107 protein-coding genes and 1 pseudogene (2 of these 108 cut by a window edge) are annotated in these 113,523 nt (G+C 63.7%); 67 read left to right on the top strand and 41 right to left on the bottom strand.

Translation table 11 applies throughout. The annotated features are described in order from the left end of the window. Positions 1-2,404 carry the 3' portion of a CHAT domain-containing protein gene (locus tag QX071_RS19105; RefSeq protein WP_315704177.1) on the top strand. It extends 941 nt beyond the left edge of the window, so 2,404 of the gene's 3,345 nt are visible here — the last part of the coding sequence; its start codon lies beyond the left edge, outside the window; its stop codon occupies positions 2,402-2,404. Positions 2,405-3,281: 877 nt separating this feature from the next. Here QX071_RS19105 and QX071_RS19100 read toward each other — a convergent pair. Further along, positions 3,282-3,911, bottom strand: a complete 630-nt coding sequence (locus tag QX071_RS19100; RefSeq protein WP_315704176.1) for an HAD-IA family hydrolase — start codon at positions 3,909-3,911, stop codon at positions 3,282-3,284. Positions 3,912-3,959: 48 nt separating this feature from the next. Further along, positions 3,960-5,096 (bottom strand): alpha-hydroxy acid oxidase, encoded by a 1,137-nt coding sequence (locus QX071_RS19095; RefSeq protein WP_315704175.1) that lies wholly within the window; start codon positions 5,094-5,096, stop codon positions 3,960-3,962. Positions 5,097-5,500: 404 nt separating this feature from the next. On the opposite strand from QX071_RS19095, the gene QX071_RS19090 reads away from it, so the two are divergent. Beyond that, positions 5,501-6,832, top strand: a complete 1,332-nt coding sequence (locus tag QX071_RS19090; RefSeq protein WP_315704174.1) for a S41 family peptidase — start codon at positions 5,501-5,503, stop codon at positions 6,830-6,832. A gap of 245 nt (positions 6,833-7,077) precedes the next feature. On the opposite strand, the gene QX071_RS19085 is transcribed toward QX071_RS19090, so the two are convergent. From QX071_RS19085 to QX071_RS19065, 5 genes are all read right to left on the bottom strand, one after another. Then, a complete protein-coding gene (locus tag QX071_RS19085) occupies positions 7,078-9,804 on the bottom strand; it encodes an EAL domain-containing protein (protein ID WP_315704173.1) in 2,727 nt (908 codons plus the stop codon). A 145-nt stretch (positions 9,805-9,949) separates the two neighbouring features. After that, complete coding sequence (gene moaC, locus QX071_RS19080) at positions 9,950-10,444, bottom strand: cyclic pyranopterin monophosphate synthase MoaC (RefSeq protein ID WP_315704172.1); 495 nt, start codon at positions 10,442-10,444, stop codon at positions 9,950-9,952. 5 nt (positions 10,445-10,449) lie between these two features. After that, complete coding sequence (trpC, locus tag QX071_RS19075; RefSeq protein ID WP_315704171.1) at positions 10,450-11,268, bottom strand: indole-3-glycerol phosphate synthase TrpC; 819 nt, start codon at positions 11,266-11,268, stop codon at positions 10,450-10,452. Between the two features lie 131 nt (positions 11,269-11,399). Then, positions 11,400-12,413 carry an anthranilate phosphoribosyltransferase gene (gene trpD / locus QX071_RS19070; RefSeq protein ID WP_315704170.1) on the bottom strand — a complete coding sequence of 338 codons (1,014 nt, stop codon included), beginning with the start codon at positions 12,411-12,413 and terminating at the stop codon, positions 11,400-11,402. A gap of 19 nt (positions 12,414-12,432) precedes the next feature. After that, positions 12,433-14,340: a peptidylprolyl isomerase gene (locus tag QX071_RS19065; RefSeq protein WP_315704169.1), complete on the bottom strand. Its 1,908-nt coding sequence runs from the start codon at positions 14,338-14,340 to the stop codon at positions 12,433-12,435. A gap of 225 nt (positions 14,341-14,565) precedes the next feature. Here QX071_RS19065 and tpiA point away from each other — a divergent pair, with 225 nt between their 5' ends. Continuing rightward, positions 14,566-15,321, top strand: coding sequence for a triose-phosphate isomerase (gene tpiA / locus QX071_RS19060; protein ID WP_315704168.1), 756 nt, complete (start codon positions 14,566-14,568; stop codon positions 15,319-15,321). On the opposite strand, the gene QX071_RS19055 is transcribed toward tpiA, so the two are convergent. Together QX071_RS19055 and QX071_RS19050 are read right to left on the bottom strand one after the other, a co-directional pair. Continuing rightward, on the bottom strand, positions 15,318-15,845 hold the full coding sequence (locus QX071_RS19055; RefSeq protein WP_315704167.1) for a GNAT family N-acetyltransferase: 528 nt from the start codon (positions 15,843-15,845) through the stop codon (positions 15,318-15,320). The genes tpiA and QX071_RS19055 overlap by 4 nt on opposite strands. Positions 15,846-15,848: 3 nt before the next feature. Then, positions 15,849-16,415 carry an XRE family transcriptional regulator gene (locus tag QX071_RS19050; RefSeq protein ID WP_315704166.1) on the bottom strand — a complete coding sequence of 189 codons (567 nt, stop codon included), beginning with the start codon at positions 16,413-16,415 and terminating at the stop codon, positions 15,849-15,851. A 210-nt stretch (positions 16,416-16,625) separates the two neighbouring features. Here QX071_RS19050 and secG point away from each other — a divergent pair, with 210 nt between their 5' ends. From secG to QX071_RS19025, 5 genes are all read left to right on the top strand, one after another. Further along, the gene (gene secG, locus QX071_RS19045) at positions 16,626-17,012 is read left to right on the top strand and encodes a preprotein translocase subunit SecG (protein ID WP_315704165.1); all 387 of its coding nucleotides are present in this window, start codon (positions 16,626-16,628) and stop codon (positions 17,010-17,012) included. A 167-nt stretch (positions 17,013-17,179) separates the two neighbouring features. After that, complete coding sequence (locus QX071_RS19040) at positions 17,180-18,811, top strand: CTP synthase (protein WP_315704164.1); 1,632 nt, start codon at positions 17,180-17,182, stop codon at positions 18,809-18,811. A gap of 75 nt (positions 18,812-18,886) precedes the next feature. Further along, positions 18,887-19,213 carry an NIPSNAP family protein gene (locus QX071_RS19035; RefSeq protein ID WP_315704163.1) on the top strand — a complete coding sequence of 109 codons (327 nt, stop codon included), beginning with the start codon at positions 18,887-18,889 and terminating at the stop codon, positions 19,211-19,213. An 84-nt stretch (positions 19,214-19,297) separates the two neighbouring features. Beyond that, complete coding sequence (kdsA, locus tag QX071_RS19030; RefSeq protein WP_409977497.1) at positions 19,298-20,176, top strand: 3-deoxy-8-phosphooctulonate synthase; 879 nt, start codon at positions 19,298-19,300, stop codon at positions 20,174-20,176. After that, positions 20,176-21,384: an MFS transporter gene (locus tag QX071_RS19025; RefSeq protein WP_315704161.1), complete on the top strand. Its 1,209-nt coding sequence runs from the start codon at positions 20,176-20,178 to the stop codon at positions 21,382-21,384. The genes kdsA and QX071_RS19025 overlap by 1 nt, the downstream gene beginning before the upstream one ends. Here the strand turns inward: QX071_RS19025 and queF are convergent. Next, on the bottom strand, positions 21,381-21,857 hold the full coding sequence (gene queF / locus QX071_RS19020) for a preQ(1) synthase (protein ID WP_315704160.1): 477 nt from the start codon (positions 21,855-21,857) through the stop codon (positions 21,381-21,383). The genes QX071_RS19025 and queF overlap by 4 nt on opposite strands. Before the next feature lie 144 nt (positions 21,858-22,001). On the opposite strand from queF, the gene eno reads away from it, so the two are divergent. The 16 genes from eno (at position 22,002) to QX071_RS18940 (ending at position 40,880) form a co-directional block, all read left to right on the top strand. Beyond that, the gene (gene eno, locus QX071_RS19015) at positions 22,002-23,285 is read left to right on the top strand and encodes a phosphopyruvate hydratase (RefSeq protein ID WP_315704159.1); all 1,284 of its coding nucleotides are present in this window, start codon (positions 22,002-22,004) and stop codon (positions 23,283-23,285) included. Between the two features lie 202 nt (positions 23,286-23,487). Continuing rightward, on the top strand, positions 23,488-24,630 hold the full coding sequence (locus QX071_RS19010) for a zinc-binding dehydrogenase (RefSeq protein ID WP_315704158.1): 1,143 nt from the start codon (positions 23,488-23,490) through the stop codon (positions 24,628-24,630). A gap of 116 nt (positions 24,631-24,746) precedes the next feature. Next, positions 24,747-25,745 (top strand): MBL fold metallo-hydrolase, encoded by a 999-nt coding sequence (locus QX071_RS19005; RefSeq protein WP_315704157.1) that lies wholly within the window; start codon positions 24,747-24,749, stop codon positions 25,743-25,745. Positions 25,746-25,873: 128 nt separating this feature from the next. Beyond that, positions 25,874-27,049, top strand: coding sequence for a serine hydrolase (locus QX071_RS19000; protein WP_315704156.1), 1,176 nt, complete (start codon positions 25,874-25,876; stop codon positions 27,047-27,049). 140 nt (positions 27,050-27,189) lie between these two features. Continuing rightward, positions 27,190-28,050, top strand: a complete 861-nt coding sequence (locus tag QX071_RS18995; protein WP_315704155.1) for a hypothetical protein — start codon at positions 27,190-27,192, stop codon at positions 28,048-28,050. A gap of 167 nt (positions 28,051-28,217) precedes the next feature. Continuing rightward, complete coding sequence (locus QX071_RS18990; RefSeq protein WP_315704154.1) at positions 28,218-28,775, top strand: NADPH-dependent FMN reductase; 558 nt, start codon at positions 28,218-28,220, stop codon at positions 28,773-28,775. Between the two features lie 302 nt (positions 28,776-29,077). Next, positions 29,078-29,395, top strand: coding sequence for a septum formation initiator family protein (locus QX071_RS18985; RefSeq protein ID WP_315704153.1), 318 nt, complete (start codon positions 29,078-29,080; stop codon positions 29,393-29,395). 151 nt (positions 29,396-29,546) lie between these two features. After that, entirely contained in the window at positions 29,547-30,512 is a 966-nt protein-coding gene (locus QX071_RS18980; protein WP_315704151.1) for a GAF domain-containing protein, read from the top strand. A 286-nt stretch (positions 30,513-30,798) separates the two neighbouring features. Continuing rightward, positions 30,799-32,316, top strand: a complete 1,518-nt coding sequence (gene adh / locus QX071_RS18975) for an aldehyde dehydrogenase (RefSeq protein WP_315704150.1) — start codon at positions 30,799-30,801, stop codon at positions 32,314-32,316. A gap of 423 nt (positions 32,317-32,739) precedes the next feature. Then, positions 32,740-33,771 carry a pyruvate dehydrogenase (acetyl-transferring) E1 component subunit alpha gene (gene pdhA, locus QX071_RS18970; RefSeq protein ID WP_315704149.1) on the top strand — a complete coding sequence of 344 codons (1,032 nt, stop codon included), beginning with the start codon at positions 32,740-32,742 and terminating at the stop codon, positions 33,769-33,771. A 28-nt stretch (positions 33,772-33,799) separates the two neighbouring features. Then, positions 33,800-35,200 (top strand): pyruvate dehydrogenase complex E1 component subunit beta, encoded by a 1,401-nt coding sequence (locus QX071_RS18965; RefSeq protein WP_315704148.1) that lies wholly within the window; start codon positions 33,800-33,802, stop codon positions 35,198-35,200. Positions 35,201-35,216: 16 nt separating this feature from the next. Beyond that, positions 35,217-35,522, top strand: a complete 306-nt coding sequence (locus tag QX071_RS18960; protein ID WP_008968862.1) for a DUF5076 domain-containing protein — start codon at positions 35,217-35,219, stop codon at positions 35,520-35,522. A 2-nt stretch (positions 35,523-35,524) separates the two neighbouring features. Further along, on the top strand, positions 35,525-36,880 hold the full coding sequence (locus tag QX071_RS18955) for a pyruvate dehydrogenase complex dihydrolipoamide acetyltransferase (protein WP_315704147.1): 1,356 nt from the start codon (positions 35,525-35,527) through the stop codon (positions 36,878-36,880). A 146-nt stretch (positions 36,881-37,026) separates the two neighbouring features. Continuing rightward, complete coding sequence (lpdA, locus tag QX071_RS18950) at positions 37,027-38,448, top strand: dihydrolipoyl dehydrogenase (RefSeq protein WP_315704146.1); 1,422 nt, start codon at positions 37,027-37,029, stop codon at positions 38,446-38,448. Between the two features lie 131 nt (positions 38,449-38,579). Next, positions 38,580-39,821, top strand: coding sequence for a threonine synthase (locus tag QX071_RS18945; RefSeq protein WP_315704145.1), 1,242 nt, complete (start codon positions 38,580-38,582; stop codon positions 39,819-39,821). Between the two features lie 87 nt (positions 39,822-39,908). Further along, on the top strand, positions 39,909-40,880 hold the full coding sequence (locus QX071_RS18940; RefSeq protein ID WP_315704144.1) for a tripartite tricarboxylate transporter substrate binding protein BugD: 972 nt from the start codon (positions 39,909-39,911) through the stop codon (positions 40,878-40,880). Positions 40,881-40,893: 13 nt separating this feature from the next. Here the strand turns inward: QX071_RS18940 and QX071_RS18935 are convergent, their stop codons facing one another. Next, positions 40,894-41,106, bottom strand: a complete 213-nt coding sequence (locus tag QX071_RS18935; protein ID WP_315704143.1) for a 4-oxalocrotonate tautomerase family protein — start codon at positions 41,104-41,106, stop codon at positions 40,894-40,896. Between the two features lie 110 nt (positions 41,107-41,216). Between QX071_RS18935 and QX071_RS18930 the strand changes: the two genes are divergently transcribed. From QX071_RS18930 to QX071_RS18915, 4 genes are all read left to right on the top strand, one after another. Next, the gene (locus QX071_RS18930) at positions 41,217-42,122 is read left to right on the top strand and encodes a LysR family transcriptional regulator (protein ID WP_315704142.1); all 906 of its coding nucleotides are present in this window, start codon (positions 41,217-41,219) and stop codon (positions 42,120-42,122) included. A gap of 271 nt (positions 42,123-42,393) precedes the next feature. Then, positions 42,394-44,118 carry a dihydroxy-acid dehydratase gene (ilvD, locus tag QX071_RS18925; protein ID WP_315728940.1) on the top strand — a complete coding sequence of 575 codons (1,725 nt, stop codon included), beginning with the start codon at positions 42,394-42,396 and terminating at the stop codon, positions 44,116-44,118. Then, entirely contained in the window at positions 44,105-44,947 is an 843-nt protein-coding gene (locus QX071_RS18920; protein WP_315704140.1) for a tetratricopeptide repeat protein, read from the top strand. The genes ilvD and QX071_RS18920 overlap by 14 nt, the downstream gene beginning before the upstream one ends. A gap of 39 nt (positions 44,948-44,986) precedes the next feature. Next, complete coding sequence (locus QX071_RS18915) at positions 44,987-45,466, top strand: GNAT family N-acetyltransferase (protein ID WP_315704139.1); 480 nt, start codon at positions 44,987-44,989, stop codon at positions 45,464-45,466. 124 nt (positions 45,467-45,590) lie between these two features. Here QX071_RS18915 and bla read toward each other — a convergent pair whose 3' ends face one another. After that, positions 45,591-46,469, bottom strand: coding sequence for a class A beta-lactamase (bla, locus tag QX071_RS18910; RefSeq protein ID WP_315704138.1), 879 nt, complete (start codon positions 46,467-46,469; stop codon positions 45,591-45,593). 32 nt (positions 46,470-46,501) lie between these two features. After that, positions 46,502-47,293, bottom strand: a complete 792-nt coding sequence (xth, locus tag QX071_RS18905) for an exodeoxyribonuclease III (RefSeq protein WP_315704137.1) — start codon at positions 47,291-47,293, stop codon at positions 46,502-46,504. Positions 47,294-47,476: 183 nt separating this feature from the next. Here xth and QX071_RS18900 point away from each other — a divergent pair, with 183 nt between their 5' ends. Continuing rightward, entirely contained in the window at positions 47,477-48,487 is a 1,011-nt protein-coding gene (locus tag QX071_RS18900; RefSeq protein ID WP_315704136.1) for a PEP-CTERM sorting domain-containing protein, read from the top strand. Between the two features lie 737 nt (positions 48,488-49,224). Here the strand turns inward: QX071_RS18900 and erpA are convergent. After that, positions 49,225-49,554, bottom strand: a complete 330-nt coding sequence (erpA, locus tag QX071_RS18895; RefSeq protein WP_315704135.1) for an iron-sulfur cluster insertion protein ErpA — start codon at positions 49,552-49,554, stop codon at positions 49,225-49,227. Between the two features lie 111 nt (positions 49,555-49,665). Here erpA and QX071_RS18890 point away from each other — a divergent pair, with 111 nt between their 5' ends. The 12 genes and pseudogenes from QX071_RS18890 (at position 49,666) to surE (ending at position 61,953) form a co-directional block, all read left to right on the top strand. Beyond that, the gene (locus QX071_RS18890; RefSeq protein ID WP_315704134.1) at positions 49,666-50,832 is read left to right on the top strand and encodes a deoxyguanosinetriphosphate triphosphohydrolase; all 1,167 of its coding nucleotides are present in this window, start codon (positions 49,666-49,668) and stop codon (positions 50,830-50,832) included. Positions 50,833-50,841: 9 nt separating this feature from the next. Next, positions 50,842-52,641, top strand: coding sequence for an arginine--tRNA ligase (gene argS / locus QX071_RS18885; protein WP_315704133.1), 1,800 nt, complete (start codon positions 50,842-50,844; stop codon positions 52,639-52,641). A 96-nt stretch (positions 52,642-52,737) separates the two neighbouring features. Beyond that, positions 52,738-54,399: an SPOR domain-containing protein gene (locus tag QX071_RS18880; RefSeq protein WP_315704132.1), complete on the top strand. Its 1,662-nt coding sequence runs from the start codon at positions 52,738-52,740 to the stop codon at positions 54,397-54,399. A 42-nt stretch (positions 54,400-54,441) separates the two neighbouring features. After that, entirely contained in the window at positions 54,442-55,470 is a 1,029-nt protein-coding gene (gene nagZ / locus QX071_RS18875; RefSeq protein WP_315704131.1) for a beta-N-acetylhexosaminidase, read from the top strand. Further along, on the top strand, positions 55,467-56,303 hold the full coding sequence (locus QX071_RS18870) for a ScpA family protein (protein WP_315704130.1): 837 nt from the start codon (positions 55,467-55,469) through the stop codon (positions 56,301-56,303). Before nagZ ends, QX071_RS18870 begins: the two co-directional genes overlap by 4 nt. A gap of 19 nt (positions 56,304-56,322) precedes the next feature. Beyond that, positions 56,323-57,049 (top strand): annotated as a pseudogene (gene scpB, locus QX071_RS18865) (SMC-Scp complex subunit ScpB); the annotation flags it as partial. 405 nt (positions 57,050-57,454) lie between these two features. Beyond that, positions 57,455-57,688: a twin-arginine translocase TatA/TatE family subunit gene (locus QX071_RS18860; protein WP_315704129.1), complete on the top strand. Its 234-nt coding sequence runs from the start codon at positions 57,455-57,457 to the stop codon at positions 57,686-57,688. A gap of 109 nt (positions 57,689-57,797) precedes the next feature. Beyond that, positions 57,798-58,337 (top strand): Sec-independent protein translocase protein TatB, encoded by a 540-nt coding sequence (gene tatB / locus QX071_RS18855; protein WP_315704128.1) that lies wholly within the window; start codon positions 57,798-57,800, stop codon positions 58,335-58,337. After that, entirely contained in the window at positions 58,334-59,140 is an 807-nt protein-coding gene (gene tatC, locus QX071_RS18850) for a twin-arginine translocase subunit TatC (protein WP_315704127.1), read from the top strand. Before tatB ends, tatC begins: the two co-directional genes overlap by 4 nt. A gap of 117 nt (positions 59,141-59,257) precedes the next feature. Next, positions 59,258-60,589 carry a serine--tRNA ligase gene (gene serS, locus QX071_RS18845; protein ID WP_315704126.1) on the top strand — a complete coding sequence of 444 codons (1,332 nt, stop codon included), beginning with the start codon at positions 59,258-59,260 and terminating at the stop codon, positions 60,587-60,589. Positions 60,590-60,695: 106 nt separating this feature from the next. Beyond that, a complete protein-coding gene (locus QX071_RS18840) occupies positions 60,696-61,046 on the top strand; it encodes a hypothetical protein (protein WP_315704125.1) in 351 nt (116 codons plus the stop codon). Positions 61,047-61,185: 139 nt separating this feature from the next. After that, entirely contained in the window at positions 61,186-61,953 is a 768-nt protein-coding gene (surE, locus tag QX071_RS18835; RefSeq protein WP_315704124.1) for a 5'/3'-nucleotidase SurE, read from the top strand. Between the two features lie 12 nt (positions 61,954-61,965). Here the strand turns inward: surE and QX071_RS18830 are convergent, their stop codons facing one another. Next, positions 61,966-62,346, bottom strand: a complete 381-nt coding sequence (locus QX071_RS18830; RefSeq protein WP_315704123.1) for a response regulator — start codon at positions 62,344-62,346, stop codon at positions 61,966-61,968. Positions 62,347-62,618: 272 nt separating this feature from the next. Here QX071_RS18830 and QX071_RS18825 point away from each other — a divergent pair, with 272 nt between their 5' ends. Then, positions 62,619-63,266, top strand: coding sequence for a protein-L-isoaspartate(D-aspartate) O-methyltransferase (locus QX071_RS18825; RefSeq protein WP_315704122.1), 648 nt, complete (start codon positions 62,619-62,621; stop codon positions 63,264-63,266). 107 nt (positions 63,267-63,373) lie between these two features. Next, positions 63,374-64,801, top strand: coding sequence for a LysM peptidoglycan-binding domain-containing M23 family metallopeptidase (locus QX071_RS18820; protein ID WP_315704121.1), 1,428 nt, complete (start codon positions 63,374-63,376; stop codon positions 64,799-64,801). 121 nt (positions 64,802-64,922) lie between these two features. Here the strand turns inward: QX071_RS18820 and QX071_RS18815 are convergent, their stop codons facing one another. After that, the gene (locus QX071_RS18815; protein WP_315704120.1) at positions 64,923-65,891 is read right to left on the bottom strand and encodes an ATP-binding protein; all 969 of its coding nucleotides are present in this window, start codon (positions 65,889-65,891) and stop codon (positions 64,923-64,925) included. Between the two features lie 201 nt (positions 65,892-66,092). Here QX071_RS18815 and yajC point away from each other — a divergent pair, with 201 nt between their 5' ends. The 5 genes from yajC (at position 66,093) to QX071_RS18790 (ending at position 70,450) form a co-directional block, all read left to right on the top strand. Further along, positions 66,093-66,455: a preprotein translocase subunit YajC gene (gene yajC / locus QX071_RS18810; protein WP_315704119.1), complete on the top strand. Its 363-nt coding sequence runs from the start codon at positions 66,093-66,095 to the stop codon at positions 66,453-66,455. A 71-nt stretch (positions 66,456-66,526) separates the two neighbouring features. Then, complete coding sequence (secD, locus tag QX071_RS18805) at positions 66,527-68,128, top strand: protein translocase subunit SecD (protein ID WP_315704118.1); 1,602 nt, start codon at positions 66,527-66,529, stop codon at positions 68,126-68,128. Positions 68,129-68,136: 8 nt separating this feature from the next. After that, positions 68,137-69,156 (top strand): protein translocase subunit SecF, encoded by a 1,020-nt coding sequence (secF, locus tag QX071_RS18800; RefSeq protein WP_315704117.1) that lies wholly within the window; start codon positions 68,137-68,139, stop codon positions 69,154-69,156. Positions 69,157-69,203: 47 nt separating this feature from the next. Continuing rightward, positions 69,204-69,587: an Mth938-like domain-containing protein gene (locus QX071_RS18795; protein ID WP_315704116.1), complete on the top strand. Its 384-nt coding sequence runs from the start codon at positions 69,204-69,206 to the stop codon at positions 69,585-69,587. Next, positions 69,584-70,450: a phytoene/squalene synthase family protein gene (locus QX071_RS18790; RefSeq protein ID WP_315704115.1), complete on the top strand. Its 867-nt coding sequence runs from the start codon at positions 69,584-69,586 to the stop codon at positions 70,448-70,450. Before QX071_RS18795 ends, QX071_RS18790 begins: the two co-directional genes overlap by 4 nt. A gap of 7 nt (positions 70,451-70,457) precedes the next feature. On the opposite strand, the gene QX071_RS18785 is transcribed toward QX071_RS18790, so the two are convergent. From QX071_RS18785 to QX071_RS18765, 5 genes are all read right to left on the bottom strand, one after another. Continuing rightward, complete coding sequence (locus QX071_RS18785; RefSeq protein WP_315704114.1) at positions 70,458-71,174, bottom strand: TauD/TfdA family dioxygenase; 717 nt, start codon at positions 71,172-71,174, stop codon at positions 70,458-70,460. A gap of 179 nt (positions 71,175-71,353) precedes the next feature. Next, the gene (locus QX071_RS18780; protein WP_315704113.1) at positions 71,354-72,238 is read right to left on the bottom strand and encodes a TauD/TfdA family dioxygenase; all 885 of its coding nucleotides are present in this window, start codon (positions 72,236-72,238) and stop codon (positions 71,354-71,356) included. Between the two features lie 194 nt (positions 72,239-72,432). Next, the gene (locus tag QX071_RS18775) at positions 72,433-73,533 is read right to left on the bottom strand and encodes an AMP-binding enzyme (protein WP_315704112.1); all 1,101 of its coding nucleotides are present in this window, start codon (positions 73,531-73,533) and stop codon (positions 72,433-72,435) included. 7 nt (positions 73,534-73,540) lie between these two features. Beyond that, complete coding sequence (gene trmFO / locus QX071_RS18770) at positions 73,541-74,971, bottom strand: methylenetetrahydrofolate--tRNA-(uracil(54)-C(5))-methyltransferase (FADH(2)-oxidizing) TrmFO (RefSeq protein ID WP_315704111.1); 1,431 nt, start codon at positions 74,969-74,971, stop codon at positions 73,541-73,543. 148 nt (positions 74,972-75,119) lie between these two features. After that, entirely contained in the window at positions 75,120-75,272 is a 153-nt protein-coding gene (locus tag QX071_RS18765; protein ID WP_315704110.1) for a DUF1127 domain-containing protein, read from the bottom strand. 555 nt (positions 75,273-75,827) lie between these two features. Here QX071_RS18765 and QX071_RS18760 point away from each other — a divergent pair. Next, complete coding sequence (locus tag QX071_RS18760; RefSeq protein ID WP_315704298.1) at positions 75,828-76,091, top strand: hypothetical protein; 264 nt, start codon at positions 75,828-75,830, stop codon at positions 76,089-76,091. 69 nt (positions 76,092-76,160) lie between these two features. Here the strand turns inward: QX071_RS18760 and QX071_RS18755 are convergent, their stop codons facing one another. Continuing rightward, positions 76,161-76,982, bottom strand: a complete 822-nt coding sequence (locus QX071_RS18755) for a lytic murein transglycosylase (RefSeq protein WP_315704109.1) — start codon at positions 76,980-76,982, stop codon at positions 76,161-76,163. A 242-nt stretch (positions 76,983-77,224) separates the two neighbouring features. Further along, positions 77,225-78,136, bottom strand: a complete 912-nt coding sequence (locus tag QX071_RS18750; protein ID WP_315704108.1) for a DUF2189 domain-containing protein — start codon at positions 78,134-78,136, stop codon at positions 77,225-77,227. 362 nt (positions 78,137-78,498) lie between these two features. Between QX071_RS18750 and QX071_RS18745 the strand changes: the two genes are divergently transcribed. Then, a complete protein-coding gene (locus QX071_RS18745; RefSeq protein WP_315704107.1) occupies positions 78,499-78,906 on the top strand; it encodes a DUF3597 domain-containing protein in 408 nt (135 codons plus the stop codon). A gap of 162 nt (positions 78,907-79,068) precedes the next feature. Here QX071_RS18745 and QX071_RS18740 read toward each other — a convergent pair whose 3' ends face one another. From QX071_RS18740 to QX071_RS18730, 3 genes are all read right to left on the bottom strand, one after another. Beyond that, positions 79,069-79,344, bottom strand: a complete 276-nt coding sequence (locus QX071_RS18740; protein WP_315704297.1) for a GNAT family N-acetyltransferase — start codon at positions 79,342-79,344, stop codon at positions 79,069-79,071. Positions 79,345-79,395: 51 nt separating this feature from the next. Continuing rightward, positions 79,396-79,914, bottom strand: a complete 519-nt coding sequence (locus QX071_RS18735) for a DUF3828 domain-containing protein (protein WP_315704106.1) — start codon at positions 79,912-79,914, stop codon at positions 79,396-79,398. Between the two features lie 63 nt (positions 79,915-79,977). Beyond that, entirely contained in the window at positions 79,978-80,133 is a 156-nt protein-coding gene (locus QX071_RS18730; RefSeq protein WP_315704105.1) for a hypothetical protein, read from the bottom strand. Positions 80,134-80,172: 39 nt separating this feature from the next. Here QX071_RS18730 and QX071_RS18725 point away from each other — a divergent pair, with 39 nt between their 5' ends. From QX071_RS18725 to QX071_RS18700, 6 genes are all read left to right on the top strand, one after another. Then, positions 80,173-81,807 carry an acyl-CoA synthetase gene (locus tag QX071_RS18725; protein WP_315704104.1) on the top strand — a complete coding sequence of 545 codons (1,635 nt, stop codon included), beginning with the start codon at positions 80,173-80,175 and terminating at the stop codon, positions 81,805-81,807. A 6-nt stretch (positions 81,808-81,813) separates the two neighbouring features. Next, entirely contained in the window at positions 81,814-82,674 is an 861-nt protein-coding gene (locus QX071_RS18720) for a PCC domain-containing protein (RefSeq protein ID WP_315704103.1), read from the top strand. An 81-nt stretch (positions 82,675-82,755) separates the two neighbouring features. Next, entirely contained in the window at positions 82,756-83,505 is a 750-nt protein-coding gene (locus QX071_RS18715) for an AAA family ATPase (RefSeq protein WP_315704102.1), read from the top strand. A gap of 810 nt (positions 83,506-84,315) precedes the next feature. Then, the gene (locus QX071_RS18710) at positions 84,316-84,999 is read left to right on the top strand and encodes a UPF0149 family protein (RefSeq protein ID WP_315704101.1); all 684 of its coding nucleotides are present in this window, start codon (positions 84,316-84,318) and stop codon (positions 84,997-84,999) included. 133 nt (positions 85,000-85,132) lie between these two features. Continuing rightward, complete coding sequence (locus tag QX071_RS18705) at positions 85,133-85,687, top strand: SRPBCC family protein (RefSeq protein ID WP_315704100.1); 555 nt, start codon at positions 85,133-85,135, stop codon at positions 85,685-85,687. Between the two features lie 3 nt (positions 85,688-85,690). After that, the gene (locus QX071_RS18700) at positions 85,691-86,623 is read left to right on the top strand and encodes a YncE family protein (RefSeq protein WP_315704099.1); all 933 of its coding nucleotides are present in this window, start codon (positions 85,691-85,693) and stop codon (positions 86,621-86,623) included. A 60-nt stretch (positions 86,624-86,683) separates the two neighbouring features. Here the strand turns inward: QX071_RS18700 and QX071_RS18695 are convergent, their stop codons facing one another. Beyond that, positions 86,684-87,352, bottom strand: coding sequence for an HAD-IA family hydrolase (locus QX071_RS18695; RefSeq protein ID WP_315704098.1), 669 nt, complete (start codon positions 87,350-87,352; stop codon positions 86,684-86,686). Between the two features lie 415 nt (positions 87,353-87,767). Between QX071_RS18695 and QX071_RS18690 the strand changes: the two genes are divergently transcribed. Continuing rightward, positions 87,768-88,085, top strand: coding sequence for a hypothetical protein (locus QX071_RS18690; protein ID WP_315704097.1), 318 nt, complete (start codon positions 87,768-87,770; stop codon positions 88,083-88,085). A 170-nt stretch (positions 88,086-88,255) separates the two neighbouring features. Here the strand turns inward: QX071_RS18690 and QX071_RS18685 are convergent, their stop codons facing one another. The 8 genes from QX071_RS18685 to QX071_RS18650 form a co-directional block, all read right to left on the bottom strand. Then, positions 88,256-89,374: a DUF262 domain-containing protein gene (locus QX071_RS18685; RefSeq protein WP_315704096.1), complete on the bottom strand. Its 1,119-nt coding sequence runs from the start codon at positions 89,372-89,374 to the stop codon at positions 88,256-88,258. A gap of 2 nt (positions 89,375-89,376) precedes the next feature. After that, a complete protein-coding gene (locus tag QX071_RS18680; protein ID WP_315704095.1) occupies positions 89,377-90,162 on the bottom strand; it encodes an FRG domain-containing protein in 786 nt (261 codons plus the stop codon). Positions 90,163-90,164: 2 nt separating this feature from the next. After that, the gene (gene uvrA, locus QX071_RS18675; RefSeq protein WP_315704094.1) at positions 90,165-93,146 is read right to left on the bottom strand and encodes an excinuclease ABC subunit UvrA; all 2,982 of its coding nucleotides are present in this window, start codon (positions 93,144-93,146) and stop codon (positions 90,165-90,167) included. 311 nt (positions 93,147-93,457) lie between these two features. Next, positions 93,458-94,087: a porin family protein gene (locus tag QX071_RS18670; RefSeq protein ID WP_315704296.1), complete on the bottom strand. Its 630-nt coding sequence runs from the start codon at positions 94,085-94,087 to the stop codon at positions 93,458-93,460. A gap of 272 nt (positions 94,088-94,359) precedes the next feature. Further along, positions 94,360-95,124 carry an outer membrane protein gene (locus QX071_RS18665; RefSeq protein WP_315704093.1) on the bottom strand — a complete coding sequence of 255 codons (765 nt, stop codon included), beginning with the start codon at positions 95,122-95,124 and terminating at the stop codon, positions 94,360-94,362. 271 nt (positions 95,125-95,395) lie between these two features. Beyond that, positions 95,396-96,133, bottom strand: coding sequence for an outer membrane protein (locus tag QX071_RS18660; protein WP_315704092.1), 738 nt, complete (start codon positions 96,131-96,133; stop codon positions 95,396-95,398). Positions 96,134-96,343: 210 nt separating this feature from the next. Next, entirely contained in the window at positions 96,344-97,099 is a 756-nt protein-coding gene (locus tag QX071_RS18655; protein ID WP_315704091.1) for an outer membrane protein, read from the bottom strand. 351 nt (positions 97,100-97,450) lie between these two features. Next, positions 97,451-98,230 (bottom strand): outer membrane protein, encoded by a 780-nt coding sequence (locus QX071_RS18650; protein ID WP_315704090.1) that lies wholly within the window; start codon positions 98,228-98,230, stop codon positions 97,451-97,453. A 471-nt stretch (positions 98,231-98,701) separates the two neighbouring features. On the opposite strand from QX071_RS18650, the gene QX071_RS18645 reads away from it, so the two are divergent. Then, positions 98,702-99,193 (top strand): single-stranded DNA-binding protein, encoded by a 492-nt coding sequence (locus tag QX071_RS18645; RefSeq protein ID WP_315704295.1) that lies wholly within the window; start codon positions 98,702-98,704, stop codon positions 99,191-99,193. A 189-nt stretch (positions 99,194-99,382) separates the two neighbouring features. After that, positions 99,383-102,151 (top strand): DNA gyrase subunit A, encoded by a 2,769-nt coding sequence (gyrA, locus tag QX071_RS18640; protein WP_315704089.1) that lies wholly within the window; start codon positions 99,383-99,385, stop codon positions 102,149-102,151. An 86-nt stretch (positions 102,152-102,237) separates the two neighbouring features. On the opposite strand, the gene QX071_RS18635 is transcribed toward gyrA, so the two are convergent. After that, positions 102,238-102,495: a hypothetical protein gene (locus tag QX071_RS18635; RefSeq protein WP_315704088.1), complete on the bottom strand. Its 258-nt coding sequence runs from the start codon at positions 102,493-102,495 to the stop codon at positions 102,238-102,240. A 185-nt stretch (positions 102,496-102,680) separates the two neighbouring features. On the opposite strand from QX071_RS18635, the gene coaD reads away from it, so the two are divergent. The 4 genes from coaD (at position 102,681) to queA (ending at position 105,742) form a co-directional block, all read left to right on the top strand. Continuing rightward, a complete protein-coding gene (coaD, locus tag QX071_RS18630) occupies positions 102,681-103,175 on the top strand; it encodes a pantetheine-phosphate adenylyltransferase (protein WP_315704087.1) in 495 nt (164 codons plus the stop codon). 54 nt (positions 103,176-103,229) lie between these two features. Further along, positions 103,230-103,793 carry a peptidylprolyl isomerase gene (locus QX071_RS18625; protein ID WP_315704086.1) on the top strand — a complete coding sequence of 188 codons (564 nt, stop codon included), beginning with the start codon at positions 103,230-103,232 and terminating at the stop codon, positions 103,791-103,793. Positions 103,794-104,043: 250 nt separating this feature from the next. Next, positions 104,044-104,508 (top strand): peptidylprolyl isomerase, encoded by a 465-nt coding sequence (locus QX071_RS18620; RefSeq protein WP_315704085.1) that lies wholly within the window; start codon positions 104,044-104,046, stop codon positions 104,506-104,508. Between the two features lie 139 nt (positions 104,509-104,647). Continuing rightward, entirely contained in the window at positions 104,648-105,742 is a 1,095-nt protein-coding gene (queA, locus tag QX071_RS18615) for a tRNA preQ1(34) S-adenosylmethionine ribosyltransferase-isomerase QueA (RefSeq protein WP_315704084.1), read from the top strand. Between the two features lie 119 nt (positions 105,743-105,861). Here queA and QX071_RS18610 read toward each other — a convergent pair whose 3' ends face one another. Further along, the gene (locus tag QX071_RS18610; protein WP_315704083.1) at positions 105,862-106,887 is read right to left on the bottom strand and encodes an aspartate-semialdehyde dehydrogenase; all 1,026 of its coding nucleotides are present in this window, start codon (positions 106,885-106,887) and stop codon (positions 105,862-105,864) included. A 270-nt stretch (positions 106,888-107,157) separates the two neighbouring features. Here QX071_RS18610 and tgt point away from each other — a divergent pair, with 270 nt between their 5' ends. Next, the gene (gene tgt / locus QX071_RS18605) at positions 107,158-108,309 is read left to right on the top strand and encodes a tRNA guanosine(34) transglycosylase Tgt (RefSeq protein WP_315704082.1); all 1,152 of its coding nucleotides are present in this window, start codon (positions 107,158-107,160) and stop codon (positions 108,307-108,309) included. A gap of 24 nt (positions 108,310-108,333) precedes the next feature. On the opposite strand, the gene QX071_RS18600 is transcribed toward tgt, so the two are convergent. Further along, complete coding sequence (locus QX071_RS18600) at positions 108,334-108,564, bottom strand: hypothetical protein (protein WP_315704081.1); 231 nt, start codon at positions 108,562-108,564, stop codon at positions 108,334-108,336. A gap of 310 nt (positions 108,565-108,874) precedes the next feature. Here QX071_RS18600 and cysK point away from each other — a divergent pair, with 310 nt between their 5' ends. Beyond that, positions 108,875-109,852: a cysteine synthase A gene (gene cysK / locus QX071_RS18595; RefSeq protein WP_315704080.1), complete on the top strand. Its 978-nt coding sequence runs from the start codon at positions 108,875-108,877 to the stop codon at positions 109,850-109,852. Positions 109,853-109,855: 3 nt separating this feature from the next. After that, a complete protein-coding gene (locus QX071_RS18590) occupies positions 109,856-110,095 on the top strand; it encodes a BrnA antitoxin family protein (protein ID WP_315704079.1) in 240 nt (79 codons plus the stop codon). A gap of 51 nt (positions 110,096-110,146) precedes the next feature. On the opposite strand, the gene QX071_RS18585 is transcribed toward QX071_RS18590, so the two are convergent. Then, positions 110,147-111,610, bottom strand: coding sequence for a caspase family protein (locus tag QX071_RS18585; RefSeq protein ID WP_315704078.1), 1,464 nt, complete (start codon positions 111,608-111,610; stop codon positions 110,147-110,149). Between the two features lie 200 nt (positions 111,611-111,810). Then, positions 111,811-112,689 (bottom strand): DMT family transporter, encoded by an 879-nt coding sequence (locus QX071_RS18580; RefSeq protein ID WP_315704077.1) that lies wholly within the window; start codon positions 112,687-112,689, stop codon positions 111,811-111,813. A 210-nt stretch (positions 112,690-112,899) separates the two neighbouring features. On the opposite strand from QX071_RS18580, the gene QX071_RS18575 reads away from it, so the two are divergent. Further along, positions 112,900-113,115, top strand: coding sequence for a hypothetical protein (locus QX071_RS18575; RefSeq protein WP_315704076.1), 216 nt, complete (start codon positions 112,900-112,902; stop codon positions 113,113-113,115). A 6-nt stretch (positions 113,116-113,121) separates the two neighbouring features. Here QX071_RS18575 and QX071_RS18570 read toward each other — a convergent pair whose 3' ends face one another. After that, a protein-coding gene (locus QX071_RS18570) for a hypothetical protein (RefSeq protein ID WP_409977496.1) crosses the window boundary here: on the bottom strand, positions 113,122-113,523 show its 3' portion. 51 nt of this gene lie beyond the right edge of the window; 402 of the gene's 453 nt are visible here — the last part of the coding sequence; its start codon lies off the right edge, out of view; it ends in the stop codon at positions 113,122-113,124.

The raw sequence follows: 113,523 nt of genomic DNA, 5'->3' as shown, positions 1-113,523 counted from the left end.
GCTCTGGTCGTTCGCCGACGCCGTTCCTGCCGCGCAGAATGCGCCGGGTTATTTCCGCCGGATCATGCAGAACGATCTGGTGCGCGGCCCGATCGTGACGACGCGCTCAGAACATGACAGGGCGGTCGGATTCTTCTATCCGCTCGGCGCGCGGGCGCGGAACCAACTCGTGCTGGATATGGAATATCCGGCCTATGGCGGCCTCGGCACGTTCGGGATGAGAGGCACCAAGGCGGCCCTGACGACGGATCGGCCGGTCCAATCGCCAGCTTTCGCCTACAATTTCGAGGGGGGACGCGTCTACAATATCGAGGCGAGCCGGATCATCAAGAATGGTGGCGGTCTCTCCGGCGCGCATAGCGATATCGCGCATCTGGAGGTCGCGCATCTGTTCTGGGCGGCGGTGCTCGCTGGACAGACGGTGTCCTCGCAGACGCATGCGGGCGGAGGAGGGCTGCTCGGTCTCGAGCACGCGCAGGGCCAGCAGCAACAGCAGCAGCAACAACAGCAGCAAGAAGGGGGGTCTGAAGGCCGCTTCTGGCCAGGGCCGGCGGAGCAGGTGCAGGTGGCGGCACCCAGGCCGCTAGAGCCCGAGCATTTCACGCGCGGAGGAGGCATCTTCAAGAATTTCACGGCCAGTCCGGCCGAGATCAAGGGCATCCAAGACATCCTCGAATCCACAAGCGGCAGCTTCTCCATCGAGAACGACGTCGGCGCTCCCGCGACGACGGAGGAGGTCAAGGCCGCTCCTCCGGGCCAGCAGCGCTGGGTCAATGCCGGTTTCGAAGATCTCGACGCACCGCTGCAGCCCGGGCAATGGTACAGCTTCGCCTTCGACGTCGACATTGTACCGCGCGATGCGTCTGCGGTGCCGTTGGCCGAGCAGCAACTGTTTCCGGAAGGCACCAAGGAGGTGGTGCTCACCATCAAGCTCGACAGCCCGGACTTCGAGATCCCCGCCGATCAGCAGAGCAAGCGGCTCACGCTGCCGCGACAAGGGAAGTCCCGCAAGGCGCGGTTCGACATTTTGCCCCGGCATCTCGGCCCCTCGGCGCTGAAGGCGACGATTCACAAGGACGGCAACTTCGTCCAGCAGATCGACCTGACCATCAATGTCGGCCAGAGCGTATCGCCGCCGAAGATCAAGGATGCCCATGGCCGGCCCTATGCGTCCGCCAACGTGCTGAAGCCGCGCGACGTCGGGCTGTCGATCACCCCGACAGTCGGTGGCTACGAGTGCCTAGTCTGGAAACCGGTCGGAGGCCGCGCGCGGCTGCCGCTTTCGGCGGACTATCTCGCCAAGGCGATCGAGACGGCGCGGCAAGAGCTGATGAAGGTGGTGACCTACACGAACGCCGCTGGAACTCCGGTATTCCAGACCGGGATCGATATCCCCGCGGCCGATCGCGACGCGGCGCTGAAGATCATGGCACGTGCCGGCGCGGCGTTGTTCCAGAAGCTGTTCTACGGCCCGGGCGCTGGAGAAGACTCCAAAGTCGTCGGCAACTTCCTGCGCAGCCTGGTGAGCGATCGAAAACGGCAGCTGACGCTGCAGGTGATGGCCGATGCGACCTCGATCCCCTGGGGGCTGCTCTATGTGGGCGATGTTGCCACCGGCGCGCAACTCGACTGGGATAATTTCATCGGCATGCGCCACGTCATCGAGCAGATTCCGATGCAGGTCACGCCGCTCGTGTTCGATTGCCTGATTCCCAGCGATCAGCCGGAGCTCAGCGTCAGCATCAACATGAACGACGATATCGACAGGCAGATGCACGCCGATTTCGTCGCGCAGCAGCATCGGTTCTGGGACAGCGCAAGAACAGAGCGCGGCAGCGTGCGGGTGACACCGCGCACCACGAGCGCCGAACTCGTCCACGCGCTCGCGAACGAGAACACGGACGACCAGATCCTTTATTTCTACTGTCACGCCCAGTCGACTGGGCTCAATGACCCTGGCGGCCCCGACAGCTCTTGCCTCGTGCTCACCGATGATAAGCGGATCACGTTGGGTGATCTGAATCTCGACGCTCCCACGAGCAAGCTGCTTCGCGGCAAGCCGCTGGTGTTCATCAATGCCTGTGAATCCGCGGAGTTGTCGCCGGCGTTCTACGATGGCTTCGTGCCCTATTTCATGGCGAAGGGGGCACGCGGCGTCATTGGTACCGAGTGCAAAACGCCGGCGCTGTTTGCGACGGCCTGGGCAAAGCGCTTCTTCGAGCGCTTCCTCGACGGCGAGCCGCTCGGCGAAGTCTTCCTCGGGCTCAGGCAGGAGTTTCTCAAGCAGCACGGCAACCCGCTCGGCCTGCTCTATGCCGTGCATTGCGACGGCGATACCCAGATCGCGCCGGCGCTGCCGCGGTCAAGCTCCAGCCCGCCGCAGTCCGTCCCTGAAACGGCCTGATCCTTCACGGGCGAAGCGCCCTGCGAGTAGCCTTTGCGTCGGTCGGATCGGCTTAGGAATCGAGATCGAGGTTCCGATGAGCGCCCCTGGCGATGCGAAGCATCGTCCTGCTCGAGACGAGGAGCGCAGTTGTCCGAAGAATTGCGGGACATCTGAAACTGCGAGCTTGATCTGCGCCGAAACACGAATTTCGCCAGCGAATTCAACGCGACTCGGCCTGTCCAGTCCCGTTGCGAAAAAGATTTTGATTTCGCTTTTTCGGAAATTATGGTTGTCTGTCGATATCCCGCCTCACCACGGAGGGGCGTTGCGCGCGATCGTCACGACACGCGAGGCGGGGAGGCGGTGGCCGCAAAACATCGGAAGCATTCTCTGAGTGCGGACGAACGGTGTTTTTCGGACGTGAAGTCGCGTGGTCCTGATACCCCGACGCTGGTATCCCGCGCAAAGCGCGCGAGCGCTTTGTCGCGCACGGTGGCCAGAAAGCCCGGTGCACCGAGGAGAGCGCGTATAAGCGTTAAGACCATCGCGCAGGGAATGCCGGTGACCGGCTGTACCTGTGGTGACTGCCGCCTGCTTTCTTTGTTGCAGGCGGGCCATGGGTTGCGGCCAGCACCCGGCATTCCCTGCGCCCTTCGTTTCAGGAGGGACGAACTAACAGGCGGGACTCGGGCGCGAATGCGTTGCGAGAAGGATTTTGTACGTCTCGTTTGTATGGCTCGGTCGTCATGGCCCGCGAAGGCGGGCAATCCAGTACACCGCGGCTTCTCTGCTTGAACATGGGCATTTCTGGATACCGGATCGCCCGGTCAAGCCGGGCGAAGACAGCGGAGCGCGTGGGAGCGGGGAACCAACGAGCCGGCGAATGGGACCGAAGCTAAATCCCGAGCGCATCGAGCGCCGCGGCGACATCGTCGGACGAACGCACCTGCACCGCCTGCAGACCACGCGCCCGCGCACCTTCGACGTTCTCCGCGAGATCATCGAAGAACACGATGCGCCTGGCCGGCACGCCGATCGCCTGCACCACGTGGTCGAACGCTTCCGGATCGGGCTTGCGCAGGCCGATCGACGACGACAGGAAGATCTCGCGGAAATGGCTCAGCAGCTCGGCATAGCGCGGCGAGAAATGCTCCACATGCGGCCGGTTGGTGTTGGAGAACACATAGAGCGGCAGCTTCGCGGAGGCGCGCACGAGCAGCGGCGCGATGCCCGGTACCTCGCCGACGAAGATCGCGTTCCAGCCCTCCAGAAACTGCGCATCGGTGATGGAAATGCCGAGCAGGTCGCGCAGATTGGCGAAGAACGCGGCGTCGCTGACCTGCCCGCGCTCGTGATGATGATAGGTCTCGTCATGCACGAAGCGCGCAACGATCTGGTCCGGTGCGCAGCCGGCATGGCCCGCCCAGCAGGCCATCGCCTTGGCGAAATCGATATCGATCAGGACGCGGCCGAGATCGAACAGCAGCGCATCGGCGCCGTCTGGGGAGAGGTGGGGCAGGGGCATGATGGGCGCTATCGACCTCTCGATCGTTCCGTCGGCTCTGTGCGATCCCTAATAGCGATACGGCTCGATATCGACCAGCGGAAAGGCGCTCAACACGCTCGGAGGGTTGGCGGCGGTGGCCGGATGGAGATAGGAGCCGTCGAGCTCGGCAAAGGAGGTGACGCCGAGCAGGCCGAGGGTGCGGATCACCTCGTCTTCCAGAAGCTCCAGCATCCGTTCGATGCCGGCCTCGCCCGCGGCTGCCAGCGCCCAGCATTGCAGGCGCCCGATGCCGACCAGGTCGGCGCCGGAGGCGATCGCCTTGACGATGTCGCTGCCCCGGCAGAAGCCTCCATCGACGATGATTTTCGCGCGGCCCTTCACGGCCTGCACTACTTCCGGCAGCACATGCATGGCGCCGCGGCCGTGGTCGAGCTGCCGGCCGCCATGGTTGGAGACATAGATCCAGTCGACGCCGTGGTCGACCGCGATGGCGGCATCCTCGGCGGTCGCGATGCCCTTGATGATCAGCGGGATCCGGAACTTGTCCTTGATCAGCTTCACGGTGTGCCAGCTGAGCGCCTTCTGATGCTCGCCGCCGGTGGCGCGCAGCCGGCTCTCGCGGACGTAGCGTTTGGCGATGTCGCGTTCGCGCCGGCTATAATGGGCGGTGTCGACTGTCAGGCAGAATGCCGTGTAGTGGCTTGCGATCGCACGGCTGACATAGTCCTCCACGAAGGCATCGTCGCCGCGCACATAGAGTTGGAAGATGCGCAACGCATCCGGCGCCGCCTCGGCGACCTTCTCGAGCCCGGGCTCGGATACCGAACTGAGCATGTGCGCCGCGCCGAAGCGTCCGGCCCCGCGCGCCACGCTCGCCGCACCCTGGGGATCGAAGATCTCGAGCGCGCCGACCGGCGCCAGCACGACGGGCAGGCGGAGCCGGCGACCGAACACCTCGGCCGCCGCATCGACGCGCGAGACGTCACGCAGTACGCGCGGCCGGAACGCGATCTCGTCGAGGGCCATGCGATTTCGCCGCAACGTGGTCTCGGTCTCGGCGCCGCCGACGATATAGTCCCAGGCATTCTGGTTCAGTTGGGCCCTGGCCTTGCGAATGAACTCGTGCAGGTTCTGGAACGTCTCCTCGCTGGCGCCGAGCTCGATGTTCCTCCATCCGGTCCCGACCGGGCTCTGTTCATTCATGGCGTTCCCTCGACGATCGTTGTTCTTATTCACCGGCTATCCCGTCTCGCCCGCCGGCGCCATCCCCAATCGCAAAGCCCCGGGAACGGCCGAATCAGCCGCCCATTCCCGACAGGTCAGGCAGATGTGATTGCGGCGCGCAGCGGAATTCTTGATAATTGGAGTCGACTATGGAAGCTACCTTGAACATAGGCGGCGAATCTCCATCTCCGGGGTGCGGCCGTGGCCGATGCCATCTCGCCCCCCGGCATTTTGGGTCACGGGGATTTCGACGGCGCGGCACGGGCCTTGAAGAAACCAGAAATCTGTTGTGAGCTTTCGGTTTCGATCAGGCTGGCGCTCGGTTCTTGAGGGGCGTATCTCATTCATCGGGGCACCCAACGAGCTCGGGAAGCAGAAAGCACATGCGGAAGAATTGGTTGTTCCTGGCGGGTTCGCTGACTGGCGTCTGCCTTACTTTGCTCGTAACGGGCCCCGAGGGCGAGCATCTGATTGCACGCGCCAGGGCGGCCGCCGGTGTTGGCGACACCTATTCGCAGCTCAACCTGTTCGGCGCCGTCTTCGAGCGCGTCCGGGCCGACTATGTCGAGAGGCCAAGTGACGAGGCGCTGATCGAGGGGGCCATCAATGGCATGGTCACCTCGCTCGATCCGCATTCGCGCTACATGAACGACAAGGCTTGGCGCGAAATGCAGGAGACCACCTCCGGCGAGTTCGGAGGGCTCGGCATCGAGGTCACGATGGAGGACGGCCTGGTCAAGGTCGTCGCGCCGATCGACGACACACCCGCCGCCAAGGCCGGCATTCTTTCGGGTGACCTCATCGCCAAGATCGATGGCGAAGCCGTCCAGGGCCTGACCCTGGAGCAGGCGGTCGCGAAGATGAAGGGCGCAGCCGACACCAAGACCAAGCTCACTATCCTGCGCAAGGGCAAGGACGCGCCGTTCGACGTCGCGATCACCCGCGAGGTCATTCGCGTGCGTCCGGTGCGTTATCACACCGACGGCGGCGACATCGGCTATATCCGCATCACCTCGTTCAACGAGCAGACCACCGACGGCCTACGCAAGGCGATCGCCAGCATCTCCAAGGACATTCCGCAGGACAAGCTCGCCGGCTATGTGGTCGATCTCCGCAACAATCCCGGTGGACTGTTGGACCAGGCCGTGTCGGTGTCGAGCACCTTCCTGCCCCGGGGCGAGGTGGTTTCGACTCGCGGCCGCAATCCGGAGGAAACTCAGCGCTTCACTGCGCGGGGTGGCGATCTGGCCAAGGGCAAGCCGCTGGTCGTGTTGATCAATGGCGGCTCGGCGTCGGCTTCCGAGATCGTGGCGGGCGCGCTGCACGATCATCAGCGGGCCACCCTGATCGGGACGCGGTCGTTCGGCAAAGGCTCGGTGCAGACCATCATCCCGCTCGGTGCCGGCAATGGTGCGCTGGCGCTGACCACGGCGCGTTATTACACGCCGTCAGGCCGCTCGATCCAGGCGCAGGGCATCGCGCCGGACGTCGAGGTGAAACAGGACGTGCCTGATGACCTGAAGGATCGGGCCGACATTAAGGGCGAGGCCTCGATGCGCGGTCACCTGTCGGGTGACGGCAATGAGCAGACCGGGTCGCAGTCCTACGTGCCGCCGGACGAGAAGGACGACAAGGCGCTGCACGCAGCCTACAATCTGCTGCGCGGCGGCACCGTCAATGCCGATGTCCATGCCAAGAACGCGGTGCCGAATTAATAAACGGATGCTTCACGTTCATACCCCGACGGGGCGGCCTTGGAGGGCCGTCCCGTCGCGGTTCCAACCAACGTGTACGGCGTTGATAGTCAGGTTTGTGTCTGACTGTTTCGATCATCCATTGACTTTCGCACCGCCGCAAGCGGCTGGCGCCGAGATTTGAAAGACAAGGTTTGAATTGTTGCTGCGCAGTCGGTTCAAATTGTAGCGGTATTTAGGGATTGTTCCCGCTCAGGCCCGGAGCGTCACTCAGCGCTCGCGAACCGGCGCTGGGTCTGCGGTTGGGCCCGCAGCTGTGCGGGGTGATAGGAGGCAAACAGTTTGCGCAGTTCGACGGCGGTCTTGGCCGCACTGAACAAATAGCCCTGCATCTCCGAACAGCCGAGTGCACGCAGCGCCTGCCGTTGTGCATCGGTTTCGACTCCTTCCGCGGTCGTCGTCATCGCCCGAACGGCGGCGATGTTGACGACGGCCTGCACGATGCACGCCGATCCGTGAGAATCGCTCACGTCGCTGACGAAGCTGCGATCGATCTTGATCTTGTCGAACGGGAAACGCTGCAGATAGCTCAACGACGAATATCCAGTGCCGAAATCGTCGAGCGCGATCCGCACGCCGACGGCCCGGAGCTGATGCAGAATTGCCAGTGCCGCTTCGTCGTCGCGGATCAGCACGGCCTCGGTGATTTCGATCTCCAGCCGATGCGGCGGCAGCCCGGAAGTCGCGAGCGCATTGGCGATCTTCAGTGCGAGGGTGCCGCTCTTGAACTGCACGGGAGAGACGTTGACGGCGAGCCTGATGTCGTCGGGCCAGGTGGCAGCCTCGGTGCAGGCGACGTCGAGCACCCATTCGCCGAGCTGGTTGATCAGTCCGGTGTCCTCGGCGATCGGGATGAACTCGCCCGGCGAGATCGCCCCCCGATCCGGGTGTTTCCACCGCACCAGGGCTTCGCAGCCGGTAATCCGATCGTTCGCGAGGCTCAGGCAGGGCTGGTAATGGACCTCCAGCGCGCCGTCGGCAATCGCCTGGCGCAGATCCACCTCAAGCTGGTGGCGGGCCTTGACCTGCGCATCCATCTCGGGCTCGAAGAAGCGATAGGTGCGGCGGCCGGCGGCCTTCGCAGCATACATCGCGAGATCGGCATTCTTCAGGATCTCGTCGAGCTCGGTACCGTGCTCGGGCACGAGCGCCACGCCGATCGAGGCATCGGCCGTCAGCTGATGACCCAGGCAGTCGCGCGGCGCCCGGATGGCCTCCAGCACGGTCTCGACCAGCCGAACCACGTTCTCCGGCCCAGCGATTGCGGTCTGCACGATCGCAAACTCGTCACCGCCGAGGCGGGCGACGAGCCCGGCTTCGCCGACCGCTCGCTCGAGACTCGCCGCGACCGATTTCAGCAGTTCGTCGCCGATCAGGTGGCCAAGCGAGTCGTTGATGCCCTTGAATTCGTCGATGTCTATGTAGTGCAGCGCGAGTTGTTGTCCTGGTGCGAGCGTAGCCAACTCCTGCTTCAAACGTTCATGGAAGAGGGCGCGGTTCGGCAGGTCGGTCAATGCGTCGTAATGGGCGAGATGCGTAATCTGCCGCTCGGCGCGGCGCCGCTCGGTGATGTCCTCATGAGTCGAAAGCCAGCCACCGCCGGCGAGCTGCTCGTCGACGATCTGAATCGAGCGTGCGTCGGGTGTTTCGATGACCTTGATCTTTTTGCGTCCGATATCGCGCAGCACCGCGGTCGCGTATGCCGTTTCATCGCCGGCGAGCGAGCCGGCGGCCTTGCGGTGCGCGATCAGCTCGCGAAAGCTGCATCCGGGCTTCACGATGTCACGGGAGAGGCCGTACATGTCGATATAGCGCTGATTGCATATGACGAGACGCTCATTGGCATCGAACATCAGCAGCCCCTGCGTCATGTTGTTGACGGCCTTGTCAAGCCGCAGCTTCTCCAGGGTCAATCGCTGCTGCGAGGTCTGGTGGTCGCAAAGGAGCCTTCGCACCACGATGTAGAGCATGGCCGCGATCAGCAGGACCGATGTCGTGCCCACCGCGATCAGGAACCGCATTTGTTCGTGCCAATCGACGAGCGCCGAAGACACGGTCGTCGTGGCCGTCACGATCAACGGGTAGCTCGTTAAGCGATGCGCCGCGCCGATCCTGTGCACGCTATCGACGGGACTGTCAAAAATTGCCGTCGTATTGCCGTCACCAGCGAGGATCTGGCGGAAGATCGGCGTCTCGCGATAGTTCTGGCCGATCACACCATTGTGGCGGGGATAGCGTGCGAGCAGCGTGCCGTCGCGGTGCATCATCGAGATCGACCCTTCAGGGCCTAGTGCAACCGATGCAAAGAACCGCTCGATATTGATCGGCTCGAGGCCACGCGCGATGACGCCGAGAAATTCGCCTTTGGCTCCCGTCACCTTCATCGCGACGATGGTGGTAACGATACCGGTGATGCGGCTGACGGCAGGCTCGATCAGGATCTGCGGCGAGGTCGGATCGGTACGGAAGCGCGTGAAGTAGCTCCGGTCTGCAACGTTCACGGACGAGAGGGGCCAGGACGCGGTGGAATTGATCAGTTCCCCCTCGGCATCGAAGATGTTCAGGCTGCCGACGTAGGACAAAGCGCTGACCTTGGCCACGATCATCGCGTGAACTTCGGCGCTTCCCATCCGCTCGTTGAAGAGCGCGCGCGTGGTCAGCCGATTGTCGCGAACGTAGCCGGCGAGGTCGCGCTCGACAGCGACGAGGTCGTCGAGCTGCTGGTCGAAGTGGCGCGCGAGCAGAAGCACGGTGTTCTGCAGCTCGCGCCTCGCGCCGTTCAACGCACGTTGGCGGAAGCTGTCGGCCATGATGGTCGTGCCGATCGCGATGGCAACGATCAGCATCAACCCACCCGCAATGAGCCACAGGATCGGGCCGCTACGGCCTGTGGAAGCCCGTGCTCCTAGCGCTGAACTGATCTTCGTCGTCATCGGTCCTGAACGTCTCGCGCGGCGTCGCCTGGACAGATTGTCCCGGGACGCTCCCCCTTCACCCACCACGGTTCCAGTTCACCATGGATGTGAGGTTAGGAAGTTCGGTTAACCGATGCTTAATTTGATTGGATGCTCTTAGATCCTACGCGCGATAATGGCCGGACTTGCCGCCGATCTTCTCGACCAGATGGATGCCCTCGATCCGCACGCCGCGTTCGGCGGCTTTGATCATGTCGTAAATGGTGAGGCAGGCGACCGAGACGGCGGTCAGCGCTTCCATCTCGACTCCAGTCGGCCCGGTAACCTTGACGGTTGCCTGAACCTTGCAACCGGGCAGCTGCGCATCCGGAGTGATGTCGACCGTGACCTTCGACAGCATCAGCGGATGGCAGAGCGGGATCAGCTCCGAAGTTCGCTTGGCGGCCATGATGCCTGCAATGCGAGCAGTGCCGAGCACATCGCCCTTCTTGGCGTTGCCGGACACGATCAACTCCAAGGTCGCATGGCTCATGACGACACGGCCTTCAGCGACCGCGATTCGCTCGGTTGCCGGCTTCTCCGACACGTCCACCATGCGCGCTTCGCCGCGCTGGTCGATATGGGTCAGGGCAGGGCTCTTGGAGGGATCGTCTGCCATGGAGCCTAGCCCGCGGCGCTCGCCGCGTGGTCATCGCGCGCGAGCAGGGCACGAGTGGCTGCCGTCACATCGGCCTGCCGCATCAGACTTTCGCCCACGAGGAAGGTGCGGATGCCAACACGTTCGAGGCGAGCCAGATCGGCCGGCGTGAAGATCCCGCTCTCGCCGACCAGCAGGCGCTCCTTCGGCACCAGCGGCGCGAGCGCTTCGGATGTCGCAAGGCTGGTTTCGAAGGTCCGCAGATTGCGATTGTTGATGCCGATCATCGGCGACCGGAGCTTGAGCGCGCGATCGAGCTCCGCCTGATCGTGAATCTCGAGCAGCACGTCCATGCCGTAGGCAAGCGCGGTTGCCTCGATCTCGCGCGCCGCTTCGTCATCGAGCGCAGCCATGATGATCAGGATGCAGTCGGCGCCATGAGCGCGGGCTTCGACCACCTGATAGGGCTCGAACATGAAATCCTTGCGCAGGACGGGCAGCGATGTTGCCGCGCGCGCCGCCACCATGAAATCGAGGTGGCCTTGGAACGATGGTGCATCGGTCAGAACGGACAGGCAGGCGGCGCCGCCGGCCTCATAGGCCTTGGCGAGCGCTGGCGGATCGAAATCGGCGCGGATCAGCCCCTTCGACGGTGAGGCCTTCTTCACCTCAGCGATCAGAGCATAATCGCCGGCTGTGTGCTTCCTGCGGATGGCCTGAACGAAGCCGCGTGGCGGCGTAGCCGCACGGGCAAGGGAGTCGAGCTCAGACAGCGGATGCACACGCTTCGCCGCCGCAATCTCCTCGCGCTTATAGGCCTCGATCTTTTTCAGGATGTCGGACATCTCGCGCCACGCCTTACATTTCGAGCTTGATCCGGAAAAGCGGAAACCGGTCTTCCGAAAAGATCACGCTCAATCAAAGAGATGAGATCATGATGGGGTTCTTTCTAATCGCATCATGATCTGGTCTTAATCTAGCTATTGGACACGGCGATCAGCTGTTTCAGCCGCGCCGCTGCTGCGCCGCTGTCGAGCGACTCCTTGCCGATCGCAACGCCTTCCTTCAGCGTCTTAGCACGGCCGGCGACGACCAGCGCCGCTGCGGCATTCAAAAGAGCGACATCGCGATAGGGGCTCGGCATGCCGTCCAGTACGCTCTGCAACGCGACGGCATTGGCCGCCGCGTCGCCGCCCTTCAGGCCATCGCCGCCGCAACGATCGAGCTCGGCCTCTTCGGGCGAGACTTCGAAGGTGCGGATATTGCCATTCTCCAGCGCGGCGACAAAGGTCGGGCCGGTGAGGGTGATCTCGTCCAGGCCATCGGAACCGTGAACCACCCAGGCCGCTTCCGAGCCCAGATTTTTCAGGACCTGCGCCAGCGGTTCTACCCATTGCCGCGAAAACACGCCGACCATCTGCCGCTTGACGCCAGCCGGATTGGACAACGGGCCGAGCAGGTTGAAGATGGTGCGGGTAGCGAGCTCCACGCGGGTGGGGCCGACGTTCTTCATCGCCGGGTGATGCGCAGGGGCGAACATGAAGCCGATGCCGGCCTCGCGCACGCAGCGGCCGACCTCCTCGGGCTTCAGATCGATCTTGACCCCGAGCGAGGCCAACACATCGGCGGCGCCCGAACGAGAGGAGAGCGCGCGGTTGCCGTGCTTGGCCACCGGCAAGCCGGCGCCCGCGACGATGAAGGAGGCGCAGGTCGAGACGTTCACCGAGCCGGAGCCGTCACCGCCGGTGCCGACGATGTCGATCGCATTGGACGGCGCGTCGACGCGAAGCATCTTGGCGCGCATCACGCTGACCGCGCCGGTGATCTCGTCGACGGTCTCGCCGCGGACCCGCAGCGCCATCAGCAGCGCCCCCATCTGCGACGGCGTGGCTTCGCCGGACATCATGCTGTCGAAGGCGGCGGCCGCCTCCGCGCGGGACAGGGTCGCGCCGGTCGCAACCTTGCCAATGATCGACTTGAGATCGTTCATCGCGTGCCTTCAGACGGGGTTATTGGTTGTTGCCGCCGACCACCTGTGCAACGGCGGCCTCGTTGATCGTGGTGCCGATATCCTTCTCGAGCTTTGCGACGTAGGCCGTCGTCTGCTCCTCGTTCAAGGCCCGCTGCAACGTATCCTTCAGCTTCTTGACGTCGTTCGACGCCAGATCGATCGGAGGGACGGTGACATCGGTGACGCGAAACACGATCCACCGGCTGCCGCCATTGGCGTCGGTCTGTCCGGCGGTATCCTTGCCGGTCCGGAAAACTGCAGTGACCGCGCCGGCGGGCACGCCCGGCAGCGTGGCATCGCGCCTGAAATTGCTGGCGGTCTCGACCTTCACGCCGAGCGCGGTCGCCTCGTCGGCGAGCTTGCCGCCGTCATTGAGCTTCTTGACCAGCTCGGATGCTTTGGTTCGCAGCTTGGCCGCAACCTCGTCATCGTGCCAGCGCGCCTCGACCTGGCCCTTCACCTCGTCGAGCGTGCGGTCGCGGGGTGGGGTGATGCCGAGCACTTCGTACCAGACATAACCGCCGCGGAAGGAGATCGGCTCGTTGTCGATCCCGACATCGCTGTTGAAGGACTGGGCGACGACGTCGAGCCCGAGAGGAATGTTGGGAGCAGGCTGGCCGTTGGGCTGGCGCCCCGAGCGATCAACCGCGTCGATCGTCACAGGCGTGAGACCGAGCTTTTTCGCGGCCTCCGCCACGCTGGCGCCGCCGCCGCGCTCATCCTCCATCTTGTCGCGCAAGGTTGCGACTTGCGAACGGGCGCGTTCGGCCGCGATCTCTTTCTTGATCTCGCTCGCGAGGCTCTCGTAGCTCGGCTGCTCGCCGGGCTGGATGGCGCTGACCTTCACCAAGGCCACGTTGAATGCGCCCTTGATCGGCTCGCTGACCTCGCCGGTCGGCAGCGAGAAGGCGGCGTCGGCAATGGCAGGATCGAGAATGGCCGATTTCGCCACCAGGCCGAGGTCGAGATCCGCCGGGTTGAGATTGCGCTCCTTGGCGAGTTCGTCGAACGTCACTACGCCCGAGGCGATGCGGGCGCGCGCGGCCTGCGCCTCCTCCATGGTCGGGAAGGTCATCTGCTGGACCTCGCGCTTCTCAGGGGTGCCGAGCAGGCTGCGCCGCTGCTCGAACGCTTTTCGGGCGTCCTCGTCCGACACGTCAGTCCATTTGCCGATCTCCTCCGGCGTGTCCAGCACGAAGGAAATTTTGCGGTATTCGGGCGCGCGGAACTGCGCCTTGTGCTCGTCGAAATACGCCGCCAGCGCTTCGGGCGAGGGGGGATCGATGGTGCCGGCCTGCGTCTGATCGAGCTTGATGTATTCCATCGAGCGCTGCTCGTTCTGATAGCGGCTCAGGGCGTCGACCATCGTGTTCGGGGTCTCGAGCCCCGACGAGATCGTGCCCGCGATCTGGTGGCGCAGCGATACCCGGCGCTGGTCGGCAAGATAGCGCTGCTCGGTGAAGCCGGCATTGCGGATGATGGCCTGGAAGCGTTGCGGGTCGAAGGCACCGTTGGGGCCCTTGAAGGTCGGATCGGCGAAGATCACCCGCATGGTCTCGGCATCGGATTGGCCAAGGCCGAGCCGGCGTGCCTCCTCGTCCAGGGCAGCTTCAGCGAGGGTCTGCTGCAGCACGCTGCGGTCGAGGCCGAAGGCGCGCGCCTGGTCCATGGTCAGCGGCCGGCCGAACTGGCGGCCGATCTGCTGCAAGCGGTCGGTGTAGATCTGCCGGAACTCGTTAATGGAGATTTCGGTGTGTCCGACCGTCGCGACCGTCGATTGCCCGAAGCCGCGGAAGATATCGGCGATGCCCCAGATGCCGAAACTGACGATCAATACGCCCATGACCACCGCCATGATGGTCTTGCCGAGCCAGTTTGATGAGGCCTTGCGTAATCCTCGAAGCATGGGTCCAATCTGTCTGCAGGAAGGAAGCGACGGCTCTTAAAGGAGATTTCCGCAAAAGCCCGTCACCGAATTGAAAAGGCTTATAAAGAGGGCTGCACCCGGTCGCAACCTCGGCTCCGCGGTGGAATCAGGCGGACAGGGCGTCCTCTCTGGCGTTGATCGTTGCGCTCTGCTAGCGCATCCGGATCACCGCTCCAAGTCACAAACGCCCGCTGGAATCTTGCCATGACCGACCGCATCCGGCCGCTGATCGCCGGCAACTGGAAAATGAACGGCCTGAAGGCCTCGATCGCCGAATTCGATGCCATGCTGGCCGGGGCCCCCGACGTCGCTGCGAAGGCCGATCTCCTGGTCTGCCCGCCGGCGACCCTCTTGGCGGGCTTCGCGGACAAGGCACGTGGGACGAAGGCCTTCTCGGTCGGCGCGCAGGATTGCCATCCGGCGGTCTCCGGCGCCCACACCGGCGACATTTCCGCGGAGATGCTGGCTGATGCGGGGGCCGCGGCCATCATCGTCGGCCATTCCGAGCGTCGGGCCGATCATGCCGAGAGCGACGACGTCGTCCACCGGAAAGTCGAGGCGGTCTGGCGGGCGGGTCTGACCGCTATCGCCTGCATCGGCGAGACCCTGCACCAGCGAGACGCTGGCGAGACGCTGGATATCCTGCGCGGGCAGCTCAACCTGTCCCTGCCGGACGGCTCCCGCGCCGACAATATGGTCGTCGCTTACGAGCCGGTCTGGGCGATCGGCACCGGGCTGACACCGACTGCGGCCGATGTCGAACAGATTCATGGGTTTATCCGGCGATTGCTGACCGAACGCTTCAAGGCCGAGGGGGCGCGGATGCGAATCCTGTATGGCGGGTCGGTGAAGCCTTCGAATGCCGCCGAGCTGCTCGCGGTCGCCAATGTCAACGGTGCGCTGATCGGCGGAGCCAGCCTGAAGGCGGTCGACTTCCTGGCAATCGCGAAGGCCTGCTAAACCGCTGTGGCGATCTTTTTCCAGTAGATCTTGGTGCCGGTCAGGCCGCCATGCGGCTTGAAGGCGTAATCCGGAATGACGCCGCTGAGCTGAAAGCCGAGCCCCTCATAAAGCTGCGAAGCGCCGCCATCGACAGCGGTATCGAGCACCAGCAAGGTTCGGCCGTACGCGCAGGCCAATTGTTCGGCTGCGCGTAGCAGGGCCGTTGCGATCCCGCGATTGCGGTGGCTGAGCCGCGTCATCATCTTGGCGATTTCAGCACGGTGCGGCTGGTTCGGAGGCAGGTCGAGCTGCAACGTTACCGTGCCAACCAGGTCCTCTCGATCGAAGGCGCCGAGGATGATTCGTTCGCCGCGAGTGGCCGCGGCGAGTGACTTCCGCCAGAATTCCTCCGCGATCTGGACCGGGAGCGGATGCAGGAAGCTCACCGAGCCGCCGCTTGCGACGGTTTCGACCAGGAGTTCGCCCAACGCCGCCCGGATCTCGGGCGTATCCGACAACGGCTCGATTTTGATCCGCAACATAGCTCAGCTCCGCGCGAGCGCGACGACGTAGACGCAGGGGGCATCGGTCTCGTTGGCGAACACCGTCTCGGCGGGCTGGCCGAAGCCGAGACAGTCGCCCGGGCCGAGTTCATGTCGCTCGCCGCCCTCGGTGATCACGAGGTTGCCGCGCTGCACCCAGAGCAGCTGGCGGATGTGGGCATAAGACGAGGCCGGGAGAGTCACGCTCTGCCCCGCAGGCATCTCGACCTCCACCAGTTCGACCGGATGGTCAGGGCGGCTGAAGACCTGCTTGCGGACGTAGCCACTTTCAGGATCCTGCCAGACCGGCTGCTCGCTCGCCCTGGAGACGCGCTCGCCATGTTGCTCAGCGCGGAGCATCAGGCCGGCCAAGGTCAGGTCGAAGGCGCTGGCGAGCCGGACCAACACGGTCGCGGTGGGGCTGACCTCGGCGCGTTCGATCTTGCTGATGGTGGCCTTGGAGACACCAGAGCGCTCGGCGAGCTCGGCCAGGGACCAGCCGCGGGTGTCACGTTCGAGCTGGAGCCGGCGGGCGAGACGCCGGCTGAGATCGTCTATAATATGATCCATTTGTCTATTCTAATAGACGACGGTAAGGTAGTTCGCAAGTGGCTCCCGTAGCCATTCGGCGCTTGCGATGAGCGCGGACGCGATTATCTGCGGGGTAGAAATGCCGGTTTCGATCGTGTAACACCGCGCAAATTTCCGAAGAACCCGCAAAGCCCTTGCGACCCGGCCTCCGGCCCGGTTGCAACCTGGGGCTTGCGACTGAAGGTCATTATGCAGACTGTCGTCATCGTCGTTCACCTCATGATCGTCTCCGTTCTGATTGGCGCGGTGCTGCTGCAGAAGTCCGAAGGCGGTGGCCTGGGCATGGGTGGTGGCGCCGGATTCATGTCGAGCCGGGGCACCGCGAATCTGCTGACGCGGACCACGGCGGTGCTGGCGGCCGGCTTCTTCCTTACCAGCCTGCTGCTGTCCTGGCTGGCGGGCCTTGATCGCAAGCCGGCCTCGATCCTCAACAACGTCCCGGGCCAGACGCAGCCGGCAGGCGGTGCAACGCCGGTCGCGCCGGCCGGTGGCGGGCTGTTGGATCAACTGAAGAAGGCGGACGAGCAGCAGCAGAACCAGGCTCCGGCAGCGCCGCAGGCTCCGCAATCGCAATAATGCGGGGCCGCCATGCAGAAGCCGGCTGGCTTTCTGTCTGTGAATTTCTGAATTAACCGACTGAAAAGATTTCAGTTTTCCTGTAACCCACAGGCCCGCGAGCCACTTGCGGGCTTTGTGCGATTCGTTTTGGCGAATCGCGTCAGCGGCATTAAAGGTAAAGTCCCATGGCGCGGTATATCTTCATCACCGGCGGCGTGGTCTCCTCGCTCGGCAAGGGTCTGGCGTCAGCCGCACTCGGTGCGCTTCTGCAGGCGCGCGGCTACAAGGTCCGCCTTCGCAAGCTCGACCCCTATCTCAACCTCGATCCCGGCACGATGTCGCCGTACCAGCACGGCGAAGTGTTCGTGACCGATGACGGTGCCGAGACCGATCTCGATCTCGGCCATTACGAGCGCTTCACCGGACGTCCAGCAACCAAGCAGGACAACATCACCACGGGCCGCATCTATCAGGACATCCTGACCAAGGAACGGCGCGGCGATTATCTCGGTGCAACGATCCAGGTCGTCCCGCACGTCACCAACGCGATCAAGGAATTCATCGTCTCCGACAATGATCCGTTCGATTTCGTTCTGGTCGAGATCGGCGGCACGGTGGGCGACATCGAAGGCCTGCCATTCTTCGAGGCGATTCGGCAGCTCAAGAACGATCTGCCGCGCGAGCACGCGATCTACATCCACCTGACGCTGCTGCCCTATATCCCGAGCGCAGGCGAATTGAAGACCAAGCCGACCCAGCACTCGGTGAAGGAGCTGCGCTCGATCGGCATCCAGCCGGACATCCTGTTGTGCCGGACCGATCGCGAGATTCCGAAGGAGGAGCGGCGCAAGCTCGGACTGTTCTGCAACGTGCGCGAAAGCGCCGTGATCGAGGCCCGCGACGTCGACAACATCTATGCCGTGCCCGAGGCTTATCATGCGGCTGGCCTCGACGACGAGGTGCTGGCCGCGTTCGGCATTGCGCCCAAGATCCCGCCGGCGCTGGCCAGCTGGCACACCATCAACGAGCGCATCCGCAATCCGGAAGGCGACGTGACGATCGCGATCGTCGGCAAATACACCGGCATGAAGGACGCCTATAAATCGCTGATCGAGGCCTTGTCGCATGGCGGCATCGCCAACAAGGTCCGCGTCAAGCTCGACTGGATCGAGAGCGAGGTGTTCGAGAACGAAGATCCTGCGCCGTTCCTGGAGCACGTCAACGGCATCCTGGTGCCCGGCGGATTCGGCCAGCGCGGCGCCGAAGGCAAGATCCGCGCGGCACAGTTCGCCAGGGAGCGCGACGTGCCGTATTTCGGCATCTGCTTCGGCATGCAGATGGCGGTGATCGAGGCGGCGCGGAATCTGGTTGGGATTGCCGAAGCGAACTCGACCGAATTCGGCCCGACGCCGGAGCCGCTGGTCGGCCTGATGACCGAATGGCTGCGCGGCAACGAGCTCGAGAAGCGTTCCAAGAGCGGCGATCTCGGCGGCACCATGCGGCTCGGCGCTTATCCTGCGGTGCTGAAGCGGGGCAGTCGGGTCTCGGAGGTCTATGGCGGCGCCACGGAGATCTCCGAGCGCCATCGCCACCGTTACGAAGTCAACACCGCCTACAAGGATCGGCTCGAGCAGCATGGCTTGAAATTCTCCGGCCTCTCGCCGGACGGCGTGTTGCCGGAGATCGTCGAATATGAGGACCACCCCTGGTTCATCGGCGTGCAGTTCCACCCGGAGCTGAAGTCGCGGCCCTTCGAGCCGCATCCGCTGTTTGCGTCCTTCGTTCGGGCCGCGATGGTGCAGTCGCGCCTGGTGTGATGCTGCCTTTGACGGTGGCCGCGATTGTTGCGACAAGGCTCCCTGATCAAAGAACGACCGATTAGGGAGGAACCGATGATCTACGAAAGCCGCATCTATCACTGCATTCCCGGCCGCTTGCCGGCGCTGCTGAAGCGCTTCGAGACCGTCACGCTCAAGCTGTTCGAGAAGCATGGCATCCGTCCGGTCGGCTTTTTCACCACTTTGATCGGCGAATCCAACCAGGAGCTGACCTACTTCCTGGCTTGGGAATCGCTTGCGGAGCGCGAAACCCGTTGGACGGCGTTCGCGACCGATCCGGAGTGGCTCGCGGCGCGTGCGAAGAGCGAAGAGGACGGCCAGATCGTCGCCAATATTACCAGCCAGCTTTTGACGCCGACGGCGTTTTCGGCGATGCGGTAGCGCCGCGGCGGGCGCAGCGTCCGAGCTGCGCAACCCAGCCATTCGGTCGCGATTGCCGGTTGATCCCGGCCGCGCCATTGCGCCATGGTCGGACGCAACGAGGATGATCTCTTGAACTCAACCACACCAGCCGCGGCCGTCGTCACTGCCGGCTCCGTCAGTTTCGGCAATGCGTTGCCGCTCGCCGTCATCGCGGGGCCGTGCCAGCTCGAAAGCCGCAACCACGCGCTGGAAGTGGCCTCGGCCCTGAAGGAGATCGCGGCGCGGCTCAAGATCGGGCTCGTCTATAAGACCTCGTTCGACAAGGCGAATCGCACCAGCGCGTCGGCCGCACGCGGCTTGGGGTTATCGGAGTCGCTGCCGATCTTTGCCGAGATCCGCTCCTCGCTGGGCCTGCCGGTGCTCACCGATGTGCATGAGCCGGCGCAATGCGCCGAGGTGGCGCAGGCTGTCGACGTGCTGCAGATTCCGGCCTTCTTGTGCCGGCAGACCGACCTGCTGCTTGCGGCGGCCGCGACCGGCAAGGTCGTTAACGTCAAGAAGGGCCAGTTCCTCGCGCCCTGGGACATGGCCAATGTGGTGGCCAAGATCACGAGCGCGGGCAATCGCAATGTACTGGTGACCGAGCGTGGCGTGTCGTTCGGCTACAATACGCTGGTCTCGGACATGCGCTCGTTGCCGATCATGGCGCGTACCACCGGTGCGCCGGTCATCTTCGATGCGACCCACTCGGTGCAGCAGCCGGGCGGGAAGGGCACCTCCTCCGGCGGCGAACGCGAATTCGTGCCTGTACTGGCGCGCGCCGCGGTCGCGGTTGGAGTCGCCGGCGTGTTCATCGAAACCCATCCCGATCCCGATCACGCTCCTTCGGACGGCCCCAACATGGTCCCGCTCTCGGAGTTCGAGGGATTGCTGCGCACCCTGATGGCATTCGACGCGCTTGCCAAAGGGCAGGGGCGTTGATGCATCAGACCGTCGCCCGGCCGTCGGAACAGCGCTTCCCGCCAGCGATCAACATCATTGCTTTGGCCGGCTTCTCGGCGGCGCTCTCGACCAGGGCGCTCGATCCGGTGCTGCCGCACGTGGCCGACGATTTCGCCATCAGCATCGCCACGGCCGCAGGCCTCGCTGCCGGCTATGCCTTGATCTATGCGCTGGTCCAACCCTTGATCGGTGCGGCCGCCGATATGTTCGGCAAGGCGCGGTTGATGACGCTCTGCCTGGCGCTGCTTGGCGTTGCAAGCATCCTCGGCGCGCTCGCGAATTCGTTCGGCGCCCTGTTCGCAACCCGCATTCTCGCTGGCATCGCCTCCGGAGGCGTGTTTCCGGTCGCGCTCGGCCTGACGAGCGATCTGGTCGCGCCTGCCAAGCGCCAGGTCGCGATTGGCCGTACCTTGGCAGGGTCGATGGCCGGCAATCTGCTCGGCGCCACCGCGTCCGGCGTTATCGGCGATTTCATCGGCTGGCGCGGCGTGCTCGCGACGCTCGGCGTGCTCGGACTGATCGCTGCCATCGCGGTCTTCGCCGGTTTTCGCGGGGCGAGCCTGACGCATGCGCCGACGACCGACTTCGCAGCGCTCAGGAAGGGTTATCGCACAATCTTCAGCAATCCGAACACGCGCTACTGCTTTTCCGCGGTCTTCATCGAAGGCTGCTGCGTGTTCGGGCTGTTTCCATTCATCGCGGCCTTCCTGTTCGATCTCGGCGAGAAGTCGCTCTCGATCGCCGGCATCGTGATCGCGGGCTTTGCCGTCGGAGGGCTGTTCTACACCTTCACGGTGTCGCAATTCCTGCCGCGGCTCGGCGTCAAGGGCATGATGATCGCGGGGGCCGCTCTCGTCGGCCTGCAACTGATCGCGATCGCCTTTGGTCCGGGCTGGAAGGTGCAGTTTGCCAGCATGCTGCTGATGGGCTGGGGCTTCTACATGATCCACGGCTGTCTTCAGGTTTTCGCCAGCGAACTGTCTATCGAGGCGCGCGCGACCGCGATGTCGCTGCACTCGTTCTCCTTCTTTATGGGCCAGACCGTCGGTCCCATCGCCTATGGCTTCGGCGTCGTCCATGCCGGCAAGCTGCCGAGCCTGATGGCTGCGGCCGGCATCATGATCGCCCTCGGCTTTGTCTGCGCCGCGCTGATCCGGCAGCGGCCGCCGGCGGATGCTGTGACCTAGCCCCGCCCGCGATAGGGCGCCACGCCCTGGTCGGGCACCCACAGTCCCTTCGGCAGCTTGCCCGTCTGCCAGAACACGTCGATCGGAATGCCGCCGCGCGGATACCAGTAGCCGCCGATGCGCAAGAATTTCGGTTTGATCTCGGCCGCGATCCGCTTGCCGATCGCAACCGTGCAGTCCTCGTGGAAGGCGCCATGGTTGCGGAAGCTCGCCAGATAGAGCTTCAGCGATTTCGATTCCAGCAGCCATGGACCCGGCGCGTAGTCGATCACCAGATGCGCGAAATCCGGTTGGCCCGTGACCGGGCAGAGCGAAGTGAACTCCGGTACCGTGAAGCGGGTCAGATAGTCGGTGTCCTTCTGCGGATTGGGCACCCGGTCGAGCCGGGCGGCCTCGGGGCGATCCGGCCACGCAACCGCTTGTCCCAGCTGAAGTGGGGCTGAAGCCTCGGATTTGTCGGGTTTTTTCGCCATGGGGGTCTCCGTTCCACCCTCCCATAGCCAATCGCGGCAAGCCCGTCACGGGTGCTTGCTTCATTCTCCTTGGCCTTTTCGCACCCGCGGCCTTGCGCTAGAAGCGGCGCCGAACGGTTGACCCAAGAAACACATGAGGAACCCATGACCGCCATCGTCGACATCATCGGCCGCGAAATTCTCGACAGCCGCGGCAATCCCACGGTCGAGGTCGACGTCGTGCTGGAGGACGGCTCGGTGGGCCGGGCCGCGGTGCCGTCGGGGGCGTCCACGGGCGCCCATGAGGCGGTCGAGCTGCGCGATGGCGACAAGGACCGCTATCTCGGCAAGGGCGTGCAGCAGGCGGTCGAGGCCGTCAATGGCGAGATCTATGAAGCGCTCAGCGACATGGCGGTGCAGGACCAGGTCTCCATCGACCAGATCCTGATCGAGCTCGACGGCACCCCGAACAAGAGCCGGCTCGGCGCCAATGCCATTCTGGGCGTCTCGCTCGCCTGCGCCAAGGCGGCGTCGATCTCCTATGACATGCCGCTCTATCGCTATGTCGGCGGCGTCAATGCGCGCACGCTGCCGGTACCGATGATGAACATCCTCAATGGCGGCGTGCACGCCGACAATCCGATCGACTTCCAGGAATTCATGATCATGCCGGTCGGCGCGCCGACCTTCGCCGAGGCGCTGCGCTGCGGCTCCGAGATCTTCCACACGCTGCGCGGCGAGTTGAAGAAGGCCGGTCACAACACCAATGTCGGCGACGAGGGCGGCTTCGCGCCGAACATCCCGTCGGCGGACGCCGCGCTCGACTTCGTCATGAGCGCGATCGGCAAGGCCGGCTACACCGCAGGCGAGGACGTGATGCTGGCGCTCGACTGCGCCGCGACCGAGTTCTTCAAGGACGGCACATACGTCTATGGCGGCGAGAACAAGACCCGCTCCCGCTCCGAGCAGGCGAAATATCTGGCTGATCTCGTTGCGCGCTACCCGATCGTCTCGATCGAGGACGGCATGTCCGAAGACGACATGGACGGCTGGAAGGAGTTGACCGACCTGGTCGGCGGCAAGTGCCAGCTCGTCGGCGACGACCTGTTCGTCACCAATGTGGACCGTCTGTCCGATGGCATCAAAGCGGGCCGCGCCAACTCGATCCTGATCAAGGTCAACCAGATCGGCACGCTGACCGAGACGCTCGCCGCGGTCGAGATGGCCTACAAGGCCGGCTACACCGCGGTGATGTCGCACCGCTCCGGTGAGACCGAGGACTCCACCATCGCCGATCTCGCGGTCGCTACCAATTGCGGGCAGATCAAGACCGGCTCGCTGGCGCGCTCCGACCGCACCGCGAAGTACAACCAGCTCCTGCGCATCGAGGAGGAGCTGGACTCCCAGGCGAAGTATGCGGGCAGGGCGGCGCTGAAGGCGCTGGTCTGATCAACCCCGCACCCCGCTGGGCTCATGGTTCGAGACGCGCGGCGTTGCCGCGCCCTCACTATGAGCGGCGAGAATCTCGCGGCGGGCAAAATCCCCATCCTGAGGAGGCCGCCGCAGGCGGCCGTCTCGAAGGATGGCAACGACAAAGATTGCAGGCCCAGCTCGTTTCCATAGCTGGGTGCGAGCGGCAAGGGAGGACGGCATGACTGATGCGACGCATGGTCTGCAACTGCGCACATTGATCAAGGCGAGCGGCGAGCTCGAAATCTCGTTGCTCGACGTGCCGACTCCCGAACCCGGGCCCGACGAGGTCGTGGTGCGGGTCGAGGCGGCGCCGATCAATCCGTCCGACCTCGGGCTTTTGGTTGGAGCCGCCGATCTGTCGACCATGCAGGCGTCCGGCAGCAAGGAGCATCCGGTGATCACGGCGAAGGTGCCGGAAGCCGGCATGCGGGCAATGTCCGGCCGCGTCGGCGAGTCGATGCCGGTCGGCAATGAGGGCGCCGGTGTCGTCATCAAGACCGGCTCGTCCGATGCGGCCAAGGCACTGATGGGCCGGACGGTCGCGATGATCGGCGGCGCGATGTATGCGCAATATCGCTGCTTGAAGGTCGCGGAATGTTTGGCGCTGCCGGAGGGCACGACGGCGGCGGAAGGCGCCTCCTGCTTCGTCAATCCGCTCACCGCGCTCGGCATGACCGAGACCATGAAGCGGGAAGGGCACACCGCGCTGGTCCACACCGCGGCTGCCTCCAACCTCGGGCAGATGTTGAACAGGATCTGCCTCAAGGACGGCATTCCGCTGGTCAATATCGTGCGCAGCGCCGGGCAGGCGGAGATCCTGCGGAAGATCGGCGCCAAATATATCGTCGACTCCACTGCGCCGGATTTTATGGAATCCTTGATCAACGCGTTGGTCGAGACCGGCGCGACGATCGCCTTCGATGCCATTGGCGGCGGCAAGCTGGCCGGCCAGATCCTCACTGGCATGGAGGCCGCGATCAACAAGTCGGGCAAACGCGCCTACAGCCGCTACGGTTCGAGCGTGCACAAGCAGGTCTATATCTACGGCGCCCTCGATACGCGCCCGACCGAGATCGCGCGCTCCTTCGGCATGGCCTGGAGCGTCGGGGGCTGGCTGCTATTCCCGTTCCTGATGAAGATCGGTCAGGCCGACGGGCAGCGGCTGCGCCAGCGTGTCCTCGACGAATTGAAGACGACGTTCGCGAGCCACTACACCAAGGTGGTCTCGTTGACCGAGGCGCTCGATCCCGCCAACCTCGCGGTCTACGCCAAACGGGCAACTGGCGAAAAATTCCTTATCGACCCGAACAAAGATAAGTGACGTAAGGTCGCGCCCGGCGGCCGCTGCCGCCCTTGCCTTCTCGCCGCGGCCGGAGAAAATCCGCTCGCGAATGGATGCGGCGTGCGCCGCAAAACTGCTGAGGGGAGAAATTCGCCATGACCGATCTGAGCCGCCGTCAAGTTCTGGCCGCTGCCGCTGCTGTGGGAGCCGCAAGCGCGTTGTCGCCGCTCGGACTATCAATTGCGCGGGCAGCGGTGCCGGCGGCCGGCGCCCAGGCACCGGGCTTCTATCGCTACAAGGTTGGAGACTACGAGTGCACGTCGATCAATGACGGCGCGCGCACATTCCCGATGCCCGACAAGTTCGTCACCAATCTGCCGAAGGAGGAGGCCCTCGCGGCAGCCGACGAGGCCTACATGCCGAAGGGCATGGTGACGGTGCCGTTCAATCCGCAGCTGATCAATACCGGATCCAAGCTGGTGCTGATCGACACCGGCAATGGCGTCGCCAATCTCGAGGCCAGCAAAGGCGCGGTCGGCCGCACCTTGCAGAACCTCGCCGCCGCCGGCGTCGATCCCAAGAGCATCGACATCGTGGTGCTGTCCCATATGCATGGCGATCATATCAACGGCATCAGGCTCGCGGACGGCGCGTTGGCCTTCCCGAACGCCGAGCTCAAGGTGCCCGCCAAGGAATGGGAGTTCTGGGCGAGCGACGACAACGCCGCCAAGGCGCAGTCGGACCTGATGAAGGGCAACTTTGCAAACTTCAAGAAGGTGTTCGCGAGGCTCGAGGGCAAGGTCACCAAGTATGATTGGGACAAGGAGGTCGCCCCCGGCATCACCGCGATCGGGACCCCCGGTCACACGCCGGGCCATACGTCATTCGCCGTCGCCTCGGGCAACGCCAAGGTTCTCATTCAGTCCGACGTCACCAACATTCCGGAGTTCTTCCTGCGTAACCCGGATTGGCACGTGATGTATGACACCGATGCCGAACTGGCGCAGGCGACGCGGCACAAATTCTACGACATGGCCGCAGCGGAGAAGGCAACGGTGATCGGCTTCCACTTCCAGTTTCCGTCGGTCGGCCACGTCGAGAAGAACGGCAGCACATACCGGTTGATCCCGGCGCCCTGGAATCCGGTGATCTGACCATCCGGCCCTTCAACCTCGCAGGTCGCCGGAACGGCGGCCTGCCTGCTTTTGCAGCGTCGCGGCATCTTTTGTTCTGGGCAGCGCGAGTCTATCTATCTCGCTTCGCAAATTGACCCGGACTGTGAATGTCGATTGATCCTTTGCCCGCGCGCGCCGACCGATCCAACTGGCGCACGGCGCCGTACAGCCGCCAGGCATTCCGCAACATCCGCGCCATCCTTCCCGTCGCCGATATCGAAAGTGCCCCGGGCAGTGCGTGGCCGTTGCCGGCGCGCCCGCGAGAGTTCGACGACTTCAGTTTGAAGCTGCCGAATGGATCGCGCCTCGATCTCGCGGGCTTTCTCAAGACCACCGCCACGGACGGGCTCGTCGTGCTGCATGACGGCCGCATCGTCTTCGAATTCTACGATGGCGGCCTGGATCGCGAGACGCCGCACATCCTGATGTCCGCGACCAAGTCGATCACGGGCCTGATGGCCGGCATCTTAGTGGGGCGCGGCGAACTCGACGTGAACGCGGAGGTGACGACCTACATCCCCGAAGTTGCCGCGACGGCCTATCGCGGTGCGACCATTCGCGAACTCCTGGACATGCGCGCGGGCGTCGTGCTGGACGCTGCAGGGTTGCAAGCCTATGCCGATGCGAGCGGCTGGGAGCCGGTGGCGCCCGGCGCGACGGCCGACTTGCACGGCTTCTACGCAACGATGCGGGCGCAGGCGAAACCGCATGGCGGCCCGTTCAGCTATGTATCGGCCAATACCGATCTGCTCGGCTGGGTGATCGAACGCGCTACGGGGCGCAGCTTTGCCAATCTGGTCGGCACGCTGCTGTGGAAGCCGATGGGCGCCAGCGGAGAGACTTACATCACCGTGGATGCCAAAGGCGCGCCGCGCTGCACCGGCGGCTTCTGCGCGACGCTGCGCGACTTTGCCCGCCTCGGCCAGCTCGTACTCGCAAATGGCCATCGCGATTCCAACCAGATCATTCCGGAGCGTTGGATCGAGGACATCAGGCACGGCGGCGATGCCGAGGCCTGGCGCGAGGGACAGTGGCGCGACAGCTTCGCGGCGATCAGCAGGAACATGCATTACCGCAGCGGCTGGTACGTCATCGACGACGCGCCGCAGCTGCTGTTCGCCATGGGCATCCACGGCCAGAACCTGTTCGTCGATACCGTCAACAACATAGTCATTGCGAAGGTCTCGTCCTGGGCGCAACCGGTCGAGCCGCAGGCGATCTGGCTGACCCACAAGGCAGTCGCTGAATTCACGCGCTGCATCGGGGAGGATGCGGGCCGGTAGCGATCGTTTCGCGGCAGCCCATGATGCGGCGCGAGCGAGCACTTGTGCGGACCGCAGGCGAAGTTGATTTTGATCAAGGCTCTTGGCGAAGCCAAGCGCAAATTCCACCTCACGTTGTGAGTAACGGGATGGGGTGGTCCATGCGCGTTTGTATCCTCGCCTTTGCGCTTGTGATTGCGGTGTTCGCATCGACCTCCTCGGCGCGGGCCGGCTGCTGGCCGAGCGAGAATTTCCCGATCGTCTGCTTTCTGGATACCCAAGGCATCGGCTGCGTTCAGTACCACGCGCTGACGAGTGCCAAAGCCGTTCAATATCCCCAGCCGCGCTATTCGATCTATGAGTTCGAGACCACGCATTGGTGGAAAGGCGGCAAGGAGATGGCCTGTCCGCCGAACAAAACAGTCAAGCTCACCGGCGTGTGGGATCGCGAGACGGGGAAGGCGGAGGAGACGGTCTCCAACGGCTGGTCAAGCTGGTCACAGAACGCCACTTGCACCAACAATCCCTGGACCGGGCAGGGGCCGTCCGGCGTGCCGCTTTGCTCATTCCCGACCAACGATCCCAATGCGGGGCTTCCCGCCACATCCGCCATGCTGACCGCTGCGCAGAAAGACAACCTGCTCCACATCCAGGAGCCGCTGCATACGCGTTGCCAGCTGCTGTCTCCATCGGAGTTCGGCGCGACTTCGCTCGCCAAGCCTTCGATCGTCGAGGTGATCGTTGCACATCACGAGTTCCAGACCATCCAATGGCATCTGTTGTTCCTGGATCATGGCGATCTCGGACCGTGGCACGAGGTTGCCCCGCCGAAGCCGAAGGCGGTGATGATTTGGCAGGGCACCAGATATTCCGAGCGCCGCATCGCCACGTCACGGCGGAAGTTCTGGCTCAACAAGCCGGGTCATTGGAAGGTCGTTGCCATTCCAACCTTGCAGACCGCACAAATGAGCGCGACGATGGTAAGCTTGGAATGTCCAGGAGCGGACTTCGACGTGCAATGACGTGTCGACGGCGCCAGTTGCCCCCATGCGGTGTGGCACGAACATGATGATGTCGGTCGCGACCATCGGGAAACGCTGAGTTTCTAAAAACTCATGCTTCATGCACTTGCATGATTTTCTCATGAGAGTTAAGTCGCCCGACCTCTTTTGGCTCGAAAGGACGCCTGATGCCTGGCCCGTATTCTATCGTTGCGCTCGTCGGCAGTCTCCGCAAGGAGAGCTTCACGCTCAAGATCGCCAATGCCATGGCCAAGCTGGCGCCGGCGAGCCTCTCGGTCGCCGTGACCACGCTGCATGATCTGTCCTTCTTCAACCAGGATATCGAGGCCAATCCGCCGGCGGATTGGCTGAGGCTGCGCGAGAAGCTGCAGCACTCGAATGGCGTCCTCATCCTGACGCCGGAGTACAACCGCTCCATTCCCGGCGTCCTGAAAAACGCCATCGACATCGCTTCGCGCCCCTATGGCAAGAGCTCATTCCTGGGCAAGCCGATCGGCATCGTCTCGAATTCGCCCGGACCGCTCGGCGGCGTATCGGCAGCCAAGCATTTGCAGACCATCATGCCCGGCATCTCTGGCCCGATCATGGGGCAGCCGGAAATCTATCTGAACGGCGTCGGTGACGCGTTCGATGACCAGGGCGAGTTGACCAAGGACTCGCTGAAGGTGGTGCTGCAGCAATATCTTGAAGCGTTTGCCGCGTTCGTGGAGAAGCAGAACAGGTGAGACGGCAGCTTGCTCAGATTGTCACAGCGCTCGCGGCGTGATCGCGACAACCTCGCCCCGCAAGCGGCAGGGTATCGATAGGAAAAAACTCGGCCGACGATCTCTCTCGCGGTCGTCCTTCGAGACGCTCGCCTCCGGCGAGCTCCTCAGGACGAGGGTTTGTTTTGCGGCAAATGACAGACCCTCATGGTGAGGAGCGCCGCTTGCGGCGCGTCTCGAACCATGAGGCCCGGTCGGGTTCGGCTGCTTGCGATGGTCCTGCCTTAAGGCTGCCTTAACCAAGTCGCCGCATCCTGCGGCCCATGGTCTCCCGCGCGCGTCTTAAATCATTCCTGACCGGGCTCGCCCTGTACACGATGGCGGCGGCCATCATCGGCTATTTCGGCATCAACGCCTATACCGGGCGCTACGGCCTGACCGCCCGCCAGGAACTCGACCAGGAGATCATCGCGCTGACCTCGGAGCTGGTGCGGCTGAAGCAAGAGCGCGCCGACAGCCAGAAGCGGGTGTCGCTGTTGCGCGCCGACCGTATCGATCCCGACATGCTCGATGAACGGGCACGCTTTCAGCTCGATTATGCCAACCCACACGATCTGGTCAGGATCAATCATCCGCGGTAATCTCGTCTTCCGGCCCGACGCCGCAGCCGAGGAGAGCTCAGGTACGGGCGCGTGACGTCCCGGTCTGTCTGTCGGTTTCCAAGTTTGACGCAGATCAAACGGAGCCGGGCCGGCTGCCTTAGCAGTGGTTCTGGGAGGAGCGCCAAACGCGATGAATAAGCGCGAGCTCGTGCAGCATGCAACGCTGGTTGAGGCCGCCATCGCCTCCGGCCACGCGGCGAAATCTGCCGTCGTAGCGTCCTGGAGCCGCTCGTCCCGATTCCATCAGCTCGATCCCGCCGGCACCCGGCCGCCGCTCCGGCTGACCGAGGCCGAGCTTGCGCGGATTCGTGAGAGGGCCGCGCCGCTGCTGCAGGCTGCCCGGCCGATCATGGACCGGCTGTATCAGGCGGTCGGGGCGACAGGCTGCTCCGTCCTGCTGGCCGCCGAGGATGGCGTTCCGGTCGATCGCCGTGGTGCCGCGGCCGACGATGCCACCTTCGAATCCTGGGGGCTTTGGACCGGTGCGGTCTGGAGCGAGGCGCACGAAGGCACCAACGGCATCGGCACGTGTCTCGTTGAAAAGCGGCCGTTGACGATCGACCGCGATCAGCACTTCTTCACGCGCAACACTTTGCTGAGCTGCACGGCCTCACCGATCTACGATCATGACGCCAAGCTGGTCGGTGTGCTCGACGTCTCTTCCTGCCGCGCCGATCGCACCGAAGCCTTTGCGGATCTGATCACGCTGGCCGTCGGTGAAGCGGCCCGCCGCATTGAAGCCGAGATGTTCAGGGCCGCTTTTCCGAAGGCGAGGATGGTCCTTGTGCCTGCGCCGGACGGCCATGGTGGCGGGCTGCTTGCGGTCGATGCCGATGACCTCGTGGTTGGCGCCACGCGCTCCGCCCGCTCGTCCCTGGGACTTGCGCCGGACCGGACCTTTCAGCCGATGCCGGCGGCCGACCTCCTGAGCGGGCCAGGGGCAGCACTGGAGCAGTTCGGCGATGTCGAGCGCGGGGTGCTGCAACGCGCGCTGCTGCGGGCGCAAGGCAACGTCTCGGCCGCGGCCAAGGCGCTCGGCGTCAGCAGAGCCACGCTCCACCGCAAGCTGAAGCGCTTCGGCCTCAACGGGCACTGACCGGCCTCTCACCGTTCTTGGGCCTGCAAGGGCGCGCGACGCAGGATGTGGCTGCGCCCGCGTGCAACCGGCGCTTCGCTCATCGTGCGCGGAGCAAACTGTCGCAGATCTGCGACAGTTCCGGGGAGCGAGCCTTGGCGCCCCGGCTGACAGGTCGGCCCTCTCACGACATCGTTCGCCACGTCGCAGCCACGCGAACCGCCCCTGCAAATCGCCGATCTCAAGCCGCTTTGCCGGGCCAAGCGCAGCGACGAACGATGCAACAAAACATTGGGAGTAACACGCCATGAACAAGCCGGAATTCCTGACTGCAACCACGTCGCCCTTCGCCGAGCGTTATGACAATTTCATCGGCGGCAAATGGGTCGCGCCGTATTCGGGCAAATATTTCGACAACGTCTCGCCGGTGACCGGCCAGGTCGTCTGCAAGATCGCGCGCTCGGACGCCCAGGACATCGAAGCCGCGCTCGATGCCGCCCATGCCGCAAAGGATGCGTGGGGACGGGCCAGCGTCGTCGAACGCGCTATCGTCCTCAACCGTATCGCCGATCGCATGGAGGCCAATCTCGAACGCCTCGCGGTGGCCGAGACCTGGGACAACGGCAAGCCGATCCGCGAGACCCGCGCCGCCGACCTGCCGCTCGCAATCGATCACTTCCGCTACTTTGCCGGTGTCGTGCGCGGCCAGGAAGGCACGCTTGCCGAGATCGATCACGATACCGTCGCTTATCACTTCCACGAACCGCTGGGCGTGGTCGGACAGATCATTCCTTGGAATTTCCCGCTCCTGATGGCGTGCTGGAAGCTCGCGCCGGCGCTCGCGGCCGGCAACTGCGTGGTGCTGAAGCCGGCCGAGCAGACGCCGGCTTCGATCATGGTCTGGATCGAGCTGATCGCCGATCTGCTGCCGCCTGGCGTCCTCAACATCGTCAACGGCTTCGGCCTGGAAGCCGGCAAGCCGTTGGCGTCGAGCCCGCGGATCGCCAAGATCGCCTTCACCGGCGAGACCACGACGGGCCGGCTGATCATGCAATATGCCAGCCAGAACCTCATTCCGGTGACGCTCGAGCTGGGCGGCAAGTCGCCCAACATCTTCTTCAAGGACGTTGCGGCCGAGGACGACGACTTCTTCGACAAGGCGATCGAAGGTTTCGTGATGTTCGCGCTCAACCAGGGCGAGGTCTGCACCTGCCCGAGCCGCGCGCTGGTGCATGAAGACATCTTCGACAAGTTCATGGCGCGCGCGCTTGAGCGCGTTGCCGCCATCAGGCAGGACGATCCGCGCAATCCGGCGACCATGATCGGAGCGCAGGCCTCGAACGAACAGCTCGAAAAGATCCTCTCCTACATCGAGATCGGCAAGCAGGAGGGGGCAAAGCTGCTCGCCGGCGGCAAGCGCGCAGAGCTCGGCGGCGATCTCGCCGGCGGCTTCTACGTCCAGCCCACCGTGTTCCAGGGCAACAACAGGATGCGCATCTTCCAGGAAGAGATCTTCGGGCCGGTCGTGTCGGTCACAACCTTCAAGACCGATGACGAGGCGCTGGCGATCGCCAACGATACTCTCTATGGCCTGGGCGCCGGAGTCTGGAGCCGCGATGCCAACCGCTGCTACCGGTTTGGCCGGGCGATCCAGGCCGGCCGGGTCTGGACCAACTGTTATCACGCCTATCCGGCGCATGCCGCGTTCGGCGGCTACAAGCAGTCCGGCATCGGGCGCGAGACGCACAAGATGATGCTCGACCATTACCAGCAGACCAAGAACCTCCTGGTCAGCTACAGCCCGAAGAAGCTGGGCTTCTTCTAGAGCATGGTCCGGAAGGCTGGAAACCGGTTTTCCGAAAAGATCATGTTCAATCAAAGAGATGAGATCCTGATGCGATTCTTTCTAATCTCATCATGATCTAAGGACCCGACTTTCTCTCCCTGACTGGACCCCGGCGGTATCGCGCGATGAGCGCGGTGCCGCCGATTTTTGTGGTGAATGGGCTTTGACCGACGCCGGACATCCTTTCCGGGAGGTGCGCAGCCGGCAGCGCTATAGAGTGGTGGCCTGCCGCGCTCTTGAGCAATTCAATATCGCCAGCGGCCGTAAGTCTTTGCAAAACTTTCATCTGCGCTGCACTGCGGCATAGCAAAACTTTTGCCGTGCGACGGCAATCCTTCCACCCCGGTTTGAGTTGGGATAGAGAGGGCCGTTCAATCTTCCCCCTTTGAAGCCGGAATCGCTATGGCCGCACCTGCCGCACCCAAGAAAAGCGCTGCAAAAGACGTAAACGCGGAAAAGGGAAGCGGGCCGCCGCCGGAATTTACCAGAGAGCAGGAACTGACCGCGCTGCGCGACATGCTGCTGATCCGCCGCTTCGAGGAGAAGGCAGGTCAGCTCTACGGCATGGGTGCGATCGGCGGCTTCTGCCATCTCTATATTGGCCAGGAGGCGGTCGTCGTCGGCATGCAGATGGCGCTCAAGCAGGGCGATCAGGTCATTACCGGCTACCGCGATCACGGTCACATGCTGGCGACCGGCATGGACGCCAGGGGCGTCATGGCCGAGCTGACCGGCCGCCGCGGTGGGTACTCCAAGGGCAAGGGCGGCTCGATGCACATGTTCAGCATCGAGAAGCATTTCTACGGTGGCCACGGCATCGTCGGCGCGCAGGTCTCGCTGGGTACGGGCTTGGCTCTCGCCAATCGCTACCGGGGCAACGACTCGGTGTCGATCGCCTATTTCGGAGACGGCGCGGCCAACCAGGGCCAGGTCTATGAGAGCTTCAACATGGCCGAGCTCTGGAAGCTGCCGGTCGTCTATGTGATCGAGAACAACCGCTATGCCATGGGCACCGCGGTGACCCGCGCCTCTGCGCAGACCGACTTCTCCAAGCGCGGCATCTCCTTCAACATTCCTGGCGAGCAGGTCGACGGCATGGACGTGCGCGCGGTCAAGGCCGCCGGCGAAAAGGCGGTGGCGTGGTGCCGCGAAGGCAAGGGCCCGTACATTCTGGAAATGCAGACCTACCGCTATCGCGGCCACTCGATGTCGGACCCGGCCAAGTACCGCACCCGCGAGGAGGTCGAGCAGGTGCGCCACGACCACGATCCGATCGAACAGGTGCGCAATCGCCTGCTCGCGGCGAAGGTCAGCGAGCAGGATTTGAAGGCGATCGACGCGGATGTGCGCAAGATCGTCAACGAGGCCGCCGATTTCGCGCAAGCCGATCCCGAGCCCGATCCGTCCGAGCTCTACACCGACGTTTATCGCTAAGCGCAGACGCTGTTTTTCCGGAGCTGATATGCCTATTCAAGTTTTGATGCCTGCGCTGTCGCCGACGATGGAGAAGGGCAACCTCGCCAAATGGCTGAAAAAGGAAGGCGAGCAGATCAAGTCGGGTGACGTGATCGCCGAGATCGAGACCGACAAGGCGACCATGGAGGTCGAGGCGACCGATGAGGGCACGCTCGGCAAGATCCTGATCCCCGAGGGCACCGCTGATGTCGCCGTGAATACGCCGATCGCAACCATCCTCGCTGATGGCGAGAGCGTTGCCGATCTCGGCAAGGCGGCAGCGCCGGCACCCGAGATGAAGGCCGCGCAGTCCGCGCCGCCGGCCGCCGAGACGACCGGCGCAATGCCGGCCTCGCCGGCGCCGACCGGTGTGGCAGCGCCACAGAGCGTCGCCGAGCCCGACCCCGAAGTGCCGGCGGGCACCGAGATGGTGACCATGACCATCCGCGAGGCGCTGCGCGACGCGATGGCCGAGGAAATGCGCCGCGACGCCGACGTCTTCATCATGGGCGAGGAGGTCGCGGAATATCAGGGCGCCTACAAGGTGACGCAGGGCCTTCTGCAGGAGTTCGGCGCCCGGCGCGTGATGGATACGCCGATCACCGAGCATGGCTTTGCGGGCGCCGGAGTCGGCGCCGCGATGGCGGGCCTGAAGCCGATCGTCGAGTTCATGACTTTCAACTTCGCCATGCAGGCGATGGACCAGATCATCAATTCCGCCGCCAAGACGCTCTATATGTCCGGCGGCCAGATGGGCTGCTCCATCGTGTTCCGTGGACCCAATGGTGCCGCGGCGCGCGTCGCCGCCCAGCACAGCCAGGATTACTCGTCCTGGTACTCGCACGTTCCGGGCCTGAAAGTGATCGCTCCCTATTCGGCCGCCGACGCCAAGGGGCTCTTGAAAGCTGCGATCCGCGATCCCAACCCGGTGATCTTCCTCGAGAACGAGGTGCTCTACGGCCACTCCGGCGAGGTGCCAAAGCTCGACGACTACGTGATCCCGATCGGCAAAGCGCGGATCGCACGCGCCGGCAAGGACGTCACCATCATCTCCTGGTCGAACGGCATGACCTATGCGCTCAAGGCGGCCGAGGAACTCGCCAAGGAGGGCATCGAGGCCGAGGTGATCGACCTGCGCACGCTGCGCCCGATGGATACCGAAACCATCGTCGCCTCGGTCAAGAAGACCGGCCGCGCGGTGACGGTGGAAGAGGGCTGGCAGCAGAGCGGCGTCGGCGCCGAGATCGCCGCGCGCATCATGGAGCACGCTTTCGACTATCTCGATGCGCCAGTGATGCGCGTCTCCGGCAAGGACGTGCCGATGCCTTATGCGGCCAACCTGGAGAAGCTGGCACTGCCCTCGGCCGCTGAGGTCGTGCAGGCCGCGAAATCCGTCTGCTACCGCTAAGCGCCGAGGAGACACCATGGCCGGCCCCAAGGAGCAGCCGCTGCCGCCCGACGTCATCGGCCGCGAGGACGCCACCGAAGTGTTGCGCGCCTTCGTGCTCGACGGTGGCCTCTCGATCGCGTTCCAGCGCGCCTTCGAGGAGCCGGACGTTTGGGGGCTGTTGCTGGTCGATGTGGCCCGCCATGCTGCGCGCGCCTATGCGCGCGAGACCGAAATGTCCGAAGACGAAGCGCTCTCGCGCATCGTCGAAATGTTCGAAGCCGAGCTGGCTCGGCCGACCGATATGGGCACCACCACCCCAAGGTCGAAACAAGGTCACTGATCATGCCGATCAATATTCTGATGCCCGCTTTGTCGCCGACGATGGAGAAGGGCAATCTCGCCAAATGGCTCAAGAAGGAAGGCGACAAGGTCAAGAGCGGCGACGTCATCGCCGAGATCGAGACCGACAAGGCGACCATGGAGGTCGAGGCCGTCGATGAAGGCACGCTGGCCAAGATCCTGGTGCCGGAAGGCACGCAGGACGTCGCCGTCAACGACGTGATCGCGGTGCTCGCCGGCGACGGCGAGGATGTGAAGGCCGCCGGCAGCGCGGCACCTGCCAAAGCGCCGCAGGCCGAGAAGGCACCTTCAGCTGAAGCGCCGAAGCCGGTCGCTGCACCGGCTCCGGCCGCGGCGCCGGCGGCTGCAGCGAAGCCGGCCGCGGCTCCCGCACCGCAGGCTGTGGCGCCTGCGCCGCAGATGAACGGCCACGAGCGCGTGTTCTCTTCGCCGCTCGCGCGTCGCCTCGCCAAGGATGCCGGCATCGATCTGTCGCGCATTTCCGGCACCGGTCCGCATGGCCGCGTCATCGCGCGCGACGTCGAAGAGGCCAAGGCGGGCCGTGGCCTGAAGGCTCCGGCCGCCGCGCCTGCGGCTGGTCCCGCGCTCGCCCCGTCGATGTCGGACAAGCAGATCCTGGCCCTGTTCGAGCCGGGTTCATACGACATCGTGCCGCATGACAATATGCGCCGGACCATCGCGCAGCGCCTGACCGCGGCGGTGCAGACCATTCCGCACTTCTATCTCACGATCGATTGCGACATCGGCAAGCTCCTGGCCGCGCGCGAGGAGATCAATGCGGCTGCGCCAAAGGACAAGGAGAAGAAGCCGCTCTACAAGCTCTCGGTGAACGACTTCGTCATCAAGGCGATGGCGGTCGCGCTGCAGAAAATTCCGGACTGTAACGTGAGCTGGACCGAAGGCGGCATGGTCAAGCACAAGCATTCCGACATCGGCGTCGCGGTGGCGATGCCCGGCGGCCTGATCACGCCGATCATCCGCAAGGCCGAGACCAAGACGCTGTCGGCGATCTCGGGCGAGATGAAGGATTTCGCTGCGCGTGCGCGAGCACGCAAGCTGAAGCCGGAGGAATATCAGGGCGGCACCACGGCGGTGTCGAACCTCGGCATGTACGGCATCAATCATTTCACCGCGGTCATCAATCCTCCGCACGCGACGATCCTCGCGGTCGGCACGTCAGAGGAGAGGCCTGTCGTTCGCGATGGCAAGATCGAGGTCGCGAGCATGATGAGCGTGACGCTGTCCTGCGATCACCGCGCCATCGACGGCGCGCTCGGCGCTGAACTGATCGGCGCTTTCAAGCAGCTGATCGAGAATCCCGTGATGATGATGGTGTGACGTGCCATCATCGCGAACGCAGCGCAGCGTTGTAGGGTGGGCAAAGGCGCTTTGCGCCGTGCCCACCATCCAACAAGCTCGCCGTTTGACGGTGGGCACGCTTCGCTTTGCCCACCCTACAAATCCAAGCTGAGATCGGAACCGTTATGGCCGACACGAACTTTGACGTCATCATCATCGGCTCCGGCCCCGGCGGCTATGTGGCCGCGATCCGCGCTGCCCAGCTCGGCCTCAAGACCGCGATCATCGAGAAATCCTACCTCGGCGGTATCTGCCTGAACTGGGGCTGCATCCCGACCAAGGCGCTGCTGCGCTCGGCCGAGATCTATCACTACATGCAGCACGCCAAGGATTACGGGCTGTCCGCCGACAACATCAAATATGATCCGAAGGCGGTGGTCGCTCGCTCGCGCGGCGTCTCGAAGCGGCTGAACGACGGCGTCGGTTTCCTGATGAAGAAGAACAAGGTCTCGGTGATCTGGGGCCGCGCCACGATCGACGCGCCCGGCAAGATAACAGTGACCAAATCGGACGTCGAAGCGCCGAAGGGTGCGCTCGGCGAGGGCACCTATCAGGCCAAGCACATCATCGTCGCGACCGGCGCGCGGCCGCGCGTGCTGCCGGGGCTCGAGCCGGACAAGAAGCTGATCTGGACCTATTTCGAGGCGATGGTGCCGGAGAAGATGCCGAAGTCGCTGCTGGTGATCGGCTCCGGCGCGATCGGCATCGAATTCGCATCCTTCTTCCACACCATGGGCTCCGACGTCACCGTGGTCGAGGTGCTGCCGCAGATCCTCCCGGTCGAGGATGCGGAGATTGCGGGCCTGGCGCGCAAGCGCTTCGAGAAACAGGGCATCAAGATCCTCACCGGCGCCGGCGTGAAGAAGCTGGAGAAGAAGGCCGACAGCGTGGTGGCGACCATCGAGGAGGCCCCAGGCAAGCTGCAGACGGTCGAGTTCGAGCGCGTGATCTCGGCGGTCGGCGTGGTCGGCAACATCGAGAATCTCGGGCTCGAGAAGCTCGGGGTGAAGACCGAGCGCGGCTGCATCGTGATCGATGGCTATGGCAAGACCAACGTACCCGGCATCTACGCCATCGGCGACGTCGCGGGTCCCCCGATGCTCGCGCACAAGGCCGAGCATGAGGGCGTGATCTGCGTCGAAGCCATCAAGGGCCTGCATCCGCATCCGATGGACAAGCTCATGATTCCGGGCTGTACCTATTGCAATCCGCAAGTCGCTTCCGTCGGCCTGACCGAAGCGAAGGCGAAAGAGCAGGGGCGCGAGATCCGCGTCGGCCGCTTCCCGTTCGTCGGCAACGGCAAGGCGATTGCACTCGGAGAAGACCAGGGCCTGGTCAAGGTGATCTTCGACAAGAAGACCGGCCAGCTGCTCGGCGCGCATATGATCGGCGCCGAGGTCACCGAGCTGATCCAGGGTTATGTCGTCGCGATGAATCTGGAGACGACCGAGGAAGAGCTGATGCACACGGTGTTCCCGCATCCGACCCTGTCGGAGATGATGAAGGAAGCCGTGCTCGACGCTTACGGGCGCGTGCTGAACATCTGAATGACAGTCATTGCGAGCGAAGCGAAGCAATCCAGACATGCGTCTGCAGAATCGGTCTGGATCGCTTCGTCGCTCGCGCTCCTCGCAATGACGCGCAACGAATTGCGATCGACGCAGGAAAGAAACAGGCCGTGCAATCCAGCGACAACCTCACCATCGAGCGCCCGACTTTCGTCACCCATCTCGAATGCGCGATGGAAGGCGACCACTATCCGGCGGATCAGGTCCATAATCTCTCCAAGGCCGGCAAGCCCCTGCTGGTGCGCTATGATCTTGCCGGCGTCAAAAAGTCGTTGAGCAAGGAGGCGCTCGGCCAGCGTCCCGCGGACCTGTGGCGCTATCGCGAACTGCTGCCTGTGCGCAAATGCCGGGACATCGTCAGCCTCGGCGAGGTCATGACCCCGCTGATCAACCTGCCGAAGCTCTCGGCCAAGCTCGGCGGCGGCGAGATCATCGTGAAGGACGAGGGGCGGTTGCCGACCGGCTCGTTCAAGGCGCGCGGGCTGGTCATGGCGGTGTCGATGGGCAAGGCGCTCGGCATCAAGCACATGGCGATGCCGACCAACGGTAACGCCGGTGCGGCGCTCGCGGCTTATGCGACCCGCTGCGGCATCAAGACCACCATCTTCTGCCCGGCGGATACGCCGGAGGTGAATGTCAGCGAGATCGAGCTGCAGGGCGCGACCGTCTACCGCGTCAACGGCCTGATCGACGACTGCGGCAAGATCGTCGGCGAGGGCAAGGCCAAGGTCGGCTGGTTCGATACCTCCACCTTGAAGGAGCCGTACCGGATCGAGGGCAAGAAGACGATGGGGCTCGAGCTCGCCGAGCAGCTCGGCTGGGACGTGCCCGATGTGATCTTCTATCCGACCGGCGGCGGCACCGGCCTGATCGGCATGTGGAAGGCGTTCGACGAATTGGAGAAGATCGGCTTCATCGGCAGCAAGCGCCCGCGCATGGTCGCGGTGCAGGCCTCGGGCTGCGCGCCGATGGTGCGTGCCTTTGAAGCAGGTGTCGAGCATGCGACGCGCTGGGAAGATGCGCATACGATCGCGTCGGGCATCCGGGTGCCGCAGGCGGTCGGAGATTTTCTGATCCTCCGCGCCGTTCGCGAGAGCAAAGGCTTCGCCATCGCGGTCGATGACGAGAAGATTTCGTCTGCGCTCACTGAAGTGGCGCGCGAGGAGGGGCTGCTCTTGTGTCCGGAAGGAGCTGCGACCTATGCGGCCTACAAGCAGAGTCTTGCCGACGGGCGCGTCACAAAAAATGACCGCGTGATGCTGTTCAATTGCGCGACAGGGCTTAAATATCCGCTGCCGCCGGTTGCCCGCACGCTCGATCGTCACCAGCCGATCGACTACGCGCAATTCTAAGTAACGATCAGCACCGCGGCCTCGGCATGATCCGGACAAGCGCGTAGAGCTTTTCCGCGAAGATCATGCTCCAGGAGGGAGGACGTGATGCGACGCTTGCTTTGTGCTGTCCTGTTCGCGCTATCGGCCTTGGCCGCGCCCGCTCGCGCCGATGACTACCCTTCGCGTCCGATCACCGTGATCGTGCCGTTCGCGGCCGGCGGCCCGTCGGACGCAATGATGCGGATCCTGGGTGAGCACATGAAGCGGACGCTCGGCCAGGCCGTGCTGATCGAGAACGTGACCGGCGCCGGCGGTTCGATCGGTGTCGGCCGCGCGGTACGCTCGGCGCCGGACGGCTACACGGTCAGCTTCGGCCATCTCGGCACCCACGTCGCCAACGGCGCGGTCTACAAGCTCGGTTATGACCTCGTGGCCGATCTCGAGCCCGTGGTGCTGTTGCCGAGCAACCCGATGATCATCGTCAGCAAGACCGCGGTGCCGGCGAAATCGCTGGCCGAACTGCTGGCCTGGCTCAAATCGCGTCCCGAGCCGGCCACCGCCGGCACGGCCGGCAACGGCTCCGGCAGCCATATCGCCGGGCTCTATTTCGAACAGGCCACCGGCATCAAGCTGCAATTCGTGCCCTATCGCGGGACCGGACCCGCGCTGAACGATCTCGTCGCCGGTCAGATCGATCTCATCGTCGACCAGACCTCGAACTCGATCAATCAGGTGCGCGCCGGCACGATCCGGGCCTATGCCGTGACCGATGACAAGCGCGTCGAGAGCGCGCCGGAGATTCCGACCACCGACGAAACGGGGCTGCCGGGCTTTCATATGACGCTGTGGTCGGGCCTGTGGGTGCCGAAGCGGACGCCCCGCGACGTCATTGCCAAGCTCAATGCCGCCGCCGTGGCCGCGTTGAACGACCCGGAGGTGCAGAAGCAGCTCAAGAATTTGGGACTGCAGATGACGCCGCCGGATCAACTGACGCCGGAGGCGCTGGGTGCGCAGCAGCGCGCCGAGATCGGCAAATGGTGGCCGATGATCAAGGCGGCCGGCGTCTCTACGGAGTAGGTAGGCGCGTTCATCAGTCCTTTGCGCGGTAGGCTTGCGGGATCACGAACACCTCGTCGGCGCGTCCATAGCCGCCGTCGGGCACCTCCTCGATCAGCACCATGGCGTGAGGCCGCGCCGCCTCGCTGAAATAGTCGACGAACATGGAGGTCACGCGATGCACGATCTCCTCCTTCTGCGCCTTGGAAAGCGCGGCTTGTGGCACCTTGATGTTCGCAAATGGCATGTCCAGCTCCGTATCGGTCCTGTCTCGGTGCGAGATCGATAGCTGGGCTGTCGGGGCAGATCATCCCAGGCAACTTGACATGACTTGTCGGGCCAAGCGAACAATCGCGCATGGATCGGTTCGATGCGATGCGCCTGTTCGTCCGGCTGGTGGAGCGCCGGAGCTTCACGGCGGCGGCCGCCGACCTCGGCGTGCCCCGCTCGACGGCGAGTGAAACGCTGCAACAGCTCGAGGCTCGTCTCGGCGCACGGCTGCTGGAGCGGAGCACCCGGCATGTCACGCCGACCCTGGACGGCGAGGAATATTATCGGCGCTGCGTTGCCATCCTGGCCGAATTGGAGGAGGCGGAGGTCGCGTTGCGCGAAGCTCAGCCCCGCGGGCTGTTGCGGATCGATGCGCATCCGCACCTCACGCGCACCTTCCTGCTGCCGCATCTGCCGGACTTCCTGGCGCGCTATCCGCTCCTCGATCTGCGGATCGGGCAGGGCGATCGCCTGGTCGATCTGCTGCGAGAGGGCGTCGATTGCGTGATCCGCGCCGGCGAGCCGGAGGATAGCGGGATGATTCTCCGTCGGCTCGGCATGATCGAGGAGATCACCGTCGCAAGCCCGGCCTATCTCGCCAAGCACGGCATGCCGGCGACGCCCGACGAGCTCGATGGCCACCAGATGGTCGGCTTCATCTCGTCGCGGACCGGAGAGGTGCTGCCGCTCGAGTTCTGCGCCGGCGGGACGGTCCGGCAGGTGACGCTGCCGAGCCGCGTCACGGTCAACAATTCCGACACCTCGGCCGACCTCGCCAAGCTCGGGCTGGGCCTGGTCCAGGCGCCGCGCTACCGCTTTGCGGACGATCTCGCCGAAGGCGCGCTGGTCGAGATCCTGACCGATTACCCGCCGTCGCCGACCCCGCTCTCGGCGCTGTATCCGCAGAATCGCCAGCTGACCTTGCGCCTGCGGGTGTTCCTGGACTGGGTCTCCGGGATCCTCGCTCAGGCCCCGCTTGGCCGTAGGGGCTGAATCCGCGCGTCACACGGGCCGAGGTGGTTGGCCGTCAAGGTATTATATAACCGAAAATGGTTGCGTGCCGGCCACGAACGTTGCGAGATCGCAACAGATTGCGAGCGTCATGTTGCAATCTCAGGCCCTCCACGACTGCGCCGCTTTTTGGCCACACCCCTTCGTGAAATATTGCTTTCAGTGAGTGACCGGCGCGTGAGGGAGAGGAAATCCATTTCAGGGAAACGGGTTTTCTTGTCTCGCATTGGTGTCGGCGAAAGCCAGATTCGCGATGGACGCCAAGACCGACATCAAGCGCAGGTTGCCCAGCCGTCACGTGACGGAAGGTCCTGAACGCGCGCCCCATCGGTCCTACCTCTATGCGATGGGCCTCACCACGGCCCAGATCCACCAGCCCTTCGTCGGCGTCGCCTCCTGCTGGAACGAGGCTGCCCCCTGCAACATCGCCCTGATGCGGCAGGCACAGGCGGTGAAGAAGGGCGTCGCGCATGCCGGCGGCACGCCGCGCGAGTTCTGCACCATCACCGTGACCGACGGCATCGCGATGGGCCACGATGGCATGCGCTCCTCGCTGCCGTCCCGTGAGTGCATTGCCGATTCGGTCGAGCTCACCATCCGCGGCCATTCCTATGACGCGCTGGTCGGGCTGGCCGGCTGCGACAAATCGCTGCCCGGCATGATGATGGCGATGGTGCGGCTGAATGTGCCCTCGATCTTCATCTATGGCGGCTCGATCCTGCCCGGCAATTTCCGCGGCCAGCAGGTCACCGTGCAGGACATGTTCGAGGCGGTCGGCAAGCACTCGGTGGGGGCGATGTCGGACGCCGACCTCGACGAACTCGAGCGCGTCGCCTGTCCGTCGGCGGGAGCCTGCGGCGCCCAGTTCACGGCCAACACGATGGCGACCGTCTCCGAGGCGATCGGCCTTGCGCTGCCATATTCCGCTGGCGCTCCAGCACCTTATGAGATCCGCGACGCCTTCTGCATGACCGCCGGCGAGCAGGTGATGGAGCTGATCGCCGCCAACATCCGGCCGCGCGATATCGTCACCCGCAAGTCGCTGGAGAACGCTGCGGCCGTGGTCGCGGCGTCCGGCGGCTCGACGAATGCTGCGTTGCATCTACCAGCGATCGCGCATGAAGCCGGCCTCAAATTCGATTTGTTTGATGTAGCTCAAGTCTTCAAAAAGACACCATATATCGCGGATTTGAAGCCGGGCGGCCGCTATGTCGCCAAAGACCTGTTCGAAGCTGGTGGCATTCCGCTTCTGATGAAGACGTTGCTCGATCATGGCTATTTGCATGGCGACTGCCTCACAGTCACCGGCCGGACGATCGCCGAAAACCTCAAAGGCGTGAAATGGAATCCGCACCAGGATGTGGTGAGGCCGGCTGATCAGCCGATCACTGCGACCGGAGGTGTCGTCGGTCTGAAAGGCAATCTCGCGCCGGAGGGCGCGATCGTGAAAGTCGCGGGTATGTCGAATTTGAAATTCACTGGGCCGGCCCGCTGCTTCGACCGGGAAGAGGACGCCTTCGAGGCGGTTCAGAAGCGCACCTACAAGGAAGGCGAAGTCATCGTCATCCGCTATGAGGGACCGCGCGGTGGCCCGGGCATGCGAGAGATGCTGCAGACCACGGCGGCGCTGACCGGCCAGGGCATGGGCGGTAAGATCGCGCTTATCACCGACGGCCGGTTCTCAGGTGCGACCCGCGGCTTCTGCATCGGGCATATCGGGCCGGAAGCCGCGGTCGGCGGCCCGATCGCACTGATCGAGGACGGCGACATCATCGAGATCGACGCAATCGCCGGTCGGCTTAACGTAAATTTGACCGACGCCGAGCTTGCGGAACGCAAAACCAAATGGCAGCCGCGCGCGACGAATCATATGTCGGGCGTGCTTTGGAAATATGCCCAGCAGGTTGGGCCAGCAGTGGCGGGGGCCGTCACCCACCCCGGTAGTGCGCAAGAGACATATTGCTATGCGGACATCTGACCGTATCATTTTTGCATTGATGTTGGGCGTCGCCCCGTTGGCGCTGGCGCAGCCGTCATTTGCATTCGACGGTGCACCGGTCAATCAGGAGCCGACCATCCCTGTAGCCACGGTTCCGTCCGCCGCCGGTGCGGCGGCGTTGCGGAAGGCGGTACCGCAGACCGCCGCGACCGCGGCGCCGCAGCCGACCTCGCTGACGGCGCTGCAATATGCGGCGGACGAGGGTCATCCGATTGCGCAGTGGAAGCTCGGGCGCATGTACGCTGCCGGCGACGGCGTCGCGCAGGACGATCTGCGTGCATTTGACTATTTCAGCCGGATCGCCAATGCCCATGCCGAGGATAGTCCGTCGGCGCCGCAGGCGCAGATCGTGGCGAACGCCTTCGTTGCGCTCGGCCGGTATTATCTGAGCGGCATCCCGAACTCGAAGGTCAAGCCAGACACGGACCGGGCGCGGGAGATGTTCTCCTATGCTGCGTCCTATTTCGGCAATGCCGACGCTCAATATGATCTGGCGCGGCTGTATCTGAAGACCTCGGACGCTTCGCGGGACGACTTCCGCTACGGCGCGCGCTGGCTCGGTCTGGCGGCCCAGAAGGGCCAGCACCAGGCCCAGGCGCTGCTCGGCCAGATGCTGTTCAACGGCGATCGGCTGCCGCGCCAGCCCGCGCGCGGGCTGATGTTCCTGACCCTGGCGCGGGAAGGGGCAGGCGCCGACGAGGCTTGGATCAAGGAGAGCTATAACCGCGCCTTTGCGCAGGCCTCCGATGATGACCGCGCCATGGCGCTGCAGATGCTCGAGCACTGGGTTCAGGGCAAGCGGGACTGACGGGGAATGCAGCGAGTCCCCGACTGAAGAGGGGACGCGATGATCATCCGAGATGCGACGCCCGCCGATGGGCATGAGGCCTGCGCCGTGTTGCGCGCCTCGATCGCGCAGCTCTGCAGCGCCGATCACCGCAATGACGCGGATATTCTGAGCCGCTGGCTGGCCAACAAGACCTCCGAGAATGTCGCCACCTGGGCCGACAATGACGGCCGCTCCCTGCTGGTCGCGATCCGAGACAGAGCCATCGTCGCGGTGGGCGGTGTCCGGGATAGCGGCGAGATCCCCCTGAACTATGTCGCTCCGCAGGCGCGCTTCTCCGGCGTCAGTTCCGCGCTGCTGGCCGCGCTCGAGGCCCGTGCGGCCGAGCGCGGCGCCCGGCGTGTGACGTTGCTCAGCACCGAGACCGCGCATCGATTCTATCTCGCGCGTGGCTATGTCGACGACGGACCCGTTGTCGGCAAGTTCGGCACGGCGGCGTCGTATCCGATGTTCAAGGTGCTTTCTGTCGCGCCGCGTTAGATCATGATGCGATTGGAAAGAATCGCATCATGATCTCATCTCTCTGATTGAGCATGATCTCCGCGCAAACGCCTATGGCGTTTGTCGCGAGGGAAAACCGGTTTCCAGTTTTCCGGACCGTGCTCTAGCCGAACTGCCGTGCCACGATCCGTCCGACTTCGGCATGAACTGCGTTGCGCTTGTCGTCGGACGCGTTATCGGTCTCGGTCAAATAGCTGGTCAGGATCAGCGGCGCGCGGCCCGGCGGCCAGATCACCGCGATGTCGTTGCTGCTGCCATGCCCGCCGGAGCCGGTCTTGTCGCCGATGCGCCAGTTGCTCGGGAGCCCTGCGCGCAGCCTGGACGCGCCGGTCTTGCAGCCGACCATCCAGCCGATCAGCAGCTCGCGCGAGGCGGGCGAGAGCGCTTCGCCCGTGGTGAGCTTCGCCAGCGTTCGCGCCATCGCAGCCGGCGTTGTCGTATCCCTGACATCGCCGGGCGTGGCCTCGTTGAGATCGGGCTCGATGCGATCGAGACGCGTGAGCGAGTCGCCGAGGGACTGCGCATGATGCGTCAGAGCGGGCGGGCCGCCGAACGAGGCCAGCAGGAGGTTGGCGGCCGTGTTGTCGCTGAGCGTGACGGCGGCCTCGCACAGCTCGGCGACCGTCATTCCGGAATCGAGATGCGTCTTGGTGACCGGGGCGTAGGACAAGATGTCGGCCTGGGCGAAGCGGATGCGACGCGCGAGCTGCTCGGCGCCCGCGTCGACCCTGGCGAGGATCGCTGCGGCGGCCAGCACCTTGAAGGTGCTGCACATCGGAAAGCGCTCGTCGAGGCGATGGCCTGCAAGCTCGCCGCTTGCCGTGTCCAGCAGTGCGACGCCGAGTCGGCCGCCACTATCGGCTTCGAGCTTGGTGAGCGCGGCGTCGACGCCGGCGAGATCGCGCGCCCGCGCGCGCGGCGTGAGACTGACAGCGAGGAGTGGAGAGAGGGCAAGCGGAAGGAGGTCGCGTCTGCTGATCATGATGAGTGATCCTCGGGGGAAGGTTGAAAGCCTTACGCCGCTTCGAGATCGAAATCCGCCCAGATCGGCACGTGATCGGATGGCTTCTCCCAGGCCCGCACATAGCTGTCGATGCCGACCTCGACCAGCCGGTCACCGGCCTGCGGCGACAGCAGCAGGTGATCGATTCGCAGGCCCTGATTCTTCTGCCAGGCCCCGGCCTGGTAGTCCCAGAAGGTGTACTGGCCCGGCGCATCGGTGACCGCGCGCAGTGCGTCGGTGAGGCCGAGGCCCAGCAGGGCCTGAAAGCTCTCGCGGGTCTCCGGGCGGAACAGCGCATCGGTGACCCAGGCGTCCGGATTGTGAACGTCGACCGCCTGCGGAATCACGTTGAAGTCGCCGGCGAGCACCAGCGGCTCCTCGGTCTTCAGCCGTTCACAGGCATAATCGCGCAGGCGCGACATCCACTTCAGCTTGTAAGGATATTTCTCGGTATTGGCCGGATTGCCGTTGGGCAGATAGAGGCAGGCGATCCGGACCACGCCCTGCTTCAGGCTGACCACGCCCTCGATGAAGCGCGCATGCACGTCCTCGTCGTCCCCGGCAAGCCCCGACTTGGTCTCGTCGAACGGCAGCTTCGAGAGCAGCGCCACGCCGTTGAAGGTCTTTTGTCCGTGCGTCACCACATTGTAGCCCAGCGCCTCGATCTCGAGTCGCGGGAAGGCATCGTCGGTGCATTTGATCTCCTGCAGGCAGACGATGTCGGGCGAGCACTCCTTCAGCCAGGTCATGAGATGTTCGATCCGTTGCCGGACCGAATTGACGTTCCAGGTGGCGATGCGCATGGCGGAGTTCCGAAGGGGATGAGGCGGACCATGTGGTTAGACCAAGCCAAGGCGGTCTCGGTCAAGCCCGCTCGATGGCCTGTCCGTTCACGCGAACTTCATCACGGGTTCACACGCCGCCACTAGTTAGCGCTGCCATGCCGATGCGGCATGATTGACCGATTTGATTGTGAAGGATTCTCGATGAAGTTTTCTCTTACGTTGATGCGCTCAACCGCGCTGGCCTTTTCGGCACTGGCGATCGGTGCCACAGAGTTCGCGCCGGCTCATGCGGCCAGCGAGCGCCTGCAATTGGAGTGGCACGTGCCGGGGCATGAGCACGAGGATCATGGTGCCACGAAGCAGTGGAAGCTTGTCGAAGAGAAGCAGTTCTTTCTGCAGAATCCGCCGAACTCCTTCACCGGCCTGTATCGGTCGCAAGGCATGGCGACGGACGGCCGTCGCTGGTTCTTCTCCTGGCAATACGGCCTGGAGATCGCCGACCGCAAATTCAACTCGCTTCAACGCAACTCGTCATTCCAGTTGCCTGCCAACCTCGTGCCGGGGATTCCGGCAAACCTGCTCGCTCAGGGGTTGGATCACATCGGAGACATCGATTACAGCGACGGCGTGATCTATGCGTCGCTCGACACCACCCGCGGCTATACCAACGGCCATGTCGCGCTCTTCAACGCACGCGATCTGAGCTACACCGGGATCGTCTATGAGCTGACGGGCGCGCCGAGCAATCCGAAGAAGGATGTCGCGAGCTGGGTCGCCGTCGACGCCAAGCACCAGCGGGGCTATGGCAAGGAGTGGCAGAGCGGAAACACCATCAACGTCTACAATCTGCAGGACTGGAAGTTCATCGGCACCATCACGATGGACATGGCTCTGGAAAACATTCAGGGCGCGAAAGTCCACGGCGACTGGCTCTATATGTCTTCGAACAACACGACGCAGTCGGTGTACCGCGCCAATCTGCACAACGGCCATGTCGAAGAGCTGTTTCGTCTTCCGACGCCGGCCGGCGATCGCGAGGTCGAGGGTATCGCGTTGCAGGAAGGGCGTGACGGCGACCTGGAGATCTATGTCGAAATGGTCGTCGATCCGGACCGCTCCGGACAGAATCTCGCCAACCCCAATCTGCACGTCTCGCTGTTCCACTATCGCGAAGCAGATCGGCCGTCCTACGAAGTCGGCGAGAACCGTTAGCGCTGGCGCCTTCGTTCTTCGGCGGACAGGTCGCTTGCGCTCGCAATGACGGTGAGACGATCTGCCGGACCCGTTCACCTCGGGTCCGGCTACGCTCGCTGCATGACGGGCAGTTCATGCATGAAGCGCATGCACATATTGCCCGTCGTGCCAGCATGTCGCACACACACCCGGTTGCCATGTCGGGCAAATCAGAACGATGATCTCGCGCATCCCGCCTCATGCGAAAGGGGCGTACGCGTCGTCACGATACGTAGAGGCGGGCTGCGATGGACGTGAAGGCTTGCGCAGGACGAGCGCAGGCTGGCACGGACGGTCAAAGTCGTATGGTCCTGGCATCCCGACGCTGATGCCCCGCGCAACGCGTCTTACGCGTTGTCGCGGACGCGACGAAGCTTCGCTTCGCGCGGATATGGTGGCCAAAAAGCCCGGCGCACCAGGGAGAGTACGAAGCAGCCGTTAAAACCGTCGCGCGGGGAAGGCCGGGATGTCTCGGCCGAACCTGTGGTGACTGCCGCCTGCTTTCTTTTCTGCAGGCGGGCCATGGGGGCGGCGAGCTCCCGGCCTTCCCCGCGCCCTCTCGTTACCGAGGGCCACGTCTGATGCAGACCCCGGACGCGCTTGCGCTGCGGGACACGCCGCGGCTTGCCTGCTGAACGCACCAGATCCCGGTTGCGCTGCCGCCACATGCCCCACGAGGCCCGGCCGGAAGGCCGAGGTCTACTGATCGGCGGGGATTACACGGAGAAGCTGGTGCCGCAGCCGCAGGAGGCGGTGGCATTGGGATTGTTGAGGCGGAAGGAGGCGCCCATCAGGTCGTCGACGAAGTCGAGTTCCGAGCCGGCCAGGAACGGCACCGAGGCCGGATCGACCAGGACGATCGCTTGGTCGCGCTGGATCACCAGGTCGTCATCGGCCTTGCTGCGGTCGATATCGAACTTGTACTGGAAGCCGGAGCAGCCGCCGCCTTCGACCGAGATGCGTAGCATGGCTCCGTTATCCTCCTTCTTGAGGATTTCCCCGATCCGGCGGGCGGCACGCTCGCTGATGGTGACGGCGGCAGTCATGGCAAAGGATCTCCTGGAGCACTCGTCATGCCCAATTCATTTGGTATCGGGCACGCCCCATAGTTAAGTGCATCGAACGCTGGAATCAAACCTTCGGAGGTCGAATCAGCCGTGTCGGTCGGAATGGCTGCCCCCCGCGCTCCCTATTCCTGCGATCCCGATCGCAGTCGGGGCAGGCTTGTCGCAGAGCCGCCGTCGCGGACCCGGAGTGCTTTCCGGCGGGATTGCGACCGGGTCATCCATTCGTCCGCCTTCCGCCGGCTCAAGCACAAGACCCAGGTCTTCGTTTTCCACGAGGGCGATCATTATCGCACGCGACTGACCCATTCTTTGGAAGTCGCCCAGATCGCCCGGGCGCTCGCCCGCCAGCTCGGGCTCGACGAGGACCTGACCGAGACGCTGGCGTTGGCGCACGATCTTGGCCATCCGCCGTTCGGGCACGCCGGCGAGCGGGCGCTCAACCAATGCCTGCAGGCCCATGGCGGCTTCGATCATAATGCGCAGGCTTTGCGCGTGATCACCTCGCTCGAGCAGCGCTATCCCGAGTTCGACGGCCTGAACCTGACCTGGGAGTCGTTGGAGGGTGTCGTCAAGCATAACGGTCCGCTCCAGGAGCCCATTCCGATCGGGATCGCCGAGTTCAATGCGGGCTTCGATCTGGAGCTGTGGAGCTTCGCTTCGCTGGAGGCGCAGGTTGCTGCGCTGGCCGACGATATCGCCTATGACGCCCATGACATCGACGACGGCTTGCGTGCCGGGCTGTTCGTGGTCGACGACCTCAAAGAGATTCCGCTGATTGCCGCCATGATCGACGCGATCGACCGGCATTATCCGGGTCTCGACGATATCAGGCGCGGTGCGGAGCTGGTGCGCGACCTGATCTCCTTCCTGATTGCAGATGTGGCGGCGGAAGCCCAGGCAAGGCTCGACCGCGTCAAGCCGATGTCGGCCCATGATGTCCGCCGGCACGGCGCGCCCCTGGTCGCGTTTTCTGCCGAGGCGGCCGCGGCCGAGAAGAGCATCAAGGGCTTCCTGTGGCACCACATGTACCGGCACGAGCGGGTGATGCGGGTGATGCGCGAGGCCGAACGGATCGTGGTCGACCTGTTCGAACGATACCGCAAGGATCCGGCGGCCTTGCCGCCCGAATGGCGCGATGGCCGTGACGGGGAGGGGGAGTGCGCCCGCCGCATCGGCAATTTCATCGCCGGCATGACCGACCGTTTTGCGCTCACCGAGCATGTCAGGCTTTTTGACTCGACCCCGGATTTACGTTAGGCGGCGCCCATGGTCGACAAAGCTCAAAACCTGCATCTTTTCGCCGACGTGCTGGCGCGCGTGCATGCGATCTGCGCCGCGCTCGCCAAGGACGGCAATTGGCCCGAGGGCATCGATTTTGCGCGCGTGGTGGTCGAGCCGCCGCGCGATGCCAGCCATGGCGACATGGCGACCAACGCGGCGATGGTGCTGGCGAAAGAAGCCAAGGCCAAGCCGCGCGATCTGGCCGAGCAGATCGCAGCAAAGCTGCGCGATGATCCGTTGGTGGCCAAGGTCGAGATCGCCGGTCCCGGCTTCATCAATCTGACCTTGCAACCCACTGTCTGGGCGGAAGAGCTCCGCACCGTCTTACGCGAGGTTGGCGACTTCGGCCGGGTCGCCTCGGTCCCGGGCGCAGCGAGGGTCAACGTCGAATACGTCTCGGCCAATCCGACGGGCCCGATGCATGTCGGTCATTGCCGTGGCGCCGTGTTCGGCGACGCGCTCTGCAGTCTTTTGCAATTCGCCGGTCACGACGTCACGCGGGAATACTACATCAACGATGCCGGAGCCCAGGTCGACGTGCTCGCGCGCTCGACCTTCCTCAGATATCGCGAGGCCTTGGGTGAGGACATCGGCTCGATTCCGGAAGGACTCTATCCCGGCGACTATCTGAAGCCTGTGGGCCAGGCGCTGGCCGCGGAATATGGCGACAAGCTGAAGGCGATGCCGGAGGCGCAGTGGCTGGGAATCGTGCGCGACAAGTCGATCGCGATGATGATGGACGCGATCAAGGAAGATCTCGCCGCGCTCAACATCCGCCACGACGTCTTCTTTTCCGAACGCTCGCTGATCGCCTCAGGCAACAACAAGGTTGCCGAGACCATCGATTTCCTGCGCCAGCGCGGTGACGTCTACGAAGGGCGATTGCCGCCGCCGAAGGGCGCGCCGGTGGAGGATTGGGAAGATCGCGAACAGCTTCTGTTTCGCGCCACCGCCTACGGCGATGACGTCGATCGTCCCTTGATCAAGTCCGATGGCACCTACACTTACTTCGCTTCCGACATCGCCAATCACCGCAACAAGTTCGAGCGCGGCTTTGCCGATCTGATCGACGTATTCGGTGCTGATCATGGCGGCTACATCAAGCGCATGCAGGCCGCGGTGAAGGCGGTCACGGCCGGGCAGGCGACGCTGGACGTCAAGATCGTCCAGCTCGTCAAGCTCTTGCGCAATGGCGAGCCGGTGAAGATGTCGAAGCGTTCCGGCGATTTCGTGACGTTGCGCGAGGTCGTCGATGAAGTCGGCCGCGACGCAGTCCGCTTCATGATGCTCTACCGGAAGAACGATGCAGTGCTCGACTTCGACCTCGCCAAGGTGATCGAGCAGTCCAAGGACAATCCGGTATTCTATGTGCAGTATGGTCACGCGCGCGGGCATTCGATCTTCCGCAATGCCCGGGCGGAGGTGATTCCGGAGCTGCCCGAGGAGCCTTTGGCGCGCGCTGCTTTCCTGGCGGAAGCGAGGCTCGAGCTGCTCGCTGACCCCGGCGAGATCGGCATTTTAAAGCGCTTGGCGCTATTTCCTCGCCTGATCGAAGGCGCGGCCGCGGCCCATGAGCCGCACCGGATCGCTTTCTATCTGTATGAACTTGCAAGTGAATTCCATGCGCAGTACACTCGCGGAAACAGCTTGCCCTATTTACGCTTCAGTTACCGTGATGATGCAGTGATAACCAAGGCGCGATTAGCCATGGTTCAGGGCGTTGTCTCGGTGCTGGGCTCGGGACTAGCTATATTGGGCGTCCATGCTCCCGAGGCCATGAAGTAGCCCGGGTCGGCGGATGCAGTTTGTGTTGGGGGCCTCGATCCGGCAAGGTCCGCCTTAGTACGCATTTGCGGTTCTCCCGCGGGGACGCTTTATTCGATGGCTGATCGGTACCAGGATAGACCCTTTCCCGCTGATGGTTTTGGTCGGGGTGGCGGGTCCGCGCAACCGGAGAGTGATCCGCTTGCCGAGCTCGCTCGCCTGATCGGGCAGAACGACCCGTTCGCTGCTCAGACCACGCGCAATGTTCCTTCCGGCGCACCGCGCGCAGCCGCGCCGCGCCCGTCAACGCCGCTGCCGCCGGTCGAGCCGGTTGCCGAGCCCGCACCGTCAGCTGGGCCGCCATCCTGGATCCAGCGCGCCAACCGGCAGGAAATCCCGCGAAATCAGCAGCGGGAGGCCCCAGCCACCGCGCGCGATCCGTTCGCGGAACTCGTGCGCGAGCCGCAGCGGCCTGCTGCCGGATATCCTGCGGCGGGGGGCTATCAGGATCCCAACGCCCTTTCGCGGGATTTTCCCGAACAGGATTTCGAAGCCCAGGAGTTTGCGACGCGGCAGAGTGCGGCGCGGCCGGAGGCTCCCCAATCCTATCCGCGGGATGATTTTGCCGATGACCTCGCCAAGCTGAACTTTGGCGCCACCGACCCGCATCGCGGCTTTGGCACCGATCCCGGCCTTCATCATGAGGCGGCGTTCGACGAACCGGAGCCGGATCCGTCTCGCTACGACGACGCGCTGTTCGGGCCGGCCGGGCATGAAGCCCAGGATTTTCACGGCGAGCAGGAATTCCACGAGGATCACTACGCCTACCAGGACGGCTACGACGAGGCCGACGAGGAGGAGGAGCCGAAGCGCCGCGGCGGTGGGATGACCACTGTGTTTGCGATCCTTGCGCTTGGCGTTCTCGGCACCGGTGGCGCGTTCGGTTATAAGACCTACTTCTCGACCACCCGGAGTGGCGAGGCTCCGATCATCAAGGCGGACAACAGCCCGACCAAGATCATGGCCTCGCCGGCAGACTCGACGCCCAAGGTTCCCGATCGGTTGATCGGAGATGGCGGCGAGAAGCTGGTGTCGCGCGAGGAAACCCCGGTCGATGTGAATTCCAGGTCCGTCGGCCCTCGGGTGGTCTTCCCGCAGCTCAATCAGAATGCCAATCCGCCGCCTCCGTCGAGCGTTTCGACCGCTGGCATGCCGCCCGCGGCTGGCGGCAACAACGGCATCTTGCCGAACAGCGACCCGCGGCCGATCAGCACGCTGCGCATCAGCGGCAATTCGGCCGGTACGACGTCGGCCGATGCCAGCGGCGGGGATGCCGCAGTCGCGGCAGCGCCTCCTCCTGCAACAAAGCCGGCGACCAAGCCGACGCGCAATTCGCCCGCCAATGCGAATGCATCCGTCAACAACGCGCCGCTCTCGCTGAACCCGCAATCGGCAGCTCCGGCGCCGTCGAGCCGCGTCGCAGCCGTCGCGCCGACCGAATCGGCGCCGGCTGCGAGCAGGAGCGGCGGCGGTTATCTCGTCTCGATTTCGTCGCAGGTCAGCGAAGAGGATGCGCTGTCGTCCTACAAGGTGACGCAGAGCAAGTATTCCTCGGTGCTGGGAAGCTATTCACCGATCATCAGGCGCGTGGATATGCCTGACAAGAGCGTGCGATACCGTGCCGCTGTCGGGCCGTTTGCGACGCGCGAGGAAGCCAACCAGATGTGCGGAACGTTGAAAACTGCCGGCGGACAGTGTTTCGCGTTTAGTAACCACTAACCCTGGCTTGACCGGTCTCGGGGCGAGGTCTAATCGGCCCCGATGACCATACGGGCCTTCATTACCGGCGTTTCCGGACCTGAGCTCAGCCCCGCCGAGCGGGCCTTCATCCGCGACGCTGCGCCCTGGGGTTTCATCCTGTTCAAGCGCAATGTGCAGTCGCCGGCTCAAGTGACTGCACTTGTTGATGAACTCCGGGATGCCGCAGGCCGCGCCGATGCCCCTGTGCTGATCGACCAGGAGGGCGGGCGGGTGCAGCGGCTTGGGCCGCCACACTGGCCGGTCTATCCGGCAGGCGCCGCGTTCGGTCGGCTCTATGACATTGATTCGGCGCTTGGCCTTGAGGCTGCCCGGCTCAGCGCCCGCCTCATCGCCGATGACCTCGGGCGGCTTGGGATCAGCGTGGATTGCCTGCCCTTGGCCGACGTTCCCGTCTCCGGCGCCGATGCCGTGATCGGCGACCGGGCCTACGGTGAAACGGCGGACAAGGTCGCGGCCATTGCCCGTGCCGTCACCGAGGGACTGGAGCAGGGTGGCATTCTGCCCGTGCTCAAGCACATCCCCGGTCATGGCCGCGCCACGGCCGACACCCATTTCCGGTTGCCGACGGTGGACACCCCCGAATCCGAGCTCGATGCCACCGATTTCGCCGCGTTCCGGCCGTTGGCCGACCTGCCGATGGCCATGACTGCACATGTTGTGTTTAGCGCCATCGATCCCGCCCATCCGGCCACGACTTCTGCGACAATCATCGAACGGGTGATTCGCAGTCGGATCGGGTTCCAGGGTTTGTTAATGAGTGATGACGTGTCCATGAACGCATTGGCGGGCTCGATCGCCGAGCGCACACGCGCGATCATCGCGGCCGGCTGCGACATCGTTCTGCATTGTAACGGCAAGCTCGATGAGATGCAGGCGGTCGCGGCCGAGACGCCGGCATTGTCGGGAGCGGCCCTGGTGCGCGTCGATCGGGCGCTCGCCTCGCGCAAGCCCGCGGGTGCCTTCGATCGCATCGCCGCGCGCACCGAGCTCGACACATTGATCAACCGGCTGGGATCAGCGAACGCATGACCGCGGAAATCCTGTCTTTCGAAACCGGCCGGCCTGCCGAGCTGTCCGAGAGCGAGCCGGCATTGGTGGTCGATGTCGAGGGCTACGAAGGCCCGCTCGACCTCTTGCTGGCGCTGGCGCGGCAGCAGAAGGTCGACCTCGCCAAGATCTCGATCCTGGCGCTGGCGGACCAATATCTGCAGTTCATCGAGGCTGCGCGGAAAATCCGGCTGGAACTTGCCGCTGATTATCTCGTCATGGCGGCCTGGCTCGCCTTCCTGAAGTCGCGGCTATTGTTGCCGGAGCCGCCTGCCGCCGAGGGGCCCAGCGCGGAGGAAATGGCGACTGCGCTCGCGAACCGGCTGCGCCGGCTGGAGGCGATCCGAGAGGCGGCGAACCGGCTGATGAACCGGCCGCAGTTCCAGCGCGACGTGTTTCCCCGCGGCAATCCTGAGCCGATCGCGGAAGTCCGTCGTCCGAAGTACTCGGCAACATTGTTCGATCTATTGTCGGCCTACGCCACACAGCGTCAGCAGCGCGTGTTGACATCGGTGCATCTGGCCAAGCGAACGGTGTGGTCGCTCGCAGAAGCGCGCGCCTCTCTGGAGCGTCTGGTCGGTATGACCGAGGTCTCGGAAGACTGGGGCTGCCTGGACGATTACCTCTTGAGCTACGTGGTCGAGCCGGCCCAACGCGCCACCATTTTCGCTTCGAGCTTCGCGGCCGCGCTGGAACTGGTGCGGGAAGGGCAGCTCGAACTGAACCAGAGGCAGGCGTTTGCGCCGCTGTATTTTCGCAAGCGTCCGCCCCAACCACCCGGTGCCATGAGCGCGCCGGATTTGACGGTTGAGTAACGAAGAAGGAGACCGTGCGATGGCAATCTTGGCGGAAGTACGCATGGAAGAGCCGGAAGACATCGCCGCCGAGCCGCAGGTGCGGCCGGAAGAATTGCGCATTCTCGAAGCCCTGCTTTTTGCATCGGCCGAGCCGCTCGATCAGGCTACGCTCGCCAAGCGCATGCCGGAAGGCGTCGATGTGAAGGCGGCGCTGGCGCAGCTCCAGGAGGAATACGCCACCCGCGGCGTGAACCTCGTGCGCGTGGCCAACAAATGGACGTTCCGGACTGCAGGCGATCTCGCCTGGCTGATGACCCGCGAGAGCACCGAAACCCGCAAGCTGTCGCGGGCGGCGATCGAGGTGCTCGCCATCGTTGCCTATCACCAGCCGGTCACGCGCGCCGAGATCGAAGAAATCCGCGGCGTCGTTACCTCGAAGGGGACCCTCGACGTGCTGCTCGAAACCGGCTGGATCAAGCCGCGTGGTCGCCGCAAGTCTCCGGGCCGTCCGCTCACCTTCGGGACCACCGATGCATTCCTTACGCAGTTCAGCCTTGAGGCGCTCGGCGACCTGCCGGGTCTCGAGGAGCTGAAAGGTACGGGGCTCTTGGATTCACGGCTACCGACCGGCTTCACGGTTCCGACGCCATCGGACGACCCGACCTTGCGCGAGGACGAGGAGCCGTTGGAGCCGGGGGATCTCGATCTGGCGCTGGCGCCTGCGGTCGAACCGGAGGCGATCCACGAGGATACAGAAGCTTCCAACGAAGCCGAGCAACCGGACGTTCAAGACGCGGCAGCCGATGACGCCGCGGACGTGCGTTCCGAAAGCGATGCCCCGGAACCCGGCAACCCGCAGAGTGGTGAGCCGGACGAAACCTCGGACTAGCTGGACCGAGGTCCCATTAACACTCGCATTATTGCGTAGTGCTGGCCGTCATTTGCCGGAGCTTAAGTGCTTGTTTTTGGGGCTTGTCACGCCTACCTTCCGCTCAAGATCGGGCTTGAAGCGTCAAGTCTTCATCTAGTCTTCCGTGTTTATGTTGCTGTTTTGCGGCCGGATGCTAGAAGCGAGGCGGCGCGGTCAGGTCCATGACCAAGCGTGGATTTGGCATCGCGCTCGAGCGGCGATCGCCGGTCTTCCGCGCTGATGTTTGGAGGGTTGCAGGATGGGTTCGCTTAGCATTTGGCATTGGATCGTGGTGATCGCGGTCGTCCTGCTGTTGTTCGGGCGCGGCAAGATTTCCGACCTGATGGGCGATGTCGCGCAGGGCATCAAAGCCTTCAAGAAGGGTATGCAGGACGACGACAAGGCACCGGAGAAGGCCGAGCCGGTCAAGTCGATCGATCACGGCAGCACGCCGACCGCAACCCGCACCGATGTCGGCAGCAAGGCTGTTTGACAACGTTGTGACAGACGTAGACGGCGCCGGATTCGACGGGCAGGGACCGGATCATACGGGGCTCGGCGGCACGGGATTGGCAGGCGACGTCTCGTAGGCGGATTGTTTCATGTTCGATATCGGCTGGAGTGAGCTGCTCGTCATCGGGGTCGTCGCGCTGATCGCGATTGGCCCGAAAGAGCTTCCCGGTGTCCTGCGCATGGTCGGGCAGTGGATGGGCAAGGCTCGTCGGATGGCAGCCGAATTCCAGGGCCAGTTTCAGGAGGCGATGCGCGAGGCCGAAATGGCCGACCTCAAGAAGAGTTTCGACGAGGTTCGCGAGGCCGCGAGCGGCTTCAGTCCGACCGGGGTGATCAGCTCGCTTCAGCGCGATGTCGACAAGGCGCTGGATATCGAAGGTATCGACAAGCCGGTGGATACTCCCGCCGCGTCGAACGAGGCCGTCGCATCGGCAGCCGAGGCGCCGGCAGTGCCGACCACACCGGAGCCGCCGCACCCCGAAACGTTTGTCGAGGCGGAGGCGCACCCAGTGTCGAGCGAGCCGTTGGCCATCGTCCGCGAGATCAAGTCCGAGCCGAGCTCGGAGATCCAGCCTGAGACGATCGGGACAAAGGAAGCGGATCGGTTCAAGGACGCCAAAGCGTCATGACCGCTGAAGATATCGAAGCCAGCAAGGCTCCTTTGATGGATCACTTGATCGAGCTGCGCGCGCGGCTGATCAAGGCATTGCTCGGATTTGGGTTGGCCTTCATCTTCTGCTTTTTCTTCGCCAAGCAGATCTACAACATCCTGGTTCTGCCGTTCGTTTGGGTCGCCGGGCCGGAGAACAGCAAGTTCATCTACACACAACTGCTCGAATATTTCATCACCCAGCTGAAGCTCGCGCTGTTCGGCGCAGGCTTCATCTCGTTCCCGATCGTTGCAACGCAGATCTACAAGTTCGTCGCTCCCGGCCTCTACCGGCACGAGCGCCACGCCTTCCTGCCTTACCTCGTAGCCACGCCTGTGTTTTTCGTGCTCGGGGCCGCACTGGTCTATTTCGTGGTGTTGCCGATGCTGGTTCGCTTCTCGCTCGGCATGCAGCAGATGGGCGGCCCGGACACCGCGCAGATCGCGTTGCTGCCGAAGGTCGGCGAATACCTGTCCCTGATGATGTCGTTGGTGTTCGCCTTTGGCATCGCCTTCCAGCTCCCAGTCATCCTCACCCTGTTGGGGCGGGTCGGCATCGTCACCTCGCAGATGTTGCGCGAGAAGCGCCGCTATTTCATCGTGGTCGCCTTCATTATTGCAGCCGTGCTGACCCCCCCTGATGTGCTGAGCCAGGCCTCGCTCGCGATTCCGCTGCTGGCGCTCTACGAGGGCGCGATCATTGCCGTGCGCTTCGTCGAGAAACAGGCCGCCGCAGGCCGATCCGGCAGCAGTGCGTCGCCTCCGGCCGATCCGGCCGAGTAGCGCTGGGCGGCCTGCCGGCCTTGGCTGTTCCCATCAGGCCATAATCGGGGTACTGAAGCCGCCCGCGCGGCCGAGGGCGACTCGACCGTAATTCTTCGTTCCCAGGACCGAACGATCATGCACGACATCAGATCGATCCGTGACAATCCGCAAGGCTTTGACGCCGCGTTGAGCCGCCGTGGCTTGGCGCCTTTGTCGGCGCATCTGCTTGTGATCGACGAACGGAGGCGTACAGCGATCCTGGCATCCGAGCAGGCGCAGGCGCGGCGTAACGCTGCTTCGAAAGAGATCGGCGAGGCGAAGAAGGCCAAGGACGAGGCGCGTGCGAGCGCGCTGATGGAGGAGGTCGCCAAGCTCAAGACCAGCATGCCGGAGCTCGAAGCGGCGGCCAAGCAGGCCGACGAAGATCTGGCGCGCGAACTTGCCGCGATTCCCAATCTGCCGCTCGACGAAGTGCCGGAGGGCAAGGACGAGCACGCCAACGTGCAGCGCCATGTCTTTGGTGCCAAGCGCAATTATGCCTTCACGCCGAAGCCGCATGACGATCTCGGCGACGATCTCGGCTATATGGATTTCGAGACCGCGGCGAAGCTGTCGGGCGCGCGCTTTGTCGTGTTGAAGAAGGGGCTGGCGCGGCTCGAGCGCGCGATCGGCCAGTTCATGCTCGACCTGCATACCAACGAGCATGGCTACACCGAAATCAATCCGCCGCTTCTGGTCCGTAACGAGGTGATGTTCGGGACGGGGCAATTGCCGAAATTCGAGGACGACCAGTTCTGGGCGATCAAGGGCGAACTGCTGGCGTCGCCCGATGAACGGCTCAAGACCGATCGTCTCGGTCTGATTCCGACTGCCGAGGTCGCGCTCACCAATCTGGTCCGCGAGTCGATCTTGGATGAGAAGGAGCTGCCGATGCGGCTCACCGCGCTGACGCCGTGCTTCCGTGCCGAAGCAGGCGCCGCCGGCCGCGATACCCGCGGCATGATCCGGCAGCACCAGTTCAGCAAGGTCGAGCTGGTCTCGATCACGACGCCGGAGACCAGCAAGGACGAGCATGAGCGCATGCTGGCCTGCGCCGAGGAGGTGCTGCGGCAGCTCGACCTGCATTACCGGGTGATGACGCTGTGCACCGGCGACATGGGATTTTCCTCGCAGAAGACCTACGACATCGAAGTCTGGATGCCGGGGCAGGGCGATGGCGGCGCTTTCCGGGAGATCTCGAGCTGCTCGGTATGCGGCGACTTCCAGGCCCGCCGCATGGATGCGCGTTATCGGGCTGCCGACGGCAAGCCGCGCTTCGTCCATACGCTCAACGGCTCAGGGACGGCTGTCGGCCGGGCGCTGATCGCAGTCATGGAGACCTATCAGCAGGAGGACGGCTCGATCGCCGTGCCTGAGGTGCTGCAGCCCTATATGGGCGGCCTGAAGGTGGTTGCGGCCGAGCGATAGAGACCGGCGGAATATTGCGGTCTTTCCGCTCCAGAGCGGTTGCGCTGCCGCCGCCCGCCGATATCCTCCCTCTGCACCAAGCAGCCGCTTTGCAGAGCCGCGATCGATGCCCCTGCACCGGGATATCTATTGGGTTGGGAGGCAATGGGCCGTCACCGGCCACGGCATCCAGGCCGTGGACCAGCGGTTGAAGGGCGCTTTCGACGTCGATCTCTCTCGGATCTGGCGCGACGATCTGCAGGATGGTTTGCGCGGGCTCGCCTGGTTCAACGAGGCCGACTTCGAAAAGGCGTTGGCCTCGGCGCGTGCGCGTTTTCCCAAGCTGGCGCAGGAAGCGCGCGAAGGGGCGGCCACAAGCGAGCCTGTGATGTCGGCGACCGCGCCAAATGCGCGACTCCAGTTGCGCACCCAGGGGCAGCTCGCGAAGTTCGTACCGCAATGGCGGATCAGGCGTTAACCGGATGCAACGTCCGACTCCGCATTTGCGGAGCGGATTCGCTGGATTTTTCTGGATCGCGGCGGGTTTGCCTCGGGTGCCGGCAGGGGATATGACACCTGTAACCTGATCTCGACTTCGCTTAGAGGTGGCCGGCAGCATGCGCATTCTTTGCACCAATGACGACGGCATCCATGCCCCCGGTCTGAAGGTCATCGAGGAGATCGCGCGCGCTCTGTCCGACGATGTCTGGGTGGTGGCGCCCGAACTGGATCAATCCGGGGTCTCTCATTCGTTGTCGCTGAACGATCCGTTGCGGTTGCGCGAGGTGGGACCCCGGCACTTCGCGGTGCGCGGGACGCCGACCGATTGCGTCATCATGGGCGCTCGTCACATCCTCGGGCCGAAGCTGCCGGATGTGGTGCTTTCGGGCGTCAACAAGGGGCGGAACGTCGCCGAAGACGTGGTCTATTCCGGCACCGTGGCCGGTGCCCTCGAAGGCACCATCCTCGGCCTGCCATCCTTTGCACTCTCGCAGGAGTTCTCGCTTGAGACCCGGAACAAGCCGGTTTGGGATACGGCGCGCAAATTCGGACCTCAGATCATACGCAAGGTGCTCGAAGCGGGCGTCCCGAAGAACACGGTGGTCAATGTCAATTTTCCTGCCCGGACGCCGGAAGAAGTCCATGGCATCCGCGTGACCCGTCAGGGCAAGCGGAATCTCGGATTTCTTAACGTGGAAGAGCGCCGCGACGGGCGCGGCAATCCGTATTTCTGGATCGGCTTTGAGCGCTCGGCCGTGCTCGATGCGCCGGAGCAGGGAACGGACCTGGAGGCTCTTGCGGCGGGGTACGTATCAGTCACGCCGCTGCGGCTCGACCGTACCGACGAGGCCTTCTCTGGCGCGCTGAGCGGGATTCTCGGCTAGTTGGGCCTGCGCTTATGACGATGTCGCGCCACGCAGGACATTGTCGATCGCCTTGCTGAGCGTTTCCAACTGGAACGGCTTCTGCAGGGCGGGGCGGTCGCGATATTCCTCCGGAAGCCCAGCCGAGCCATAACCCGTGGCAAAGATGAACGGGCGATTTCGCGCCTTGATCACGTCGGCAACGGGGGAAATCACCTTGCCGTTGACGTTGACGTCGAGGATGGCGACATCGAAATAGGTGCTCTCGGCGAGCCGCATGGCCTCGCCGATCTCGCCGGCCTCTGCGACGACGGTGTAGCCGAGCTCTTCGAGCATGTCGGCGACCATCATCCTGATCATGACTTCATCTTCAACCAGAAACACGGAGCCGCGTGGTGGCCGCGGTGCAGTCATGAATTTCAGTCCTCGCCTTTACCGAGAACGACGTTCGCAAATTACCGCAAACGGCGCAACGTCAACAGCGTTGTCCCCAGGCGGATCGTCCCAGGTCTGGTCACTCTGGCCGTGGCAGGTTCTACGCTCCCAACGACGAACTCTCCGGCTTGTTCCGGCAGCGGAACACGTTTTTGTGTCAGGACGGCCGGAGGTGGGAGCCTGATGCGGAAAACCGCTGCTCCGTCGCCAAGATGATGCTTGTATAGGTCGGTATGCAACGAGATGGCGCGATGGCTCCGAAAGCTCCTCCGGAAAAGATGATGTTTCAGCTGACCATGCGTCGGCGGGGGATCAGCGATCAATCCGTGCTGCGGGCGATGGAGGAGGTGCCACGGCACGAGTTCGTCGGGCCCGCGGACCGGGCCGACGCTTATCGCGATAGCGCGCTCGCGATTGCGTGTGGCCAGACCATCAGCCAACCCTTCGTCGTGGCCTATATGACCGAGCAGCTGAAGCTGCAGAAAACAAGCCGCGTGCTCGAGATCGGGACCGGGTCGGGATACCAGGCCGCCATCCTGTCGCGCTTGGCGGGGCAGGTGTTGTCCATCGAGCGCTTCCGAACCCTCGCCGATGCGGCACGGGAGCGGCTCGAGAAGCTCTCCTGCTTTAACGTCGAGGTCATGTTGGGGGATGGATTTTCCGTCCCGCCCGGCGCCGGGCAGTTCGACCGCATCATCGTGACGGCCGCGATGGAGGATGTCCCGCAAAGCCTGCTCGACCGACTCGAGCCCGACGGTATCCTGATCGCGCCGGTGGGGCCGAATCACGGCGTCCAAACTCTCGTGCGCGTCACCCGCACGGGTGAAAATTTCGCGCGAAAGGAGCTCGTCGACGTGCGATTTGTGCCGGCAATTCCGGGAATTGCACGTGAACTCTAAAGACGCGGATTAGCTGGCGCGACAACACCTTATCGGCAGCTTAAGCGGTTATTTACCGCGGGCGTGTTTACTCAAATTCGTAGTTTGTTGCGTACGAGTGAGTAACCATGCTTGTGATTATCGAGTTGCTTCGCTCGCGCCGCCTTCCGCAGGTCACGGCGCTGGCGGTCATGTCGTTCGGCTTTGCCGGCTGCAGCGCCGATATGTCGACACGGCTATCGCAAAGCCAAAACTCATTCTCCAATCCGTTTGCATCCGAGGCAACCGGGTCGGTGCAGGCGCCCGCTCCGGTCGAGCGGCGCCCCGCCGCGCAATACAATCCTCCGGCGCCGGCCGCCTATTCATCCTCGGCGCTGCCGCCGCCCGTTGCCGCGCCGCAGACCTATCCGTCGGGCGGAGGCTCGGGCGGGGTGTCTGCGGGCGGGCGAGGCGTGGCGTCGTATGCGCCGCCGGCGCCCGTCTATGCCGCGGCTCCGGCTCCGGCTCCGGCTCCAGCGCAAACCTACGCTGCCCCGCGCCAGCCGCATCTTGAAACGACCGGCACGGTGCCGCCGCGTTCGGTCGCAGCGGTTCGGCCCGCCGGCGGCACCAAGATCATTGTCGGTACCAGCGATACGCTCGAGATCCTGGCGCGCCGCTATCACGTGACGCCGGCAGAGATTCTCGCTGCCAACGGTTACAAGGGGCCGCGCGTGCTCTCGCCGGGGCAGCAGCTCATCATTCCAAATCCTGCCGCCGTGGCCGCGGCGCCGGCAACGATGGCGGCGCCAGTCGCCGCTGCACCCAGGTCGGTTGCCGTGGCGGCTCCAGTCGCCGCGCCGAGCGTGCACTTCGTCAATCGGGGCGACACGCTGGCCAGCATCGCGCATCACAATCATATCTCCGTCGCCGAACTTGCGCGCGCCAACGGTTTGACGCCGACCTCGCCCTTGAAGCTGGGAGCCAAGCTGACCATCCCCGGAAAGACGGTGGCTGTAGCTACGCCCGCAGCTCCGGTCGCAGCCGTACCCCAGGCGGCTGCGACCGTGCCGACGCCGGCGCCGACGACCAGGGTCGCCACGGCGGGTCCCGTGCAGACCGCGCGGCTTGCCCAAGCCAATCCAGCCCCGGAGAAGGAAGTCGAGCCGGCCAAGCCGGCTGAGACCACCAGTGCGCTGCCGACCTTCCGTTGGCCCGCCCGCGGCAAGGTGATCACCAGCTACGGCGCCAAGACCAACGGCAAGGCCAACGACGGCATCAACATCGCGGTCCCCGAGGGCACGCCGGTGAAGGCCGCCGAAGACGGTGTGGTCGCTTATGCCGGCAACGAACTGAAGGGTTACGGCAATCTGGTCCTGGTGCGGCATTCCAACGGCTATGTCACCGCATATGCCCATGCGAGTGAGCTGATGGTGAAGCGCGGCGATACGATCAAGCGCGGCCAGGTCATTGCCAAGTCGGGTCAATCGGGCGAAGTGGGGTCGCCGCAGCTCCATTTCGAGATCCGCAAGGGATCGACGCCGGTTGACCCGCTGCAATTCCTGAATGGAGCATGACGCACGGCGCCGCTGGTTAAAGCGGGCGATCCGGTGCTCCGTGACGGTCCATGCGTGATCCGGTACGCCGCCGCATACCGGCTTCCCCGCCTTCGCGGGAGATGACTGCGGCTTGGCTAGCTCACTCCGCTGTCAGCCTGACGCCGCGCCGTCCGGCCAGGTCCTGGATGAACTGCCAGGCAACGCGGCCGGAGCGCGAGCCGCGCGTGGTGGCCCATTCCAGCGCCTCGTGCTCCAGCTCCTGCTCGTCGACCTTGATGCCGAAATGGCTGCAATAGCCGTTCACCATGGCCAGATATTCGTCCTGGCTGCAGCGGTGGAACCCGAGCCATAGCCCGAATCGATCGGACAGCGAGACCTTCTCCTCGACGGCCTCGCCCGGATTGATCGCGGTGGATCGCTCGTTCTCGATCATCTCGCGCGCCAGCAGATGGCGGCGGTTGGAGGTGGCGTAGAGGATCACGTTCTCCGGCCGCCCCTCGATGCCGCCCTCCAGGACCGCCTTCAACGACTTGTAGGAGGCATCGTTGCCGTCGAAGGAGAGGTCATCGCAGAACACGATGAAGCGGAACGAGGACGCGCGGAGGATGTCCATCAGGGCGGGCAGGCTCTCGATATCCTCACGGTGAATCTCGATGAGCTTCAGCCGATCGGTGCCCTTGCGATCCAGATTGATGGTGGCGTGCGCGGCCTTCACCAGCGATGATTTGCCCATGCCTCGCGCGCCCCAGAGCAGCGCATTGTTGGCAGGCAGGCCGTCGGCGAAGCGCTCGGTGTTCTCGATCAGGATGTCGCGCATCCGGTCGACGCCCTTCAGCAGATCGATCTCGACGCGGCTGACCCGCGGCACCGTGCCGAGCCGTCCGTTCGGATGCCAGACGAAGGCATCGGCGTCCTCGAACGAGGGGAGCCTGTTCGCAGGCGGCGCCGATGCGGCGAGGTGCGCCGCAATGGCCTCCAGCGCAACGGCAATGCGCTGGGGTGTGTCGTCCGCCGACGTGCCGAGGCGTTTTGCCGCGACTTTCAGTTGCTTTTGCAATGCGGATTTGGCGGGCTTTCGGGAGCGGGCTTTGACGGCTTTTTTTGACATGCTGCAAGTTCCTGACCGTGCAGCCATATCGACCCGGGGCGGCGGTCGCAAGCTTGCCTAAATGAAAGGCTGGTCCACGTTGCAATTGGGACTAAGGCCGCTATATTCCGCGCGAATTTCCTGCCTGTCCGGCCCGCCGCCCGGCGGCTCGCCGGCGATTCCCGTCTCCCGACGAGACGGACCTCACGAGGACCAAAGCGCATGCTGATCACTCCTGCCTATGCCCAGGCCGCGGCCGCCGGCGACACCAACAGCATGCTGATGTCGCTGCTGCCCTTCGCGCTGATCTTCGTGATCATGTACTTCCTGATCCTGCGGCCGCAGCAGAAGAAGGTCAAAGAGCACGCCGACCTCGTCAAGAACGTCCGCCGGGGCGACACGATCGTCACCCAGGGCGGCTTGGTCGGCAAGGTCACCAAGGTCATCGACGATGACCAGGTCGAGTTCGAGATCGCCGACGGCGTCCGCGTGCGGCAGATGCGGCAGATGATCACCGGTGTCCGCACCAAGGGCGAGCCGGCCAAGGAGAAGGCCGACGCGAAGGACGAGAAGGCGGCGAGTTGAATTTGTCCTTACGGATTCGTGGCGCGTCGGTGTCGCGCCGAACGGTCGCTCTGATCTGACGGATCACGCAAATGCTTTATTTCACGCGGTGGAAGGCGCTGGGCATCATCCTCACGGCGCTCGTGGTGTGCCTGTGCGCCGTCCCCAATTTCTTCCCTGAGGCGACCGTCAAGAGCTGGCCGCTCTGGGCGCAGCGGCACCTTGTGCTGGGCCTCGATTTGCAGGGCGGCTCGTACCTGCTGCTCGAGGTCGATTCCAACTACATCAAAAAGGAGCGGCTCGACTCCGTCCGCGATGACGCGCGCCGCACGCTGCGCGATGCCAAGATCGGCTATACGGGCCTTGCCACACGCGGCGATGTCGTCGAGGTCAAGATCAGCAAGGAGACCGAGGTTCCGACCGCGCTGTCCAAGCTGCGCGAGCTGTCGCAGCCGCTCGGCGGCTTGCTTGGCTCCAATGGTCAGCGTTCGCTGGAGGTCTCCGACGCCGGGGGTGGACTGATCCGGCTGACCATTCCTCAGGCGGCGATCACCGATCGCATCCGCCAGACCATCGACCAGGAAATCCAGATCGTCGAGAAGCGTGTCAATGAGCTGGGCACCGTCGAGCCCGTCATTCAACGGCAGGGCACCGATCGCATCCTGGTCCAGGTGCCCGGCCTGCAGGACCCGACCCAGCTGAAGGAGCTGCTTGGTAAGACGGCCAAGATGGAATTCCGCATGGTCGATACGTCGGTCCCGGTGGACCAGGCGCTGCAGGGCAGGGTACCGGCGGATGACGAGGTGCTGCAGAGCGCGTCGGCACCCAACCAGCCTTATGTGATCAAGAAGCAGGTGCTCGTCTCCGGCGGCGATCTCAGCGACGCACAGACCGGCTTCGACCAGCGCACCAGCGAGCCGATCGTCACCTTCCGCTTCAATTCGGCGGGCTCGCGCAAATTCGCGCAAGCGACCACTGAAAATGTCGGGCAGCCGTTTGCGATCGTGCTCGACAACAAGGTGATCTCAGCGCCGGTGATCCGCGAGCCGATCACTGGCGGCTCCGGCCAGATCTCCGGGAATTTCACCGTCCAGTCCGCCAACGAACTTGCGATCCTCTTGCGTGCCGGCGCGCTGCCGGCGCCACTTACCGTGATCGAGGAACGCACGGTCGGTCCGGGCCTTGGTCAGGATTCGATCGCCAAGGGCGAGCTCGCGGCCTATGTCGGCTCGATCCTGGTCGTCGTCTTCATGCTGCTGACCTACCGGTTGTTCGGCCTGTTCGCCAACATCGCGGTGGCCGTGAACGTGGCGATGATCTTCGGCGTGCTGTCGTTCCTGAACGCCACGTTGACCTTGCCCGGTATCGCCGGCATCGTGCTGACGGTCGGCATCGCGGTCGACTCCAACGTGCTCATCTATGAGCGCATCCGCGAGGAGCTGCGCGGCGGCCGCAACGCCATCTCGGCGATCGACGCCGGCTTCAAGCGCGCGCTGTCGACCATCCTCGACTCCAACATCACCACCTTCATCGCCGCCGCCGTGCTGTTCTACATCGGCACCGGGCCGGTGCGCGGCTTCGCCGTGACGCTCGGCATCGGCATCATCACCACGGTCTTCACCGCCTTTACCCTGACCCGCCTGATCGTGGCGTGGTGGGTGCGGTGGAAGCGGCCGCAAAGCGTGCCCATTTAGGAGCTGCCGTGACACACTGGATTCTTCTCGGGCTTGGCATCCTGATCGTGGTGCTGGCGGTGGTCAGCGCACTTGGCGTGCTGCCGTCGCTGCGCATCGTGCCCGACAACACGCATTTCGATTTCACCCAGTTCCGGCGGATCAGCTTCCCGATCTCGGCGGTGCTGTCGATCATGGCGATCACGCTGTTCTTCACCCACGGCCTGAACCTGGGCATCGACTTCAAGGGCGGTACCTTGCTGGAGGTCCGCTCCAAGTCGGGACCTGCCGATCTCGCCACCATGCGTGCGACGCTCGGCAAGCTTGGCCTCGGCGAGGTGCAGCTGCAGCAGTTCGGCGGTCCTGAAGAGGTCCTGATCCGCGTCGCCGAGCAGCCCGGTGGCGACACCGCGCAGCAGGAGGCCGCCAACAAGGTGAAGGCCGCGTTGGGCGATGCGGTCGATTATCGCCGCGTCGAGGTGGTGGGACCGCGCGTCTCGGGCGAATTCCTGGCCTACGGCATGCTCGGCCTGATGCTGGCGATCGTCTCCATCCTGATCTACCTCTGGTTCCGGTTCGAATGGCAATTCGCGCTCGGCGCCATGATCGCCAACGTCCACGACATCGTGCTGACGATCGGCTTCATGTCGATCAGCCAGGTCGATTTCGACCTCACCAGTATCGCGGCGCTTCTGACGATCCTCGGCTACTCGCTCAACGATACCGTCGTGATCTACGACCGTATCCGTGAGATGTTGCGCCGTTACAAGAAGATGCCGATGCCGCAGCTGCTCAACGAATCGATCAACTCGACGCTGTCGCGCTCGATCATCACCCACGTCACCGTGACGCTTGCGCTGCTCGCGCTGCTTCTGTTCGGCGGCCAGGCCATCCACAGCTTCACCGCGGTGATGATGTTCGGCGTCGTGCTGGTCGGCACCTACACCTCGATCTTCATCGCCTCGCCCATCCTGATCTATCTTGGCGTGCACTCGGTCCGCGCCGAGGCGCAGGAGGACAAGCCCGCGCCGAAGAAGAAGTCGCCCTGATCCGGAATCCCTCGGATCATATCCGAGGGCCGCAAGTTAGGTCGGGCATGGCCAATCCCAACGACACCCCGCATTTTCCACGATCGGCGCCGATTGACGGCTACGGCAAGGGCGGTTTCGTCTTTGCCGGCATGTCGCATCGCGGCTCGCTGCTGTGCCTGCCGGATTCGATCTGGGCCTGGGACGTGACGCAGCCCGGCCAGATCGATCGCTATTCGCTCAAACGTGTTTTCGATGCGGCCAATACCATCGACACGTTGATCGTCGGCACCGGAACCGAGGTCTGGATCCCGCCGAATGACCTGCGCGCGGCTTTGCGTGCGCTGCGGGTTGTGCTCGATCCCATGCAAACCGGTCCTGCGATCCGCACCTATAACATCATGATCGGTGAGCGGCGACGGGTCGCCGCCGCGCTGATTGCCGTTCCATGAGTGGAACGGTCGATGGCGACGGTGCCGCGGCGTTCTGCGCTGCGCTGGTGCGCGAGCATGACTTTGATCGCTATGCGGCAACGCTGTTCGTCGCGCCAGATCTGCGGCGCGCGCTGCTGGCGCTCTACGCTTTCGACGTCGAGATCTCCCGCATCAGGGATGTCGTATCCCAGCCTCTGCCTGGCGAAATTCGCCTGCAGTGGTGGAGCGACGCCCTCACAGGCGAGGAGCATGGCGGCGTAGAGGGCAATCCGGTCGCGGCCGAGCTGCGATCGGTGGTGCGCGCGTTTTCATTGCCGCTCGATCCCCTGACACGATTGATCGACGAGCATCAGTTCGATCTCTACAACGATCCAATGCCAACCATGGCGGCGCTCGACGGCTATCTCAGCGACACGCATGCGGCGCTGTTCGCCTTGGCGGCAAGGATTACGGCTCCGCCGTCGTCCGAGATCGACCATCTCGTGCGTCACGCTGGGCTTGCACAGGGAATTCTGCAGCTGCTGGCATCATTGCCCCGAGATGCTGCTCACCGGCAACTCTTCATTCCCCTCGATCTTCTGCAGCGTCACGGCAGCAACCTCGAGGAGGTCTTCACGGGTCAGCTGACGCCCGCACTTCGCGCGGCGCTGGGCGATTTGCTCGCGGAGGCACGGCAGCATCTGGACATGGCCCTGGCGTTGCTTGCTGAGGCGCCGCGCGAGACTCGTCCAGTATTCCTGCCGCTGGCGCTCCTGCGCCGCGACCTTGCACGCGCTTCGCGTCCAGATAACGATCCGTTCCGCCCCCAAGCACGCTCGCACCTGTCGGCCTTGTGGACGTTATGGCGCGCTTCGAAGTCGGGGCTCTTCCGCGGCCGCTGAAGCTGGATCAAGCCGGTCCAATCGAGCTCCAGATCTCGGCACTATGCAGCAGCCGCTGCGGCGGCGGGATCGCGACATCGGCGCGATGGATCGTGCAGCGAGCATCCCAGACCAGAAGATCGCCTTGCCGACCGACATGGCTCCAAGCGAATTCCGGGCGGACCGCGAAATCCCAGAGCTCGTCGAGCAACGCATCCGATTCGGCAAGCTCCAGGCCAACCAGATAGGCATGGCGTCGCGAGCCGAGCGCGAGCAGGGACCGCCCGGTATCGGGATGGATGTTTACCAACGGTTGCACGGTGCCGCTGGTCGCGGACTGAATGGACCCGACCGGCCAGAGCGGGGGACCCTCGTCTGCGGTGAGGAGTTGTCTCGCTTTAAGATGCGCAATCCGGCTTCTGAGCCGAGGCGGAAGTGCGTCATAGGCGGCATACAGACTGTAGAACGTGGCAGCTTTGCCGAGGGTTGCCCCAAAGGGCGTGTAGATGACGGCCGCATTTCCGAAGCGCCGGCTGAGCGCTGTGCGTTCATGATCGGATAGAGTCTGGCCGCGAACGAGCAGTACCTGATGTTTCAGCAGCGCCCGCATGAAGCCGGCAAAGGCCCAATCATCGAACGACCGCAGATCGACGTCGCGGACTTCGGCGCCGAGCGCTCTTGCGGTCGGGATGACCTCGATCAAGCTGCCTGACACCTTCTGCGCGACGTTGCGTCCGAGATTCACGCGCGATCTCCCTCGTTTTACTCAGTGAGGGAAATCAAAACACGGTAATTTGTCGGGCTTGTTTCGGCGGCGCGGCATTTCGCGGGAGGACTGCGCCGAGATCTGCAAATTGTCGGCGCAGTTCGGCGACATGAGTCAAAAGTTGGACGCGGATTAACGCAACCTTGCGTTAAGACGGCTTACGCTGGGCGTGCCGTTCCTTTGATCTGGGTCCGATGCATGATCCGCCTGGAATTGTCGTCGAACGGATCGCGCCGGTGCATGGTGCAGCGGTTGTCCCAGATGACGAGGTCACCGACCTGCCAGACATGCTCCCAGGAAAAATCGGGGCGCGCGGCATAGGTCCAGAGTTCGTCGAGCAGTGCCTCGGACTGCGAAAGCTCCAGACCAACCAGGTAGGCGTTGCGACGGCGACCAAGATAGAGCATTCGCCGGCCTGTATCGGGATGGATGCAGACCAGAGGATGAACCGCGCCGGGCGAGGTGCGCGGATCGTCCGTTGGCGTCACACCTTGACGTACGAAGCCGCCGCTGTTGTAGGTGCCGTCGTGCTTGATCTTCAGGTCCGCGATGCGGCGCTTCAACTCGTCCGGCAAGGCGTCGTAGATCGCATACATGCTGCAAAACGAAGTGTTGCCGCCGACTGGCGGGATCTCCAGGGCATAGAGTGCGCTCGCGATCGGCGGCATGTCGAGATAGGACATATCGGTGTGCCAGACCGCCTCGCCCGAGCCCAGGCTGCCGATCGCCTCGCCATTCTGCTTGACGTTGGAGACGATGTAGATTTCCGGCAGTCCCTCGACGAAGCGGCGACCATTCTCCTGCACTGGTGCCCAGTCGAGTTCGCCGAAGCGGCGGCTGAAGGCGATCAGATCCTGGTCTGATAAGGTCTGACCGCGCACGAGCAGCACGGAGTGCGCGTGGAAAGCGTGCAGGAAGGCGGCGAACGTCCGGTCGTCGAGGCGCTTGAGGTCGATATTTCTGACCTCCGCGCCGAGTGCCCGCCCGGTCGGAACGATCGTGAGCGACGCAGATTCATCTGCGCGAGGGGTATCGATGTCCATGACCGGATCCTCCGTTAAGAGCTTTGGATCCACCATAGCAGATTTTGCCGATCGGATGCGTCCGGTAAGCAGGGTGTTGCACGTCCTTCCTGTCCCGCGACGGTTATGATCCGTCGCCGAGAGAGTTCGCTTCGATGAAGCGCGACGGCAACCTCGTTGCGATTAGGCCGGCAGGTGAAGCCTCAGCCGTCCGATCAGTGGGATGGCTGCTGAAGGTCAGCCTCGAAATTGAAGCGATCGCGCAGGTTCTTCCGGGAGTCCAGGATGTCCTTTAGAAACGCGCGGTCGGTCTCGCTTGTCATCATCGGCTCGATCAGGTCGAGCTGGTTCATGGCGACGAGCTGCAGGATTTCGGTGCGCGGCTTGCCGCTCGCGTCCCGCGGCAACGCCTGCACGACCTGGATATGTTCCGGCGGTTTCGGTCCCTTCGCGGCCGCAAGTTCGCTCTGCAGCTGAGCCTCGAGCGAACTCCGGTCGGCTTCGACAAAGGCGTAAAGGCCGACCCCTGTACGGCGATCTGCAAAGGCCACGATCGCGGCGTCGCGGACATCGGAGTTCTTGCGGATCAGCTCCATCAAGACCGGAGCATCATTGACCAGACGGCGGCCACCGCCCTCGCGATCGGTGAAGTTGAAGATGCCGCGGGTAATCCCCCGATACACTTTCTTGCCGGTCATCAGCCAGATCCGGGCAAACGCTGACTTGCGCGCCAGGATCTTGCGTTCCTTCGGGGTCAAAGCCTCCGGCGCGTAGGTGCGCTTGTGCTTGAGCATGTGCCGCAGGTCTTCATAGGCGGCGATCCGAAAGAGACGGCTGCGCGTCGAGAAGCACGCCGCGAGCTGAAAATCGGTGACGTAACAGCGGCCGTCGCGGCTCACCAGCCAGTTCTGTTCCTTGGCGAGATCGTTATGCGTGATGCCCGCGCGATGCAGCCGGTGCAGCGCCTGCTTGGCCGAGCGGAAATAGGCGACATTGCCGCGCGGCTTGGCAAGATGCAGTGCGACGCCGTCGATGAAACCTCGCACCAGTGCACGGTTTCCGGCCCACAAGAGACCAGGACCAACATCGAGGTCCTTCGCCAATGTCAGTGCCTTGCGTTCCCTGGCGAACAGATGCCGCGCCAGCAGGAACGACCACCATGGCACTTCGTCGAGCCGGCGCAGTACGGCGTCGACCTCGCCGTCGTCCGTGCGAAAACGGCCACGCTCGACCGTCGAAAACACATCGCGCTTGAGCAAAACGCCATCGCTCCAGCGCGACGACAGCACCCTGGCGTCGTCCTTCGGCAAACTCATCGGAAACTCACGCAGCGGCTGCGATATGAAGATGGTCCGCGATCCAGCGGTCGAGATCGGCGAGGGCCCGGGCGCTGAGCGCCTGTTTTTTGGCAATCGTCTTCTCGTTGCCGCGCAGGCGCGTGCCGTCAGGCTTTTTGGTCGGCGCGCTCGCGAGCGGCGGGAATAGCCCAAAGTTGATGTTCATCGGCTGGAACGAGCGCGGGCCGGCATCGACGGTCTCGATGTGGCCCCCAGTGATATGGCCGAGCAGCGCGCCAAGCGCCGTGGTCGGCGGGGGCGGAGCAAGCTGCTGGCCACATGCATCGGCCGCGGCATAGAGGCCCGCGATCAAGCCGACGCTGGCCGATTCGACATAGCCTTCGCAGCCGGTCATTTGACCGGCAAAGCGCAGCCGTGGTTGTGCGCGAAGGCGCAACTGCTCGTCGAGCAGCTTCGGCGAGTTCAAGAACGTGTTGCGGTGCAGGCCGCCGAGCCGCGCGAACTCGGCGTTCTCAAGGCCTGGGATGGTCCGAAACACCCGCTGTTGTGCGCCATACTTCAGCTTGGTCTGGAAGCCGACCATGTTGTAGAGCGTGCCGAGTTTGTTATCCTGGCGCAGCTGTACAATCGCATAGGGCTTGACGGTTGGGTTGCGCGGATTTGTTAAGCCGACCGGCTTCATCGGGCCGTGACGCAGCGTCTCGTGGCCGCGCTCCGCCATCACCTCAACGGGCAGGCAGCCGTCGAAATAGGGAGTCTTGGTCTCCCATTCCTTGAAATCGGTCTTCTCGCCCGCGAGCAGCGCGGCCACGAACGAATCGTACTGCTCCTTCGTCAGGGGACAATTGATGTAGTCCGCGCCTGTGCCGCCGGGACCGACCTTGTCGTAGCGCGACTGAAACCAGGCCACCGACATGTCGATCGTTTCCTTGTGGACGATCGGCGCGATCGCATCGAAGAAGGCAAGCGCGTCCTCACCGGTCAGAGCCCGGATCGCTTCGGCGAGGGGCTCGGAGGTGAGGGGGCCGGTCGCGACGATGACATTGTCCCAATCCGCCGGTGGCAGGCTGGCGATCTCTCCGCGCCAAAGCTCGATTCGGGGATGTTCCTGCAGCGCCTTGGTCACCGCAGCGGAAAAGCCATCCCGGTCGACCGCCAGTGCGCCACCGGCCGGCACTTGGTTGGCATCGGCGGCGCGCATGATCAAGGAACCGAGTTTGCGCATCTCCGCATGCAAGAGGCCGACGGCGTTGTTTGCGGCGTCATCGGAGCGGAAGGAATTGGAGCACACGAGCTCGGCCGGCGAGGCGGTTCGGTGCGCTTCGGTCATCCGATCCGGGCGCATCTCGTGTAGAATCACACTGACGCCCGCTTCGGCGAGTTGCCAAGCAGCTTCAGAGCCGGCGAGGCCTGCGCCGACGACGTGGACGGGTTCGCGAAGTGATTTGGCGGTCATGGGCGGACAGGTAGCGCGTTTCCTGCTGGAGGGAAATGCGCCATGAGACGTCGATCACGCGGATCGATCGGAACTCCGGCCTCGGCCTCCCAAACGACAACGCCCGCCAGAAGGCGGGCGCTGTCCGTCAAGACGTCGGAACAGGCTATCAGCCGTTGTAGTGACCGGCGGCGACGCGCGGAATGTCAGCGCGGTCGAGACCGATGTCCGCGAGCTCGCGATCGCTAAGCTGCGACAGTTCGGCAACGTTGCGCTGATACTCCCGGAACGCCTGGATCATGCGAATGAGCGAGAGCAACATGAGAATCTCCTTGTATTCACGATTCAGCTTTTGGTCAGAGCCGTATCGTTGAAATAAATATAGATAGGATTGCTGCGATGCAGAAGCGCAAATGGTGCGCTGCAGCTAAACGATCAATGCATAGCTTTGGTAAGGGACCATTAGGGGATCGTGAAATCTCATAAATTAAAGTAACTTCAACACGTTGACGGTCTATCGAGCGAATCGGCCGGGTCACCCCAGGGGCAGACGGTCGGGCTCATCGCATTTTCTTGCGTAGGCTCTCCCGTATGAGTGAATTATAGTTCACTTCGCTGATGCATCGAGAGCCATGGACGAGATGCGAGCGGGCTCGGTCATCGGATTTTTCTGAGCCGACCTCCACGGAGCCTGAACTGTTGTCGGGCTTCATTACAGGCCTGTCATCGAAATACTTGGTCCTGCATGCGCCCTTGCGGCCGGCGCGCATCACATTTTCCTCGCGGCGAATTCATTGGGAGGCGGAACTCGTTATGCGACAAAATGTCGCATGGCCCGGCAATGGCGTCGGGGCCGGTCAATAACTGGGGAAATCGCATGAAGATGAAGCTCGTGGGCTCAGCCGTGTTGGTCGCTTCGCTGAGCGCAGTGCTGCCTGCGCAGGCCGCGAAGGTGGGCGGCGGTTGCAGCGGCGCAAATCTCGAGAAGACGGAAACGGCGATCGAGGCCATGGCCGATGGCGACAGCAAATACACGGCCGAAAAGGAAGTCGCTTTGGCGCAGGATGCGTTGCTCAACGGCAAGATGGGAGTTTGCGCCGTGCACCTGTCGAAGGCCGCGCAGGCCGGTTTGGCGAAATAAACGTAGCCGTTTCACTTAAGATATTCGGCCGATCGCCATGGCGATCGGCCTTTCTTATTTCCTAGCCGCCTATGGCGCGTGCGAGAGTTGAGTGGCGAACGCGGCGATGGTGCGGGCATAGACGTCGCTCTTATTCCACTGCTGCAGAACCGCGAAATTAGGACCGCCGGGTTCCCAATCCTTGCCGCGCTGCCAGCCATGGCCTTTGAGATAGTTCGCTGTCGAGGCGAGGACATCAGGCGCGCTGCGCATGAGGTCGCGCCGACCATTGCCGTCGAAATCGACTGCAAATTTGAGCCAGGAGGAGGGCATGAACTGGGTCTGCCCGATCTCGCCGGCCCACGCGCCGCGCATCTCAGTCGGTGACAGATCGCCGCGCTCCACGATGCGCAGAGCGTCCATCAGCTCGGCGCGGAACTCGTCAGCCCGGCGGCAATCGTAAGCCAAGGTCGCCAACGCGCGGATGGTCGGGAACTTGCCGATGTTGACGCCGAAATCGGTCTCCAAGCCCCAGATTGCCACCAGGACCTCGCCCGGCACGCCATAGGCCTCCTCGATTCGCGACAGCACCGAGCCATATTGCTTCAGCATATTGGAGCCGCGCATCAGCCGCGGCGGGATCATACGGCCCGAGAACTCCTCGAAGCTTTGCGTGAACACCTTCTGCGAATGATCGCGCGTCAGCACGCTTTGATCGAGCGTCACCCCGTTCAGGCCCGCGGTGACGGCAGCTTGCGAGATGCCTTTTGCCGTAGCCTCCGTCTTGAAGTAGGCGAGCCACGCATCGAAGCTGCCACTGCCACAGGCCGCCGCTGCGCGTGCCGAGCCGAAGGGGGTGAACGCGAATGCCGCGCACAGGGCGACGGCGGGGAAAAAGCGAAAAGCGGACATCGAACGCACCTGGGATGAAATCATTTCAACCGGTATCACGCGGGTCGCCATGTTGGGCGTAACCGCGGCCAGACCATGGCCACCCCATCACGTTGCCGTATGGGACAGGCTGACCTGTCGGCGCAATCATATAAGGATTGCTTAACGCGCCGATAGCGACGCGCGTGGAATGCGGTCTTGAGCAAAGCGAGGCCGCCGCCGACCTCCTCGGCGGCGTAGATCTTGTCAGGGTTCATGGTGTCCTAGACGCCATCGTCCGACCGCCATGGGAACAAGTTGGCAGGGAAATCCGCGGCCGGCTTGCGCCGCGGGGGAGACGGCGGCGCCAGTCGTTCCGCGTTCGGGTCGACCGCGATTACCTCACGATAGAGGTGCCAGGTCGCGTGACCGAGCAGGGGGATCACCACCGCAAGTCCGAGGAAGAATGGGATCGTGCCGATGACCAGAAGTGCGGCCACGACGAGTCCCCAAGCCGCGACCGCAAACGGGTTCTTGGCGGTGACCCGGAGCGAGGTGACCATTGCTTCCAGCGCGCCCGCACGGCGATCCAGCATCAGGGGGAAGGACACGACGGTGATGCAGAGCGTCAGCAGCGCAAATAGAAAGCCGGTGCCGCAGCCGACCGCGATCAGCCACCAGCCTTGCTCGGTGGTGAGGACGCGGCGGACGAAATCGCCAAAGCCGGTCGCCCCGCCATAGCCGAACACGGCAATATAGATCGTCTGCGCTATGGCCACCCAGGTGACGAACAGTGCCAATAGCAGCGTGCCCAATCCGAGCATCGCGCCGAACGAAGGTGAGCGCAGCACCTCGAAGGCATCCCAGGCCGAGCTCACCATCCCGCTTTCGCGTCGGCTGCTCAGTTCGTAGAGTCCGACCGCGGCGAACGGGCCGAGCAGGGCGAAGCCCGCGGCGAGCGGAAACAGCAGCGGAACCACCGAATAGCCGAACGCCGCGCGTGCGAGGATCAAGCCAAGCACAGGATAGATCGCGCACAGCATCAGCGCGTGGCTTGGCATCGCCTTGAAGTCGTCCCAGCCGAGCCGCAGCGCACGCCACAGGTTGGAAAGATCGATAGTCCGGATGGTCAGCTCGGAAGCGACCGCGTCGCCTGGCCGAGCGCGTGATGCGACATTGCCGTGGTAAGTCGCCATGGTCGTTCGCTCCCTTCATCCTGCCTTGCATGTTGCCGGAAGAGGCAGGCACGCCGGTTTCGGAAGGCTCGCGATCTGGCCAGGCGCGACGAAGCGACGGATGGCCACTCGCGAACTGAAGTCAGAAGCATACTCGAAATCATCATCCTCCGCGCTCACGGCTCGGTGACGGTGGATTATATCGCGTTGCACACAACGATGCGTCATTTCGCCGTCATTCCGCCTTGGGTAAGCTTCAACATTGGCCGCGCTGCAGGCGTTTGCCGGCGGCGTGGCGGCGGTGGGCACCGTTTCGTCGTCACGCAACAAAAGGCAGCCGATCAAGTTCTTCACACAAAGTCGAAATCCATTAGGAGCCATTGATGAGCGTCTTTGGAAAAATCATGAGCGCGATTTTCGGCCATCATGCCGAGGCCGCGCCGGCTGGCGGAGCAGCACCGACGCCAGGCTCTACGCCGGCTTCGTCGGCCGCGCCCGCTGCGCCAAGTTCCGCGCCAGCTGCCGCGCCGCAAAGCGTCGATGTCGCGGCCATTGTCGACAAGGCTGCCGCTGCCAAGCATGAGAAGCTGGAATGGCGGACATCGATCGTCGACCTGATGAAGGCCCTCGATATCGATTCGAGCCTCGCCGCCCGTAAGGAGCTGGCCAAGGAGCTCGGCTACACCGGCGACACCAACGATTCGGCAAGCATGAATGTCTGGCTGCACAAGCAGGTGATGGCAAAGCTTGCGGCCAATGGCGGCAAGCTGCCGCCGGAGATCAAGCACTAGGTCTCGTCTCGCTCGTCGAGTGGAACCCTGAAGGGCCCGCCTCGGTGCGGGCCTTTTTGTTGTGGCTGGATTAGCGAATTGTTGTGGCTGGATTAGCGAACATCCGGGTCTCTCCCGGTCGTCGGGTTCGTTGTAGCGCCTGAGGTACGTCTACGGAACCGTTCAGGCCGCGAGATCGCGGTATTCGGGATGCCGGCGCAGATAGACAGCGACGAAGCTGCAGCCTGCGATCACCTTCCGTCCCTCGGCACGGATCAGCTCCAGTGCGCCCTTGACCAGGTCAGAAGCAATGCCGCGTCCGCGCAACGCGAGCGGCGTCTCGGTATGGGTGATGATGACGGCCTGCGGCGTCAGCCGGTAATTGGCGAACGCGATCTTGCCCTCGACCTCGAGTTCGAAGCGGCTTTGTTCTCTGTTGTCGCGCACCGGCATTTGCATCTCTCGCATCACTGATGCCTTTATGTAAGCAGGCTGCTTGGGCCTGCAACATCAGCTCTTCAGCGAGTCCGCGAGCATGGCGCGGACCGACCATGGCTGGCCATCGACCGTGCCTTTGATGTCGTCGATCTTCCATTTGTCCCCCTCGCGCACGAAGTCATAGCGGATGATCTGGTCGGCTTGGTTCTTGCGCTCGGTGCGGTGGCCCGTGAACGATACGGCGAGGGTCGCCTTATCGGCCTCCATCTTCTCCTGCGTGACCTTGAACGAGGCGACGTCCGGATCCTGCGAGTTGGTGACGGGATCGAAGTCGACAGGCCCCACATCGCCCTTCGGCGTATGGGCATCGGCCTTGGCCCAGAGTGCGATTAGCGCCTTCGACAGGAATTTCGCTTTTGCTGCTTTGCTATCGATGATGAAGCCGCCGCCCTCATCTCCCTTGCCGCGGGCCGCGCGGGTGTAGATCGCGGTGAGAATCGCGACGGGATCGTTGGCCATGGGCGCCTGCGCCAACACAGGCGAGGCGAGGAGCGCAGTTGTGGCGGCGAGAACGATACGGCGGTTGAGCATGGCTGTCCTTAATCAAAATACCGCGCGTGCCCCGATGTTGCAGGCAGCGCCCAAGGTTCGTTGTCATGGTTTGTCGTGCAGCACGCCTTTCCGTTCGATGTCGCGGAACGGATCGGTGACATTGTCTTGCTGAGCTTGCAGGCGATTGCAGGAAGGAGATAAACAGAGGGTAAAGAGCGGCGCGGCCGCCACGTCGTTATCCCACGAGGAAATGCCCATGAAGTCTGAGCTCTTCGACATCGTCGCAACGGAACGTCCATGAGCAGCGGCGCGGCGATGGAATTCGCGCCGAACGGCGGGCTGCTTCGGATGTCGCGCCGGGTCATGAATCTCGCGCACATCGTGACGCAAAACGGCCGCAGGCTCGGCGATCGCATCGGCTTCGTGTGGGGGGAGCGATCGTGGACGTGGCGCGAAATCGACGAGATGGTCTCGGCGCTCGCCGCTGCGCTCGCTCAGCGGGGCATCGTCAAGGGTGACCGCATCCTCGTGCATTCGAAGAATTGCGACGAGATGTTCGTCTCGATGTTCGCGGCGTTCCGGCTCGGCGCGGTCTGGGTGCCGACCAATTTCCGCCTGATGCCCGATGAGGTCGCTTATCTCGCCAGCGCCTCGGGTGCGAAAGCCTTCCTTTGTCATGGCGACTTTCCCGGCCACGCAGCGGCCGTGACCGGTCCTGCCTTCACTTGGCGCGTCGGCGAGGCCGGCACGTTCGGCGAGCGCGCGGTGGGCGAGGCGATGAAGGCGCATGCGGGGGTGAGAATTGAGAATGCCGCGGTGGAACACGACGATCCCTGCTGGTTCTTCTTCACCTCGGGGACCACGGGCCGCTCGAAAGCCGCGGTGCTGACGCACGGCCAGATGGCCTTCGTGATCACCAATCATCTCGCCGATCTCACACCGGGCACGACGGCCGATGATGCCTCGCTCGTGGTCGCACCGCTGTCGCATGGCGCCGGCGTGCACCAGCTGATGCAGAGCGCGCGCGGCGCCAAGACGGTGCTGCTGCCGAGCGAGAAGTTCGACATCGCGGAGGCCTTCCGGCTGATCGAGACGCATCGCGTCAGCAATCTCTTCACCGTGCCGACGATCCTGAAGATGATGGTCGAGCATCCCGCCGTCGATCAGTTCGATCATTCCTCGCTGCGTCACGTGATCTATGCGGGTGCGCCGATGTATCGCGAGGACCAGAAGCGGGCGCTGAGCAAGCTCGGCAAGGTCATCGTGCAATATTTCGGGCTCGGCGAAGTCACCGGCAACATCACCGTGCTGCCGGCGCCGCTGCATGAGGAGGAGGATGGGCCCGAGGCGCGGATCGGGACCTGCGGCTATGAGCGCACCGGCATGCAGGTGTCGATCCAGGATGACGCAGGACGCGAACTGAAGCCGGGCGAGACCGGCGAGATTTGCGTGATCGGGCCGGCGGTGTTCGCGGGCTACTACGACAATCCCGAAGCCAACGCGAAGGCGTTTCGCAACGGCTGGTTCCGAACCGGCGATCTCGGCCACATGGACGCGCAGGGCTTCGTCTACATCACCGGCCGCGCCTCCGACATGTACATCTCCGGCGGCTCCAACATCTATCCGCGCGAGGTCGAGGAAAAGATCCTGACCCATCCGGATATCGGCGAAGTCGCCGTGCTCGGCGTGCCCGATCCGGTCTGGGGCGAGGTCGGTATTGCCGTGTGCGTGGCCCGCGAGGGCATCACGGCTCCATCCGAAGCCGACATGGCCGGCTATCTCGCCACCAAGCTGCCGCGCTACAAGATGCCGAAACGGTTCTTCTTCTGGGATGCCTTGCCGAAATCCGGCTATGGCAAGGTGCCGAAGCGCCTGGTACGGGACGAATTGGTCGCGCGCGGGCTGCTTGACTTGACAACGAGGCAGGGCTGAAGCGCGATGCGTCAGGTTCGTCAACCCGGGCCGCCGGTCGCGGAGCGCATCCAGTGGGTTGCAGCGCGCGGCCGTGCGTTCAGTTTCACGGTCCCAACCGGTCTGTCGCTGCTGGAAGCGGTGCGGCAGGGATTTGCCGCCTACGGCTTTGCGGGTGGTGTCGCCAATATCGCCAGCGGCGCACTCGGTCCGTTGGCCTATGTGATGCCCGCGCTCTCGCAAACGCCGGAGCATGCGGCGTTTTACAGCGAGACGTACCGGCCGTCTGGGATCACACGGCTCTCGACGGCGACGATGACGCTGGGGATCCGTGACGATGCGCCGTTCTTCCACTGCCATGCGCTGTGGACGGAAGAGGACGGCCGCAAGGGCGGCGGGCATATCCTCCCTGAGGAGACGATCGTGGCTGAGCCGTTCGTGGTCGACGCCTTCGGCCTGGACCGCGCGGTCTTCATCGCCGAAGCTGATCCGGAGACCAACTTCAAGCTGTTCGGGCCGGTCCAAGTCGCGCCGAGCGATGCGGAGACGACCTGCCGCGCGTTCGCGCTGCGGCTGCGGCCCAACCAGGATTTTGCGGTCAGCCTGGAAGAGTTCTGCCGCGCCCATGACATCAACAGCGCTCGCATCTGCGGCGGGGTCGGCTCCACCATCGGCGCGCGCTTTGCCGACCGCAGCGCGGTCGAGGCGTTCGCAACCGAACTGACCGTAACCTCCGGTGCGATCGTCCCCGGCGAGAGCGGAAAACCAGAGGCCACCCTCGAGGTCGCGCTGGTCGACTACACCGGTGCGTTGTCCCAAGGCCGGCTGCTCCGCGGCGACAATCCAGTGCTAATGACGATGGAACTGGTACTGCAGGTTTTGGAGTAGGACCTCCGCGTTAGTTCTTGTTTTGTTCCATTGAAGGTGCCATTGTGCCTTACATTTTTCGGAGGTTGCGGGGACTGCGGCATGGCCAGGAAGCAACGTGAGATCAGGCTGCCCGCGCCGTACCTGAAACGGCTCTGGCTCGATCCGTCCCGCATTCCCGATCGCACCGCCTATCCGTTCTGCCTGCCGTTCCTGCAGGACGATTTCGAGCTTCGCTTTTCGCATGCGATCACGATCATCGTCGGCGAGAACGGCACCGGCAAATCGACGCTGCTCGAAGGCATCGCGGCGCTCGCCGGCTATGACGAGGCCGGCGGCGGCAAGGGTTATCGCCCCGTCGATCATTCCGAAGCGATTGAGATCATGGGCGGCGAACTGTCGACGGCGTTGCGGGCAAGCTGGCTGCCGAAGATCACCAAGGGCTGGTTCTTTCGCGCCGAGACCTTCTTCTCCGTCGCGAGATATCTGGATGCGGTCGGATATGGGCCGGATTTTCTGTCGCACTCCCACGGCGAAGGATTCCTGCGCTTTTTCGAAGAGCGCTGTCAGCGGCAGGGCATCTACATTTTCGACGAGCCGGAATCGGCGCTGTCGCCGAGCCGGCAGATGGAATTTCTCAAACTGATGCGGCGTATGGACGAGGCCGGCTACTGCCAGGTGGTGATGGCGACGCATTCGCCGATCCTCATGGCCTATCCCAACGCCACACTGCTGCGCCTGACCAAATACGGGTTGGTGCCGGTGCGCGTGCAGGACACCGATCATTTCAAGGCGATGCGCGAATTCTGCGACGATCCGCAAGGCTTCGTGGAGGCGGTGTTCGCGGAGTGAGGTTGCGACGCCATGCATTGGAATTGCCGTGTCGAGAGGAGCTTGCTCAGTTCGCCGTCATTGCGAGCGAAGCAATCGAGGACCATACGACGGCTCTGGATCGCTTCGTCGCTTTGCTGCTCGCGATGACGGAGACATACGACCAGTCCTTCCCGCGGCGTATCACGCCCGGGTTTTGCATCGGCGTTCGCTCCCCTCGAAAGAAGAGGGAGCAGGGAAGGCCGGGCATCGACTGATACCCGCGGCCCCCGTGCGTGAAGAAGTGCACGGGGCAGGAACCACAGGCTCAGCCGGATCGCTCCGGCCTTCCCTGCGCGATGGTTTGAGCGGCTGCTCCGAGCTCTCCCCGGGGACCGGCTTTCTTGCCCCCGTCTCCGCGTGATGCGAAGCATCATCGCGTCGCGACAACGCTGACGCGTTGCGCGGGCGTCAGCACCGGGACGCCAGGACCACACGGCTTGACCGTGCGCATCGGGATTGTTCGTCGGCATGAGATCAGTCACGCTGCAATCCGATGCGCCCCATCGCAGCCCGCACTCGACGTTCGTGACGATCGCGAAGCGTCCCTCATGTGAGGCGGGATGACATGAGTATGCATGAATTCTGAAAAAACGAAAGTGAAATATTTTCGCGGCAGGACCGCACAAGGGCGATCGCTCTGGACGACTTCGCGAAATCAGGTTTTCGGCGCAGATCGTTTTCGCTATCGAAGACGTCGCGAAGCGGCGATTTGCGCGTCCACGCGCCTGACGGGCAAACCACCCCGTCGCGGAAAGAGTCGTACATTTGAATAAGAACGGACGAGCAAGCATGCTGGATCAGAGCCGCCGCGACCAGTTGGAGCACATCCTGCTTGCGCTCGACGATCGGGCGATGGTGCTCGAAGAGCTCGACGGTTTCATCGCCGGCTTGCTGGTCTGTCCCGAGCCGGTTCCGATCGGCGAATGGTTCGCGGTTGCTTTCGGCATGACCGGGGGGCCCACGTCGGTATTCGACACGATCGACCAGGCCAATCGGGTTCTCGGCCTGGTCACGAACTATTACGACGATGTCGCGCTTACCCTTGCGCGACAGCCGGAAAGTTATCGGCCGCTGTTTCCCATCGATGAGCGCAATGGCGACGTGTCGTGGGAATTGTGGATGGAAGGCTTCGCGGCGGCCATGGATCTGCGTCGCGGCGCGTGGACGAAGCTTCTCGATGTCGGGGGCGAAGTAACCGCAGCCACGGCGGGCCTGTTCATGTTGGCCGATATCGCCCGCGAGAACCGCCATGAGCTGCCGGAGGATGAGGTCGCGCGCTTGACGCGGCAAGCGCCGAGGCTGATCCCGCAATGGATCGTGGCCTTATATAGGCATCGCCTGAACAAGCCCGAACCGGTACGCAGCCTTGCCGATCAGCCCGCCCCGTTCGTCCCTGGGCGGAAGATCGGCCGCAATGAGCCATGCCCCTGCGGTTCCGGCAAGAAATACAAGCGCTGCTGCGGCGCGAATTGAACCGCACTGCGGTCACCGGGCCGTGCCGAGATGATTGCGGTCCGTGACTTTTTTGTTGCGGCGCCGATATCGCCTGTAAGATGATGGCAGGACGCGCTCGGCGCGGCGTAACAAGAACGATCGAGGAAGCGATATGAGGGTAACAATGGCCAGGGCCGTCGCGGTGCTGGCGGCAGTTGCGGTGGCCACGACGGCGTTGACGGCAGCGTGGGCGCACGGCCCCACCCGGCGCAAGGTCCAGGAGCACGTGGAGATCAACGCCCCGCCGGCCAAAGTGTGGGCCGTGATCGGCAATTTCCAGGACATGAGCTGGCTTGGCCCCGTCGCTAAGACCGAAGGCGAGAAGGGCAACGAGATCGGCGCGACGCGACGCCTCACGCTCAAAACCGGCGCCACGATCGAGGAGGAACTCTACAAATACGACGCCGAGAAGATGAGCTATTCCTACCGGATCACCGCTGTCGATGTGAAGGTGCTGCCGGTGACCAATTATTCGTCCACCATCACGGTGTCGCCGAGCGCCGACGGCAAGGGCAGCCTGGTCGAATGGGCCGGTGCCTTCTATCGCGGATATCCCAACAACGATCCGCCGCCGGAGCTGAGCGACGAGGCGGCGATCAAGGCGGTCACCGACCTCTATCATGATGGCCTCGACGGACTGAAGAAGAAGGTCGAGAGCGGAAGCTGACCGGTGCGGGCTCTGCTGATCGCGGTCTGCCTCGTGCTCTCTGGCGCGGTGCAGGCGGAGGAAGCGTTCGTCACCAATCAGCTCAGCGATGACCTCACCGTGGTCGATCTCGCGACGTTGCGGCCGTTGGCCACGATTCCGATCGGCGGCAAGCCGGCCGGGGTCGCGGTGGCGCGCGACGGCCGATTTGCCTACGTGACCAGTCCCGACGACAAGGCTGTCAGCATCGTCGATGCGGCGGCACGGCAGGTGACGGGGCGGATCGAGGTCGGCGGCGGACCTCTCGGAGTTGCGGTCGCGCCGGACGGTGCCAAGGTCTATGTCGCGGACTGGTACGCGGCGGCGATCCGTGTCGTCGATCCCAAAGCCCGAGCCGTGGTCGCGAGCATCGCAGTCGGCGCCTCGCCCTCGGGGCTCGCGCTCACGCCGGACGGCAAGCTGCTGCTGTCAGCGGACCGCGACGATGACAGCGTCTCCGTCGTCGACACCGCGACGCGCGAGCGCAAGGCTGTGATCAAGGTCGGCACACGGCCGTTCGGCGTCACCATCGATGCCGAGGGCCGGCGTGCCTACACCGCGAATGTCGGCTCCAACGATGTCTCGGTGATCGACCTTGCTGATAACAGCGAGGTCGGGCGGGTGAAGGTCGGGCTAAGGCCCTATGCGGTCGCGCTCGCGCAAGGCAAAGCCTTCGTCACCGACCAGTACGACGGGACCGTCAGCGTGTTCGACCTGGCGAGCCTTAAGCCGCTCAAGCGCATCACCGTCGGCGACTATCCGGAGGGAATCGCGGCAACGGGTGACGGCCAGCGCATCATCGTTGCGAACTGGGAAAGCAACACGCTCAGCATCATCGATGCCGTTGAGCTGAAAGTAGTGAGCGAGGTCAAGGTGGGTGACGGCCCGCGCGCGTTCGGGGCGTTTCTGCGGCGGTGAGGGCGCCGCGCAAGCGTACTTGGCACAGTCCCGTAGGGTGCGCAAAGCGAAGCGTGCCGCCTATCTTCGCCACGGCAAGCATGGTGGGCACGGCGCTCTTTGAAGTCCGACAACCGCCACCGCAATCTCCTCCATGTGCTCGAACACCACATCAGGCCGGTGCGCGATCAGCGCTGGTCGCGCCGCATAGCCCCAGGTGACCGCGCCGCAGGTAATGCCGGCGGCGCGCGCGGCCTCGATGTCGCGGATCTCGTCTCCGATCGAAATCGCCTGCGCCGGTTCGAGCCGGGCGCGCCTCAGCACGCGGCGAAATTTCTGTGCCTTGCCGAAGACCGATGCAGAGCAATCGAAATCGGCAAACAGCGCGGCCAGCGGCCCGAGCTTCTGTCGCGCGTTGGCTTCCGTATCGGAGGAGACCAGCGCGAGAGTGACACCGTTGGCCACGAGCGCGCCGAGCATGGTGTCGACGCCATCGAACAACGGAATGGTCGCGGCAGCAGCAGTCTTCAGCTTGCGCATGTGGCGCGCGATCAGCGGCAGCTTCCACATCGGCACCTCGAGGAAGTCCAGGATCTCGCGGGTCGAGGCGTGCCGCAGCGTCTCCACGTCCTCTTCTTGCACGCGGCGGAAACGATAGTGGTCGGCAACCAGGTTCACGGTGCGCGCGAACCAAGGGAAGCTGTCGACCAGCGTGCCGTCGAGATCGAAGATGGCGAGGGAATAGGGCATCAAGGGCAGGCGAGACTCTCGTTGGACAGCTACGTTACTCTTTCGCGCGTGACAAGCCGAAGAATGGTCAGCTCCCAGCGATCCGATCGCGCCTTCGTCGCCGCCACACCTGCACTGTTGCTGCGAAGGCGCGCGTGCGCGGGGACCCATAATCCCGGAGCTCTCGTTGGACGTGAGATGTCGCTGCAACACAGCGGCGGCGGTGATCATAGGTCCCTGTGTCTGGAAAGTCGGCTCAAGGCCGGGACGACAGTTCGCATGCGGCAGGCAATGAGGGTCTGATCGCTGTCCCATGTTGCGAAAGTAAGATCATCATCACGGCCCATCACCTTCGCTCACGTCTTTTGTGCGGTGGCAGACGGAACGCTCCCGCGGTGCAGCGGTTGACCTGTCACACAGCCAAAGGAGCATTCACATGCTACGCAAGACACAATTTGCCGCAGTGGCGGCCGCAACCCTGATCGCCGGAACCGCCGGCGCGTTCGCGCAGGGCTATGCCCATTATGACTCGATGGCCTGGGTTCCCGGTCCTGGCTATGCCGCCGGCCCGGCTGACAGCTATGACGCCGTCCCGCCGCGGCCGACCTATTACCGGAGCTATGGCTGGAACGGCTACGGCACCTACGGTAACGGCACGAACCACCCGACTCCGGGCTCGACCCAGGGCGACGTCGGCCCCCAGGGCAACAACAACGGCACGGTGACGGGCGTCTATCGCTACCAGCCTTGGTGACATCAGTCGGAGCCAATAGTGCTCAACGAAACCCGCCGCCCGCGATCGAGCGGCGGTTCTTTGACAGAACTTGTCTCGCTCGCGTAGTCGCTCGCGGTCAGGGCCGACTTGGACGTTGAACGCCTGATTAAGAATCTGCATCGAGCAGGTCGCGGCCAGCTTCAACGGGGCTAAGCTGCGGTGGCCTTCCTTCCCAAAGGGATAAGGTCCAAGAGCCTAGATTCGGTAGAGCGTCCAGTCGCAAATCCAGCCTGCATCTCTGGCATAGCCCAGACCTTCTTCGCGGCCCCTAAGAGGTCGTTCATTACTGGCTGCTTATTCGCAATGTGATAGCCTACGCCAAGCGCGAAGAGTTCGAATGCGGAAAGCAGGAAGGAACCCGTAAAATCTTTCTTGGAAGTTTCCCACCGTCGGAATAGCTGCTGACCTGCGTTCGCGGCGATCAGATCAAATGTCGCCTCAAAAATCTTCTTCAGCTTATTTTTATTCGCTTGGCTACTCATCGCAACATTCACCATCGCGTCATCTAGTACCTTGGGAAGGTCGCGCAACGTCGCATTATTGAGCTTATCAGATGGCCAATTGTGAAGCACCAAGAACCTTGTAACCAGTTCAAGGTCAAATCTCTCTTCGATCAAGCGCTCACTGAGTGAGACACAATCGGTGAAGCTCGGATATTGCGCCATCTCTTCGATTTGGGTGAAAAACTCTGGTGAGACGGCAACGAGTAAGGAGGACCGTAGCTCCGCCGGCGTTAAGGGGGTTCCGTAGCTATTTAGTCGGTGAAACAAGTCATACTTTGCTTGAGGAGAGGAATCTCTCTTTATGATTTTTATGTCGATCTTGGACCGCTTGATGTCTAAGCGTTGAGCTTCCGATAATGATTGGGCAGAAACTTTAGTCTGCCAGACCTTTCCTTCGAGTGCTGGCAAATAGGTCGTGCCCTCCATCACTAGCGTCTTGTACGGCTTGCCTTCCTGATCGATCAATTCTCCTTGTAATTGAAGGATGGTCGAAACTCTCTGCAGTCCGTCTACTAATTCCCACTTACCGTCCTCCGTCTGCGCAACAAAAATAGAAGGCAGTGGAATCCCGAGCAATATGCTCTCCACTAGTCGCGATTTCTGGAGAGTAGACCAACGAAAAAGGCGCTGAAACTCTGGTCGTATTATCAACTCTCCATTGCGGTACAAGCTGGTGAGCTCGCCAATGCTCATCGGATAGCCATCTGAGGAGATGGATCGTCTTGCTTCAGCGATCTGCGTTTCGAGCGCTCTATCGTTGGGCATTACTACGATCTCCATCCTTCAGTTCGGCTTAACTCAACCGCCAAGGCGGGTAACTCAGGAAAGACCATTGTTTCACGGAATCCGATGGTAGCTAGATCTTGCGACAGGCGTGACTTGTCGCCTTGAATTGTCAATTTCCATAGAAGTCCTTCGGTTTCCGCCGCGAACAATTCTAGTGGGCGAACGTCATTTCCCCAAACCATGAATGTTCCTCGTTGGGCAACAATCCGGCTCGAATTGTGTGTTCCGAAGATCGCGACAGGCGATTTGTTTCTACGCTTCGTAGTTTCAGGACGGTAAGATTCGATCTCCTCGTCTGAGGTGGTAAGGACGTGGATGGAATCGCCGTATTCAGAGAGGACCGGCATGGCTCTATTCCATGCGATTGGATCCACGCACCAAATGGCAGGTGGATGATCCGCTTCTGCTGTGGAGGATGCGGCAAGTGCGAAATGTGCCGCAACGAATAGATTTTCGCTCCAATCTAAGAGTCTCGTCGGAACTCCATAATGCTGCATGGCGAATAGATGCTCCCAATCGCTTTGAGGGTAGCCCGCAGGCCAGTAAGCCATGCTCCTTTGACGGAATCTCGTCAGCAGTCTTCGTTCCCGTTCAAAAACCTGATCAGAACTTCGCCCTTCTCTCATGATTTTCGGCAACAAAGAGTGGTTGCTGTTAGCGATGCCTCGGAACCACAAGAAGGAGTCCGGGCTAAGCTGCTCAGCGATGCCTAGCGTTTCTGTTAGCAATCCGGCGAGGCCTTCGACTTCTTTATGAATTACGGGCATCCTCACTCCGCCGCTTCGCTGGCACTGCCGCTGCGCTTCTTCGGCTTCGATGACTTTTCCAGCACCGGCTTCAGGAACTGCCCGGTGTAGCTGCGCGGCGCCTTGACGATGTCCTCCGGCGGACCCCAGGCGACGATCTCGCCGCCGCCGTCGCCGCCTTCGGGGCCGAGATCGATCACCCAGTCCGCCGTCTTGATGACTTCGAGATTGTGCTCGATCACCACCACCGTGTTGCCCTGCGCGACCAGCTCGTGCAGCACCTCCAAGAGCTTTTTGACGTCGTGGAAGTGCAGGCCCGTGGTCGGCTCGTCCAGGATGTAGAGCGTGCGGCCGGTCGCGCGCTTCGACAATTCCTTGGCGAGCTTGACGCGCTGCGCCTCGCCGCCGGACAGCGTGGTGGCTTGCTGTCCCACATGGATGTAGTCGAGCCCGACGCGGTGCAGCGTCTTGAAGGTCTCGCGCACGCGGGGCACCGCCTTGAAGAACTCGGCGGCTTCCTCGACCGTCATGTCGAGCACATCGGCGATCGACTTGCCCTTGAACAGCACATCGAGCGTCTCGCGGTTGTAGCGCTTGCCCTTGCAGACGTCGCAGGTGACGTAGACGTCGGGCAGGAAGTGCATCTCGATCTTGATGACGCCGTCGCCCTGGCAGGCCTCGCAGCGGCCGCCCTTGACGTTGAAGGAAAAGCGGCCGGGCTCGTAGCCGCGCGCCTTCGCTTCCGGCAGGCCGGCGAACCATTCGCGGATCGGCGTGAAGGCGCCGGTATAGGTCGCAGGGTTCGAGCGCGGGGTGCGGCCGATCGGCGACTGGTCGATGTCGATGATCTTGTCGATATGCTCCAGCCCCTCGATGCGATCGTGCGGCGCGGCCGCCTCGTTGGCGCCGTTGAGCTTGCGGGCGATTGCCTTGTAGAGCGTGTCGATCAGCAGGGTCGACTTGCCGCCGCCGGAGACGCCGGTGATGCAGGTGAACAGCCCGAGCGGAATCTCGGCCGAGACGTTCTTGAGGTTATTGCCGCGCGCGTTCACCACCTTGATGGTGCGGCGATGGTTCGGCGGGCGCCGCTCCGGCACCGCGACCTCGAGCTCGCCGGTGAGATATTTGCCGGTCAGCGATTTCGGGTTGCGCATGATCTCGGCGGGCGTGCCCTGGGCGATGATGTGGCCGCCATGCATGCCGGCGCCGGGCCCGATGTCGAGCACGTAATCGGCAAGGCGAATGGCGTCCTCGTCATGCTCGACCACGATCACGGTGTTGCCGAGGTCGCGCAGGCGCTTCAAGGTGTCGAGCAAGCGGGCATTGTCGCGCTGGTGCAGGCCGATCGAGGGCTCGTCGAGCACGTAGAGCACCCCGGTCAGGCCCGAGCCGATCTGCGAGGCCAGGCGGATGCGCTGGCTCTCGCCGCCGGAGAGGGTGCCGGAGGAGCGCGACAGCGTCAGATAATTGAGGCCGACGTCGAGCAGGAAGGTCAGACGCTCGCGGATCTCCTTCAGGATGCGTGCGGCGATCTCGCTTTGCTGCGCATTCAGGCTCTCCGGAACGTCGGCGAACCATTCGCCGGCAGCCTTGACGCTGAGATTGCTGATCTCGCCGATGTGCTTGCCGGCGACCTTGACGCACAGCGCCTCGGGCTTGAGCCGGTAGCCGTTGCAGGCGGCGCAGGGCACGTCGTTGAAATATTTGCCGAGCTCTTCGCGCGCCCATTCGCTCTCGGTCTCGCGGAAGCGGCGCTCGATATTGGTGATGACGCCCTCGAACGGCTTCTTGGTGTCGTAGGAGCGGACGCCGTCCTCATAGGTGAACTTGATCTCGTCGTCGCCGGAGCCGTGGAGCAGGGCGTTCTGCACCTTCTTCGGCAGGTCCTTCCACTTGGTGTCGAGCGTGAACTTGTAGAATTTGCCGAGCGCGGTCAGCGTCTGCAGGTAATAGGGCGACGACGACTTGGCCCAGGGCGCGATGGCGCCCTTGCGCAAGGTGATATCCTTGTCGGGGATGACGAGATCGGCATCGACATGCTGCTCGACGCCGAGGCCGCCGCATTCCGGGCAGGCGCCATAGGGATTGTTGAAGGAGAACAGCCGCGGCTCGATCTCGGGAATCGTGAAGCCGGAGACGGGGCAGGCGAACTTCTCCGAGAACAGGATGCGCTCGGGCCCGCTCTTGTCGTGGATTTTGGCGGTCTTCTTCTTCTCCTCGGCCGGCGCCGAGGCGGGGGCATCCGCGAACTCGATCACCGCCAGCCCTTCGGCCAGCTTCAGCGCGGTCTCGAAGCTCTCGGCGAGCCGCTGGCCGATGTCGGAGCGCACGACGATGCGGTCGACCACGACGTCGATGTCGTGCGGAAACTTCTTGTCGAGCGTGGGCGCCTCGGCCAGCTCATGGAACGCGCCGTCGATCTTGACGCGCTGAAAGCCCTTCTTGAGATATTCGGCGAGCTCCTTCTTGTACTCGCCCTTGCGTCCGCGCACGACCGGCGCCAGCAGATAGAGCCGGGTGCCCTCGGGCAGCGCCAGCACGCGGTCGACCATCTGCGACACGGTCTGGCTCTCGATCGGCAGCCCCGTGGCGGGCGAGTAGGGCACGCCGACGCGCGCCCACAACAGTCGCATGTAGTCGTAGATCTCGGTGACGGTGCCGACGGTGGAGCGCGGGTTCTTCGAGGTCGTTTTCTGCTCGATCGAGATCGCCGGCGACAGGCCGTCGATCTGGTCGACGTCCGGCTTCTGCATCATCTCCAGGAACTGGCGCGCATAGGCCGAGAGCGATTCGACGTAACGGCGCTGGCCCTCGGCATAGATGGTGTCGAAGGCGAGCGAGGATTTGCCCGAGCCGGACAGGCCGGTGAACACGACCAGCTTGTCGCGCGGGATCTCGACGTCGATGTTCTTCAGATTGTGCTCGCGCGCGCCACGAATGGTGATGGCGCGGAGGCTGGACGGGTTGCCTTGCTGACGCTGCTTGGCCTTAAGCACTTCATCCATTGCGATTCGTCCCACGGCGCGGCTTCCGGCGCCATCGTTGCGGCGCGCAGACCCGCACGCCTCAGGTTCAGGCGCGCTCCGCCGGGAACCGGCCATCGGACGCCAAAGGAGAAGGTAGACCTGGAACGTAGGAAGAACGGCGGTGGATTTCCAGTGCCGTCCGCGAATCATCAACAATGCGCTGGCGGAATGGCAGTCCGTGGCAGCAGCGCCAATCGAGCCACCTGGCACAGACAGGCGAACTCGCAAAGAAAAAGCCTCCGCTCGCGGGAGCGGAGGCTTCGACCGTGGCCCGTAAAGGCCAGCGATTCTTAGAAGTGGTAGTTGATGCCGACCTGCACCGAGTGCAGGTTGAGGTCGCCGGACGGAACACCGAAGTAGGTCTCGCCGCCGAAGCTCTTGTAGAGGTACTCGGCCTTGACCGACCACTTCGGAGCGAACAGAACTTCGACACCAGCGCCGACGGTCCAGCCGCTCAGGAACTTGGATTCGGACGCGGTCGCACCGAGGGTGGTGAGCGAGAGCTTGTTGTTCGCCCAGGCGTAGCCGCCGGTGCCGTACAGCAGCACGGTGTTGAAGGCGTAGCCGATACGGCCGCGGACGGTGCCGGTGCTGTCGATCTTGTCGGTGAGAGTCAGGCCGAGCCCGCTAACCGATGCGTTGATGTCAGCCCAAGCCGCGTCGGTCTCGAGACCATAAACCAGGCTGCCAGCCTGCCAGTTGTAGCCCAAGGTACCGCCAGCGAAGCCGCCCTTGATCGACGGGCTGCCGCTGTTCTCAGAGGCATAGCCGCCCATGCCGCCCAGATAGAAGCCGGCCCAGGTCGGCAGCGGCGCCATCACCGGAGCCTTGGTGTAGGTGCGCGCGGCCAGGTCAGCGGCGACGGCAGGGGCCATTCCCAGCGCGGCAAAGGCCACAGTCGTCAGCAGAATTTTCTTCATAATTTTCAGTCCCATTCTTCCTCGTCGCTCCCGCCATAGGTGTGACAGGAACGTACCCGTTCAGATTGACGGAACCGCTATAACCGAGGTCTGCTCGAAAAACCGTCACTTCCGGGCCACAGTCGTGTCCAAAGCACGCCATTGGGAGCAAAAACCGGAAAGGCTTTGCAGCTCAGCCACATCTTCTGCAGGGGGCCGAAACGGCCGCCGCCCGGCCGACGAAAAAGGCCGGCGTGACGCCGGCCTCTGAATTCGACCTGCTGCGCGATCGATCAGTAGCGGGTCAGCGCCGGGCCGCCGAAGCGGTAGTTGACGCGCACGGTCGCCATGTCCACGTCCTGCTTGATCGTGTCGGTGCGGGCATTGGCGACGGCGGTGGCCGGGAAGCTGACGTTGCGGCTGCCCATGAACAGGTGATCGTACTCGAGCGCCACCGACCAGTTCGGGGCGAAGCCATACTCAAGGCCGGTGCCGACGGTGCCGCCCCAGCGTGTTTCGCTCGCCGAATCGATCTCCGCACCGGTCAAGGTGGCCAGCCCGCGATACTTGTTGTGGGTGACGGCAGCGCCGCCCTTCACGTACCAGAGCACGTTGCCCCAGGCGTAGCCGACCTGACCGGTGAACAGGCCGATCGCATCGGTCTTGGTCTGGTTGGTGACGCCCGCGGCCAGCGCTGCCGTACTGACATTGGAGGACTTCAGGTCCGTCCAGTCGCCCTGTGCTTCGAGGCCGAACACCCAGCTCGCGGCCTGCCAGCGATAGCCGATCTGTCCGCCGACCACGCCGCTGGTGGCGTTGTGGCAGCCCTCAGGTTGTGTGACCGCCAGCGGCACGCCGGCAACGTTGTTCAGCGTCCAGCAATTATGGCTCCAATCGGCGCCACCGTTCGCGCCGATATAGAAGCCGGCCCAGGTCGGCAGCGGCGTCACGTAGGCCGGCGGAGCCTTGGTGTAAGAGCGCGCAGCCAGGTCAGCGGCGAAAGCAGGCGCGATCCCGACGGCCGCGAAGCTCGCAGTCAGAAACAGCATTTTCTTCATTGTCGTCTCCAGTCCCATTGATCCTCTTCCGGACCCCACAGTCCGGTCCCACCCAAGTGGCTGGAGCAGAATTCTAACGAAGTCGCCTTTCAAAGCTGTCACCGCCGTGCTGCATCGAGCGGAAGCTGCTGATCGTGCTTAAGGATTGGTAAGCGTTTCGCGCACCGGCGAAACGCTACGGCGCACCGGGGTCGAACTACGGCAAACAAGTTTGTTGTTCGTCAGCTCGATCGCGGCCGATCCTGGCGATTGAGAGCAGGGCAGCTACTTGTCAGTGCTTCGCGACGACCGGACCGCCCCAGCGGTAGTTCACGCGCAACGTCGCGAGGTCCGCGTCCTGGCTCACCGTCTCGCCGCGCGAGGCCGCACCAGCGGGAACGCCGGAGAAATTGAGCGCGCGGTTGCCCATGAAGATGTGGTCGTATTCCGCGGCGACCGACCAGTTCGGCGCAAAGCCGACCTCGATGCCGGTGCCGACGGTGCCACCCCAACGGGTCTCGGCGGCGCGATCGAACACGGTGCCCGCAACTGTCGCCAAGCCGTTGTATTTGTCGCCGACCACGGCCGCGCCGCCCTTCACGTACCACAGCGTGTTGTTCCAGGCGTAACCGACTTGGCCGGTGAACAGGCCGACGGAGTCGATCTTGGTCTGATTGGTGGTCGCTGCCAAGGCCTGGCTGGCATTGCTGCCCTTGAGATCGGCCCAGTTGCCCTGCGCTTCGAGGCCGAAGACGAAGGCGCCGTTCTGCCAGCGGTAACCGATCTGGCCACCGGCGAGAGCACCAGTGGCGTTGTGACAGCCCTCTGAGGTCCCTGTTGCCGTGTTCGTCCAGCAGGTGTGGGCAGAGCCGCCCCCGGCGTTCAGGCCGACATAGAACCCGCCCCAATCATAGATGGCGGCGAGCATGGCAGGCGCTTTGGTGTAGGTGCGCGCGGGCAGATCGGCTGCGATCGCCGGCGCCGCCCCCAGCGCCAGCAACGTTGCCGCCCCCAGCAACATTCCCCACATCGCAGTCCCCAAGTCCCGTCCGACGCCCGCACGCACACCAACACCCCCCGCCGCTGGGGTCTATAGCCGTTTTCCCTGTCAGTGGCCGTCACCGAAATGCCACAACGACTAGCCAAGTTCCACAGCTGTCGCGTCAAGCCGGTAGCAAACAAAAGGCCGGCGCGAGGCCGGCCTTCCGGAATTGGTATTTGCCGCGCAATCAGTACGCAATCAGTACTTGGCGATGACCGGTCCGTTGAAGTGCCAGATGATACCGGCCTTGACGGTGTGAACCGTATCCTTCCACTCGGAACGATTGGTCGGAACAGGCGAGTACTGGATCGTGCTTTTGCCGAAATCGATGAAATTGTATTCGAGCTTGGCCGACCAGTTCGGGGCGAACATGTATTCGCCACCGGCGCCGACGGTCCATCCCCAACGCCAGTCGTTCTGAGAGAAGGAGTTGGCCGCACCGCCATTGAGGGCTGCGTCGTAGCGATGCTGGAGGTCGCCGACAGCCGCGCCGCCGCTGATGAAGAGCAGCCACGGGCCGTTCGCCCAGCCAGCGCGGCCCTTGATGTCGCCGAAGCTGCGCAGCTTGGTGAAGTAAGTGTCGCCGAGACCTGCATTGACCACACCCGAGCGGCCGCTGATGTCGGACCAGTGGTAGTCGCCCTCGATGCCGATCAGGTAGTTCCCGAACTGCCAATTGTAACCGGCTACGCCACCGACGAAGCCGCCGGACGTGTTGTAGCTCTGGGTGCCCACGAAGATTGCCGTGTTCGGCGCGCCGAAGAAGGTCTCTTTGCTGCGACCCCAGCCGCCGCCGCCTTGGACACCGATGTAGAATCCGGCCCAAGTGGGCGGAAGCGGTGCGGCGATAGGTGGCGCCTTGGTGTAGGGCCGGGCGGCCAGGTCGGCGGCGCTGGCCGACGTCACCAGTCCAAGAGCAATCAGGCTAACAGCACCAAGCAAAAACTTTTTCATTGCATACCCTTTCAAATTTGCGCGCTTCGTTACGTGCGCTCGGAAGCGCGGGTGTTCGTGTTGGCCGCACTCGCGTTCCGATTGAATATACGACGATTCAACCCATGATGCTGTGTCCGAAAGGCAACAATGGCGCCCAATCAGCGGCGAAAGCCGGGCCATTCGCGTACCACGGCATCTTGGTCCAGGCTTCAACCGATCTTGGATGGCGCCAGTCATCGGCGGGGCGACGCGACCCCAGCAATATTCCACGCATCGCGCAGTTCCCAGCCAAGGGGGCGTCGAACCAAACCGGCAACCAACAAAAAGGCCGGCGCGAAGCCGGCCTTTCCGAGAAGAGGATTTGCGCGTTTAGTAGCGGGCAATGATCGGGCCGCCGAAGCGATAGTTCAGCCGAACCAGGCCGATATCGGCATCCTGTTTGATGCGATCGCTGGCAGAAAACGCGCCAGCCGGCGTGACCGAGTCGACGGTATGCCGGCCAAGGAAGAGGTGGTCATATTCGACGCCCACCGACCAATTCGGAGCAAAGCCGTATTCAAGGCCGACGCCGATGGTTCCACCCCAGCGGGTGTTGTCAGCGGAGTCGACGAGGGTGCCCACAACGTTGAAGGTCCTGAACCTGTCTCCGACAACCGCGACGCCGCCCTTCCCATAGACCAGAACATTGTTCCAGGCGTAGCCGACCTGGCCGGTGATCAGGCCGAATGCGTTGATCTTGGACTGATCGGTGAGGCCTGCGGCAACAAGCGCGGTGCCGCCCAGCAGATTGACGTTGCTGCCACGGAAGTTGGCCCAGTTGCCCTGGCCTTCGACGCCGAACACCCAGCTCGCCATCTGCCAGCGATAGCCGATCTGGCCGCCGGCCGTCGCACCGGTCGCGTCGTGGCAACCCTCGTCCAACGGTGTCGCCAGCGTACCGAAGCCTGCGGTGGAAACCAGATCCCAGCACTTATGGCTCGAACCGCCGCCGGCGTTGATGCCGATGTAGAAGCCGCTCCAGTCATAAAGCACCGGCGCAACCGGAGGTGGGGCTTTGGTGTATGGACGTGCAGCGAGGTCGGCGGCACTTGCAGGCGTGACCAGTCCCAGGGCGATCAAGCTCACGGCACCAAGTAAAATCTTTCTCATCAGAAGTTCTCCCGCATTGCGCGCTTTCATTTGGGTCCCCCGGAAAGCGCCAACTAACAAATCTGTCCGACCGCCGAGGCGGCTTGTCATTGCTTGTGCAGGATACGCGATTCAACTCAAAATGCTGTCGCTAAAAAGCCACACCCTGGTCGCGAAATGGGAGTTCTGATGGCATCATAAGTTAATGAAAGTGCTTAAGTATCTGGGATGCCATGGAACTTTATTCCGGTTCCCGGCGGGAATTTGGTCAAATTTCGCCTCAAACGGGAACTCTACGCATGGTTGTGGGAATAGGATTCGAACAAAGCTGGAACGTGGCGCGACGGCTTGCTATATGTGGATAATCAAGGAGAAGGCGGGTCGCCGGCGCGACAAGCGTATAGGGTCCGCCGACTGAGGAAGGACCCCAGCCGCCGCATGCCGATCGGCCGGTGGGCACCGGTCCAGGAATTCGAGCCGCGGGAGAGTGTGATGGCGGGAAGTGTGAATAAAGTGATTCTGGTGGGCAATCTCGGCAAGGATCCCGAGATTCGGCGCACCCAGGACGGGCGGCCGATTGCCAATCTCAGCATCGCGACCTCGGAGACATGGCGCGACAAGGCGACAGGTGAGCGCAAGGAAAAGACCGAGTGGCACCGCGTCGTCATCTTCAACGAGGGGCTTTGCAAAGTTGCCGAGCAGTATCTGAAGAAGGGCGCGAAGGTTTACATCGAGGGCGCGCTGCAGACCCGCAAATGGACCGATCAGAGCGGCGTCGAGAAGTACTCCACCGAGGTGGTGCTGCAGGGGTTCAACTCGACGCTGACGATGCTGGATGGCCGGGGCGGCGGTGGCGGCGGCAGCTTTGCCGACGAGCCAGGCGGCGATTTCGGCATCGGTGGGCCGTCATCCGCACCAGCGCCGCGCCGGCCGGTTCCGGCCGGTGGCCGCAACAGCGACATGGACGACGACATTCCGTTCTGATCGCCGGCGGGGCGCGTTGAGAAACGCGGGTCTGGCGCCGCATTTTCCTCGACCGACGAGCGCCTTAAGTCACTGGAAAAACGAACAGAAAAAGCCGCCCCTTCCGTGCGGGGAGGGGTGGTTTGCGGGGCTGCGATGCGCTATATGATTCGCATCGATTTCCGCGTGCAAAACTGACCGGATCCCCAATTGTCCGACACTGAAGATGAGAAGCCCGGCGAGCCGGGCGGACCTTCCGACATTCGCCCCGTCTCCATCCTCGACGAGATGAAACGCTCCTACCTCGATTACGCGATGAGCGTGATCGTGGCGCGTGCGCTGCCTGACGCGCGTGACGGGTTGAAGCCGGTGCACCGCCGCATCCTGTACTCGATGTACGAGCAGGGGCACACGCCGGACAAGAAATACGTGAAGTCCGCCCGCGTGGTCGGCGACGTCATCGGTAAATATCACCCGCATGGCGACCAGTCGATTTACGACGCCATGGTCCGCATGGCGCAGGACTTCTCCATGCGCGTGCCGCTGATCGACGGCCAGGGCAATTTCGGCTCGGTCGACGGTGATCCGCCGGCAGCCTATCGATACACGGAAGCGCGGCTGGCGAAGTCGGCGATCCCGCTGCTCGACGACATCGACAAGAACACGGTCGACTTCGTTCCGAACTACGACAACTCTGACAAGGAGCCGTCGGTCCTTCCGGCCAAGTTTCCGAACCTGCTGGTCAACGGCGCCGGCGGCATCGCGGTCGGCATGGCGACCAACATCCCGCCGCACAATCTCGGCGAGGTGATCGACGCCTGCGTGGCGCTGATCGACAATCCCGCGCTCACGATCGACGAACTGATCAACATCATCCCGGGCCCGGACTTCCCGACCGGCGGCATCATTCTCGGACGCGCCGGCATCCGCTCCGCTTACCATCTCGGCCGCGGCTCGATCGTGATGCGGGGCAAGGTGACGATCGACACGATCCGCAAGGATCGCGAGGCGATCATCATCTCGGAGATCCCCTATCAGATCAACAAGGCCACGATGGTGGAGCGCATCGCCGATTTGGTGCGCGAGAAGAAGATCGAAGGCGTCGCCGATCTGCGCGACGAGTCCGATCGCGAGGGCTACCGCGTGGTGGTCGAGTTGAAGCGCGATGCGGTACCCGACGTGGTGCTGAACCAGCTCTACAAGTTCACGCCGCTGCAGACGAGTTTCGCCGCCAACATGCTCGCGCTCGATGGCGGCCGACCGCAGACGATGAACCTGAAGGATTTCCTGACGCTGTTCATCGCCTTCCGCGAACAGGTGGTGACGCGGCGGACCAAATATCTGCTCGGCAAGGCCCGCGACCGCGCCCATATCCTGGTCGGTCTTGCGGTTGCGGTGGCCAATATCGACGAGGTCATCCGGGTCATCAGGACGTCGCCCGATCCCGCCACGGCGCGCGACGCGCTGATGTCGCGCGACTGGCCGGCGCGCGACGTCGAGTCCATCATCACCTTGATCGACGATCCGCGCCATCGGCTTGCCGACGACGGCACGATCCGGCTGTCGCTGGAGCAGGCCAAGGCGATCCTCGACCTGCGCCTGCAGCGGCTGACGGCGCTCGGCCGCGAGGAGATTTCGGACGAACTCGACAAGCTGAAGATCGAGATCAACGACTATCTCGATATCCTGCGCTCGCGCGCCCGTGTCCAGGGCATCATCAAGACCGAACTCGCGGCCGTTAAGACCGAGTTCGGCACGCCGCGCAGGACCGTCATCATCGAGCAGGAAGGTGAGGTCGAAGACGAGGACCTGATCCAGCGCGAGGACATGGTGGTGACGGTATCGCACGCCGGCTACGCCAAGCGCGTGCCGCTGTCGGCCTATCGCGCCCAGCGCCGCGGCGGTAAAGGCCGCGCGGGCATGCAGACCCGCGAGGAGGATTTCGTCAGCCGACTGTTCGTGGCCTCGACCCATACGCCGGTCCTGTTCTTCTCCTCGCGCGGCCAGGTCTACAAGGAGAAGGTCTGGCGGCTGCCGGTCGCCGCCCCCAACGGGCGCGGCAAGGCGCTGATCAACATCCTGCCGCTGGAGCAGGGCGAACGCATCACCACCATCATGCCGCTGCCGGAGGACGAATCCTCCTGGGCCAATCTCGACGTGATGTTCGCCACGACGGGCGGCAATGTCCGCCGCAACAAGCTGTCGGATTTCGTCGAGGTCCGCCGTTCCGGCATGATCGCGATGAAACTCGACGAGGGCGAAGAGATCGTCGATGTCCAGATCTGCACCGAGCGCGACGACGTGCTGCTGACCGCCGCCGGCGGTCAGTGCATCCGCTTCCCGGTCAATGACGTCCGCGTCTTCACCGGGCGCACCTCGATGGGCGTGCGCGGCATTGCGCTGCCATCGGCCGACAAGGTCATCTCGCTGTCCATCCTGCGCCACATGGAGGTCGACTCCGAGGAGCGTGCCGCTTACCTGCGCCGCGCCAATGCCGTGCGCCGCGGCGGGGCCGATGAGGAGACGGGGATCGATACCGAGGAGGCAGCAGCCGGCTCGACCGTCGAACTCGGCGAGCAGCGCTATGTCGAGATGTCGGCGGCGGAGCAGTTCGTGCTGACAATCAGCGAGAACGGTTATGGCAAGCGGACCTCGTCGTTCGAGTACCGCACCACCGGTCGCGGCGGAAAGGGCATCGTCGCGATGTCCGTCAATGAACGCAATGGCAAGCTCGTTGCCTCGTTCCCGGTCGAGGACGCCGACCAGATCATGCTGGTGACCGACAAGGGCCAGTTGATCCGCTGCCCGGTCGAGGACATCCGGATTGCCGGCCGCTCGACGCAGGGCGTGATCGTGTTCAACACCGCCGACGACGAGAAGGTGGTCTCGGTCGAGCACATCGGCGAGGAGTCGGAGAACGGCGCCGGCGGAAACGGCCACAGCGACCAGGGAAACGGGGATCAGGCGAATAGCGAGTAGCCGAATGGTGAACAGGGAGGGCGAGCAGGATCGAGCCTATTCGCTACTCCCCATTCGCTATTCGCAGATGTTCGCTGCAGCTTGTTTCACTGCGGCTTGTCGACCGCCACGACCCGTGCGTCGTTAACCACTGCCTTCGTTCCCGCGGTGCGTAGGCACGCCGCCTCGAAATTCGGCCAGGCTTGCTCCGAGCAGCCGCGACCGATCGGGCGGATGTCGAGGCGGTCGCTTTTGGCGAGCGGCTGCGGCACGCTGGCTTCGACCTTCGGGGCGAAACCGGGCAGAATGGTCAGGGCAGCAGCCACGAACGCGGCCACCGCGATGGCAGAAAGCGCTTTGATCACGACGATCCCCTGTCGAGGGCCGTTCTGGCCCTTGTTGTGGAGGTTGAATACAAAGCGCGGGTTTCTAGTCTCCTTCGCAAAAGCCTGAAAATGGTTTCATCCCGTTAGGATTTGTTTCTTGGCGCCGCGGCGGGCGAAACAAAGGGCGGCTTGCCGGTCGTTTGCAGCGGGTATAGGAGGGGCCTATGCCGCGCATTGCCCTTTATCCCGGATCTTTCGATCCCGTCACCAACGGCCATCTGGACGTGGTCCGGCAGGCCGTCCACCTCTGCGACCAACTCGTCGTCGCGGTCGGAGTCCACTCCAGCAAGAAGCCGCTGTTCTCCACCGAGGAGCGGCTTGCCATGGTGCGGGAGGCGTTCGGCCCCGTTGCGGCACAGGCATCCTGCGGCTTCGATGCCACCACCTATGACAATCTTACGGTGACGGCGGCGCAAAAAGCCGGAGCGATCCTGATGATCCGCGGCCTGCGCGACGGCACCGATCTGGATTACGAGATGCAACTCGCAGGCATGAACCAAGTCATGGCGCCGGGAATCCAGACCGTGTTCGTTCCGGCCTCCGTCGCCGTCCGTCCGATCACCGCCACACTGGTTCGTCAAATCGCTGCCATGGGCGGCGATGTATCGTCTTTCGTGCCGCCATCCGTCGCGAGCAGCCTCGCCGCCAAATTTCGCTGATACGGCACGTCGCGCGCAATCACCGACTTCCGTCCTCCACCCTCCGGAGTTTTCATGATCCGAGCTATCGCCGTTATCTTCGCCCTCGTCTTTGCCGTTCCGGCCTTGGCGCAGTCGCTGCCCGCAGGGCTCGACAAGCAGAACGCGCTCGTCATCGACACCACCAAGGGCCGCATCGTCATCAAGCTGCGCACCGACCTCGCCCCGCAGCACGCCGAACGATTGAAGACGCTGGCGCGCGAAGGGTTCTACAACAACGTGCCGTTCCACCGCGTCATGGACGGCTTCATGGCGCAGACCGGTGACGGTCAGAACTTCAACGGCACCGGCGGCTCGAAATACCCGAACCTGAAGCAGGAATTCTCGAACGTGCCGTTCAAGCGTGGCACGGTCGGCATGGCCCGGCGCGGCGACAGCGTCGATTCCGCCAATTCGCAGTTCTTCATCTGCTTCGGCGATGCGTCGTTCCTCAATGGCCAATACACCGTCGTCGGCGAGGTCGTGCAGGGCATGGACGTGGTCGACAAGTTGAAGAAGGCGCCGTCCGGCTCGTCTTCGGGCAGCGTCACCGATCCCGATAAGATGGTGAAGGTCCAGGTCGCAGCGGACATGAAATGACTTCGAGTGACTTGGCGCGCGGCGCCCGCGGGTTGAGCGGTGCCGCAGTCCGGCCTGCGCCGGTGCGGGACCACACCGGTTGCAGCGCGCTTAACGAAATCTTTGCCAAGCGGCCCGGCTCTTGGTACGCCGACCGACAATGCCATTTATCGAGATATGGGCCAGTGCGATTGCACGCCCGCGGGCATTTAAGTTCCCCCTTCGAACGAGTTCCCGTATCCCGTCGAACTCAAACCATTGAGAGACAAGCATGGCTGTCACCGAAAACACCTTGATCCTTGAGACCACCCAGGGCCCCGTGACCATCGAGATGCGCCCGGATCTGGCACCCAACCACGTGGCGCGGATCAAGGAGCTGGTGCGGGAAGGTTTCTATGACGGGATCGTGTTCCATCGCGTCATCGACGGCTTCATGGCTCAGACCGGCTGCCCGCAAGGCACCGGCACCGGCGGCTCCGGCAAGAAGCTGAAGGCCGAATTCAATGCGGAGCCCCACGTGCGCGGCACGGCCTCGATGGCCCGCGCGGCCAGCCCCGATTCCGGCGACAGCCAATTCTTCATCTGCTTCGACGACGCCCGCTTCCTGGACAAGCAGTACACGGTCTGGGGCAAGGTCACCGAGGGCATGGAGAACGTCGACAAGATCAAGCGCGGCGAGCCGGTGCAGAACCCGGACAAGATCGTCAAGGCGTACATGGCCGCAGACGCGCAGTAATGGATCGATCCTCATGGTGAGGAACGTGCGCCGCACGCGTCTCGAACCATGAGGCCCCAGACATCCCGGCCTCATCCTTCGAGACGCCCGCCGGCGGCGGGCTCCTCTGGATGAGGGTCGGCTTGGTGCCGAGCCAACGATGCGCACCGAACTGTTCGACTTCCATCTTCCGCCCGAAAACATCGCCCTGCGGCCGGCGAGCCCGCGGGACTCTGCGCGCATGCTGGTGGTGCAGGGTGATGGCGTGCTGCGCGATCGGCTCATTAGCGATCTGCCGGACTGGCTCGAGCCCGGTGACCAGCTGGTCGTCAACGACACCAAGGTGATCGCAGCGCAACTGTCAGGCCGCCGGATCGGGCGCGAGACCGAGCCGAAGATCGAGGCCACGCTGATCAAACGGCTCGATGGCTCGCGCTGGCAGGCACTGGTGCGGCCGGCCAAAAAGCTCGCACCGGGCGATACGATTCGGTTCGGCAATGAGGGCAGGGTGTGCCTGCTGGGGCACCTGGACGCGTCCGTCGAGGCCAAAGGCGCCGAAGGCGAGGTAACGCTGTCGTTCTCCTTCCATGGCCCGACGCTGGACCAGGCGATCGCGGACCTCGGCCGGCCGCCGCTGCCGCCCTACATCGCCGGCAAGCGCGCCGCCGATGAACGTGACGCCGACGACTATCAGACCATGTTCGCGGCGAAGGAGGGGGCCGTCGCCGCGCCGACAGCTGGCCTGCATTTCACGCCGGCGCTGGAAGAGCGTTTGCGCGCCCGCGGAGTCGGGCTGCAGCGGGTCACGCTGCATGTCGGGGCCGGCACCTTCCTGCCCGTGAAGGTCGAGGACACCGAAGGCCATAAAATGCATGCGGAGTGGGGCAGCGTGTCGGAAGCGACCGCTGCAGCACTGAACGAGGCGCGCGCGCAAGGCGGCCGCATCGTGGCCGTCGGCACGACCTCGCTGCGGCTGTTGGAAAGCGCGGCCAGAGGCGATGGCACGATCGCAGCCTTCGAAGGCGAAACCTCGATCTTCATCACGCCGGGCTACCGCTTCCGCGCCGTCGACATCCTGCTCACCAATTTCCACCTGCCGCGCTCGACGCTGTTCATGCTGGTCTCGGCCTTTTCGGGGCTCGACGAGATGAAAGCGGCCTACGCACATGCGATTGCGAGCGGCTACCGCTTCTATTCCTACGGCGATGCGTGCCTGCTGTTCCGCCGCGGTGAAGAAGATGTGCGGAGTCCGTAGGTATCGCCCCAGACGTTGGCTCGTCATTGCGAGCGAAGCGAAGCAATCCAGTCGTGCCGCGGGATAAGAACTGGATTGCTTCGTCGCTTTCGGCTTCTCGCAATGACGCGCGGGTGTCGTTACGCCATCACGCGTTCCGGCAGCAGCTCCGCGATCTGCACCGCGTTCAGCGCCGCGCCCTTCAAGAGCTGATCCGCCGAGACGAACATCGCGATCGAATGCCCGGTCGGATCGGAGAGGTCCTTCCTGATCCGGCCGACCAGCACGTCATCCTGGCCGGAGGCGTCGACAGGCATCGGGAAGTAGTTCTTGGCGCGATCGTCGACGATGCGCACGCCGGGTGCGGTGGCAAGAATGCGCCGGACGTCGTCTTCCGAGATCGGCTTCTCGCATTCGATGGTGATGGCTTCGCAATGGGCGCGCAGCACCGGCACGCGTACGCAGGTGACGCCGATCGCGATGGCCTCATCCTCGAAGATCTTCCGGGTCTCGTTGATGACCTTGGTCTCTTCGTCGTTGTAGCCGGTCTCCGCATCGATCGCCGTGTTGTGGCTGAACAGGTTGAATGCGTAGGGATGCGGCATCACCTTCGGGGCATAGACCTGCCCGTTGAGATTGGCGCGGGTCGACTGCACGAGCTCGTCCATGGCGGCCGCACCGGCGCCGCTGGCGGCCTGGTAGGTCGAGATGATGACGCGCTTGATCCGGTTCTTCTGATGGATCGGCCACAGCGGCACCAGCGCGGTGATGGCGGCGCAATTCGGATTGGCGATGATCCCCTTGTGGTCCCGAATGCGGCCCGCGTTGATCTCCGGGATCACCAGCGGCACGTTCGGGTCCATGCGGAAGGCTGAGGAATTGTCGACCACCACGGCGCCTGAGCGCACCGCGATCGGTGCGAACTTCCTGGAGATGCCGCCGCCGGCCGAGAACAGCGCGATATCGACGCCCTCGAACGAGCGCTCGTTGAGCTCCTCGATGGTGACCGTCTGGCCGCGGAAATTCAGGGTCTGTCCGGCCGAGCGGGCGCTCGCCAGCGCCTTCAGCTTGCCGACGCGGAAGTTGCGGCGGTCCATGGTGGCGATGAATTCGGCGCCGACAGCGCCGGTCACGCCGACAATGGCAACAACGGGGTCGTTCTTCACGTCTCTGTCTCCAGTTGGAATTTAGGCAATAAAAAAGCCCCGGACCTTCATCAGGCGGGGCTTCGGTTCGAAGATGTCGCGGTTAGGTTCGTCTACGCGCGCACGCCTCCCGAGGCCCAGCTGGGCTTGGTGGTTTTCGTCGTGCGTTTGGTCGCGGTGAACATGGCGCAGGACCATAGTGGCGGCGGGAACCGCCGTCAACGGACTTTGTGACCGGAATTGGGCTCGACCAGGTTGAAACCGGCTCCGCGCTGACGCAATAAACCCGTCATGAGCCTCCCAGAAGACACCAGCCTTCCCAATCATTTCGAGCTGCTTGCGACTGACGGCGCTGCGCGTACCGGCCGCCTCACCACGCCGCATGGCGTGGTGCGCACGCCTGCCTTCATGCCGGTCGGCACGGCGGGTGCCATGAAGGGGATTCATTGGCGCGAGGTCCGCGACGCGGGCGCCGACATCGTGCTGGGCAACACCTACCACCTGATGCTGCGTCCGGGCGCGGAGCGGATCGCGGCGCTCGGAGGCCTGCAGCGTTTCACCGGCTGGGGCGGGCCGATGCTGACCGATTCCGGCGGCTTCCAGGTGATGTCGCTATCCGAGCTCCGCAAGCTGACGGAAAACGCCGTTACGTTTCGCTCCCATATCGACGGCACCAAGATCGAGCTGTCGCCGGAGCGCGCCATCGAGGTGCAGCGCCTGCTCGGCTCCGACATCGCGATGCAGCTCGACGAGTGCGTGCGGTTGCCGGCCGGGCGCGACGACATCGAACGCGCGATGCAGCTGTCGCTGCGCTGGGCCGCACGCTGCCGCCGCGCCTTCGAGACCGCGCCGGCCGGATACATGCTGTTCGGTATCGTGCAGGGCGGCGACGTCCCAAGCTTGCGGGAGACGAGCGCACGCGGCCTGGTCGAGATCGGTTTCCACGGCTATGCGATCGGCGGCCTCGCGGTCGGTGAGCCGCAGGCGGTGATGCTCGCGATGATCGAAGCCACGGCGCCGGTGCTGCCCGCCGACCGGCCGCGCTATCTGATGGGCGTCGGCACGCCGGATGACTTGCTGGAGTCGGTCAAGCGCGGCATCGACATGTTCGACTGCGTGCTGCCGACCCGCAACGGACGGCACGGCGTCGCGTTCACCCGTTTCGGGCCGGTGAATCTGCGCAATGCGCGCCACGCCGACGACCCGCGTCCCCTCGATGAGGAGAGCCCGTGGCCGGCGGCGCGCAGCTATTCGCGCGCATATCTGCATCATCTGGTCAAGGCGGGCGAGACGCTCGGTGCGATGCTTCTGTCGGAGATCAACATCGCCTACTATCAGCAACTGATGGCCGGCATGCGCGGTGCGATCGCCGCCGGCACTTTCGCTCAGTTCTATGCTGAGACGCGCGCAAACTGGTCACGCGGTGATATCGCCGCGCGATGACACTCCCAGCTGATGGAAGCCGGCTCAGGACGACAGGGCAGCGCAGGCGAACCGCTTGTGGACGACGTGCTTGGTCACAAAGCCGTAACCGCAGGTGTCGCAGGTCCAGAGATAGCTGATCGCGTTATCGGCAAGATAGGCAGACGCTTCGGCCGCAATCATGGAATCTGCACAGACCGGACATGTCGGAAGATCGCTGCCGCGCGGATTTGGCCTCGGCGTGCTGGTCGACATGAGTTCAGCAAGTGCTGACATGGTGACCTCCGTTGCGATCTTAGAGCGGGGATCTCAAGCGTTGCGATCTCTCAAAGGTGGAGACGTCGAGCGTGGGATCGCGTTCTTGCGACCGATCAGCGCGTCAGCGCCCGACATCGTGGTTACTATACACTCAGATGTTTGACCTTGTCGCAACACAAATACGTTGTTTTTGCGTAATTTAGCCGCGACAAGTTGTGCGCCGCAGCGGCTCTCATGTCGCAGAAACGTGCTTGCGCAGTGCAACACCCTGTCCAATGATGCGTTACGAAAACTTAACCTGTCGCGCCTGCGCGCAAGGAGTGTCTCAATGGATGCGTCACCTGCTGCCGAAAACACGCCGCGTCCGGGCCGAGGACGCGTGTTCGAATCGATTGTCGACGCGATCGGAAACACGCCGATTGTGCGGCTGCGAAGGCTGCCGGAGCAGCACGGCGTCAATGCAACGATCCTTGCCAAGCTGGAATACTTCAATCCAGCCGCGAGCGTGAAGGATCGCATCGGCGCGGCGATGATTATCGCGATGGAGAAGGCGGGCATCATCAACAAGGACACCGTGCTGATCGAACCGACCTCGGGAAATACCGGAATTGCGCTGGCTTTCGTCGCGGCCTCGCGCGGCTACCGGCTCAAGCTCGTGATGCCGGAATCGATGTCGATCGAGCGGCGCAAGATGCTCGCCTTCCTCGGTGCAGAGCTGGTGCTGACGCCGGCGGCGCAGGGCATGAAGGGCGCGATCGCGACCGCCGAGGAGCTATTGAGAACCACTCCGAATTCGGCGATGCCGCAGCAGTTCAAGAACCTCGCCAATCCCGAGATCCACCGCCGCACCACCGCCGAGGAGATCTGGAACGACACCGGCGGCAATATCGACGTCTTCGTCGCGGGCGTCGGCACCGGCGGTACGATCACCGGCGTCGGGCAGGTGCTCAAGCCGCGCAAGCCGTCGTTGAAGGTGGTGGCCGTCGAGCCGGAGGAGAGCCCGGTGCTGTCAGGCGGGATGCATTCGCCGCATAAGATCCAAGGCATCGGCGCCGGCTTCGTCCCGGACATTCTCGATCGCTCCGTGATTGATGAGATCGTCAAGATCAACAGCACGACGGCGATCGAGACCTCTCGTGCACTGGCCCGCAACGAAGGCATCCCCGGCGGCATCTCCTCGGGCGCGGCGATCGCCGCGGCACTTGCGATCGGCAAGCGGCCGGAGAGCGCGGGCAAGACCATTCTTGCGATCGTGCCGTCCTTCTCCGAACGCTATTTGTCGACTGCGCTTTTCGAAGGAATGTGAATGATGGCGAACCAACCGCGACGTCCACGCACGCTCGCCGACGCCCGCACGGAAGCGGAGGCCGCGTTCAAGAAGGTCACGACCAAACCCGTCGAGGCACCGCCGAAAAAGGCGGCGATCCCCGGCGTCAAGGAGCAGGTGACCTTGCGGATCGACCAGGACGTGCTCGAGCATTTCCAGGCCGGAGGCCCCGGCTGGCAGGACCGCATCAACGACGCGCTGCGCAAGGCCGCAGGCCTGTAAGGGCAAAGATTAGCCGCTCAGCAGGTCCGCGCTCTTGCATACCAGTTGCGACTACCTGCGCAGTGCGCCGCCGAGGACGCCGCCCATCATGCCGCCGATGAAGGCCGCACCGGCGGCGTTGCCAGCATTGTCCGGCGGCGGGTTGCGGTACACCGGCGCGGCGCTCGGCGGCGGGGCGCTGCCGGCTGCGACATTGCCGCTGGGCCTGGCACGGCGAGGCTTGGCTGCGGGGTCGCTCATCGAAGCCGTTGCCGGGGCGGGCTGCGGCTCGGCGAGCAGCGCCTTGTGTTGCAGCCTGGTCAGATAGCCTGTCGAAGGATAACCGCGTGCCGCCTGCCAGCGCTTGACGACCCCTCGGGTCTCGTCATCGAAGATGCCGGTCATCTTGGTGTCGAAGCCAAGGCCGGTCAGACGGCGCTGCACGTCGCGCCGCTTGCTCTTGTCGAGACCGATCTGATCCTCGCTGACCTGGCTGCCTTCCTCGGTGAACACGGCGAGATCGACCCCCTTGGCGACGTTCCGCGTGGCATTGTTCGCGGAGCCGCTTTCGATCGAGGCGATGCGAGCGAGTGCCAGCGTCTTGAACTGGCCGTTGGGATAGGTCGAGAGGTAGGCGTTGAGCTCTTCCGGCCTGTTGGAGTCCTTCACCGAGCGCCAGAACTCGAGCTCGGCCTCGGCATTGGCCGAAGAGGCGGCATTGGCCGGAACATTGCCCGGGATGGCAGCCGCGCTCGTTGCCGGCGTTGCAGCGGGATTGAGATAAACCGCGCCGATCAGATTGGTATGGCCCCAGGGCAATTGGCCCTTGCTGGTCTCCTCGTTGACCTGGGCGCGCACCTCCGTCATCGCCTGCTGGATTTCGACGCCTGGCTGGGCGATGTGGGCGATCAGGGCGCGGGTGAACGGGCTGTTGGCGCCGGCCTCGCCGTCGAGCGCGGTCTGGCCGGGGCCGGTGGCGAATGCGATCAAGGTGCCTTCACCCGATTTCATTTCGGCAAGGCCCGTCTGGACCGCGACGCTGCGGGTCGGCGAGTTCGACTTGATCTTGGCAGCGAACGGATTGTCGCGGCAGGCGTCGAGGAAGACCAGCTTGACCTTGGCATCGCCCATCGTCTGATCGAGCGTCACGTCGATGTTGATGGCGGAGCCGAGCTTCACGTCCATCTCGGATTTCAGGTCGGCATCGACCGGCAGCAGGTAGTTGGTGCCGGAGATCGCAATGCCGTGCCCGGCATAATAAAACACCGCGATATCGGCGCCCTGTGCCTTCCGGCCGAAGTCGAGCAGCTTTTCGGTCATCTTGTCGCGGGTGAGATTGGTGCCCTCGACCACGTCGAAACCGACATTGCGCAGGGTTGCGGCCATGGCCTTCGCATCGACCGGAGGGTTCGGCAGCGGCGCGACGTTCGTGTAGGCGCCATTGCCGACCACGAAGGCGACGCGGCGATCCGCCTTGGCGGCTTCCGCCGTCAGCACCATGCAAAGCAGCGACAGACCGATGGTGAGACAACGCATCAGGACATCCCCCAGGAGAAGCGAAGTGATCACTGCGACATTAGTCGCGGCGGACGCGAAAAGGTCTCGTCGCCGATGCCAAAAAAATCGATCGAGACTTGATTTTTGCACAGCTGTTGCGCGGAAATCCACGTTTCCGGGGACGCGGCTATGTGATCGGATCACACGCGGGAGCCGCAATGAGGGATGTTCGCGCGACCTCAGCTCCGCGCGCGCACGGCGACCGGCTGTGCCGGCCGCAAGTTGAGCAGGTTGCCGCCGAGGATCAGCGCCGCCCCCAGCAAGGTAAAGGCATCAAGCTGTTCGGCATAGAGCAGCCAGCCGGCGGCCGCGGTCAGCGGTACGCGCAGGAAGTCCATGGGGACCACGATGGTGGCATCCGCATAGAGCATCGCGCGCGCCATGCAGAGGTGCGAGAAGGTGCCGCAGATCGCGATCACGACGATCCAGCCCCAGATCGTGGCCGAGGGCGAGGTCCAGAGCGCCAGCGTCGGCACCAGGCCCGCCGCGGCCTGGATCGAGAGCATCCAGAAGATGATGGACACGGTCGGCTCGGTGCGGGTGAGGGACTTCACCAACACGATCGAGATGCCGAACCCCATCGCGGCACCAAGTGCGATCAATTGGCCGGGGTTGATGGCACCCGCATCGGGACGAACGATCACGAGCACCCCGATCAGGCCGAGCATGATGGCGGAAAGCTTGTAGATCGTGAGCCGCTCGCCAAGAAAGCTCGCCGCGAGCAACGCAGTCCAGATCGGCATGGTGAACTCGATCGCGACGACCTGACCGATCGGGATCAAGGTAAGCGCGAAGAACCAGCCGAGTTGAGCGACGTAATGCACGAGATTGCGGGCGATGTGCTGGGGCAACCGCCTGGTCCGCAAGGTGGCGGGACCGCCGCCCAGCCAGACCAACGGCGACAGCATCACAAGGCCGAGCAGGCAGCGCAGCTCCATCAGCTCGAACACATTGAGCTCGCGCAGCGCTTCACGGCCGGCCACGGCCATCACCAGCATGAAGCTGAGCCAGCCCGTCATCCATGAGGCGGCCATCATCTTGGAAGCAGGTCGGTGCATGGGCGGGAAGGGAAGGTGACTGCCTGTAACAAGGGCAGGGCTGTATCGCCTCCCAGGTACAGCTTGCAAACGAAATCGGCAGATGTGCCGCAATCAGGCGGGCAATGGAACTGGCAGTGGCGTAACAAAAGCATGGAATGCGGACGTGTTCCGTCCTAAAGCGGGCGCTCCGAGCAGGCCAAAAGACTATCCAGAAGAGACAATCACGACATGTCCGACCGTCCCACCTCCGCCGATTTTCTCACGGCGTTCGCGACCGGCTGGCCCGAGAAGGAGCCGCATCTAATGGTGTTGTCGCTGACCACGCACAAGGGCGTGCAGGACTTCGCCATGACCAAGGAGCAGGCGCTCTTGATTGCGAAGACGATCAAGCAGACCGCGGCGCAGCTGGCCACGCCAAAGGCGGGGACGCCGCTCCGCGGCTAGGCTCGCTCAGCGCGACAACGAGATATTGGCGCCGCGGAACTGGCTGTCGGCGCGGATCGAGACCGACTGCCGGTTGCCGCGCGTTGCGAGCGTGATATTGGCGTTGAAGCCGGCAGCGCTGGCGGCTAGCTGGAAGTTGCCGCCGCCGCCACGGCCCTGGAGCATGCCATTGATGCCGCGGCTCGATTCGCTCCAGCTGCCGGAGATCGCAGAGCCCTGTGCCACGACGTTGGCGGAGAGATTGAACTTATAGGCGTCGCTCGCGCAGGTCAGCGACAAGTTCAAACGCGGACCAGATACGGCGTAGCTGGCGCGGCAGCGGATCCGCTCCGTCGAGCCGTCCTCGAGCGCCACCGTGCCGCTGCCATGCCAATTGCCGGCCATTCCAGTGAAGGGGCCGGGGTCGGC

Origin of the sequence: Bradyrhizobium sp. SZCCHNS1022 (genome assembly GCF_032484835.1) — a bacterium.
Classification (GTDB): domain Bacteria; phylum Pseudomonadota; class Alphaproteobacteria; order Rhizobiales; family Xanthobacteraceae; genus Bradyrhizobium.
This window is presented reverse-complemented; position numbering and strand designations above follow the sequence as displayed.

Excerpts from the sequence above, each read along its gene's own strand:
- QX071_RS18995 (WP_315704155.1), top strand. The coding sequence starts at position 27,190 with ATGCGCGTTTGTATCCTCGCCTTTGCGCTTGTGATTGCGGTGTTCGCA.
- QX071_RS18690 (WP_315704097.1), top strand. The coding sequence starts at position 87,768 with ATGCTACGCAAGACACAATTTGCCGCAGTGGCGGCCGCAACCCTGATC.
- queF (WP_315704160.1), bottom strand. The coding sequence starts at position 21,857 with ATGGCGAAAAAACCCGACAAATCCGAGGCTTCAGCCCCACTTCAGCTG.
- serS (WP_315704126.1), top strand. The coding sequence starts at position 59,258 with ATGCACGACATCAGATCGATCCGTGACAATCCGCAAGGCTTTGACGCC.
- QX071_RS19025 (WP_315704161.1), top strand. The coding sequence starts at position 20,176 with ATGCATCAGACCGTCGCCCGGCCGTCGGAACAGCGCTTCCCGCCAGCG.
- QX071_RS18955 (WP_315704147.1), top strand. The coding sequence starts at position 35,525 with ATGCCGATCAATATTCTGATGCCCGCTTTGTCGCCGACGATGGAGAAG.
- QX071_RS18860 (WP_315704129.1), top strand. The coding sequence starts at position 57,455 with ATGGGTTCGCTTAGCATTTGGCATTGGATCGTGGTGATCGCGGTCGTC.
- QX071_RS18735 (WP_315704106.1), bottom strand. The coding sequence starts at position 79,914 with ATGCTCAACCGCCGTATCGTTCTCGCCGCCACAACTGCGCTCCTCGCC.
- QX071_RS18725 (WP_315704104.1), top strand. The coding sequence starts at position 80,173 with ATGAGCAGCGGCGCGGCGATGGAATTCGCGCCGAACGGCGGGCTGCTT.
- QX071_RS19040 (WP_315704164.1), top strand. The coding sequence starts at position 17,180 with ATGGCGCGGTATATCTTCATCACCGGCGGCGTGGTCTCCTCGCTCGGC.
- tatC (WP_315704127.1), top strand. The coding sequence starts at position 58,334 with ATGACCGCTGAAGATATCGAAGCCAGCAAGGCTCCTTTGATGGATCAC.
- QX071_RS18695 (WP_315704098.1), bottom strand. The coding sequence starts at position 87,352 with ATGCCCTATTCCCTCGCCATCTTCGATCTCGACGGCACGCTGGTCGAC.
- QX071_RS18815 (WP_315704120.1), bottom strand. The coding sequence starts at position 65,891 with ATGTCAAAAAAAGCCGTCAAAGCCCGCTCCCGAAAGCCCGCCAAATCC.
- nagZ (WP_315704131.1), top strand. The coding sequence starts at position 54,442 with ATGACCATACGGGCCTTCATTACCGGCGTTTCCGGACCTGAGCTCAGC.
- QX071_RS18685 (WP_315704096.1), bottom strand. The coding sequence starts at position 89,374 with ATGCCCAACGATAGAGCGCTCGAAACGCAGATCGCTGAAGCAAGACGA.
- secD (WP_315704118.1), top strand. The coding sequence starts at position 66,527 with ATGCTTTATTTCACGCGGTGGAAGGCGCTGGGCATCATCCTCACGGCG.
- QX071_RS18710 (WP_315704101.1), top strand. The coding sequence starts at position 84,316 with ATGCTGGATCAGAGCCGCCGCGACCAGTTGGAGCACATCCTGCTTGCG.
- uvrA (WP_315704094.1), bottom strand. The coding sequence starts at position 93,146 with ATGGATGAAGTGCTTAAGGCCAAGCAGCGTCAGCAAGGCAACCCGTCC.
- kdsA (WP_409977497.1), top strand. The coding sequence starts at position 19,298 with ATGGTCGGACGCAACGAGGATGATCTCTTGAACTCAACCACACCAGCC.
- secG (WP_315704165.1), top strand. The coding sequence starts at position 16,626 with ATGCAGACTGTCGTCATCGTCGTTCACCTCATGATCGTCTCCGTTCTG.
- QX071_RS18760 (WP_315704298.1), top strand. The coding sequence starts at position 75,828 with ATGAAGATGAAGCTCGTGGGCTCAGCCGTGTTGGTCGCTTCGCTGAGC.
- QX071_RS18870 (WP_315704130.1), top strand. The coding sequence starts at position 55,467 with ATGACCGCGGAAATCCTGTCTTTCGAAACCGGCCGGCCTGCCGAGCTG.
- QX071_RS18985 (WP_315704153.1), top strand. The coding sequence starts at position 29,078 with ATGGTCTCCCGCGCGCGTCTTAAATCATTCCTGACCGGGCTCGCCCTG.
- QX071_RS18795 (WP_315704116.1), top strand. The coding sequence starts at position 69,204 with ATGGCCAATCCCAACGACACCCCGCATTTTCCACGATCGGCGCCGATT.
- QX071_RS18915 (WP_315704139.1), top strand. The coding sequence starts at position 44,987 with ATGATCATCCGAGATGCGACGCCCGCCGATGGGCATGAGGCCTGCGCC.
- QX071_RS18920 (WP_315704140.1), top strand. The coding sequence starts at position 44,105 with ATGCGGACATCTGACCGTATCATTTTTGCATTGATGTTGGGCGTCGCC.
- QX071_RS18830 (WP_315704123.1), bottom strand. The coding sequence starts at position 62,346 with ATGACTGCACCGCGGCCACCACGCGGCTCCGTGTTTCTGGTTGAAGAT.
- lpdA (WP_315704146.1), top strand. The coding sequence starts at position 37,027 with ATGGCCGACACGAACTTTGACGTCATCATCATCGGCTCCGGCCCCGGC.
- QX071_RS18940 (WP_315704144.1), top strand. The coding sequence starts at position 39,909 with ATGCGACGCTTGCTTTGTGCTGTCCTGTTCGCGCTATCGGCCTTGGCC.
- QX071_RS18740 (WP_315704297.1), bottom strand. The coding sequence starts at position 79,344 with ATGCAAATGCCGGTGCGCGACAACAGAGAACAAAGCCGCTTCGAACTC.
- QX071_RS18935 (WP_315704143.1), bottom strand. The coding sequence starts at position 41,106 with ATGCCATTTGCGAACATCAAGGTGCCACAAGCCGCGCTTTCCAAGGCG.
- QX071_RS18620 (WP_315704085.1), top strand. The coding sequence starts at position 104,044 with ATGGCTGTCACCGAAAACACCTTGATCCTTGAGACCACCCAGGGCCCC.
- QX071_RS18880 (WP_315704132.1), top strand. The coding sequence starts at position 52,738 with ATGGCTGATCGGTACCAGGATAGACCCTTTCCCGCTGATGGTTTTGGT.
- trpC (WP_315704171.1), bottom strand. The coding sequence starts at position 11,268 with ATGTCCGACATCCTGAAAAAGATCGAGGCCTATAAGCGCGAGGAGATT.
- pdhA (WP_315704149.1), top strand. The coding sequence starts at position 32,740 with ATGGCCGCACCTGCCGCACCCAAGAAAAGCGCTGCAAAAGACGTAAAC.
- queA (WP_315704084.1), top strand. The coding sequence starts at position 104,648 with ATGCGCACCGAACTGTTCGACTTCCATCTTCCGCCCGAAAACATCGCC.
- QX071_RS19095 (WP_315704175.1), bottom strand. The coding sequence starts at position 5,096 with ATGAATGAACAGAGCCCGGTCGGGACCGGATGGAGGAACATCGAGCTC.
- ilvD (WP_315728940.1), top strand. The coding sequence starts at position 42,394 with ATGGACGCCAAGACCGACATCAAGCGCAGGTTGCCCAGCCGTCACGTG.
- QX071_RS19010 (WP_315704158.1), top strand. The coding sequence starts at position 23,488 with ATGACTGATGCGACGCATGGTCTGCAACTGCGCACATTGATCAAGGCG.
- QX071_RS18655 (WP_315704091.1), bottom strand. The coding sequence starts at position 97,099 with ATGAAAAAGTTTTTGCTTGGTGCTGTTAGCCTGATTGCTCTTGGACTG.
- QX071_RS18900 (WP_315704136.1), top strand. The coding sequence starts at position 47,477 with ATGAAGTTTTCTCTTACGTTGATGCGCTCAACCGCGCTGGCCTTTTCG.
- QX071_RS18750 (WP_315704108.1), bottom strand. The coding sequence starts at position 78,136 with ATGGCGACTTACCACGGCAATGTCGCATCACGCGCTCGGCCAGGCGAC.
- QX071_RS18680 (WP_315704095.1), bottom strand. The coding sequence starts at position 90,162 with ATGCCCGTAATTCATAAAGAAGTCGAAGGCCTCGCCGGATTGCTAACA.
- QX071_RS18650 (WP_315704090.1), bottom strand. The coding sequence starts at position 98,230 with ATGAGAAAGATTTTACTTGGTGCCGTGAGCTTGATCGCCCTGGGACTG.
- QX071_RS19085 (WP_315704173.1), bottom strand. The coding sequence starts at position 9,804 with ATGACGACGAAGATCAGTTCAGCGCTAGGAGCACGGGCTTCCACAGGC.
- QX071_RS18960 (WP_008968862.1), top strand. The coding sequence starts at position 35,217 with ATGGCCGGCCCCAAGGAGCAGCCGCTGCCGCCCGACGTCATCGGCCGC.
- QX071_RS18965 (WP_315704148.1), top strand. The coding sequence starts at position 33,800 with ATGCCTATTCAAGTTTTGATGCCTGCGCTGTCGCCGACGATGGAGAAG.
- tpiA (WP_315704168.1), top strand. The coding sequence starts at position 14,566 with ATGACCGACCGCATCCGGCCGCTGATCGCCGGCAACTGGAAAATGAAC.
- QX071_RS18720 (WP_315704103.1), top strand. The coding sequence starts at position 81,814 with ATGCGTCAGGTTCGTCAACCCGGGCCGCCGGTCGCGGAGCGCATCCAG.
- QX071_RS18645 (WP_315704295.1), top strand. The coding sequence starts at position 98,702 with ATGGCGGGAAGTGTGAATAAAGTGATTCTGGTGGGCAATCTCGGCAAG.
- QX071_RS18790 (WP_315704115.1), top strand. The coding sequence starts at position 69,584 with ATGAGTGGAACGGTCGATGGCGACGGTGCCGCGGCGTTCTGCGCTGCG.
- xth (WP_315704137.1), bottom strand. The coding sequence starts at position 47,293 with ATGCGCATCGCCACCTGGAACGTCAATTCGGTCCGGCAACGGATCGAA.
- QX071_RS18930 (WP_315704142.1), top strand. The coding sequence starts at position 41,217 with ATGGATCGGTTCGATGCGATGCGCCTGTTCGTCCGGCTGGTGGAGCGC.
- trpD (WP_315704170.1), bottom strand. The coding sequence starts at position 12,413 with ATGAACGATCTCAAGTCGATCATTGGCAAGGTTGCGACCGGCGCGACC.
- QX071_RS18660 (WP_315704092.1), bottom strand. The coding sequence starts at position 96,133 with ATGTGGGGAATGTTGCTGGGGGCGGCAACGTTGCTGGCGCTGGGGGCG.
- cysK (WP_315704080.1), top strand. The coding sequence starts at position 108,875 with ATGGATGCGTCACCTGCTGCCGAAAACACGCCGCGTCCGGGCCGAGGA.
- moaC (WP_315704172.1), bottom strand. The coding sequence starts at position 10,444 with ATGGCAGACGATCCCTCCAAGAGCCCTGCCCTGACCCATATCGACCAG.
- QX071_RS19100 (WP_315704176.1), bottom strand. The coding sequence starts at position 3,911 with ATGCCCCTGCCCCACCTCTCCCCAGACGGCGCCGATGCGCTGCTGTTC.
- erpA (WP_315704135.1), bottom strand. The coding sequence starts at position 49,554 with ATGACTGCCGCCGTCACCATCAGCGAGCGTGCCGCCCGCCGGATCGGG.
- QX071_RS18705 (WP_315704100.1), top strand. The coding sequence starts at position 85,133 with ATGAGGGTAACAATGGCCAGGGCCGTCGCGGTGCTGGCGGCAGTTGCG.
- adh (WP_315704150.1), top strand. The coding sequence starts at position 30,799 with ATGAACAAGCCGGAATTCCTGACTGCAACCACGTCGCCCTTCGCCGAG.
- QX071_RS18585 (WP_315704078.1), bottom strand. The coding sequence starts at position 111,610 with ATGCGTTGTCTCACCATCGGTCTGTCGCTGCTTTGCATGGTGCTGACG.
- QX071_RS18825 (WP_315704122.1), top strand. The coding sequence starts at position 62,619 with ATGGCTCCGAAAGCTCCTCCGGAAAAGATGATGTTTCAGCTGACCATG.
- QX071_RS18665 (WP_315704093.1), bottom strand. The coding sequence starts at position 95,124 with ATGAAGAAAATGCTGTTTCTGACTGCGAGCTTCGCGGCCGTCGGGATC.
- QX071_RS19005 (WP_315704157.1), top strand. The coding sequence starts at position 24,747 with ATGACCGATCTGAGCCGCCGTCAAGTTCTGGCCGCTGCCGCTGCTGTG.
- QX071_RS18600 (WP_315704081.1), bottom strand. The coding sequence starts at position 108,564 with ATGTCAGCACTTGCTGAACTCATGTCGACCAGCACGCCGAGGCCAAAT.
- surE (WP_315704124.1), top strand. The coding sequence starts at position 61,186 with ATGCGCATTCTTTGCACCAATGACGACGGCATCCATGCCCCCGGTCTG.
- trmFO (WP_315704111.1), bottom strand. The coding sequence starts at position 74,971 with ATGACCGCCAAATCACTTCGCGAACCCGTCCACGTCGTCGGCGCAGGC.
- QX071_RS19090 (WP_315704174.1), top strand. The coding sequence starts at position 5,501 with ATGCGGAAGAATTGGTTGTTCCTGGCGGGTTCGCTGACTGGCGTCTGC.
- QX071_RS19000 (WP_315704156.1), top strand. The coding sequence starts at position 25,874 with ATGTCGATTGATCCTTTGCCCGCGCGCGCCGACCGATCCAACTGGCGC.
- coaD (WP_315704087.1), top strand. The coding sequence starts at position 102,681 with ATGCCGCGCATTGCCCTTTATCCCGGATCTTTCGATCCCGTCACCAAC.
- QX071_RS18625 (WP_315704086.1), top strand. The coding sequence starts at position 103,230 with ATGATCCGAGCTATCGCCGTTATCTTCGCCCTCGTCTTTGCCGTTCCG.
- QX071_RS18990 (WP_315704154.1), top strand. The coding sequence starts at position 28,218 with ATGCCTGGCCCGTATTCTATCGTTGCGCTCGTCGGCAGTCTCCGCAAG.
- bla (WP_315704138.1), bottom strand. The coding sequence starts at position 46,469 with ATGATCAGCAGACGCGACCTCCTTCCGCTTGCCCTCTCTCCACTCCTC.
- QX071_RS18980 (WP_315704151.1), top strand. The coding sequence starts at position 29,547 with ATGAATAAGCGCGAGCTCGTGCAGCATGCAACGCTGGTTGAGGCCGCC.
- QX071_RS18715 (WP_315704102.1), top strand. The coding sequence starts at position 82,756 with ATGGCCAGGAAGCAACGTGAGATCAGGCTGCCCGCGCCGTACCTGAAA.
- QX071_RS18780 (WP_315704113.1), bottom strand. The coding sequence starts at position 72,238 with ATGGACATCGATACCCCTCGCGCAGATGAATCTGCGTCGCTCACGATC.
- argS (WP_315704133.1), top strand. The coding sequence starts at position 50,842 with ATGGTCGACAAAGCTCAAAACCTGCATCTTTTCGCCGACGTGCTGGCG.
- QX071_RS18590 (WP_315704079.1), top strand. The coding sequence starts at position 109,856 with ATGGCGAACCAACCGCGACGTCCACGCACGCTCGCCGACGCCCGCACG.
- QX071_RS19055 (WP_315704167.1), bottom strand. The coding sequence starts at position 15,845 with ATGTTGCGGATCAAAATCGAGCCGTTGTCGGATACGCCCGAGATCCGG.
- eno (WP_315704159.1), top strand. The coding sequence starts at position 22,002 with ATGACCGCCATCGTCGACATCATCGGCCGCGAAATTCTCGACAGCCGC.
- QX071_RS18820 (WP_315704121.1), top strand. The coding sequence starts at position 63,374 with ATGCTTGTGATTATCGAGTTGCTTCGCTCGCGCCGCCTTCCGCAGGTC.
- yajC (WP_315704119.1), top strand. The coding sequence starts at position 66,093 with ATGCTGATCACTCCTGCCTATGCCCAGGCCGCGGCCGCCGGCGACACC.
- QX071_RS18755 (WP_315704109.1), bottom strand. The coding sequence starts at position 76,982 with ATGTCCGCTTTTCGCTTTTTCCCCGCCGTCGCCCTGTGCGCGGCATTC.
- QX071_RS18580 (WP_315704077.1), bottom strand. The coding sequence starts at position 112,689 with ATGCACCGACCTGCTTCCAAGATGATGGCCGCCTCATGGATGACGGGC.
- QX071_RS18775 (WP_315704112.1), bottom strand. The coding sequence starts at position 73,533 with ATGAGTTTGCCGAAGGACGACGCCAGGGTGCTGTCGTCGCGCTGGAGC.
- QX071_RS19065 (WP_315704169.1), bottom strand. The coding sequence starts at position 14,340 with ATGCTTCGAGGATTACGCAAGGCCTCATCAAACTGGCTCGGCAAGACC.
- QX071_RS18765 (WP_315704110.1), bottom strand. The coding sequence starts at position 75,272 with ATGTTGCTCTCGCTCATTCGCATGATCCAGGCGTTCCGGGAGTATCAG.
- tatB (WP_315704128.1), top strand. The coding sequence starts at position 57,798 with ATGTTCGATATCGGCTGGAGTGAGCTGCTCGTCATCGGGGTCGTCGCG.
- QX071_RS18840 (WP_315704125.1), top strand. The coding sequence starts at position 60,696 with ATGCCCCTGCACCGGGATATCTATTGGGTTGGGAGGCAATGGGCCGTC.
- QX071_RS18670 (WP_315704296.1), bottom strand. The coding sequence starts at position 94,087 with ATGAAGAAAATTCTGCTGACGACTGTGGCCTTTGCCGCGCTGGGAATG.
- tgt (WP_315704082.1), top strand. The coding sequence starts at position 107,158 with ATGAGCCTCCCAGAAGACACCAGCCTTCCCAATCATTTCGAGCTGCTT.
- QX071_RS18575 (WP_315704076.1), top strand. The coding sequence starts at position 112,900 with ATGTCCGACCGTCCCACCTCCGCCGATTTTCTCACGGCGTTCGCGACC.
- QX071_RS18745 (WP_315704107.1), top strand. The coding sequence starts at position 78,499 with ATGAGCGTCTTTGGAAAAATCATGAGCGCGATTTTCGGCCATCATGCC.
- QX071_RS19050 (WP_315704166.1), bottom strand. The coding sequence starts at position 16,415 with ATGGATCATATTATAGACGATCTCAGCCGGCGTCTCGCCCGCCGGCTC.
- QX071_RS18730 (WP_315704105.1), bottom strand. The coding sequence starts at position 80,133 with ATGGGCATTTCCTCGTGGGATAACGACGTGGCGGCCGCGCCGCTCTTT.
- QX071_RS19035 (WP_315704163.1), top strand. The coding sequence starts at position 18,887 with ATGATCTACGAAAGCCGCATCTATCACTGCATTCCCGGCCGCTTGCCG.